Annotated in this window: 70 protein-coding genes, 1 tRNA gene and 2 pseudogenes (2 of these 73 cut by a window edge); 25 read left to right on the plus strand and 48 right to left on the minus strand. The window is 62.0% G+C overall.

Annotation, left to right across the window (positions count from 1 at the left end; translation table 11 throughout):
* The 5 genes from llg_RS16225 to llg_RS16245 form a co-directional block, all read right to left on the minus strand.
* Positions 1-306: the 5' portion of a sigma-70 family RNA polymerase sigma factor gene (locus llg_RS16225; RefSeq protein WP_338285769.1), read on the minus strand. The gene continues 225 nt to the left of window position 1, outside the view; the window shows 306 of its 531 coding nt (coding positions 1-306); its start codon is at positions 304-306; the stop codon falls past the left edge of the window.
* 87 nt (positions 307-393) lie between these two features.
* Positions 394-2,121 (minus strand): hypothetical protein, encoded by a 1,728-nt coding sequence (locus llg_RS16230; protein ID WP_338285771.1) that lies wholly within the window; start codon positions 2,119-2,121, stop codon positions 394-396.
* Between the two features lie 112 nt (positions 2,122-2,233).
* Entirely contained in the window at positions 2,234-2,920 is a 687-nt protein-coding gene (locus llg_RS16235) for a hypothetical protein (protein ID WP_338285772.1), read from the minus strand.
* A 79-nt stretch (positions 2,921-2,999) separates the two neighbouring features.
* Positions 3,000-3,707: a hypothetical protein gene (locus tag llg_RS16240; RefSeq protein WP_338285773.1), complete on the minus strand. Its 708-nt coding sequence runs from the start codon at positions 3,705-3,707 to the stop codon at positions 3,000-3,002.
* A gap of 19 nt (positions 3,708-3,726) precedes the next feature.
* Positions 3,727-7,146, minus strand: coding sequence for a hypothetical protein (locus tag llg_RS16245; RefSeq protein ID WP_338285774.1), 3,420 nt, complete (start codon positions 7,144-7,146; stop codon positions 3,727-3,729).
* 257 nt (positions 7,147-7,403) lie between these two features.
* Between llg_RS16245 and llg_RS16250 the strand changes: the two genes are divergently transcribed.
* Complete coding sequence (locus tag llg_RS16250; protein WP_338285775.1) at positions 7,404-13,475, plus strand: PA14 domain-containing protein; 6,072 nt, start codon at positions 7,404-7,406, stop codon at positions 13,473-13,475.
* Between the two features lie 85 nt (positions 13,476-13,560).
* Here the strand turns inward: llg_RS16250 and llg_RS16255 are convergent, their stop codons facing one another.
* Complete coding sequence (locus llg_RS16255; RefSeq protein WP_338285777.1) at positions 13,561-14,937, minus strand: hypothetical protein; 1,377 nt, start codon at positions 14,935-14,937, stop codon at positions 13,561-13,563.
* 205 nt (positions 14,938-15,142) lie between these two features.
* On the opposite strand from llg_RS16255, the gene llg_RS16260 reads away from it, so the two are divergent.
* A complete protein-coding gene (locus tag llg_RS16260) occupies positions 15,143-17,809 on the plus strand; it encodes a glycoside hydrolase family 2 TIM barrel-domain containing protein (RefSeq protein WP_338285778.1) in 2,667 nt (888 codons plus the stop codon).
* 291 nt (positions 17,810-18,100) lie between these two features.
* Here the strand turns inward: llg_RS16260 and llg_RS16265 are convergent, their stop codons facing one another.
* Positions 18,101-19,576, minus strand: coding sequence for an arylsulfatase (locus tag llg_RS16265; RefSeq protein ID WP_338285780.1), 1,476 nt, complete (start codon positions 19,574-19,576; stop codon positions 18,101-18,103).
* 176 nt (positions 19,577-19,752) lie between these two features.
* Here llg_RS16265 and llg_RS16270 point away from each other — a divergent pair, with 176 nt between their 5' ends.
* On the plus strand, positions 19,753-22,266 hold the full coding sequence (locus tag llg_RS16270) for a LamG domain-containing protein (RefSeq protein ID WP_338285782.1): 2,514 nt from the start codon (positions 19,753-19,755) through the stop codon (positions 22,264-22,266).
* Between the two features lie 7 nt (positions 22,267-22,273).
* Here the strand turns inward: llg_RS16270 and llg_RS16275 are convergent, their stop codons facing one another.
* Both llg_RS16275 and llg_RS16280 read right to left on the minus strand, forming a co-directional pair.
* A complete protein-coding gene (locus llg_RS16275; RefSeq protein WP_338285783.1) occupies positions 22,274-23,551 on the minus strand; it encodes a HupE/UreJ family protein in 1,278 nt (425 codons plus the stop codon).
* A gap of 5 nt (positions 23,552-23,556) precedes the next feature.
* Positions 23,557-25,608 carry a DUF3500 domain-containing protein gene (locus tag llg_RS16280; protein WP_338285785.1) on the minus strand — a complete coding sequence of 684 codons (2,052 nt, stop codon included), beginning with the start codon at positions 25,606-25,608 and terminating at the stop codon, positions 23,557-23,559.
* 120 nt (positions 25,609-25,728) lie between these two features.
* On the opposite strand from llg_RS16280, the gene llg_RS16285 reads away from it, so the two are divergent.
* Both llg_RS16285 and llg_RS16290 read left to right on the plus strand, forming a co-directional pair.
* A complete protein-coding gene (locus llg_RS16285; RefSeq protein WP_338285786.1) occupies positions 25,729-27,411 on the plus strand; it encodes a HAMP domain-containing sensor histidine kinase in 1,683 nt (560 codons plus the stop codon).
* Positions 27,408-28,091: a response regulator transcription factor gene (locus llg_RS16290; protein ID WP_338285787.1), complete on the plus strand. Its 684-nt coding sequence runs from the start codon at positions 27,408-27,410 to the stop codon at positions 28,089-28,091. Before llg_RS16285 ends, llg_RS16290 begins: the two co-directional genes overlap by 4 nt.
* Before the next feature lies 1 nt (position 28,092).
* Here llg_RS16290 and llg_RS16295 read toward each other — a convergent pair whose 3' ends face one another.
* Positions 28,093-29,364 carry a LamG domain-containing protein gene (locus llg_RS16295; RefSeq protein ID WP_338285788.1) on the minus strand — a complete coding sequence of 424 codons (1,272 nt, stop codon included), beginning with the start codon at positions 29,362-29,364 and terminating at the stop codon, positions 28,093-28,095.
* A 128-nt stretch (positions 29,365-29,492) separates the two neighbouring features.
* Entirely contained in the window at positions 29,493-30,284 is a 792-nt protein-coding gene (locus llg_RS16300; RefSeq protein ID WP_338285790.1) for an NIPSNAP family protein, read from the minus strand.
* Between the two features lie 102 nt (positions 30,285-30,386).
* Here llg_RS16300 and llg_RS16305 point away from each other — a divergent pair, with 102 nt between their 5' ends.
* Entirely contained in the window at positions 30,387-30,689 is a 303-nt protein-coding gene (locus tag llg_RS16305) for a hypothetical protein (RefSeq protein ID WP_338285791.1), read from the plus strand.
* Here llg_RS16305 and llg_RS16310 read toward each other — a convergent pair whose 3' ends face one another.
* Positions 30,690-31,550: an arylamine N-acetyltransferase gene (locus llg_RS16310; protein WP_338285792.1), complete on the minus strand. Its 861-nt coding sequence runs from the start codon at positions 31,548-31,550 to the stop codon at positions 30,690-30,692. It lies immediately after the preceding gene.
* A 178-nt stretch (positions 31,551-31,728) separates the two neighbouring features.
* Here llg_RS16310 and llg_RS16315 point away from each other — a divergent pair, with 178 nt between their 5' ends.
* Positions 31,729-32,787 (plus strand): thiamine pyrophosphate-dependent dehydrogenase E1 component subunit alpha, encoded by a 1,059-nt coding sequence (locus llg_RS16315; protein WP_338285793.1) that lies wholly within the window; start codon positions 31,729-31,731, stop codon positions 32,785-32,787.
* Positions 32,788-32,794: 7 nt separating this feature from the next.
* Here llg_RS16315 and llg_RS16320 read toward each other — a convergent pair whose 3' ends face one another.
* Positions 32,795-34,069, minus strand: coding sequence for a putative sensor domain DACNV-containing protein (locus llg_RS16320; RefSeq protein WP_338285794.1), 1,275 nt, complete (start codon positions 34,067-34,069; stop codon positions 32,795-32,797).
* A 100-nt stretch (positions 34,070-34,169) separates the two neighbouring features.
* On the opposite strand from llg_RS16320, the gene llg_RS16325 reads away from it, so the two are divergent.
* A complete protein-coding gene (locus llg_RS16325; protein WP_338285795.1) occupies positions 34,170-35,627 on the plus strand; it encodes a neutral/alkaline non-lysosomal ceramidase N-terminal domain-containing protein in 1,458 nt (485 codons plus the stop codon).
* Positions 35,628-36,037: 410 nt separating this feature from the next.
* Here llg_RS16325 and llg_RS16330 read toward each other — a convergent pair whose 3' ends face one another.
* From llg_RS16330 to llg_RS16365, 8 genes are all read right to left on the minus strand, one after another.
* Positions 36,038-36,391 (minus strand): hypothetical protein, encoded by a 354-nt coding sequence (locus tag llg_RS16330; RefSeq protein WP_338285797.1) that lies wholly within the window; start codon positions 36,389-36,391, stop codon positions 36,038-36,040.
* A gap of 244 nt (positions 36,392-36,635) precedes the next feature.
* Complete coding sequence (locus llg_RS16335) at positions 36,636-36,932, minus strand: hypothetical protein (protein WP_338285798.1); 297 nt, start codon at positions 36,930-36,932, stop codon at positions 36,636-36,638.
* Positions 36,933-37,861: 929 nt separating this feature from the next.
* Positions 37,862-39,463, minus strand: a complete 1,602-nt coding sequence (locus tag llg_RS16340; protein WP_338285274.1) for an IS66 family transposase — start codon at positions 39,461-39,463, stop codon at positions 37,862-37,864.
* Between the two features lie 51 nt (positions 39,464-39,514).
* Positions 39,515-39,868, minus strand: coding sequence for an IS66 family insertion sequence element accessory protein TnpB (gene tnpB, locus llg_RS16345; protein WP_338285275.1), 354 nt, complete (start codon positions 39,866-39,868; stop codon positions 39,515-39,517).
* Positions 39,862-40,263 carry a hypothetical protein gene (locus llg_RS16350; RefSeq protein WP_338285276.1) on the minus strand — a complete coding sequence of 134 codons (402 nt, stop codon included), beginning with the start codon at positions 40,261-40,263 and terminating at the stop codon, positions 39,862-39,864. Before llg_RS16350 ends, tnpB (llg_RS16345) begins: the two co-directional genes overlap by 7 nt.
* Before the next feature lie 168 nt (positions 40,264-40,431).
* Positions 40,432-42,033, minus strand: a complete 1,602-nt coding sequence (locus llg_RS16355; protein ID WP_338285799.1) for an IS66 family transposase — start codon at positions 42,031-42,033, stop codon at positions 40,432-40,434.
* 51 nt (positions 42,034-42,084) lie between these two features.
* Positions 42,085-42,438, minus strand: a complete 354-nt coding sequence (tnpB, locus tag llg_RS16360) for an IS66 family insertion sequence element accessory protein TnpB (RefSeq protein ID WP_338285275.1) — start codon at positions 42,436-42,438, stop codon at positions 42,085-42,087.
* Positions 42,432-42,833, minus strand: a complete 402-nt coding sequence (locus llg_RS16365) for a hypothetical protein (RefSeq protein ID WP_338285800.1) — start codon at positions 42,831-42,833, stop codon at positions 42,432-42,434. Before llg_RS16365 ends, tnpB (llg_RS16360) begins: the two co-directional genes overlap by 7 nt.
* Positions 42,834-42,894: 61 nt before the next feature.
* Between llg_RS16365 and llg_RS16370 the strand changes: the two are divergent.
* Positions 42,895-43,029: pseudogene (locus llg_RS16370) on the plus strand (transposase); the annotation flags it as partial.
* Positions 43,030-43,467: 438 nt separating this feature from the next.
* On the opposite strand, the gene llg_RS16375 reads toward llg_RS16370, so the two are convergent.
* From llg_RS16375 to llg_RS16420, 10 genes are all read right to left on the minus strand, one after another.
* Entirely contained in the window at positions 43,468-43,905 is a 438-nt protein-coding gene (locus tag llg_RS16375; protein WP_338285801.1) for a hypothetical protein, read from the minus strand.
* On the minus strand, positions 43,902-52,013 hold the full coding sequence (locus llg_RS16380) for an RHS repeat-associated core domain-containing protein (RefSeq protein WP_338285802.1): 8,112 nt from the start codon (positions 52,011-52,013) through the stop codon (positions 43,902-43,904). Before llg_RS16380 ends, llg_RS16375 begins: the two co-directional genes overlap by 4 nt.
* Before the next feature lie 11 nt (positions 52,014-52,024).
* Complete coding sequence (locus llg_RS16385; protein WP_338285803.1) at positions 52,025-53,686, minus strand: LamG-like jellyroll fold domain-containing protein; 1,662 nt, start codon at positions 53,684-53,686, stop codon at positions 52,025-52,027.
* Positions 53,683-54,579: a hypothetical protein gene (locus llg_RS16390; protein ID WP_338285804.1), complete on the minus strand. Its 897-nt coding sequence runs from the start codon at positions 54,577-54,579 to the stop codon at positions 53,683-53,685. Before llg_RS16390 ends, llg_RS16385 begins: the two co-directional genes overlap by 4 nt.
* A 345-nt stretch (positions 54,580-54,924) precedes the next feature.
* Positions 54,925-55,170 (minus strand): hypothetical protein, encoded by a 246-nt coding sequence (locus tag llg_RS16395; protein ID WP_338285805.1) that lies wholly within the window; start codon positions 55,168-55,170, stop codon positions 54,925-54,927.
* A gap of 31 nt (positions 55,171-55,201) precedes the next feature.
* The gene (gene gluQRS, locus llg_RS16400) at positions 55,202-56,035 is read right to left on the minus strand and encodes a tRNA glutamyl-Q(34) synthetase GluQRS (protein ID WP_338285806.1); all 834 of its coding nucleotides are present in this window, start codon (positions 56,033-56,035) and stop codon (positions 55,202-55,204) included.
* Positions 56,032-57,270 carry a pitrilysin family protein gene (locus llg_RS16405; protein ID WP_338285807.1) on the minus strand — a complete coding sequence of 413 codons (1,239 nt, stop codon included), beginning with the start codon at positions 57,268-57,270 and terminating at the stop codon, positions 56,032-56,034. The genes gluQRS and llg_RS16405 overlap by 4 nt, the downstream gene beginning before the upstream one ends.
* Entirely contained in the window at positions 57,267-57,929 is a 663-nt protein-coding gene (ispD, locus tag llg_RS16410) for a 2-C-methyl-D-erythritol 4-phosphate cytidylyltransferase (RefSeq protein ID WP_338285809.1), read from the minus strand. Before ispD ends, llg_RS16405 begins: the two co-directional genes overlap by 4 nt.
* Positions 57,930-57,932: 3 nt before the next feature.
* Positions 57,933-58,388 carry a GatB/YqeY domain-containing protein gene (locus llg_RS16415; RefSeq protein WP_338285810.1) on the minus strand — a complete coding sequence of 152 codons (456 nt, stop codon included), beginning with the start codon at positions 58,386-58,388 and terminating at the stop codon, positions 57,933-57,935.
* Between the two features lie 65 nt (positions 58,389-58,453).
* Complete coding sequence (locus tag llg_RS16420) at positions 58,454-58,969, minus strand: hypothetical protein (RefSeq protein ID WP_338285811.1); 516 nt, start codon at positions 58,967-58,969, stop codon at positions 58,454-58,456.
* 93 nt (positions 58,970-59,062) lie between these two features.
* On the opposite strand from llg_RS16420, the gene llg_RS16425 reads away from it, so the two are divergent.
* The gene (locus llg_RS16425; protein ID WP_338285812.1) at positions 59,063-59,560 is read left to right on the plus strand and encodes a DUF3592 domain-containing protein; all 498 of its coding nucleotides are present in this window, start codon (positions 59,063-59,065) and stop codon (positions 59,558-59,560) included.
* A gap of 63 nt (positions 59,561-59,623) precedes the next feature.
* Here the strand turns inward: llg_RS16425 and llg_RS16430 are convergent, their stop codons facing one another.
* Complete coding sequence (locus llg_RS16430; RefSeq protein WP_338285813.1) at positions 59,624-62,497, minus strand: insulinase family protein; 2,874 nt, start codon at positions 62,495-62,497, stop codon at positions 59,624-59,626.
* 303 nt (positions 62,498-62,800) lie between these two features.
* On the opposite strand from llg_RS16430, the gene llg_RS16435 reads away from it, so the two are divergent.
* From llg_RS16435 to llg_RS16450, 4 genes are read left to right on the plus strand one after another with little or no spacing between them, the layout of a single operon-like run.
* Positions 62,801-63,334: a sigma-70 family RNA polymerase sigma factor gene (locus llg_RS16435; RefSeq protein WP_338285814.1), complete on the plus strand. Its 534-nt coding sequence runs from the start codon at positions 62,801-62,803 to the stop codon at positions 63,332-63,334.
* On the plus strand, positions 63,331-64,950 hold the full coding sequence (locus tag llg_RS16440) for a LamG-like jellyroll fold domain-containing protein (protein ID WP_338285815.1): 1,620 nt from the start codon (positions 63,331-63,333) through the stop codon (positions 64,948-64,950). The genes llg_RS16435 and llg_RS16440 overlap by 4 nt, the downstream gene beginning before the upstream one ends.
* Positions 64,951-64,962: 12 nt before the next feature.
* Positions 64,963-65,649, plus strand: coding sequence for a hypothetical protein (locus tag llg_RS16445; RefSeq protein ID WP_338285816.1), 687 nt, complete (start codon positions 64,963-64,965; stop codon positions 65,647-65,649).
* A gap of 14 nt (positions 65,650-65,663) precedes the next feature.
* On the plus strand, positions 65,664-72,002 hold the full coding sequence (locus llg_RS16450) for an autotransporter-associated beta strand repeat-containing protein (protein ID WP_338285817.1): 6,339 nt from the start codon (positions 65,664-65,666) through the stop codon (positions 72,000-72,002).
* Between the two features lie 157 nt (positions 72,003-72,159).
* Here llg_RS16450 and llg_RS16455 read toward each other — a convergent pair whose 3' ends face one another.
* From llg_RS16455 to llg_RS16475, 5 genes are all read right to left on the minus strand, one after another.
* The gene (locus llg_RS16455; protein ID WP_338285818.1) at positions 72,160-73,479 is read right to left on the minus strand and encodes a glycoside hydrolase family 71/99-like protein; all 1,320 of its coding nucleotides are present in this window, start codon (positions 73,477-73,479) and stop codon (positions 72,160-72,162) included.
* 205 nt (positions 73,480-73,684) lie between these two features.
* Positions 73,685-77,476: an autotransporter-associated beta strand repeat-containing protein gene (locus llg_RS16460; RefSeq protein WP_338285819.1), complete on the minus strand. Its 3,792-nt coding sequence runs from the start codon at positions 77,474-77,476 to the stop codon at positions 73,685-73,687.
* A gap of 507 nt (positions 77,477-77,983) precedes the next feature.
* Positions 77,984-79,636 (minus strand): sialate O-acetylesterase, encoded by a 1,653-nt coding sequence (locus llg_RS16465; RefSeq protein ID WP_338285820.1) that lies wholly within the window; start codon positions 79,634-79,636, stop codon positions 77,984-77,986.
* 44 nt (positions 79,637-79,680) lie between these two features.
* A complete protein-coding gene (locus llg_RS16470; protein WP_338285822.1) occupies positions 79,681-80,544 on the minus strand; it encodes a dienelactone hydrolase family protein in 864 nt (287 codons plus the stop codon).
* 266 nt (positions 80,545-80,810) lie between these two features.
* Positions 80,811-81,275, minus strand: coding sequence for an AraC family transcriptional regulator (locus llg_RS16475; protein WP_338285823.1), 465 nt, complete (start codon positions 81,273-81,275; stop codon positions 80,811-80,813).
* 505 nt (positions 81,276-81,780) lie between these two features.
* Here llg_RS16475 and llg_RS16480 point away from each other — a divergent pair.
* The 10 genes from llg_RS16480 (at position 81,781) to llg_RS16525 (ending at position 98,236) form a co-directional block, all read left to right on the plus strand.
* Positions 81,781-82,749: a DUF6807 family protein gene (locus llg_RS16480; RefSeq protein WP_338285824.1), complete on the plus strand. Its 969-nt coding sequence runs from the start codon at positions 81,781-81,783 to the stop codon at positions 82,747-82,749.
* Between the two features lie 293 nt (positions 82,750-83,042).
* Positions 83,043-85,151, plus strand: coding sequence for a PA14 domain-containing protein (locus llg_RS16485; protein ID WP_338285825.1), 2,109 nt, complete (start codon positions 83,043-83,045; stop codon positions 85,149-85,151).
* 142 nt (positions 85,152-85,293) lie between these two features.
* Positions 85,294-87,858: a discoidin domain-containing protein gene (locus tag llg_RS16490; protein WP_338285826.1), complete on the plus strand. Its 2,565-nt coding sequence runs from the start codon at positions 85,294-85,296 to the stop codon at positions 87,856-87,858.
* Between the two features lie 29 nt (positions 87,859-87,887).
* Complete coding sequence (locus llg_RS16495) at positions 87,888-88,808, plus strand: ThuA domain-containing protein (protein ID WP_338285828.1); 921 nt, start codon at positions 87,888-87,890, stop codon at positions 88,806-88,808.
* A gap of 138 nt (positions 88,809-88,946) precedes the next feature.
* On the plus strand, positions 88,947-90,419 hold the full coding sequence (locus llg_RS16500) for a PA14 domain-containing protein (protein WP_338285829.1): 1,473 nt from the start codon (positions 88,947-88,949) through the stop codon (positions 90,417-90,419).
* A 23-nt stretch (positions 90,420-90,442) separates the two neighbouring features.
* On the plus strand, positions 90,443-91,891 hold the full coding sequence (locus tag llg_RS16505) for a hypothetical protein (protein ID WP_338285830.1): 1,449 nt from the start codon (positions 90,443-90,445) through the stop codon (positions 91,889-91,891).
* 120 nt (positions 91,892-92,011) lie between these two features.
* Positions 92,012-93,694, plus strand: coding sequence for a sialate O-acetylesterase (locus tag llg_RS16510; protein ID WP_338285832.1), 1,683 nt, complete (start codon positions 92,012-92,014; stop codon positions 93,692-93,694).
* Between the two features lie 16 nt (positions 93,695-93,710).
* A complete protein-coding gene (locus tag llg_RS16515; RefSeq protein ID WP_338285833.1) occupies positions 93,711-95,030 on the plus strand; it encodes a hypothetical protein in 1,320 nt (439 codons plus the stop codon).
* A gap of 305 nt (positions 95,031-95,335) precedes the next feature.
* Positions 95,336-97,588: a GH92 family glycosyl hydrolase gene (locus tag llg_RS16520; protein WP_338285835.1), complete on the plus strand. Its 2,253-nt coding sequence runs from the start codon at positions 95,336-95,338 to the stop codon at positions 97,586-97,588.
* Between the two features lie 135 nt (positions 97,589-97,723).
* Entirely contained in the window at positions 97,724-98,236 is a 513-nt protein-coding gene (locus llg_RS16525; RefSeq protein WP_338285836.1) for a response regulator transcription factor, read from the plus strand.
* Positions 98,237-98,378: 142 nt separating this feature from the next.
* Here llg_RS16525 and llg_RS16530 read toward each other — a convergent pair whose 3' ends face one another.
* The 11 genes and pseudogenes from llg_RS16530 to llg_RS16580 form a co-directional block, all read right to left on the minus strand.
* Positions 98,379-99,308: a DUF1080 domain-containing protein gene (locus llg_RS16530; RefSeq protein ID WP_338285837.1), complete on the minus strand. Its 930-nt coding sequence runs from the start codon at positions 99,306-99,308 to the stop codon at positions 98,379-98,381.
* A 44-nt stretch (positions 99,309-99,352) separates the two neighbouring features.
* Positions 99,353-100,360, minus strand: coding sequence for an SGNH/GDSL hydrolase family protein (locus llg_RS16535; RefSeq protein WP_338285838.1), 1,008 nt, complete (start codon positions 100,358-100,360; stop codon positions 99,353-99,355).
* A 307-nt stretch (positions 100,361-100,667) separates the two neighbouring features.
* Positions 100,668-101,426, minus strand: a complete 759-nt coding sequence (locus llg_RS16540; protein ID WP_338285839.1) for a hypothetical protein — start codon at positions 101,424-101,426, stop codon at positions 100,668-100,670.
* Positions 101,427-101,459: 33 nt separating this feature from the next.
* Entirely contained in the window at positions 101,460-104,978 is a 3,519-nt protein-coding gene (locus llg_RS16545; RefSeq protein WP_338285840.1) for a hypothetical protein, read from the minus strand.
* A gap of 194 nt (positions 104,979-105,172) precedes the next feature.
* The gene (locus llg_RS16550; protein ID WP_338285842.1) at positions 105,173-105,805 is read right to left on the minus strand and encodes a response regulator transcription factor; all 633 of its coding nucleotides are present in this window, start codon (positions 105,803-105,805) and stop codon (positions 105,173-105,175) included.
* 363 nt (positions 105,806-106,168) lie between these two features.
* Complete coding sequence (locus llg_RS16555; protein ID WP_338285843.1) at positions 106,169-107,770, minus strand: histidine kinase; 1,602 nt, start codon at positions 107,768-107,770, stop codon at positions 106,169-106,171.
* Positions 107,771-107,982: 212 nt separating this feature from the next.
* On the minus strand, positions 107,983-108,921 hold the full coding sequence (locus llg_RS16560) for a type I phosphomannose isomerase catalytic subunit (RefSeq protein WP_338285844.1): 939 nt from the start codon (positions 108,919-108,921) through the stop codon (positions 107,983-107,985).
* Positions 108,922-109,018: 97 nt separating this feature from the next.
* On the minus strand, positions 109,019-110,125 hold the full coding sequence (locus llg_RS16565) for an ROK family protein (protein WP_338285845.1): 1,107 nt from the start codon (positions 110,123-110,125) through the stop codon (positions 109,019-109,021).
* 20 nt (positions 110,126-110,145) lie between these two features.
* Positions 110,146-111,588, minus strand: a complete 1,443-nt coding sequence (locus llg_RS16570; protein ID WP_338285846.1) for a sugar MFS transporter — start codon at positions 111,586-111,588, stop codon at positions 110,146-110,148.
* 630 nt (positions 111,589-112,218) lie between these two features.
* A pseudogene (locus llg_RS16575) lies at positions 112,219-112,342 on the minus strand (IS5/IS1182 family transposase); the annotation flags it as partial.
* Between the two features lie 118 nt (positions 112,343-112,460).
* Positions 112,461-112,547: transfer RNA gene (locus tag llg_RS16580), tRNA-Leu, on the minus strand.
* A gap of 159 nt (positions 112,548-112,706) precedes the next feature.
* On the opposite strand from llg_RS16580, the gene llg_RS16585 reads away from it, so the two are divergent.
* Positions 112,707-115,343: the 5' portion of an insulinase family protein gene (locus tag llg_RS16585; RefSeq protein ID WP_338285848.1), read on the plus strand. The gene runs 315 nt beyond the window's last position; the window shows 2,637 of its 2,952 coding nt (coding positions 1-2,637); its start codon is at positions 112,707-112,709; its stop codon lies beyond the right edge, outside the window.

Here is a 115,343-nt window from a genome sequence, read left to right on the forward strand (position 1 = left end):
CGATTCGGGCTGGGACGGCTCGGACTGGTTCTCCAGCAGAATGGCGGTGATGTTCTCATCGAGGATCCGCTGGCGGCGGCTCGATTTCGAGATCTCGTTCATCACCACGTTGCGGGCGATCACGCGCAGCCACGCGCCCACGTTCGCGGTGTGGTCGAGGTCCTCCCATTTCCGGTAGGCGATCACGAAGGCGTCTTGGGCCACGTCATCGACCCACGCTTGTTGCACGCCCAGGGACCGGATGAAATACCGGAGGCTGGCGTGGTGCTCTCGAACCACATCGGCGAATTCGTTGATCTCGGGCATGGGGGCGGCGGTTGGGGAGTCCCCGGCGTCCATCAATCACAGCATGGATCGCGTGGGACGCCAAGGACGGAGAACACACATTCATGATCAACGCCCCGAAACCTGGCCCGGAAGCACGAGGATCGGCTGGGCGTTCACCTTCGGTCCCGGGGAATCGATGGTGTTGCCGATTTGCTGAACGTCCGTGCTGTCCTTGACCCAGATCACCCGGTCGCGGGGGATCTGGTAGCTTGCCCCGGTGTCGTTGGCGTTTTCCTGCAGCGGGCGGACGAAGCGGTTGTTGCGGATGGTCAGGCCCTTGGTGGAGGTCGCCACGAGGTTGGTCACCGGGCAATCCTCGATGACATTGTCCTCGATCACGACGTCTCGGAAAACACCCGCCGGTTGGAAGCCCGGCGGCTTGATGCCGGAGACGATCGAGATGGCCCCAGCGGCCGCCGACCAGGGAGCGTAGCAGAACCAGCCCGCGGAGCGGATCCTGTTCTTGCGGATCACCAGGTTGTCGATGCCGGCCGCGGCGTTGTCCGGGACCTCGGGGCAGACGCTCAGGGCGTGGGGGGTATCGAGGATGTTTTCCTCGATCCGGCCACCGGCCTTGATCAGCACCCGGCCGGAGCTGTGGATGCGGTTGCGGGTGAACGAGAAGCCATTGCCCATGCGGTCCGGCGAATAGACCGAGGTGCCGGTGTCGAACGGGCAATCGCGGTCAAGCGTGAGCACGAGGCACCACGGCGCGACTTGCCACAGTGACCAGTTCTGCGCCTTGCCGAGCTTCTCCGTGACTTCCGGGGAAAGTCCGGCGTCCTTACGGTCCACCCGGCGGCGGGCGGTGACGACCACTTCGGAGCCTTCGAGGTTCGCCCGCAGCCTGTCTCCGACGAAGACGCCATCCATGAAGGCATCGCGGCTGGCGATCACGATCTCGCGGCCCTCACGCTTCAGCACCATGTAGTCGGAGGACTGCACGCTCCAGGAGTCATCCCCGGCGTGGCTGACCTCACAGCGGTCGACCTCCGGACCACGCTTGATCGTCTTGCTCTGCATCGCATCCCAGGAGCTGGACAGCAGGCGTTCTTCCGTCGCGCCCGCGGGCTTCGGGCCGGGAACCACCCGGCAGCCGAGGAACTTCGATCCGCCTTCGCCATCGCACTCGAGGATGCCCATGCCGGGCGCACTGAGGACGGAGACGTTCTTCAACGTGATCTGGTCACCGTGGCCGATGCTCAGCGCGTGGGGAATGCCGTCGGAGGCTTGCCCGGTATTCAGGCTGACGAGGTCTCCCGGCTGGGCGGCCTTCGCGATTTTCGAGAGGGTGACACGCACCGTGTGTTCATCCACCACCTCGGCCTTGGTGCCCCAGAGGAAGGGCATGCCTTTCTTGCGGAAGCGGGTGGCCGGGTCGACGACGTCGATGCGGGAGAATGGTTTCACCGCATAGCCATCGTGGATGCGCACATCGATGGAGTTGCCATCGTCCGCGGCCTTCACCACCACGCCCTGCGTGAAAGGCAGGGGATCGTAATCGATGGAGAGGCCCTGAAGCGTGACGCGGGTGCAGTTGTCGATGTTCACCGCGCGCGTGAGCTTGGTGGAGACGAGTGTCACGCCATCGGCGATGATGTCGACCTCCTTCAAGCCATTGAGGCCCCACACCACCTTGCCGTTGTTCTCGGGTGCGAGCACGTAACGGCCGGGAGGAATGACGATCCGCTTCTCGCCGCGGGCGAGGGCTTCCCGGACCTGGGGTCGGAAATCGTTGTCTGCAATCGCGAGGCCGGGAGCCAGCGCAAGGAGTGTGAGGAGGATACAATGCATGCGTGGAAGGATACGATGGATGGCGGCGAAAGCTTGCCCCCAAAAGCCAAGAAACGTCCGGAAACACGAGGGCTTCCGGACGTAAGGGATGACGGCAGTTGTCAGAAATGTTTCATGCGGATCTCCTCGTCCGCCGCACGACGAGGAAGGGTATCGTGGCAGCCAATGCAGCGAAGGCCGCGGGCTCGGGAACGGAAGTCACGGACAGAACGACGTTGTCTACCCGCGCGAATTCATTGGTGATGATGCCGCTGCCGGGGGTGAAGGAAAGGAACAGCGTCTTGCCGGCGGCGGACGGATCCACCGCTCCGGTGGTGAGTGTACCGCTCGCATTGTAGGGGCTGGTGTTAGCGTCTCCGGTGGCTCCGGTCAGCGTCTGGGAGCCGGAGTACAAGGTGGTGCGGGTGCCGGACAAGGTGTTGTCGCTGGTGTAGAACAGCGTCCAGGTGACCTGGTCGGTGTTGTCCGCGTTGAAGGCACCGCGTGAATCGAACGACAGGGCGAAGGTGTCGCCGGACACGAGTTGATAGCCGGTGTTGAGCGCCGCATCCACGGACTTGTTGCTCGCATCCACGGCCACCAGCAGGGACCAGCCACCGTTCGAGGCGTAGTTGTTCTGGCGCTGCATCGACCCACCGGTGGTCGAGGCCGCCCAACTGGTGATGGTGTTGTTGCCGGAGCCGTTTTCAAAACTTCCATTCAACGTGGAGGCATTGACCAAGGTGGTGGCACCATCCGCCTGGTAGGCGAGGGCGATGCCGAAGCCGATGAAGGGAAGGAGGCGATTCAGGGGAAACATGCGAATGGGGCTTCTTGGGGGATGGGGAGTCCCCCAATGATTTCGCGGCGGTGCCGGGTGTTCCTGCAGACTCTGGAAATCAATTGCTGGCCGAGGAGGCGTCGGCGGAAGCCATCACCTGTTGCACCCGGTCGGGAATACTGCGCAGGTTCATCCGGCCGGAATCCTCGTCACGATAGATGCACAGCAGCCAGCGGCGGTCCTTGCGAATGGCGCAGCGGGTTTCGGTCAGGAGGTTCCAGCGGTTGCAATCGAAGAATTCAAATCGGGAAGGCACGACGGCCCCCGGCTCACCCTCCAGCTTCAAGTCGCCCGTGGTCGCCGACTTCAAGTCGATGAGCGATCTCCCGATCGCTCCGCGCACGGCGAAGGGGGACAGATTCACGATCCGGTAGGTGCCGAAGGGGAAGGAAGCTTCGGCATGGTCCATGAGCGTGCAGCGGTAGGGCTCCGGGCTGCCTGAGGACCCTGGAAGCAACAGTAGCAGCGCGCGGGACATCGGGGCGGTGACCTTGGCGGAGCCGATGACCGGCCAGGTGACCTTGCCATCCGGAGCCGTGAGTTGGCGATGAAGCGTGATGCGTCCGTCCGTCACCAACGCCTGGACCGGTCCGGTGATGTTCGCGGTGGAGAGCTCCACGTCCTGGTAGGTGGTTTCCCCGGTGCGGATGGCGAGTTGTTTGGTGTCCGGGGCGAACTGGAAGCAATACAGCGAGACATCGACATGCGGCGGAGTGTCCGCATGCGCGAGCAGGGTGGTGGCGAGGAGAGCGAAGAGGAATTTCATGAAGGATGGGTGGTGGAAGTTAGACATCCGAAGGGCGGAGCCAGCGGAACGAAACGATTTCGAAGCGGCGGCCGAAGGCCACGTTCACCGCATTCATGGGAGTGGCAGTGGGGGCTTCCTCGGGATTGACGTAGGCGGGCACGCGCTGGACCACCGTCTCGCACCAGGCCTTCCGAAGATGGCCCTCGTCGTCCGAGGCTTCTCCATACGCGCGGATGCAGAACGTGTCGCCACGCGTCGTGAGGATTGGGCCGAGCGGTGTGAGAATGTCCGCCTGGTTGATTACGCCGGGAGCTCCATCGGCGGTGTTGGCATTGGCCGCGGCGGGGTTGGTCACTCCCGGGAGGCTCAAGTTGTGCGAGGGATCGAGCACCCCGCCGTTCACGCCGGATCGGCTGATCGCCGCATCCACCGCGCCCTTCGCCGCGAGTTCGTCGGAGCCGGGTCGGCGGTTGACAAACTCCGCGAGGGATTGGAACGGGCCGCGTTTGCGGATCTCGGCCACGATCTCCTTCGCGAGGACCTTGATCTGATCGCGGTTCAGGCGGCGGTAGCCGTTCCATTTCGCGAGGTCCGCCTCTGTTGGCGCGGTGGTGTCCTCGTATGCGTCGCCGGTGGGCGCCGAGTGGCGGAGCACGGGGACCCCGTTATTTTGGACTTCGGCGAGCTGACCGCTTTTGAGGGATGGCGAGGCCTCGCCGAAATTGCTGGCGAGCAGCGCTTCCCAGGCGGCGATGCTGGTGGAGTTGACATTGAAGGGGCCATCAACCCGGAGGTAGGCCGCGATCTGCTTGTAGGCCTCGCTGGAGGATGAAAGAGTCTGCGTCAGTGTGGCCGGATTTTCGCCGCCGGGGTTCGGCAGGAAGCGTGGGTTCGGGAGTGGCGTGTTGCTCGTGAAGAACTCGCCCAGCATCTGGCGGGCGCTCCTTGGATTCGAGAAACGCGGGAGCGTGCGGTCCGCGGCGGAGGAGAGAAAGTAGGAGTCGAAGAGCGCGTTGTTCGCCAGGTAGCAATGGTCGAGGTAGGTGCGTGATCCCGCGGTGCTGGTGACCGCGGATGTGTCCATCAGCGGACTGGGATGGGAACCGCCGATGATCTGGCTGGTGAGGGGGAGCTGGCCACCTTGGTTCAGAGGCGCGTTCCGGAGCTGGAAGAGCGAACCTGCCGGCGCCATCGGCAGTGAGTTGAAAGTGGCGAGGGACGTGCCGCTCTGGGCGTAAATACCAGGTCCACCGTAGCCGCGGTTGCGGGTGTTGCTGATCTCGACAGTGGGGCTGCTCATCCAGTCCGTCATGGGCTCCCACTGGAATTCATACTGTTGGTGGTTCCAGCTTTCGGTTTGGTCGAGCCCCTCGGACGCATAGAGGTTCACCGGGCTGTTGGTCAGCCACGAGCGGGTGGGAAAGCGGGAGTTCCGCTCGGTCTTCTGCTGGAAGGTCGTGACGAGGAAGGGCTCCTTGAAGCAGATCGCGACGGGTGGATTTCCGTTCGGTTGGCGATCATCGGCCTTGAAGCTGCGAGGGATGGCTGGATCGACGATGAAGGTCGGGAGTTGTTGCTTGGAATAGCTGGCCAGGATGCTGCTTTCCTGGCTGCCGTAATCCAATTCGATCCCGCCCACCAACACCGGATTGGTGACCCCCGGGGCGGCGGAGTTCACGTAGTATTTGAGGAAGCCCGTGATTTCCTTGCCGCCTGTCTCGGCAAAGCTGTCGACGTTCGCGTGCATGGGGGCGACTTCGACTTGGATCTTGTCATTGGCATTTGCCGTGACCGTGTAGGCACCTGCCGGGCCGGTGCCTGCGCCAGCCGAGTTGACACACAGGTTGAGCGTGGTGACGCCGCCGGCTTCCCTGTTGCTGGCCATCCCCGCGGGAGGAAAGAAACCAGGTCTCACATCCATGCCGGTGTTGGAATAGGCTTGGTTGAAATGTTTTGAGTCCGTGTGGGCGGTCATGACGACGTGTTCGCCCGGAGCCATGATCAATTCGCTTTTGCCGGCTTCAGGCAGCAGGTTCAGTAGGTAGCGCTTGTTTGCCCGACCGCCAAAATCGACGTTCAAAAAGGTATTGGCCAGCGAGGTGTATTGGGAATTTTGCAGGACACCATTTTTGTAGAGGCGGAATCCGAGCGGGACCCGGTATAGTTCGATCCTTCCACCAGTGAAGCGCAGGGGGACGTTGTAGGGGTTCCACAACGTGATCACCGGATCGATGACCAGCCATGTCGTGTAGGCGCTGGCCCCGGCGGTCTGTGCTCCGAAGCTGAGGCTGAAAACGAACTGTGCTTTGCTGATGACCGGGCAGATTTGCTGGCCGTTGAATGCGTTGGGATTCGTGCGCGGCAGAGCCGTGATGTCCAATGGCGTCGTGCCACCAGTGCCCAGGGTGTAGGAGCGGTAGTGTGCCTGGAGTAGGCTCCAGGAAGGATCCGGGCTGGGGAAGGAGGAAGGCAGGGTCGTGTTATTGAAGAGGCGGGTCGGCGGAGGAACGAGCGGACGGGTGAGATTCCCGGGATCCGCGGCATTTCCATAGAGATAACGGGAAGAGTAATCGGAAGGCAGTGTGGCGGTGTCGAAGAGGCGGGAAAGATCCTTCGAAAATCCGCCATTCGCGACGTCAACCACCAAGCCTTCGGTGTGGGAGGCGAGGTCGTGGAACGAGCGGTCTTGGGCGCTCAGGCCGGTGAGCGCACCCTGATCGAGTGACATTAGTTTTTGGCGCTCGGATTCGTGGTTGGCGAGGGAGGTCCAGTCCAGCGAGGAGACTGCTTGATAGCCCGGCTTCGGAGCGGAGGCCATCCGGTCGAGACGGGTATCGATCCCGCTGCCACGGCTAGCAGGCAGGGTCATCGAGATTTTTTCGGACTGGTCGAATACTCCCCAGGCGAGCCCGCCGGTCAGATCTTTGCCGCGGTCCGGGAGGGCGACGATGTTGGCCTGGACCGGAATAGTCTCGTTGCCGACAGGGCTCACCAGTTTCGCCAGGTTTCCAGAGGCCGCGCTGGCGGCGAAATCACTCTGGAGGAGCTGTTGCGGCGTGGGGCCGGAGATCAACCAGCCCTTGAAGTCATCCTTTTTCTGCTGGGTCCAGTTCGGAATCGTGTTCCCCCCGTTCCACTTGTTGCCTTTCCAAACACCGGTGAGGTGGGGGCGGTTCCCCGCTGGGTCCACCAGAGCGGAGGTCCCGGAAACCCGTTGGTCGGGACCCATCGTGCGCTGGAGTTCACCGAGGGCGAGGAGCATGCCGAGGCGGGCGTTCTGCCGGGCCTGTTGCTCAAGTTCGCTGGAGCGGCTGGTCCGCAGGGTGACGGAGGCGAGTGACAACATCCCGAGGGCGACGATCGAAATGAGGATCATCAGGCACAGGACGACGATCAGGGCGAAGCCCCGCTCGGGTTTCTTGGCTGGGCGCGGGGAGTGGTTCGGGTTTTCGGTCATGCGGGGTGGAAATCGCGGTGTGACTACATGGTGATTTCACCAAGGCCCCGAAGTGTTCCTTCCCATCCCGTGCGAGCGGCTCATCCAAAAATTCCGTTCATGGAGAAGTAACACGAAGTTCAGTTGTCACATTTCTCAAGGTATTCCCGCTATGTTCATTCGTGGCAGTGGCCTGGGATGATCATGGAGGGGGTTCACGGCTTGTTCCCTTTCGGGGGAAATAGGCCGTTTTGACTGCTAACCCTTACCCACAACCCATGAAAAAACCGACTTCCCGTTTCCGGGAAATCTCGTGCCTTGCCGCCGTTTGCTTCCCGCTTGCGTCCTTCGGACAGACCAATGGGAATTTCACGACGGAACGTTGGAAAAACCTGCCCGAGGACGCTTCCGTGCTGACCTTGCAGCGCAAGGCGATCGCCGACAGGCCCGCGGATCAGAAAAGTCTCCAGGCGGGATCCGCCTTCACGGTCAGCCCGGAAGGTCATCAAGGTGCCCGCATGCGAGCCGTGGTGATCCCGAAAGTCACCGGCACCTACTCGTTTTATCTAACAGGAGGCGCGAACGCGGAGATCCGTGTGTCTGCGGATGTCTCGCGTTTTCGGAAGAAACTGGTGGCGAGCCACCGGGCCGACCGCGAGGAGGCCGCGCTGGTCAAGCTGGTGGCCGGGAAGCGCTATTTCATGGAGGTGCTGCTCGTGGAGCGCGGCACGCCGGGATCTCCGTTGACGCTGGAATGGTCGTGCACGGCGAATGGCCAGACCACCCGCGAGCGTATCCCGGGTGCGGTCTTCGCCTCGCTGGTGGGCGATCCGCTCGACAAGGATGACGACAATCTGCCGGACGTCTGGGAGAAGGTCCACGGACTGGATGCCACCAACGCCCTGGGGGCAAAGGGCGAATACGGTGATCCGGATGGGGACGGCATGCTCAACGGCGAGGAGTTCCGCCTGGGGACGAATCCCCAGGAGCAGGAGGAGCTGGCCGATGGGGTGACACGCGAGCGCTGGGAAGGAGTGGCGGGGGGCAGCCTTGCGGACTTCACCGGCAGCCAGCGTTCCCACATCCTGCCGGACGAGCGTTGCCACATTCCGAACATCGATGAAGTCCGCAAGGGTGGTCAAGTGGCCACCCGATACCGCGGCACCATCACGCCGGAAGCGAGCGGGCCCTACACCTTCTGGATCGATGGAGGGGGCGAGGCGGAGTTGTGGCTCGCCGATGGCAGCGTGCGGATGCCGGTCAATGGCAAGCTCACGGCGCTGACGATCCGCTATGGCAAGCAGCGCATCGCGAAGGTCGCGGCGGATGCCAATGTGGCTCCGGATTTCGATCGCCAGACCGCCCAGCGCAGCCGGGTGGTCCAGCTTGAAGCGGGCCGGTCTTACTACCTTGAGGTCCTGCACAAGACCGGGGACAGCAACGACCGGGTGTCCGTGGCGTGGCAGCCGCCGGGGAAACAACGCGAGATCCTGCCTGCGAAGGTGCTCACCGGCGATGTGCCGGAGGCCGATGACCCGGACGATGACGGCCTGCCGTCCGCCTGGGAGATCGCGAATGGACTCGATCCGCACGACAATGGCTCGGTCAATCCAAAGGATGGCCAGTATGGCGATTTCGATGGCGATGGTCTGACAAACTTCGAGGAGTTCCAACTTGGGACGAATCCGCTGCAGAAGGACGCGCTCCAGGAAAACGATGCAATCGCTTCCGGCGATGTGTCCGGTGATGGGGAAACCGGCGAGGGTGCGGAAGCTCCGGCCCCGGCGATCACCACCACGGAGATGGCGGATGCTCCCGCGCTCGTCACCGGTGTCGCGAGCGCGAAGGCGGCCGTCGCGGCATACGTGCCCGTGGATTACTCAGGCCAGTATTCCTACATCCTCGGCCCGGTGTCCCGGGTCTATGAGCCGGTCGGTTCCAGCTACAACCTCAAAAACAACTGGTTCCCGGACGCGCACTTCTCCCTCATTTCCGGCGGCGTTTCCGAACCCACCAAGACGCTCAGCTGGTGGATGGACCGGAAGGAAAGTGCTTCTACTCCGAGATTGGATCTGGCGAAGGACACGCCGGGCGCGCAGTGGCCCGCCAAGGGCCCGAAATACAGCGGCGACTCCCGCGGCAACTGGCTCATCACCATCTACCGCCCGGTCGACTACGACGCGTCGCTCAATGGCACCACCGTCTCGCTCACGATTTTCACCGATGACAATTCCAGCTCGTCGGTCCAGACCCACACCATCGACGAGGACTACCTCGTCGGCTACGACCACATCGAGGACTACGATCCGGTGACCGGCAAGGTGGTGAACGGTGCCCGCATCGTCTACTCCTACGACAACGGCATGACCTGGCTGCACGGCCCGTCGGCGCAGGGCTTCGCCAATGTCATCGACAACCGCACCGATCCCGCGCATCCGCGGGCGATCAGCCTGGGCAAGGACCGGCTCGCTTCGACCGCGGACATCGCGACCGGTGCGACGTGGGATCCGGCGCAGACCATCAACTTCCACCCGGGCGGCGACTACGCCTACGTGCAGTCGATGTTCTACAACCGCTACTTCGGCCGGTGGATGTCCTGGAACATGTGGTGGGGGCAGACCGATTTCACCATGGTGCAGCTCTCCGACAACTTCACCGACTGGGACTCAGGCGGACGGCTGAACTACAGCACCGGTGCCCCCGCGAACATCCTGAATGGCAAGGGCAACTACCCGACCATGATGGGCTCGCTGAACGCCACCTCGAACTACGATGCCGAGTGCGGCCAGATGGCGTGGCTCTACAACAACCACGGCGGACTTTCCGGCCAGGCGATCCACTTCATCAACAAGGCCCCCCAGGACATCACCTGGACACCCGCGGGCGGCAGCACTGCCTTGGGCACCACCGGCAACTGGGCGCCGACGAGCACTGGAACCTTCACCAGCTTCACCGATGAGAAGCAGAGCCTCACCTTCGCCAGCTCCTCCGGTGGCGCGCTGAGCAACACCGTCCCGACCACGAACCGGCTGCGTGGCATCACCTTCGCCAGCGGGGCCGGCAGTTACGTCATCAACGGCAACACGCTCCAGATGGAAGCCACCCGTTTCAGCGACAGCGGTGGCTGGATGCTCGGCATCACCAATCGGTCGCCGAACCTCCAGACCATCGGTGCGGACATCGACGTGCGCACCGCCGCCCTGTTCGTGAACGCTTACGCCGGGGACGTCTCTCTGGCCGGTGTGGACATGCGCGGCAGCGGCGGCATTGTGGCCTACGGCGACCATGACACGACGATCAACGGCGTGATCAGCGACACCGGCTACAAGGACTTCACCACGGGCACGGCAGAGACCCTCCCCTCCTCCAATCCCGGCCGCCTGGTCAAACAGGACAACGGCATGCTGGTGCTGGGCGGGGCGAACACCTTCCCGGGCCGCACCGATGTGAACGGTGGTCTGATCCGGCTCGACCACGCGCTGGCGCTGCAAAACAGCATCGTCAGCGTTAACGTCAGCGGCGGCCTCGCGCTCACCACCGATTCGACCGTGGGCGGCCTCAATGGCAGCGGCGGCTTTTCGCTGGGATCGCACAACCTGACGCTGGGCAACTGCAAGCCGGTGGACTGCTACTCGACGGTCCACACCGGCGTCATCAGCGGCAGCGGCGGCCTCGTGAAAACCGGCACCAATGTCCAGCGGCTGGGTGGATCGAACACCTACAGCGGCGGCACGACCCTCAATAACGGGGTGCTGGAAATCGCGGGCGGTGCCAGTGCCATGGGCACGGGAGCCATCACCTTCGGTGGCGGCACGCTCCGTGCCACCGGCGCGGTCAGCCTTTCCAATGCGATCAATACCGGCAGCGGTGGCGTGATCGATACGAACGGCAACAGCGTCGCGCTCAATGGCACCATCACCGGCAGCGGCTCGCTGCGGACGCAAGGGACCGGCTCGCTCGCGCTGTCCGGAACGAACTCGTTCAGCGGCGGCACCGAGATCAACAACGTGGTGAAGATCTCCAGCAGCGGCGCGCTCGGCACCGGTGGCTTCACCTTGAAGGGCGGCACCTTGCAGCTCGGCGCGGACGTGGATCTGGGCTCGCAACCCATCATCGTTTCCGCGGCGAACAGCGCGATCGACACCGGCACCTACACGCTGGCCTCCAGCGGCGCGGTGACCGTGCCCTCGTCTTACAGCCTCACGAAGCGCGGCACGGGTCTCTTCACCTGGAGTGGCGATGGTTCCGCGCTGGACGGCGACCTGGTCATCGAGGCCGGCAAGGTGGAATACACCCGTTCCGGCACGCCCCTGACCTTCACCGATGGCAACGTGGTGCTCAAGGGCTCCATGCTGTCCCTCAAGCCCCCCGGCAGCGGCGGCTACACGGTCGTGAACCTCGCCCAGACCACCGGCAAGAGCGTCCAGGTCCAAGGTGCGGGCAACCTCGCGCTCAACCGGGGATCGAACAACCTGCTGACCGTGAACATCGGCAGCGCGACGAACACGAACGCGCTGGTTCGCGGGACCAACACCACGTTCATCATGACTCCGGCGGGCTCGACGTCGAATCTCGGCGCGAACCCTGGTGTCCAGGTGATCGTTCCCGGCACCACGGCCACCGCTTCCGGCTCGATCTTCTCGCCGAGCGTGCTGGTGACGGCCGGAGACACCGGCCAGGGCGACTTCGTGAAATACGGTGCCACCGGCTTCGCCGCATTCACCGGTTACACGGCCACCTCCGGCAGTTTCGTGGACGCCACCACCGGCTCCGCGGCGGTGATGAACTTCACCGCGGCCACCACCTTGACCGGAAACAGTTGGTCGCAGGGCATCCGCCTGGCGGGCACCACCGGATTGAATCTGGGAACCTATACCTACACGATGAATGGCACGGGTGGTGAAGCCGGGGTGATCCTCAACGGCGGCACCATCAGCAGCGGCACGCTCGCCTTCGGCAGCACCCGCGCGTTTGTCCAGACCGGCAGCACCACGGGCTCCATCACGTCGAAGCTCACCGGCACTGGCGGCGTGACGTTCTTCGGCACCCCGGGAACCCAGGTGACTCTGAACAACAGCAACAATACCTTCAGCGGAAATATTTCCGTGAACGGCACGGTGTTGGTGGCGGGCACCCAGGCAAGCCTCGGCGACGCGTCCAATACCATCACCCTCGATGGCCAGGGCACCCTGCGAGTCAACCCGGCTGGCACCTACGCCCGCTCCATCACCGTCGGCTCCGGCGGTGGCGGCGTGGACGTGGCCAGCGGTTCCATCGCGAACATCAACAACGCGGTGAGCGGTCCGGGCACCTTCACGAAGACCGGTGCCGGTTCGATCCAGTTGAACGGTGCCAACACCACCAGCGGCCGCATCCAGGTGAAGCAAGGCACGCTGATCTTCAACGGCACCGGCACGCTCAACAGCTCGTCGTCCTCGATCCAGGTCGATCCGGGAGCCACCGTGCTCTTGTACACCTGGGCTTGGGGCCCGACGTCCTCGATCCCGAGCAACTTCATCATCAGCGGCACCGGCGTTTCCAACGCTGGCGCGCTGGCGATCCAGGGCGGGAACAGCGCAAACGGCATGATCACGCTGGCGGGTAACTCGTCGATCAAGGTCTCGGCCTCGAATGGAGGCAAGATCGGCGGCGTGATCGCCGGACCCAGCTATGACCTGACGCTGGATTCCTCGGTCGGCTGGCTCCAGGTGAACGGTCAGCTCGCGCTCGGTGGGGGCAACCTCACGGTGTCCGGCAGCGCGGGAACCACGTTCAACGACGTCGCGGCCTTCACCGGAACCACGACGATCACCAGCGGCACCCGGGTTACGATGAACAGCCAGTTCCAAGGCACCTCCGCGGTGACGGTGAATGGCACCCTCAACGGCAAGGGCGGCGTCATCACGCCCGGCACCGTGACGGTGGCCAGCACCGGCACCCTGCAACCGGGTGTCACGGGCACGCCGAACATGTTCACCGTGAACGGCGACTTCGCGCTGAACAGCGGCGGCAAGGTCCAATCGCAGGTGCTAAACGCCGGTGCCACCACCGCCACCAGCACGATCACCGGCTACGGCCAACTGGTGGTGCTGGGCAGCGGCACGCTGGCCGGCTCCCTGCAATTGGATGTCGACGCGGGTTACACCCCGGCCACGGAAGATGAACTGTACATCGTGCTGCGGAATGGCGGCAGCGGCCAGTTCAGCAGCGTGGTCGTGAACGGCACCACCTACAGTGGCGCGCCCGGCACCCTGATCTCGGTGAATGGCGTGGTGGGCACCCTGCAATACAACGCCAGCTCGTCCCAGGCGCTGACCAACGGCGGCTATGACGTGGTGATCCGGTTCTAACCGGCCTTCCTGGGTACGATAGCGAGGCGCGGTCGCGGGGTGATCCCGTGGCCGCGCCTTCATGTTGGAGCGGAGCTTTCAGCGACTATCCCTCCTTCACGATCACGCGGATGTCATCGGTGGACAGGCCGGCGTTGAAGAGGATGTGCACCGTCCGGCTGTCTTCGGACAGACGCACGCGGTCCGGCTGGGTCCAGGGTTGGTCGAGATCGATGCCGCGGAACCTGCTGCTGGCCTTTTCGCTATCCGCCCACTCCGGTTCGGCGAAGGTCGCGTCCGTGTCATCGAGGAAGCTCTTCTGGGCGCAAATCGCGAGCACCGGCCGGTCGAAGGTGACGGAGCCTTGGAACATGCCGTTGAAGACCCCCGGTGCTCCCACCGGATTGAAGCGGATGAGGTAGCTGCGGAGTCTCGCACCGGGAATTGGCTGGAGGGTGTAGCCGGCATCCGGGTCGTCGTCCGGGAAAGTCCCCGGTGCGATCATCTCGGCGCGGAAGGGCTTGTCGAAGGGCACATAGCGTTTCTCGGGGATCACCATCACGGCTTCGTTGCTCTCCAGCACCGCCAATTGCGCGGAGGTCGAGGGTGGGGCGGGCAGCACCTTCCCCTCGGTGGCGAGAATCCCGTAGGAAAGCGGCCAGGTGCGGGTGAAGATGGCGGGGTTGAATTCGGTTTCGCTGAGACCCGCCTTGCCGCTGGAGGTGAGCGCGCCGCCTTCCGGCAGACGTCTCACGTCCTTTCCGGCGCTCACCTCGACGAGGCCGTCCATCACCATGTAATCCGCGCTGCCGTCCGGGCGGGCGGAAACCCCGAAAGCCGTGCCCAGATCGGTGACCTTGCCGCTGGCGGTCACCACTTCGAACCCGTGGGCGGGTTCCGGGCACCAGGCATTCAACTGGCCACCGTTCAAGCGCATGGCAGTGGGGGAGAGCACTTCGAAGTTCGCGGGGCCTTCGATCGCGACAATCGCACCGTTCTTGAAATCGAGCCGGTAAAGTCCCGCGCCGAGCGTGCCTTTGAATCCCTGCCCGACCTCGCTGGTGGTCACGATGTGCCCCCCGGCATCCAGCTCCATGAATTCCGCCACCATCGGTTGTTCACGGAGCCCGGCCATCCGCAGGGCGAAAATCCCCGCGGCGAAGAAGGTCACGGCGGCGGCGGCAGTGAGCAGCCGTTTCCGAAAGGAGACCCGCTGGATCACCTGGGACACGAAGAGTTGGTCGCTGCCACCGGCCACATGGATCACGTGCTCGGTGATGGCCCGGACGATCGCCTCCGGATCGCGGCCGGGCGCGAGCCCGGAAAGCGCCTCGGAGAGGGCGAGGTGGTCGAGAGCCGCTCTGCGTAAATTCGAGTTTGCCTGCAATAATTCTGAAAGCGAAACAAGCTCTTTGGGGCTGAGGCTGCCATCGATCAATCCTTCCAAGAGTGCTTGGAAGTCCGGGGCGGGGGCGGGTTTCATGACGACTGGGAGGAAGGGTGATCCGGTGGTCCGGTGGGTGGGGGGAATCCAAGTGGATTCATCAGGGTGATTTCGCGAATGGAGTTTGGTGTTACAAATGTTCCCTCCGAAAACACTTTTAGTGGGTGCTATGCTCCCGGTTTCGGCGGCAAAATCGTCCGATTTTCGGGAACACCCGTCCTGATCACGAAATTACCCCACTCACATGATCCGCCATTTCATCGCCTTATTGGGCTCCCTCGCCGTCCTGCATGCCGGGCCGGAACGGGAGCCGGACTTTTCCAGAGCCGGGTTCTACACCGTTCCGGACAGCGGTCGGTCCGCCGCTGACTTCAATGTCGGCTGGCGTTTCCATCGGGGAAACGTGGAGGAGGCTGAAGCCCGGGATTTCAATGACCGCGCGTGGCAGCAGGTGTGCACGCCGCACGGCGTGGACGGTGCCCTGCCGGAGGAAACCAGTGGCAGCTCGAATTACCAGGGCCCGGCGTGGTATCGGAAAACCTTCACGCCCCCGACCGATCTGACGGGCAAGCGGGTGTCGCTGCATTTCGAGGGCATCCTCGGGAAATCGAAAATCTGGGTGAACGGCAAGCTGATGCGCGAGCACTTCTCCGGCTTCCTGCCCGCCATCGTGGACATCACGGAGGTAGCCGAGCTGGGCAAGCCGAACGTCGTGGCCGTGCTGGCCGACAACAGCGACGATCCCAGCTATCCGCCGGGCAAGCCGCAGAAGCAGCTCGATTACAGCTATCTGGGCGGCATCTACCGCGACGTCTGGCTGGTTTCCACCAACCCGGTGCACATCACCGACCCGAACGCGGTCGACGTGGTGGCGGGGGGCGGGGTGTTTTTCCACACCGACGAGCTCGATGCGGCGCACGCCAAGTCCGGCGTGCAGGTGCACGTGGTGAATGAATCCGACCGCGAGGGCGCCTACACCGTGGAATGCGATCTGACGGATGCCACTGGCAAGGCGGTGGCCAGCGCGAAAGCTCCGCTGAAGCTGGCTGCCAAGGCTAGCGGCACCACCAGCTTCACGCTCGGGGTGAAGAATCCCGCCATGTGGACGCCGGATTCCCCGGTGCTCCACAACCTGGTCGTCCGTGTGAAGGATCGCGAAGGCAAGGTCATCGATGCCCGCCGCAACCGTGTGGGCCTGCGCACGATCGCGTTCACCCACGAGAAGGGCTTTATCCTGAACGGCCAGCCGTTTCCGGAAAAGCTCATCGGCGGCAACCGCCATCAGGATCATGCCGTGATCGGCTTCGCCCTGAGCAACAACCTCCACTGGCGGGACGCGCTGAAGCTCCGCGAGGCGGGATTCCGCGTGGTCCGCAACGCGCACTACCCGCAGGACCCGGCCTTCATGGATGCCTGCGATGAGCTCGGCCTCTTCGTCATCGTCAACACGCCCGGCTGGCAGTTCTGGAACAAGGATCCGATCTTCGGCGAGCGTGTGTATTCCGACATCCGCAACATGGTGCGCCGCGACCGCAACCACGCCTCGGTGCTGCTGTGGGAGCCGATCCTCAACGAGACCAGCTATCCGGCGGAGTTCGCGAAGAACGCCCACGACATCAACCACGCCGAGTATCCCTGGCCCGGTTGCTACACCGCCGCGGATTCCGAGGCGCTCGGCCACGAGCACTTCGAGGTGCTCTATGCCCATCCCAGGTCCGGCGACGGTCTCGACATCGCGACGAACTACGACAAGAGCAAGGTTTACTTCACCCGCGAGTGGGGCGACAACGTGGACGACTGGGGCGCGCAGAACTCTCCGAGCCGGGTTTCCCTCGGCTGGGGCGAGGTGCCGCAATTGGTGCAGGCCAAGCATTACGCGAAGCCCTCGTATCCCTACAGCTGCCTCGATTCGCTGTTCCGCGCCGGTCCGGAGCATTTCGGCGGCACGATGTGGCACAGCTTCGACCACCAGCGTGGCTATCACCTCGATCCCTTCCTCGGCGGCATCATGGATGCCTTCCGTCGTCCGAAGTTCTCCTACGAGCTGTTCAAGGCGCAGCGTCCAGTGAAGCCGACGGTGCCGGGCATCGAGAGCGGCCCGACTGTGTTCGTTGCGAACGCGATGACGCCATTCTCCCAGGAGGATGTGACCGTTTACTCGAATTGCGACTCCGTCCGCCTGAGCGTGAACGGCAAGGTCTTCGGTGAGAAGAAGGTGCCGTTCGCCGAGGGCACCAAGTCGCACATCCCAATGGTCACCTTCGAGAACGCCTTCCACTTCATGGAGGCGAAGAAGCTGAGCCGCGCCTTCAAGCCGAACGACGTCCAGCTCGTCGCCGAGGGGATCGTGGACGGCAAGGTCGTCTGCACCCACGTTTCACGTCCCGCGCAGGTGGCGGTGCGGATCGATCTCTCCATCGACAACGCGGGCCAGAAGATCCTGGCGGACGGTTCGACGGTAGTGCCGGTGATGGCCACGTTGGTGGACAAGAATGGCACGCCGAAGCGCCTGAACAACGGTTCGGTGGCCTTCGAAGTCACGGGCGCGGGTGAACTGATCGGGGATGTCTCGGTGGGCGCGAATCCGCGGGCGCTGAAGTGGGGCGATGCTCCGGCGCTGGTGCGCGTGGGCGCGAAGCCCGGCAAGGTCCGGATCGTGGCGCGGTTCGTGCCGGCGGGAGCCCAGATGCCACAGACCGGCGTGCTGGAATTTGAAACCGCCCCGGCACCGGGAGCTTTCGTGCAGGACGAAATCCCCGAGCCCGGCCACGGCGTGGCGGTGGTGGCCCAAGGGGGGGAAGACACCGTGGATTCGCTCCGTTTGAAACTGGAGACCTCCGAGAAGGAGCTCAACCGCCTGCGCAACCGTGAGGTGGAGCGCCAGCAGACGGAGTTTGAGAACACCAAGTAAGCTTAGGTGGTAAAAGGATAAGGCCGGGGAAGGTGGACGCGGCGTCCGCTTTTCCCGGCCTTTTTTAGGCCTTATGCAGGACCTCTGAGAACTTCTCTATCACCGGCGGGCACGCGGCCGGGGGTGGACACATTCGCGTGAACACACCGGATACATGCAATGAACGGGACGGCCGCGCGCCGCCGGAGAGGAGTCGAGCCCGGGGTTGGCGCCGGGCTGCTGGAAAGGGATCTAGCATCATCGATACCAGATCGGGACCGATGATGCATTTTCGCGATTTGCAACGGAGGCTTACTCTTCCGAGACCGGTTGGGCGGGCTTCGGCTTGCCAGCGATCTTTTCCAGACGCTCGGCCATTTCCTTCAGCTTGGCCGGTTCGGATTGGGCCAGGTTGCTTTTTTCCTGGAGGTCCTTGGAGAGGTCGAAGAGCGCGCCGGGCTTCTTGTCGCTGGCGGGAGAGATGTATTTCCAATCGCCCACCCGCAGCGTGATGCGGTCGCCGAGCCCGACGATGTGGTCGCGGCCGGTCTTCGATTCGCCGAGCAGGGCGGGCACGACATCCTGGCTGTCCTGGAAGGCGTCGTCGGCCACCGGCTTGCCCGCGAGGTGGGCGAGGCTGCGCGGCAGGTCGACCTGGCTCACCATCGCCTCGGTGGTGCCGCCGGGTTTCACCTTGGCGGGCCAGCGGACGATGAAGGGCATGCGGATGCCTCCCTCGCTGCACGAATACTTGCCGCCGCTGAAGGGACCGGCGGGCTTGTGGCTGCCGAGCTTCATGGCGGACATATCCTTGTAGCCGTCGTTCACCACCGGGCCGTTGTCGCTGGAGAGGATGACCAGCGTGTTGTCGGCGAGCTTGAGCTCATCGAGCGTGCGGAGAATTTCGCCGACCTGCCAGTCTGCCTCCACGATCGAGTCGCCGCGGGGCCCCATCGGGGTCTTGCCTGCGAACTTCGGGTTCGGCAGGCGCGGCACGTGGATGTTGTGCATCGCGTAGTAGAGGAAGAATGGCTTGCCGCCGGAAGAGCGGATGAACTGGGTGGCTTGGTGGCAGAAGGTGGAGGACATTTCCTGGTCGTTCCACAGCGCCTTGGCACCGCCGGTCATGTGGCCGATGCGGCCCACTCCGTTGAGGAAGCCCATGCTGTGCTGCGGATTAGATTCCATCGCCTGCTTTTCCTTCGGCAGCGGCGGGGCCTCGCCCTCCAGTCGGTGGACGTAGGAGACCTTGATGGGGTCCTTCGGATCGAGGTTCACCACCTTGCCGTTTTCCATGTAAACGCACGGCATCCGGTCGGCGGTGGCGGGCATGATGAAGGTGTAGTCGAAGCCGACCTGGTTCGGTCCGGGGGTGACGGTCTGGTTCCAATCGATGCCGCCCCTGCCGCCGAGGCCGAGGTGCCATTTCCCGATCGCCGCGGTGCGGTAGCCGGCCGCCTTCATGACCGAGGGCAGAGTGGGGGCGTCGGTGGGAATGATCATCGCCGCGTCGCCGGGGAGAATGCCGGTGCCTTCCTGGCGGAACGGATACTTCCCGGTCATCAGCGAATAGCGGGACGGGGTGCAGGTGGAGGCGGTGCTGTAGGCGGAGTGGAAATTGAGGCCCTCCTTCGCCAGCCGGTCGATGTTCGGGGTCTGCACCGCGGTGGCGCCATTGCAGGAAATGTCGCCGTAGCCGAGGTCATCGGCGTAGAGGATCACGACGTTCGGCTGGGCGGCGGAAAGGAGGGGAGCCGCCAGGAGCGGGAGGAGGACTTGGAGTTTCATTCGAAAGACGTACAAGTGGAAGTTTCGCGACCGCTTCCGGTGTGACCTTTGCATTTTGCGATTTTTTCCGGAACACCCTCCGGGGCCATCAAATCTTATAGCACACAGACGGTGCCGCCGCGGGTGATTCAGACATGATGAAGTGCATTTTTGATTCCGGTCTTTGTTCCCGCGTCGTGTCCGTCCTGTTCCTCGCGGCCGGCTCGCCGGTCCTCGCGGAGGACGCCATGACATTTTCAGGTTCCGACCTCGCGATCGCGGGTCGACCTTACGTTTTGGCCGTTCCTTCCGGCGGTTGTTTGGTGAATTGGGGGGATCTAATCACTGAGACCGTCACGGAAGGAACGGCCATCCATGTTTACAAGCAGAGCGAGCCGGTCTCGATCACGGTGACCAAGGATGGCAAGCCGGTGCCGCGGGATGCCACCGCGCTGTTCCGCGAGGCCAAGCCCGCGTGGGCGCGGAAGGCTCCGCTGGCGGAGGATGTGGACAACGTTTCCCGCCCGCTCGGCGCGTTGCTGAGGGCTCCGGCGGATTCGTTCTCGGTGGAGTTCCGCGTGAAATCCGAGGCGGTCTCCGGAAACCGGACGTTCTTTTCCTCGGGTGGGCCGGGGAGCGCCCAGGTGGGGCTGAAGGACGGCGCGCTGGTGTTCCAATTGAACGGCCGGCAGGTGATGTCCGGGGTGCTGGGGGATCGCTGGACGGACGGGGCGTGGCACCATGTCGCGGTCACCTACGACCGCGTGCCGTTGTTCCCGCACGGGAACCAGGTGCGGTTCTATCTCGACGGGCTGCCCGCGGGCGTGGCCGCGTTCGATGCACTGGATTCGGGGGCGGTGACCGGCACCGCGGCGACGCTGGGGGGCTCGGGATTCAAGGGGAACATGGAATGGCTGGCGGTCTACGACTCGCTGCTGTTTCCGCTGGCGATCTCCGATCATGCGGCCGTTCTGGCGGGAGACGCCCAGCTTCCGGTGACGGTGGCGAATGAAACGGTGAAGGCTTTCCAAGTGGACGAGCCGAAGATTTCCAAGGTCGTCAAACTCGCGCTGGACTCCAATCCGTCCGCGGACAACGGGCCCGCGCTCCGCAAGGCCTTGGTGGCCTTGGAAAACGGCAGCCGTCTCCAACTGACGGACGCGAACGGCCGCGGTGGCGTGAAGTTCTACATCCGGTCGTTGCAAGGCGCTCCGGCGTGGGCGGGTATGGTCATCCACGACAAGACCGATGTGGAGGTCGATGGCAACGGCTGCACGCTGGTGTTCTCCGACAACATGGCCCGCTACGTCTGGATGAAGGGCTGCACCCGCACGGCGATGCGGAACCTGGCTTTCGACATCGATCCGCTCTACGCGCGGGTCGGGATGTGGGCGAAGCTCCTCAAGGTCGATCCCGCCACCGGCGAGATGATGGCCCAGGTGATCAATCCCCGCGATGGCAAGCCGGTGAAGGACCTGCCGAAGCGTGCGAGCTATTGGCGCTGGCGTCCGCACGATCCGGTGACCCTGCGCCAGACCGCGGACAACCAGTTTAAGTCCGACCTCTACGCGGTGAAACCCTATGCCGATCCCTCGGCGGGTCCGGGCGTGATCCGTTACAAGCTGAAGGTGCCGCCCACCGACAAGCTGTGGAAGGTGATCACCGCCTACCAGAAGGGCGCGAACTTCTACATGATCAACAACGCGGACTTCTCCTCGAACGCGGTGAGTCTCGACGACAGCAGCCACATCACCTTCGAGCGGGTGGACTACCACGCGGTGCTGGGCATGGTGTTTCTCTCCTCCGGCATCGATCACGTCCGCGTGGTGCGTTGCAAGATCGGCCTGCCCGAGGGCCTGACCGCCGCGGACCGTCCCCTGACCGCCGGGGCCGATGGCTACCATTTCCACCTGACCCGTGGATCGATCCTGTTCGAGGAAAACGAGATCGCCTTGACCGACGACGATCCGATCAGCCTGAAGGACGACTTGTGGACCGACGTGAAGACGGCGGGTCCGCGCAAGGTCAATCTCGGTGGCAAGGGGCCGCGCGCGGGCAGCCCGATCGAAATTCTCGGCCCGGATTATGTCACCACCGGGTTCACCGCGAAGGTGGTGGCCTCCGAGGAAGGCGTGCTGACGCTGGACCGGGACCTGCCCGCGAATTTTCCTGCGAAAGCGGTGCTGGTGAACCGCAGCCACCACACCCGCGACTGGGTGATCCGGAACAACTACTTCCATGACTACTATGGCCGCGTGATGATCTATACCGGTCACGGTCTGGTCACCGGCAACCGGGTTCACGACAGCCTGTATCACCTTGGCATCAGCGATGCCTACTACGAGCGCGCCGGGATCGCGTCCGACATCATCACCCACCGCAACCTGTTCGAGGGCACGGTGGCCGACACCGCCAAGTGGGGCGGCGACCAGAGCCTTGCCGGCTTCCACGGCATCACCTACTCGGCGAACAGCTTCCTCGATGGCAAGCTGAACATCAACTGTGCCGCGGACGCCCTGCTGACCCGGAACTGGTTCTGGCGGAAGAGCGGGGAGAGCGCATACCCGGTGGAAGTGAAGAACAGCAAGGGTACGAAGCTGTTCGGAAACTTCGACGCCGTATCACCCGCGACCGGCTTCCGCGCGAAGCAGGAGAAGTGCACCGGCACCCAGGAGAAGGACAACCTCCCGGCGGTTTTGACGGGAGGTTGAGGACGGGTCAGCCGGGTTTCCCTGCGGAGGGGAGGCCCCGCCGTTGCCAGATGGTGGCGGCAAAGGAGGCGACACCGAGGGCGGCGAGCCACCATCCGGCGTGGGCCACGAAGCCCTCGATAACCCCATTCAGCGGATTCGGCCACGAGAGCGCGCGTTCTCCCATCCAGGCGAGCGCGGCGAGTCCGGCGAAGACGGAACCGACCAAGCGGAAGGGCGTGTATACGCGGGTGCGGCTGAGCAGGATCAACCACGGGACGACCATCAACACCACGGCGAGCTGCATCAATTCGATACCGATGTTGAAGCCCAGCACGCTCAGGGCGAGATGCCATGGCGAGAAGCCGTATTCCGCGATCGTGCCCGCGAAGGCGAGCCCGTGGATCAGTCCGAAGCCGGATGCAATCCAGGTTTCCCGCCCCGGAAACCAGGGCCGGATCGCATGGATGGCGGAGACGAGTATGGAGAAGGCGATGAGGACCTCGACAGGCTGCGAGGGCAACCTCAACCAGCCGATCGCGCCCGCGAGCAAGGTCAGGGAATGGCCGATGGTGAAGGCGGTCACGATTTTGAGCAACTTGGTGGCACCGCGTTTCAAGCCGCCGAATCCGCCCCAGCGTTTTCCCGCGGGAATCAGCGGGGCTGGCAGCAACAACACCAGCAGGAACAGCAGGTGGTCCGTGCCCTCCGCGATGTGATGGATGCCGAGCATCAGCACGGAGTGGAAGCCCTGCCACCAACTGCCACGTGTGCGATCGACCTGCACCGAGGTGATGGTGAACTGGATCGTGCCGATCATCTCGGGGCTGCTGGAGAACACCGCGCTGTTCCAGTCATTGCGGACCGAAACCACCGTCGAGTGGTTCATGACCTCGTGGTGGATCACGGAGAAATCGAAGGTGAACTCGCGCAGGGGAGCGCCTTCGGGTGGAGTCATCCAAAGATGCACGACGAGATCGGGTTGGACCTGACCCATGACGACGGCTTGATCCCTGAACTCGATCTTCCATTCCCGGCCATCCGGAGCCTTTGGATGGGTGTGTTCGAGCACGTAGGTCTGCAAGGCGGCACCGTGGCGGGCGAGCACCTGATCCGGCTCCGCCATCAGCGGTTGCTTGAATGCCAGCTCCAGCTCGTTGAGGGGGAGCACCAGTTCGGTGAGCACCCCGTCGCGATGGAAATCCAGGAACACCGCGCTGTTCGGCATGTTGTGGGCCGGGGCGGGTTGCAGCGACAGCGCCACGAACAGGGAGATCGCGCGCAGGAGAAGGCGGAGCCGGTTCATGGGGATCAGGGATTGTAGGTGGCCTTCAACCGCGCGAACCGTTTTGAAGGCGTGGCCGGGAGGACCGCTTTCACGTGGTTCACGGTGCTGGTCGTGGCGGTGGTGGTGATCGTCACGCCGTCGGTACCGGACACCGCCGTGGTCCAGGTGGTGAGATCGGCGGAGTATTGGACGTAGCAGTTGACCGACCCGAGCGGGTTGACGGTGTTGAAATCGAGCACCATCGATTTGACGCCGCTGACCGTGGCATAGCTCACCACTGGCAGGATGGAGGTGTTGTAGGTGGTGGGGACTCCACCCAGGACGAACTCCAGCAGTGTGGGCGCGCCGTCCTGGTCGGCATCGAGGTTGGCGCTGGCCGAGGTGAGGCTGTAGGTGGCGAGGAAGGTATTGAACGGTTCGACGATGGTGACCGAGATGCTCTTGGTGGCGGCGCCGCTCGCGGCGTCCGTGACCTTGGCGGTGAACGTGAAGGTGCCCGCGGCGGTGGGGGTGCCGCTGAGTGTTCCGGCCGAACTTAGTGTAGTGCCGGTGGGGACGCTTCCCGAGGCGAGGCTCCAGGTGTAGGGGCTGGTGCCGCTGCTGGCCGCCAGAGTCTGGGAATAGGCCGCGCCCACCGTGCCATCGGCCAGCGGGGAGGTGGTGGTGATGGTCGGATTCGAGACGATGGTCACCACGGCCGCGGCACTGGTGACGAGGCCGCCGGTGCTGATCACCTGCACGGTGTAGGAACCGGCATTCGCCGCGGCGGCGGAGGTGATGGCGAAGGAGGACGCGGTGGCCCCGGAGATGGCGGTGCCGTCCTTGAACCATTGATAGGTCAGGGTGGAGGTTCCCGTGCCAGCGGAAGCGGCGACCACGCTGAGGGTGGTCGAGCCACCGGTGGCGATCGATTGGCTGGTGGGCTGGGTGGTGATCGTGGGTGGGCGGACCGTGGTGCCGATGGTGGTCGATCCGTAGGCCGCACCATAGTCGGCCAGTTTGTCCCGCACCACTCCGTGGTCGTGGTAGCCGCTGGAATCGTAGACACCGCCTTGCACGCTGAACTCGATCCATAGGCGCGGGCCGTCCACGCGGAAATAGTTCGAGCTGGCCCGCATCAGCGTGTTGCTCCCCGCGTAGCCGACATAGGTCTCCGCGAGGGCGGCATCGCTTTCATAGACCGGCAGGAGTTCGGCGGCGATCGATGGGGCCATGAAATTGACCCACGATTCGATGTAGCTTTTCACCAGGGCCTGCTGGCTGCTGGTGAGCGACGAGTAAAGCTGGCCGCGGCCGGTGGTGGGATAGGCCTTCGGTTGGACGGTGTCGTGGTTGCTGGTAGTGCTGGGGCCGGAGCCGTTCGGGCCGAAGACCACGTCGCTGTATGTGCCGGAAAGAAGGGCGGAGGTGGTGAGGGTGGGGCGGAGGCTTTCCAGGATGGTGCGCTGGCTGCCGAGCGGGGCGTAGCTGCCGGTGGAGTCCGTCCACGAGTTCGGCTCGGTGCCCACGAACAGCGGGGTGCAACTGGTGTAGGTGCCGTTGTAGGTGAGATTGTAGGCCAGATGGTGGCCGCCGAACTGGAAGGTCCACGGCGAGGAGGTGGAAGGCGTGCCGACGAAGGCGATGAAGTACTTGTTGTAGCCCCACATGCTGCTGGTGGTGCCCTTCGCGTTGGTGACCTCGCCGCTGATGTAGCGGTCCCCGGCGCGGACATCGTCGATCAACTTCCGGCCGCTGGTGCTCAGGGCGGCGGTCGCCACGGCGAGCGCGTTGGTCTTGTTGGTGTCCGAGAGCGACGAGAAAATCAGGCCGTTGCGGGTCGCGCCGCTCAACGTGGTGGAGATGGGAACGTTCGACCAGACCTCGACGTTGGTGAGGGAGGCGTTGTAGATCGCCGAGGTATTGAGGGCGGACGATGAGCTGGAATCGATCGCGGTCTTTTGGGCGGTGGTCAGCGGGGCGAGGAAGGTGTTGGCGGCGGTGACCACCGCCTGGGTGTTCGCGGTGTCGGCCGCGGCGATGCCGGTGGCAGCGGCGGCGAGGAGGGTGAATCGGAGAGGGTGGATGGGGTTCATGGCAACGAGCTTTTCTCTGTTGCTATGAAGCATCCGGGGCGGCCCAATGTCGTGTTAAGGAGTGTTAAGAACAGGGGCTTCCGTTTGCATTGTGTGATGCAATTCGGCTACGCTCCGTGCATGACCAGCCCCCTGCGACCCTCGACCCGCGAATGGGGATTCGTGGTCGTGATGGTGGTGGTCTGCTCGGTGCTGGCGGTGTTGCAATTCCGCTGGACCGGTGAAATCGCGGCGGCGGAGCGTGCCAGGTTGGGGGCCGGACTCGAGGAGCAGGCGACGCGGTTGAGCCAGGCGTTCGACGCGGAGCTGGCGACCGGGTGCGCGCGGCTGCTGCCCAAGGGAGCCGAGATTTCGAATGGCCGGCTGGAAGAGGCCTTCATCCGCCATCTCAAGGCCTGGAAGTCATCCGGCGCGGCTCCGATCTTCAGTCGGATCGCGGTGGCGGTGCCGGGGACGAAAGAGGTCGCGCTGTCCGAGCTCAACCAGCAACCTGAGGCGCTCGTGCCGATGGCCTGGCCCGCGGCATGGGAGGGCTTGCGGGGCAATCTCGCGAGGAAGTCGGCGGGCGGATCTCCTCCCTATCAGGATAGCACCGGACTGATCATCGAGTTTCCGATCCGTGGTGCGGGGATCGGTCCGGGTCCGCGGGGAGGGCCGCCGCCCGACGATGATTTCGGCATCGGGCTGGACCCGGAGCCGGGACCGCCGGTGGAGCTCGCGTGGATGATCTTCGAGATCGACCAGGACTACTTGAAGAACACCTGGCTGCCAGAGCTGGTCCGGACCTACCTGAATCCCGGGGAACAAGTCCTTCGGAACGCGAGGGTGGAGAATGGCGACCTCACGCTTTTCAGCAATGGTGGATCTTCCGGGAAAACGCATGGCGAGATCAGGGTGCCCATGAATCTCCAAGGGCGTGCCGCCGGGGTGCGGGCGGATCATCCGGTGAGCGGGGCTTGGTCGCTGGTGGTGGCCGAGCGCCCAGGCGAACTGGACCGGGTGGTGAGCGCCTCGCGGGCGCGGAATCTCGCGCTCGCCGTGGTGCTGAACCTCCTGATCCTGGTGGCGGGTGGATTGTTGGTCAGACAGACCCAGCGCTCGAGGCTGTTGGCGGAGGAACGGATGCGGTTCGTCGCGACGGTGTCCCACGAACTGCGCACGCCGCTGACGGTGATCCGCGGTGCCGCCCACAACTTGAAACGGGGCGTGGTGACGGAGCCGGAGAAGGTGAAGCAGTACTCCACGCTGATCGCGAAGCATGCCGATGACCTAGGCGAGATGATCGGGCAGGTGCTGGATTTCTCGTCCGCGGGCAAGGCGGGTTCGATTTCACGGAAGCCGGTGAGCATGGCCGAAGTGCTGCGCGACGCGCGCCTAGCCACCGAGGCAGATACCCGCGATTGTGTCGTGGAAGTGGATGGCCTCGAAACGCTGCCTCCGGTGAGCGGTGATCCGTCCGCGCTGCGGCGGGTGTTCCAGAACCTCCTCTCCAATGCGGCGAAGCATGGGGGTAGCGGAGGATGGATCGGTGTTTCGGCACGGGAGGTTGTTGGAAAAAGGGAGATCGAGGTGCGGGTCGCGGATCGCGGACCGGGCATTCATCCATCCGAATTGGCCGGGCTCTTCACGCCCTTTTTCCGCGGCGAGCGGGCACGTGCCACCCAGACGCGCGGCAGCGGTCTCGGGCTGAGCCTCGCGAAGGAAATCGTGGAAGCGCATGGCGGCCGGGTGGCCGCGGAGGCTTCGCCCGGGGGCGGGGCTTGTTTCATCGTGTGGCTTCCCGTCGACACCCGCTCCTCATGAACGCGCGCATCCTGCTGGTGGAGGACGAGCCCGGCATCGCCGAGGTGGTCTCGGATCTGTTGCAATCGGAGGGCCATGCCGTCGAGGTCGCGGCGGATGGCCGCGAGGGCCTGCGGATGGCGGGAGAGCGGGCGTATGATCTCCTGCTGTTGGACGTGATGTTGCCGGGGATCTCTGGATTCGAACTCTGTGATGCGGTGCGGGACCGGGGATTCGGTGGCGGCATCCTGATGCTCACCGCGCGCGGCGAGGTAGCGGATCGGGTGCAGGGCTTGAAGACCGGGGCGGATGACTACCTGGTGAAGCCGTTTGATCCCGATGAGCTGCTCGCGCGCATCGAGGCCCTGATGCGCCGTGTCGCGAAACCCGCCGCTGCCGGACCGGTAATGCGGTTTGGCTCTGTCACCGCGGACTTCGTCACCGGTGCGCTGTCGAAGAACGGCACGGTGGTCAATCTGGCGGCGAAGGAGCTGGAGCTGCTGCGCGTCCTCGCGAGCCACCCCGGGCGGGTGTTCTCGCGGGACGAGATCCTGCAGCGCGTTTGGCCGGAGCAGCCCTTCATCACCTCACGGACGGTGGATGTTCACATCGTGTGGCTGAGGCAGAAGATCGAGGAGGTTCCCCAGATGCCCCGCCACATCGTGACGGTGCGGGGCACGGGATACCGGTTCGACGGATAGATCAGGGCAACTGCCTCACCCGGTAGAATGCCTTGGGGTTCGATGCCGCGGAGGCTGTGGCATCGGTTACCGTGCGGGTGGTGGACAGCGGCCCGGTGAAGGTGGCTCCGAGAGACGTCCAAGTGCTTTCCAGCGAGGTGTTCTGGTACTCGGCCTGGTAGGTCTTGCCGGGCACCAGGTTGATCGCGGTGAAGCTGAAACCGGTTCCGGAGAGTTTCGGTGCGGTGGCTTGCAGCGCGCCGAGGGTGGTGACGGGCAGCGAGGCGGTCTCCGTGGCGGTGGGAGTGGTCACCGTTAAAGTGTAGGTGGTGGTGCCAGGGTCGACCGGCGTGGTGGTCACGCTGGTTTGACCGGTGACGATTCCGATCCCGTGGTCGATGGACAGTTCCGTGGCCCCGATCGTTTGCCAGCTCAGGGAGGAGGTCATGCCCGGTCCGATGATCTCGGGATCGGCATCGAAGGCGGCGATGGCCGAGGCGTTGGTGACGCCGCTGTTGTAAAGGTCGAGGGTTTCCTGGGCGGTGAGGCCGATGTCGTAGATCCGCAGGTCATCGAGGTAGCCGGTGAAATTCCGGGTGGCGTCCCAGTAGCTGTCTCCGATGCGTAGGTTGCTCGTGGCGGTGTTGATGGCGGCGTCGGAGCCCTGGTTGGAATGCGGCACGGGCACGCCGTCGATGTAGAAGACCGTGTTGCGGACAGTGGTGGCGAGGTTCGGCACCACCACGGCGACATGGTGCCACTTGTCGTCCCGCAGGGTGGTGAAGGACAATCCGGCGGTGGTGAAATCCGCGGCCGTGGTGGCGACGTAGCCGCCTTGGATCTCCAGGCGCAGGTTGCCATCGGCACCAGTTCCCAGGTCCAGGCGAATATCGAATCGCGCACCGGTTCCGGTTCCCGAGCCCATGCTGATCATGGTGGGAAAGGCGTGGGACTGGACCGGTTTCGCGCGCATCCAGAAGGCCACCGTGCGGATGTCGCTGGAGGTCCAGTTGTAGGTGTTGGAGGTCAGCGCGGAGTCATTGGTGCCCGCGGTGGTCCCGGCCTTGTCGGCGCGCAGTCTGAGGGAGGCGGAACCGAGTCGGCGGCTGTTGGAGGCGATCGATCCGCCGGAGCCGAGGGTGGCGAAGTTCGTGCCGTCACTCACGCTTTCCGGCGTGGTGGTGGAGCCAAGGGCCGACTCGAATCCGTAAAGCGTGGTCGGATCGAGCGCGGAGGCGGAGGAACAACAGAGGGCCAGGGCAGCAAGGCCGCCTGACAGGATGCGGGTTTTCATGGGTCGTTGGGTATTTTTGCAAGCGACGACCGGTGAGGCGCGACGGAACTGCCGCGCCGGGTCGCCGATATACCCATGACCGGGGAGGCGGACGTATTACGGAACGTTCGCCGTTTTTCCCAGGAGCCTTACTTGACCGGGGAATAATCGGTCGGGATCAACAGCACCGACTTCACACCATCCGGCACCACGGTGAGTGATCCTCCACCGGCCTTCTCCGATTCCGCCTTCACTTGCACCCACTCCGGATCGGCGCGGAAGGCGGTGAAGGATTTCTCCTGCGCCTCGGCGGATGCGTGCTGGAGGAGATAGACGAGGGTGTTGTCCGCGCCGGGTTCACCAGCCGCCGGGGTGGTGTAGAGGAAATTCGTCATGCCATGGCGCACGAAGAGATCCCGGGTATGGTCACGAAAGCGCTTCAGGAGCAGCGGCAGGTTGCCCGGGGTGGCGGTGTAGGTGCGGAGTTCGAAGACATGCGGTGTGCCCTTGGTCGTGCCCTTCGGCTCCGGCGAGAAATCGGTGGGCGTGAGGAAGCGGCTCTCGATCTTGCCCACCAGCTTGCCATTCACCTCGGAGGCTTCCTGGGCTGCCTTCCACTCCGGATCGGCCCCGAATTCCTTCCACGCCTTGTCGCGGGCGGTACGGTCGGGGAAGGAGAGGAGGTAGATGAGCAGGTTGTCCGGATTGTCCTTCGGCACCCAGTAGCCGACGTTGGTCATGCCGTGCTTGGTGAAAAGGGCCACGGTGTGCTCGCGGAAACGGGCGTTGAGGGCGTCGAGCTTGCCGGGTTCCGCGTGGTAGGTGCGGAGCTCGTAGAGGGGCGGGGCGGTCTTGGCGGGTTCCTCGGCGGAAGCGAGGCTGTTGGTGAGGACTCCGATCGCGAGGGCGGCCATGGATTTGAGGAGCGAAGGGCGGGGCATGGTGAGGGTTTACGGGCGTAAATGGGATCATCTCGCATGCCATGGTGACGAGCTTGTTCGCCCGGCCACCTTGACTTTCCCGACACCCGCCCCGACGGTGCCATGATGAAGCGATTCGTGGTCATGCTCGTGCCCCTGCTCCTGCTGGCGTCCTGCCAGCGCGAGTCGACGAAGGGGACGCCGGAGCCCGCTCCATCCTCGAAGCCCCTTCCGGACATCGGGGTGCCTGCGACCCTGATCGGCCTGACGCTCAAAGAAGCCGAAGAGCTGGCGGACAAGGCCAAGGTGCCCCACCGGGTGGTCTCGATCGACGGCCAGTCGCGGCCGGTGACGATGGATTACCGGCAGGACCGGCTGAACTTCACGGTGGTGAAGGGCATCGTGACCGGGGTGAAGAAGGGATGATCAGGCCTGCCCTTGTGCCATCGCCGTGCGGGATCCCGGCGGCGGGGGCGTGGGTTCATCGTCCGGGAGCAGGGAAACGATCTCCTCGCTCAGGCCGATGGTCTCCAACAGCAGGGAGCGGCGGCTTTCCGGCGTGGTCGGGACACGGGTGACCGAGCCATCCGCGTGGAGGGTGATGAGTTGACCGAAGGCGATGCCCACCACTTCGTCTCCGATGTTGAGACGCAGGGTGAGCTCGTGGTTGAAGGGGCTCCACGGACGGGTGCGCTCGTGGAGTTCTTGAAAATCGGCGTCGGTGGCGTCGAAGCGTTCGAGCCGGCATTCGAAGCCGTCCGTCTTGTGAAGGGGACGCCAGGCGATGTGATAGCGTCCGTCCCTCATGGCCACCTTGAGTCCCCAGGCGGGATGGACCACGGCGGTTTCCCGGTCCGGGACCAGCAGCAGGGGCTCGCCATACAGCATCGCGGAATCCACCAGATAGCGGTCGTTTCCGAAGACCACGGTCACGGTGCCATGGTTCGGCGGGATGTCCGGCGCGGCCATCATCGTGCCGATGCCGCGGACGGCGTCGAAGCCCAGGGCGGCGAGAAAGGTCTGGAGCGGTCCCGCACCCGCCCAGCAGGTGCCGCCGGTGCCGTGGGCCAGCCAGGCCAGGAAGTAGTCGACCGGATCACTGCCGGGAAGCGGCGCGGGATTGGCGGCCCGCATGTGGATCATTTTCCGCACGTTGTCGAAAGGCACGTGGCGGCCCCAAGCATCGTAGAGAGCGGTCAATCCGGCAAGGGTTAGGTCCGGCCGGGTTGTGAAGCCGAGTTGCTCCAACACGCGCTCGACGAGGGATTCGGGAAGGGGACCGGACATGGTGGCATTCCCGGAGATTCCGCCGGATCGTGCAATCTTGATTTTTTGGGAAACTGGTTTGTTAGGGGCTGAAAACGGCTTCGATCCTCCTCTGGGCGTTAAGTCTTTCCCGGATGTGTCATCCCAGCCTGTTGATTCTTCCTTGTTGGGGATAGTGTGATTCTGAAATGTTCGGAGGGTGAACTCTCCTTTCGCGGATTCAGCGGTCAATCTCGCGCTGACCCGTGAGGAGAAGGTCGATATCTACCGGTTGATGGTGCGGACCCGTCGGCTCGAACAAGCCGCGATCCTGGAATACTCCGCCGGCCAGATGGGCGGGTGGCTCAGTGTGCAGATCGGCCAGGAATCGATCGCAGCGGGCGTGCGCTCGCTGTTGGGGCCGGGGGATCATGTGATTGCCGGATATCGCGCCATCGGGCATGCGGTGGCGTCCGGGATGAGTATGGAGGCCTGTCTGGCGGAGCTTTTTGGAAAAGCCAGCGGTTGCGCGAAAGGAAAAGGGGGAATGATGGGCATGTTCCATCCGGCCGGACGATTCTGGGGCGGATATAGCGTGGCGGCGGCCCAGACCCCCTTGGCCGCCGGGCTGGCGTTCGCCCTGAAACTCCGGGACGAGAAAGGAGCCGTTTGTTGCTTCCTTGGAGATGGCGCGGTCAACCAAGGCTGTTTTCATGAAGCCTTGAACCTCGCCGGTCTTTTCGACCTGCCAGTGATCTACATCATCGAGAACAACGGGTTTGGCATGTGGACTTCGGTGAAACGGGCCTCCGCCTACCGCGATTGCCTGGCCAAGCGGGCGGAGGGTTATGCCATCGATTGGGATCTCATTCATGGCGACGATCTATATGAGATCCGCGCGAAGACCCATGTCGCGTTGCAGAGGGTCTATCGGGACGGGCGTCCGACCGTTCTGGAAATCGCCACCTACCGGTTCTATGGGCAATCGATTGCCGATGCGAACCAGCGGCTTTACCGCACTGTGGAGGAGATTGAGGAGAGGAAACTCCATCATGACCCCGTGGTGATCTGGCGCGACCAGTTGATCTCAGAAGGCGTTTTGGACGAAGAGTTGGCTCAGCGGATTTCAGACGAGGCCAAGGCTGAGTCGGTCGCCGCGCGAGCGTTTGCAAGGGAGGCGGACGCACCGCGGCTGGAGGACATCACCCGGGACGTCTACTGGGAGTCCGACCACGATACTCCCGCCAGCCGCGTGGGCTGGCATTTCTTCGACGCCTGACTGGAAGTCACACCACCGTGTGGGCCCAGAAGGTGACCGCTTCGCCCACGCTGGCGATCATGCGGACGTGGCTGTCCTGGGAAATGACGAATCCGATCACGGAAGGTTCCACCGAACACAGGCGGTAGACCGCGCGGTGGCGGGTGCCGTCGTTCTGGACGTTCCAGTTGCTGACATGGGTGCCATCGAGGTCGTGGGCCTGGCCGACCTGGAAGACGTTCCGGTCGACGCGGATTTCGCCGCCGAATCCGATCACGCACAGGCGCTGGTCGAGCACGAGAGCGCCATCCACCTGCATCATGTCCGAGAAGAAACGGGCCAGTTCGAAGAAGGCCTCCTCCAGCCGGTCGAGCTCCGGATCGCGGCTGTTCCGGAAGACCTGCCAGGCGTCCTCCACGGAGGCGTTTTCGGGGCAGAGCTGGCCCACGCGGCGGATGATCGCCTGGAGCAGCCGCCGGAAGCGCATGCCCGCCACATCCGGGGTGGCGGAGTATTTGCAATCGATCCAGCGGGTGGAGGCTTCGAGCCCCTCCTCGCCTGCGGGCAGGAACACCAAACTGCCACCGTGACCGCTGGTGCGGACGAGGTTGATGATCCGCTTCACGAACTGGAGCGAGATCAGGTGGGCGAGCTCGGCGTAGGATTCGCTGTCCAGCGTGGGGACCAGGCAGCCGGGATCGAACTCGGAGACGAGGCCGCGCCGCAGGTGGGCGAAGCGGTCGCTGAGCAGTCGGGACTGGAACACGTCCATCCGCGGGCCGTGGAACTCCCGGCCACGCCACTCGGCCAGCAGGTTGTAGCCCTCATAAAAAAGCAGCCAGCCGGGATCGCGGACGTGGATCACGGGGTAGGGGACGTCATTTCCCATGGGCTTCCGCCCGCCCGCGACGAGGTTCATCCAGCGCGGTCCGGTATTGAGGATGCCCCAGATTCTCAATCCCTTGTCGCGATCCGGCCACACCGCGACCACCGAGTGGAAGAAGCTGGCGGCGGGGCTCAGGCGTTTCACCTCGTTGGCGGTGAGCTTCGCGGGAACGGTGAAGCGGACGGCGTGGATGCCATCCGGGGGGCCATCGGCATCGGCGAAGGCATCGGGCGGGGCCAGCATCACCCGCGCGCGGACGGATCTGCCCTCCTCTTTCAGCAGGCTGGCGGCGTAGAGGGTGTCGCAGATGTCGTGGATTTCCCGCTCGGTGGGGCATTCCGGGTGGCTTTCCAACAGGCCGTGGAGCTGGAGAATCAAGCCCTGGAGGGTTGGTTCGGGAAGCGGCGCGGCGGGCATGGGACCACGCTGCTGCGTCCCGGCCGGAAATCAAGGCGGCTTCACGGGAGTTGGCGAATTGGATTGGACACCGGCGGGCGGGTGATGAGGATGATGGCCCGTGAAGCACCCCTCGGACGAGACCTTGGACAGCACTGAAGAACAGAAGGGGAAACCGCGCCGCGGTTGCCTGGCCCGGCTGGGTCGTGTGGCGCTGTATGGAATCGGCCTGCTGGCCCTCATCGTGGCGGTGAGCGTGAAGCCCGTGGACCGCGAACCCTATTTCACGACCGGCTATTACAATGGCACGAAGAAGGGCTTCGATGACACGTCGAAAGCCTATCAGCCGGTCTCCGGCGCGCTGAAGGCGGGCTTTGGGAAGGCCAAGCTCTCGCCGGAGCTGGGAGCGGCCCAGGACGATCCGGTGCATGGCAAGTTCAAGTGGCTGCCGATGGCGGGCTACAACCCGCGCGGCGGGAAACCGGCGGAAGGCGTGCACGACGACCTGTGGGCAAAGGCCATCGCCTTCGAGGTGAACGGGCACAGGCTAGTCATGCTGCGCCTGGATGCCCTGATCATCCCGCGGGAAGTGTCCGAGGAGGTGGTGAAGGCGCTGGGGGAGAAGCACGGGCTGAAGCGCGAGGAGATCTATTTTTCCGCCACCCACACCCACAGCGGCATCGGCGGCTGGGGCCCGGATCCGATTTCGAAAGCCTTCGGCGGCGGCTTCAACGCGGGCATTCCCAAGTGGTTCGCCACCCAACTGGTGGCCGCGGCCGGGGATGCGCTGGGCAACCTGCAACCGGCGTCGCTGGGAAGCGGCCGCTTCCACGAGCCGGACTACGTCCGCAACCGCTTGGCGAAGGATCGCGGCCGCATCGATGACGAGTTCAGCTACCTGATGGTGAAGCAACAGGGTGGCACCACCGGCGTGATCGGGGTCTACAACGCCCATGCCACCTGCCTGCCGGGGGAAAACATGCAGCTCAGCGCGGATTATCCCGGCTACTGGGAGCGCCGTATCGAGGAAAAGACCGGCGGTTTCGCGATGTATCTGGCGGGTGCCGTGGGCAGCCACGGTCCCGAATACGGGTTCCGCGGCTTCGAGGGCGCGCAGAAGATGGGCGAGGCCCTGGCGGAGGATGTCTTGAAGCGATTGCCAGAGACGAAGCTTTCGCCGGAAACGACGCTGGGCACCTTCGGCCTCGACCTGGAACTCCCGGAATCCCAGGTCCGCGTGACCGATACCTGGCGGCTGCGGCCGATGGTCACCCGCAGGCTCATCCCGGTGGAGCAGAAGACCTACCTGCAGGTGGCGCGCCTCGGCGATGGCCTGTGGTTCTCCACGCCCTGCGATTTCAGCGGCGAACTCGCGCTCGACCTGAAGGCCCCGCTGGAACTGCGCGGCTATCATGCCACGGTGACCAGCTTCAACGGCGACTACATCGGCTACGTGGTGCCGCAGCACTACTTCGACTACACGAAGTACGAGTCCCGTGCGATGTCCTTCTACGGCCCCTATGTCTCGCCCCACTTCATGGACTGGATGCGCCGGATGTCCGACGTGGTGGCGAAGTAAAGGAGTTGAGCCTTCAGGCGAGGAGGGTCTTTAGAGGGAGGCGGAGGCTCTGGAGTTCCCGTGGCCGCCGGCAACGGCCCTCACCCGATCGGCGACAGCCCATGGAGTGGGTGGACCTTGGGTTGGAGCGTTCGGCATGGTAAGACCGCAAGCCGTCACAAGCCGCTGCGTAAGTCTTTTCAATGGGCCCGCCGGACATGGCGGTCAAAGTTGTCGGTGCTCACGGGCTGTTTGCAGAGGGGACAGAGGACTTGCTTCCCGAGCCTGCCGTCAGCGCGCCAGAGGCGGAATTGTGCGAGCAGCCGCTCCTTTTTCATCACGACCGACGGTCCCGGACCGCCGCCATCGGCCATTCTTGCACTGCCTGCGCTGATATCCCTGTGATCCATTGGTTGGCGCGTGGGTTCATTTTAAGTTGTATGTTCGAAGGAAATATTTGCCACCATTTTGTCGCATTCTTCCGGTTCCTCCCCCTGATCACCCCAGTTCGAGAGGTATGTAATCAGATAAATGCTTGATCCATTGCTGTAATACCAAATTCTGATGTAGTCGCTGCCGACGTGATAGCTTTTTTCTGATATCATTATTTTTCCGATTTGTGAAAAATTATTAAATCCTTCAACGGAAAATTTTTGGCAAGCGAATGATTCTCTCATTTCTATCAGGTCGACTAAAGTGATTTCTGGTTTTTTGCCGGATTTGTAATCTGCTCCGGAGAACTGAAACGCTCCCATGCCTGATTCTTTTGCTAAGGTGAAAGGCATTTGTGTGTTGGAGTAATCGGTAATGTCTGACCATCCGTTCGATGCTGCTACGCGCAGATTGCCAATTTAGTGTATATTGTTCATTTCAATTTTCCGGTTCGCGGATCATACGGCAGCATTTGAGTCGGCTCTTCCCACTTTCTTGCCTGATCGCTCTTGAATGTCTTTCGCCCTCCGGCCGTATCGGGTTTGAAATCGCCATGGTTGGCTTCCGGACTCCAGTTGGAACCCGTAAATCGTTTTTTCAATGCGTCCGCCGGACATGGCGGTCGAAGTTGTCGGTGCTCACGGGGTGTTTGCAGATGGGACAGCGAACTTGCTTGCCGAGCTTGCCGTCAGCACGCCAGAGGCGGAATTGTGCGAGCGGCCGCTCCTTTTTCATCACGACCGACGGTCCCGGGCCGCCGCCATCGGCCATCCTTGCACTGCCCGCGCTGACATCGCTGCGATTCGGTTTCGAGGTGGAACCTTTCCGCGCGCTACCGCCCGGGCGACAGGTCCAGCCGCTGGATTGCTCGAAGCGATTGGCTTTTTTTGACATGGGGTGAATGGCGTGCTGGAAATTCGGCGACATCGTTCGAGCGGGCGCATCCATACCGGATTCTTTACTTCAAATGGGTTTTACAGGGACAAGCGCCGTGAGGCGGGCAAGGCGTTTGGGTATTGCGTCAGAGTAGGTGGGTTGATCCGGTCCATGAAGACCGGGTGGCACGTTCACTGCGGTTGGTTGCCACTATTTTCAAGCCACGCGCGTGCCTCCTTCCGAATTAGACCACTGCTTAATGCTCCTTCTCTATATTTTTGGCGAAAGCATTCCACAGAATCGGACAAATTTACAAGCGCAGGGATACATTCCTTTTCGATGATGGCACCCAACAGCCTTGCAGGGGTCGGTTGTTCGGGTAGCGACAACGTGCCGCCATCAATTACTACCTCTCGCCACTGAGGGAATAATCTCTCCAGCCTGTAATACATATGGGTTCTCTCCACTCTCTGAGGCGCATCGCCAGCAATCTCTTTTAGCCAAAATCCGACATTTATGAAATATTGATCACTGTGTTCCAGTTTCTGAGTCTCGACTAAAATGATGGCTGCGCATCCATCGAATCGCAGCTTCTTGGTCGCTTTCTTGAAGCCGTTCGAAACAAATGCGTTTTCAACAATGGATTTGAATTCATGATTGTTCAGCTTTTCTTTGACTGGTAGTTATCTACCTTGCTAGAGGTGGTTTCAAAAGTCTGAATCGGGGCTTGTACGGCCCGGCCTTGTGTCTATGAACAGAGAGCGTGCTCTACGAGTTCATGATCGATGGGGTGTGGGGACGCGTCTCTCCGCTTCTGCCAGACACCAACTCTTTCGGCCGCCCACGTTGCGCCGACCGCGATGTTCTCGAAGGAATCCTCTGGGTGCTCAAAACAGGGTAAGCGCTCCATGCGGCCTCTCTTGACCGAGGATGCATGAAGCCGCTTTTCAGGACGCAGCTTGGATCGGCACGAGCACCTCGTTCGTAGGCTGCCAGTTCTTCGGGAGCAAGGCGTCGATTTCCGAGGCCTTCATCCCGGGCAGGCGTTCGAGAACGTCCCGCAGGTAGGCATACGGTTCGTGGCCGTGTCGCTTCGCGCTCTCGATGAGCGTGTAGAGGATGGCGCTGCGGTCCCCGGTGTCCTCGCCTCCGACGAACATCCAGTTCTTCTTGCCCACCGCCGTCGGACGGATCGCGTTCTCGGTGAGGTTGGTGTCGATTTCCGCTTTTCCGTGGCGGACGAAGGTTTCGAGCTTCTGCCACAGCGCGAGGGTGTAATCGATGGCTCGTCCCAGCGGACTCTTCGGCAACACGGACACGTTGGCACGCAGCCGCTGCAGGTCGAGGCGGAAGCCTTCGAGGATCGGGATGCTTTGCTCCCGACGTATGGCAGCCCGTTCCTCTGGCCCTGCCCGGGTTTGGCGTAGTTCCTTTTCGATGGCGTAGAGGCCGCCGATGGCTTTGAGCGGTCCGGCCGCGAGGGTCTGCCCGCTTTGATACGCTTCGTGGAACTTGCGCCGGGCGTGGGCCCAACAGGCGGCCTGCGTGATCTCCGGATGCCGGGCGGCGTAGGTGTCGTAGGCGCGATACCCGTCGCTCTGGAGGATGCCGCTGAACCCGACGAGCAGATCATTCAGGCAAGCGCTGCCGCGGCTGGTGCGCCACTGGTAGAGGACATCGCCGCCAGGGCGGTGCAGGGTCCAAAGATAGCCGAGACCGGTTTTGCCGGTGCCGGGGGCGAGGTATTTGACCGGTGTCTCGTCGGCCTGGAGGTAATCGCCCGCGAGCAGGTCTTCATGGATGTGCCGGTAGAGCGGCTTGAGCCAGAAGGCGGCGAGTTCCGCCCAGCGACACAGCGTGTTGCGCCCGATGGCGACGCCATGTCGACGGGCGAGGATCTGTTCCTGACGGTAGAACGGCAAGTGGTCGCAGTATTTCGAGACGAGGGCGTGGGCGATGAGCGCCGGCGTGGCCGTGAGGCCGTCCTGAAGCCGCGGCGGGAGTTTGGCGGTGACGGGGGCCGCATCGCGGTCGGCGACACGGACGTAGGTGGGCCGGATCAGGCGGCGGATGAAGATCCGGCCGGGCTGGTAGTCGAGTTGGTCGCTGCGTTCCTCTCCAATCCTGCGCCAAGCTTCCGGGCAGGCTTTGACCGGCTCGGGCAGCAGCACTTCCTCGACAACGGGCAGATGGTCGGGGATGCGCTCGCGGCGCGGCTTGCGATCAGGACGGGCGACGCTTGCTGCGCTGGCCTCCACCACCGGTGCGTCGCCGAAGGTCGGGGAGGCCGGGGCTTTTCCCGGCGGTTCACCCAGCAGGAGTTCGAGCTGGGCCGGGTCGAGCGCCTCGCTGCTCTTGCCGAAGAGTTTGCGCAACACCAGGTCAAGCTTCTGGCGCAAAAGGCCGATGAGTTCCTCCTGGTTGCGGAGCTGCTCGCGCTGGCTGTCGATCAGCTCGGCCTGGAGCTGATTCTGCTCGCGCAACAGCCCGAGGGTCTCCCGCAGGGAGGAGTTTTCCTCAAGTGGCTGTTGTTCGCGCTCGGGTGTCATCGGACGCGCACATGCTACGATGGATGGAGTAGTCCCCGGCAAGCCGGATGTTCACTCCCGCTCATACCACGGACGCATCCGCGCTCCCTTCAGGTCGATACCGTCGGTGAGCATGGCAAGGGCCTCCGGGGCGAGCTTGAGCTTGCCTCCGCGGCCATCCGACGGCTTCGGCCACGAGAAGGTACCCTTTTCAAGCCGTTTGGCGTGAACCCACAGGCCGGTGCCATCCCAATGGAGGAGCTTGATGCGATTGCGCGAGCGGTTCGAGAAGACGAAGACCGCTCCGCTGCGCGGGTCCTCGCCGAGCTGGCCTGTGACCAGCGCGTGGAGGCTGTCGAAGGACTTCCTCATGTCGCACGGCTCCAGCGCCAGGAAGACGCGCAGGCTGCCGGAGAGAGTCAGCACGGGCGGGTGGAGGTAAGATGGCGGAGCAGCTCCGCCACCCAGGCGAGGTGCTTGCGGTTGGCCACCTCGATGCGGGTGCCGTCGGCAAGCGTGACGCGCAGGGGCTCGGCGACGGCTGCCTGGACCGAAGGCTCCATGGGCGCGTCCACCACAACTTCGGCAAAGGAGTGTTGAACGGGTTCCGGTTCCTGCTGATCCCGGCGACGCTTCTGCACCCAGGTGGCGAAGGTCGGATACTTCAAGCCGTGTTGGCGGCAGAAGGCCATCGCCGACTGTCCGCCGCGCTCGAAGGCATCGAGCAGGGCCTCGCGTTGGGAGGGCTCGATCAGCACGCGGCCGCGGGAATCCGATCGGATCAAACCCGGCCCGCCACCGGGATCTACGATAGAGGTCATTCATGCCTATGTATCACCTCTATCGTAGGTCCGGGAACGGGGGGCGTGTGGAGCGCTTACAAAACAGGTGCCCGTTGGCGAGATCTTCCCAAGCACCTGCCCAGTGCCTCCACCTGCTGTAAGCGCTCCATGCGGCCTCTCTTGACCGAGGATGCATGAAGCCGCTTTTCAGGACGCAGGTTGGATCGGCACGAGCACCTCGTTCGTAGGCTGCCAGTTCTTCGGGAGCAAGGCGTCGATTTCCGAGGCCTTCATCCCGGGCAGGCGTTCGAGAACGTCCCGCAGGTAGGCATACGGTTCGTGGCCGTGTCGCTTCGCGCTCTCGATGAGCGTGTAGAGGATGGCGCTGCGGTCCCCGGTGTCCTCGCCTCCGACGAACATCCAGTTCTTCTTGCCCACCGCCGTCGGACGGATCGCGTTCTCGGTGAGGTTGGTGTCGATTTCCGCTTTTCCGTGGCGGACGAAGGTTTCGAGCTTCTGCCACAGCGCGAGGGTGTAATCGATGGCTCGTCCCAGCGGACTCTTCGGCAACACGGACACGTTGGCACGCAGCCGCTGCAGGTCGAGGCGGAAGCCTTCGAGGATCGGGATGCTTTGCTCCCGACGTATGGCAGCCCGTTCCTCTGGCCCTGCCCGGGTTTGGCGTAGTTCCTTTTCGATGGCGTAGAGGCCGCCGATGGCTTTGAGCGGTCCGGCCGCGAGGGTCTGCCCGCTTTGATACGCTTCGTGGAACTTGCGCCGGGCGTGGGCCCAACAGGCGGCCTGCGTGATCTCCGGATGCCGGGCGGCGTAGGTGTCGTAGGCGCGATACCCGTCGCTCTGGAGGATGCCGCTGAACCCGACGAGCAGATCATTCAGGCAAGCGCTGCCGCGGCTGGTGCGCCACTGGTAGAGGACATCGCCGCCAGGGCGGTGCAGGGTCCAAAGATAGCCGAGACCGGTTTTGCCGGTGCCGGGGGCGAGGTATTTGACCGGTGTCTCGTCGGCCTGGAGGTAATCGCCCGCGAGCAGGTCTTCATGGATGTGCCGGTAGAGCGGCTTGAGCCAGAAGGCGGCGAGTTCCGCCCAGCGACACAGCGTGTTGCGCCCGATGGCGACGCCATGTCGACGGGCGAGGATCTGTTCCTGACGGTAGAACGGCAAGTGGTCGCAGTATTTCGAGACGAGGGCGTGGGCGATGAGCGCCGGCGTGGCCGTGAGGCCGTCCTGAAGCCGCGGCGGGAGTTTGGCGGTGACGGGGGCCGCATCGCGGTCGGCGACACGGACGTAGGTGGGCCGGATCAGGCGGCGGATGAAGATCCGGCCGGGCTGGTAGTCGAGTTGGTCGCTGCGTTCCTCTCCAATCCTGCGCCAAGCTTCCGGGCAGGCTTTGACCGGCTCGGGCAGCAGCACTTCCTCGACAACGGGCAGATGGTCGGGGATGCGCTCGCGGCGCGGCTTGCGATCAGGACGGGCGACGCTTGCTGCGCTGGCCTCCACCACCGGTGCGTCGCCGAAGGTCGGGGAGGCCGGGGCTTTTCCCGGCGGTTCACCCAGCAGGAGTTCGAGCTGGGCCGGGTCGAGCGCCTCGCTGCTCTTGCCGAAGAGTTTGCGCAACACCAGGTCAAGCTTCTGGCGCAAAAGGCCGATGAGTTCCTCCTGGTTGCGGAGCTGCTCGCGCTGGCTGTCGATCAGCTCGGCCTGGAGCTGATTCTGCTCGCGCAACAGCCCGAGGGTCTCCCGCAGGGAGGAGTTTTCCTCAAGTGGCTGTTGTTCGCGCTCGGGTGTCATCGGACGCGCACATGCTACGATGGATGGAGTAGTCCCCGGCAAGCCGGATGTTCACTCCCGCTCATACCACGGACGCATCCGCGCTCCCTTCAGGTCGATACCGTCGGTGAGCATGGCAAGGGCCTCCGGGGCGAGCTTGAGCTTGCCTCCGCGGCCATCCGACGGCTTCGGCCACGAGAAGGTACCCTTTTCAAGCCGTTTGGCGTGAACCCACAGGCCGGTGCCATCCCAATGGAGGAGCTTGATGCGATTGCGCGAGCGGTTCGAGAAGACGAAGACCGCTCCGCTGCGCGGGTCCTCGCCGAGCTGGCCTGTGACCAGCGCGTGGAGGCTGTCGAAGGACTTCCTCATGTCGCACGGCTCCAGCGCCAGGAAGACGCGCAGGCTGCCGGAGAGAGTCAGCACGGGCGGGTGGAGGTAAGATGGCGGAGCAGCTCCGCCACCCAGGCGAGGTGCTTGCGGTTGGCCACCTCGATGCGGGTGCCGTCGGCAAGCGTGACGCGCAGGGGCTCGGCGACGGCTGCCTGGACCGAAGGCTCCATGGGCGCGTCCACCACAACTTCGGCAAAGGAGTGTTGAACGGGTTCCGGTTCCTGCTGATCCCGGCGACGCTTCTGCACCCAGGTGGCGAAGGTCGAATACTTCAAGCCGTGTTGGCGGCAGAAGGCCATCGCCGACTGTCCGCCGCGCTCGAAGGCATCGAGCAGGGCCTCGCGTTGGGAGGGCTCGATCAGCACGCGGCCGCGGGAATCCGATCGGATCAAACCCGGCCCGCCACCGGGATCTACGATAGAGGTCATTCATGCCTATGTATCACCTATATCGTAGGTCCGGGAACGGGGGGCGTGTGGAGCGCTTACCCGCAACCGCATCGAACGCTTTTTCAACAAGCTCAAGCAGTTCAGGCGCATTGCCACACGCTACGACAAGCTTCACTCGACCTTCTGCGCGGCGGTGATGCTGGTTGCCGCCTATCTCATCGCCAAGAATTCGTAGACACTACCTAGTCCATTTCTGTTGGGTCATGTTTCCGCGCGCCACCGCCCGGGCGACAGTTCCAGCCGCTGGATTGCTCGAAGCGATTTGCTTTCTTCGACATGGGGCGGATGGCGTGCTGGAAATTCAGCGACATCGTTCGAGCGGTCGCATCGATACCGGATTCTTTACTTCAAATGGGTTCCACAGGGACAAGCGCCACGAGGCGGGCAAGGCGTTTGGGTGTTGCGTCAGAGTAGGTGGGGTTGATCCGGTCCAACGGCGAAATCAGAAAGCGGGAGACGGGGGCCGGAACGGCGAAATCGGAAGTAGCCGGGCCACCAGAACTTGACAGAAGAGATTTGCCGAAATTCCCGGGGGTGCGACACCGAGAAGCCGCTTGAATTTCATTTTCCGAAATGGGTTGGCATGGCCAATGCCATTGGTTGGCGCGTGGGGTCATTTTCCATAGTCGAAAGAGACTCCTAGCACCATTCGATTGCATTCATCTGGCTCGTCGCCCTGAGCCCCCCAGTCCGAAAGGTAAGTGATCAAAAAGACGCTAAGGCCATCACTGCAATACCAAATTCTTACGTAGTCATTTCCGTGATGATAACTTTTTGCGAATATTATTATATTTTCTTCTAATGAAAATTCATCAAATCCGTCATCGAAGGATCTCTTGGATGCAAATGATTCATGCATCTCAATTAGATCGAACAATGTGATATTTGGGTTGTTTCCTGATTTATAATTAGCTCCAGAAAACTGAAAAGCTCCCGTGCCGGATTTTTTTGCCAAAGTAAATGGCATTTCGTTGTTGGAGTAATCCGTGATGTCCATCCATTCATCTAATGCCGATACGTGTAAATTTCCAAATTTATATATTTTATTCATTTTAATTGTCCTGTTTTTGGGTCGTAAGGTAGCATGTGGGTGGGATCCTCCCACTTTTTAGCTTGATCGCTCTTAAATGTTTTTCGACCTCCGGGTGTATCGGGTTTAAAGTCGCCATACTTTACCTTTGGGCTCCATTGGGAACCGTCATATTCAGAAGGATGGACCCCACCTTTAACCTCTACATCTTGCCCTGCCTGTCCAGGTTTTTTGAAATCAAATTCAGTGTCAGGATATTTGTCTCGAAGCTGGTCTGGGAGATTGCCAGGCTTGTCCGAATGCAAGGACGATCCCCTTGTAGCGGCTTCTCGCGTGTTCTCGTTCTGAGATCCTTTCGCGGCCTTGCCCGATTCCTCTGTGGTGGTCTTAGCTGAAGTTCCTTCCGGATTTCCCGAGGAACTCGAACCAGTAGGCGGAGGCGACGGATCTCCAGTCTCAAAACCTAATTTAATAAAATTCGATATGGACCATGTACCATGAGCAGCTTCAAGCACTCCGACTACGGCCACTGGGATAGCAACAGGACTGGCCACCCCAACCGTATAAACCTCTCCAGCGCCAGCCCCCAATACCATGCCTCCTCCTTGAATTACTTCGTAAGCTCCAAGAGCAGCACCGGCCAAACGTCCCGTATTTCTTCCGAGAGTCCCGGCATCCGTGTGGGTAGAACCACGCATTTCCTTGCCGGTTAGAGTGACTTCTCCCAGTCCGATCAAACCTTCGAGGCCGAAATTACCAGCAGGAGCCAACACATGATTCCAAACGCCATCGACAACCGGGCCATTGCTTTCACCTCGCCCCCACAGCCCCTCCGGATCAAACTTCGTCCACGGATTCTGCCTGACGTAGGTGTAGACATTCGGACCGTCCACGAACCCTGCCGGGTCCCGCGTCAGGAAGATTCCGAACTCCAGGTCGCGGTAGCGGAAGCCTTCGTTCAGGAGGCCGGTCGGGTCTTCGTCCTTGGTGTTGGTTTTCTGGCGGTCTTGCGTCGTGCCTTGTTCCTGGGTGCGGGTGCCGAAGGCTTCGTAGCTGGATTGCCAAGTGATGGTGCCCGAGGTGTCCGTCTGGCTGACGACGTCGCCGCGCGAGTTGTAGGCGTTGTAGCTGCGCACGCCGCCATCGCGGATGGTGTAGAGCACGCCGCCGATGCCGCCGCCCCAGTCGCTGCCGCGGATGAGTTCCACCACCGGCGTGCCGGTGCCGCTGGTGTATTCCTGCACCGACAGGCCGCCGGAGAAGGAGAGCTCGGTGCTGGCTCCGCCGGCCGAGCTTTCATCGCGGCCGACGCGGCGGCTACGGTGGTCGTAGGCATAGGCGAATCCGCCCTTGGCGCTGTCCGTCAGTGAAACGAGGCGGTTGTCGTAATCGTAACCGTAGCTCTGGACGGTGGAGGTCCCGACCTTTTTCTCCGAGCGGTTGCCGTTGGCGTCGTAGAGGAAGGTGGTGACCGCCGAGCCCTTGGTGACGCTCTTGAGCTGGTTGCTGTTGTAGCCGTCCGACGTGGTGCCGTAGACGGAGGTCCAGGTGCCGGGATCGGTGCCACCGGTGACGACCTTTTGCGTGCGGTTGTTCGCGGCATCGTAGGCGTAACCGGTGGTGACGGTGCCACCGCCGGTGGTGGCCGCGACCTCGCTGGTGAGGCGGTAGGCGCGGTCGTAGCTGTTGGTGACGGTGCGACCGCTGATCGAGCCGTAGAACTCGACGATCTTGAGCACGTTGCCGACCCCGTCATGGCTGGTCGTCCAACCGCCCGCGGGCTGCGAGTAATCGAAGCGTGAGACCAACCCACCGGCGGCGGTGCGGGTGTCCTCGCCAAGCTTGCGGTTGAGCGCGTCGTAGGTGGACCGGTTCTCGGTGCCGTTGGGCAGGACCTTGCGGGTGACGTTCCCGGCGAGGTCGTAGAAATAGCCGGTGACGCTGCCGGAGGTGGCGGCGGCGTTCGCCTTCTCGGTGCAGGTCAGCAGGCGGTTGAGCTTGTCATAGGTGCTGGCGAGGAAGCGTCCGCTGGAGGCGTAGGTGGTGGTGCGGCGGTTGCCGGACTTGTCGTAGGTGTGGACGTGGGTCGCACCGGCGGAGGTTTCCTCGGTCAGGCGGTTGAGCTTGTCGAACTCCTGCGAAACGCCCCGCAGGGCCTTGCGGGCGGTGGTCTCATTCGGATAGGACACCTCCAAGAGATTCCCCGCCAGGTCATAGCCGAGGTGGCGGTTGTCCGTGGAGGCCCCGCTGTAGAGCACGTTCTCCAGGCGGTGGAGCGCGTCGTATTGGAAGGTGACGGTCTGATTCTTCGGATCGGTGCGGGTGAGCTGCACCAAGCCATCGAAGGTGGCCTGCTCGATCTTCTGCACGCCGGTGCCCTCGTCCCACAGGGTGCGGGTCTTCCGGCCCAGGCCATCGAAGCGGAAGCCGGTGGAATGGCCCACACCGTCCGTGACCTTCACCAGATGGCCGGCGTCGTCATAGGCATTGCGGATGGTGATGTCGCCGGTGGCGGGGTTCGCGGGATCGGCGGAAGGAGCGCCGGTGTCCGGATTGGTGGCGGTGGTGGCGAGACGGTTGAGCGTGTCGTAGGTGTTCCGCGTGTGGTTGCCATTGCCATCGGTCACGTCCAGCGCGTTGCCCGCGGCATCATAGGTGGTGCGGGTGGCGATGTCGTTCGTACCGGGGCTGGCGGGATTGGTGGAGGGATTGCCGCTGACCGGATTGACGAGCACGGTGGTGACGCGGTTCGCGCGGTCACGGAAAGTGCGGGTGACGTGGCTCCGCGCATCCGTGGAGGCGGTGACATTGCCGACGCCGTCGTAGGCCGTCTTGATCTCGGGCGTCTGGAACGGAGTGGCGACCGGTTGTCCGCCGACAATCTCGGTGGCGGTGACGGAGGGCAGGCGCTCCAGCGTCTTGCGGTTGCGGGCGTCGTACTCGAACTCGTGGCGATAGCCGAGCGGATCGAGCGACACCGTCACGTTGCCGCTCTTGTCATATGCGGTCTGACTTCGCGGCGAGCCCACGAGCGGATCGGTGGGGTTCGAGCGGTTCACCACCCCGGTGACGGGATCCGGCTGCCAGGCGGCGACAGCGCGACCGGCTCCATCGTAATCGGTTTCCGATTCCCGGTTCAGCGGATCGATGGTCTTCCACGTCAGGCCGGTGCTGGAATAGACCGTTTGTTTGGTCGTGGCGAGAGCGGTGCCATAGGCATCCGTGACACTGGTGACGCGTTGGAGCCCGTCCTTCACGGTGAGGGTCACCTTGCCACGGTCATCGGTGGTGGTAGAATTGAGCGCTTCCTTGCCTCCGCTGAGCGCCCCATAGGCGGTGACGCCGACGGCCACCGAGCCCGTTTCATAGACGGTTTCCGTGCGCAGCGGGCGGTAGAGGGCGTCGTAGCTGGCGTAGGTCCACAGGTCCACGGTGCCTGCCGCGGTGAGTACCGCGCCGTGCTGGATGGCCACGGTGGGCTTGAAGCCGGAGGAATTGAAGGCGCTGCCGCCGGGGTTTCCCTTCACGGTGCCGCCTTCCGGCATTGCGAGGCCGGTGTCCGTGTAGCGGAATTCGGTGTGGGTCTTGCTGGTCGAGGCGGCGGCCTGCGAGGTGTAGGTGGCCAGTGGATTGCCGGCTGAGTCCGCCGCATCGGCCTCCGCGGTGGTGAAACCGGCGAAGACATGCACCGGCCGCTGGATGGCATCGTAGAACGTGCGGGTCACGATCCCGCGCGGATCGGTCTTCCGGATGGGATTGCCCACGGCATCGTAGGCGACCCGCGAGACAAGATCGCTGCCGGTGGCGCTGCCCTTCGTTTCCTCAGTGACCAGACCCCGGTAATCCAAAGTGGGCAGGCCCGCGCCATCCATGTCCCGGATGGTGGTGATGCGGCGGTTGAGCGCATCGTAGTGGTGGATGAGATGGCGTCCCTCCTCGTCGATCTCCGCGGCCTTGCTGCCGTTTTCGTTGTACCAGATTCGCTTGATCGCGGCGGCCGTGCCGGTGCTGGTGCCCGCCTCCGGATAGGTGACGTCGGTGAGGCGGTTGAGCTTGTCGTAGGTGAAGCGGGTGCGCTTGCCGCGGGGGTCGAGCGACCAGGTCTTGTTGTTGTTGAAATCGTAGCCGTTTTCCGTGACGAGGGAGAGTCCGCGCGGATCGGTGATTTCCTTCCAGATGCGGCCGTTCGCATCCGGGAGCGTGGCGGTTTCCAAGGCCGTCTCCCAGGCCTGTCCGGTCACATTGGAAAATGCCAACCGCGACGAACCGGTCTGGAATCCCTGGAAGCGCGCGTTGCCGTAGTCGTAACGCTCCTGCTGGAGCAACTGGCTGCCGTTCTGCTGGACCGCCTTCGTGCGCCTGCGGCCGAGACCGTCCACGGTGAACGCGCTCGTCGTGTGATACGGATCATCGGTGCCGTCCATGATCCGGTGGGAATTGCTATACGTGTAGGTCTCGCGGCGGCCGAGGGCATCGACCTTCGCGGTCGGATCGGCCCATTTCGTCATCGTGGCCGAGGTAGCGGCGAGACCCACGGGCATTCCGCCGTAGCCGTTGTCGAACTCCCAGGTGGTGACATTGCCGGAGAAGTCCGTTGCCTTCTTCAGGGCTAGGCCCGCGGCGGGTTCGTATTCATAGGTCTCCGTGCCGAGGAAACCGCTGGAACCCGGCGCGCCGCCGTGGTGGATCTTCGAGGTGAGGTAGTAGATCATCCACTGGGCGCTCACGGATTTCTCCGAGGCATCCACGTTCACCACCTCCGCGAGCAGGTTGGTGAATTCGTAAACGGTCTTGTTGCCGAGAGCATCGGTCACAGTGGTGACCGGAAGCTGCGGGAAGGTCACCGTGGAGCCGAAACGGGTCTGCCCTTGTGACGCGAAGGTCGTGGTGCCTGCACCTCCCGGCCGCACCACGGAGGTGATGCGGCGTGGCTGGCCGTACATGGTTTTCCACTCCCCAAGGTCCGGGTCGTTCCCCTTGCCAAGCTCCCCGAGCACGTAATTTTTGACATTGGTCGGCAGACGGTCCAGATCGACCGCCGCACGGGTGCCGTTCAGGCTGGAATCCCAGTATTGCTTCGATTGATCGACGGCGTAGTTGAAGGTGTGGGTGTTGCTCCGCTTGTCGGTGACCGACTTGAGATTGGTGTGGAAGTGCCGGGTCAACCGCGGATTCGCGGGGTCGCTGTTGTCCTCCTCCAGTTCGTAGACTGTGTCGTAGGTGTAGTGGACGTCCGTCCCGTCCGCGTACCACACGCTCGTCAGTTTCGAGGCGGGGGCGATGCTGCTTCCGCTCAAGACATACTCGCTGATGTTGGTCGTGTAGCCGAATTCGGTTTTGTTGCCGCGGCTGTCGGTGATCGAGGTGACGCGACGGGAGTCGGAACTGCGGCCGATGACCAGGAATTGTCCCTCGCGGTCCGGCGAACTGATCTGGCGCGGGATGAGCGCAACTTCATTCGGCACGCCGGGCCCGTTGTCGTAATCGTAGCGGAGGCGCACACCGAAGCGGTCCCGCGCTTCGGAAAGCCGCCAGTAGGTGTGGCGGCGAATCGTGGTCGATCCGTCCCGGCGATCGGAGGAATACATGAACCACGCCTTGCTCGGCGTGAACGTCAGGGTGCTGCCGAACTTTTTCTGAAGCGTGAAGTTGTTCCCGGCCCGGGTCAGGGTGTTCAGATAGGTCTTCTTGTCCACGCGGGCGGAGGGCCACGGGAAGAAGCTGCCGAAATCGATGGTCCCGAAGCGCTGGGAGCGGCCCGATTCATCCACCACGTTCACGGTGACCGGTTCATGTGAATCCTCACCGATGGTCTCCACCACCTCGACGTAGGAGCAGAGGTTTGAAGACCAACCAACCCCAAACGGCAGATCAAGGCGCTCGTGTGGCCTCAGGCCGGAACGGCTGGAAAAGCCGGTCTCTTCCGTGCTGGCCGTGACCTGGAGGGCCAGATCTGAAGCCCCGAGGGGCGTGTAGTGGTAGCTGGTGTCGTGATGCAGCCCGAGGTTGAACGCATCCACGTAGGTTTCCTCCTCGGGCTGGTCGCTCTCCTCCTCCTGTTGGGGTTTTTCGTCAGGAATCGGGCGGCCGTTCAAGGCCACCTTGCGATACTTCGGTCCAACCGCGTCTCCGCCGCCGTAGCTGGTGGCATAGGAATAGCTTTCAATGGGGACCAACCAGGCCGAATTGGAGGCGAGCTCGTCGGGGTCCACGTCGTTCACGAAATTCCCCACCGGATTGTCCCCGCTTTGGAGGATGTGCTCGAGATCGCACAGCAGGAAGGAGGAGTTCTTTTCAGGAATGACAGACGCCCAGTAGTCGTAGTCGGGGGCTTCGCCCGCTCCCGTCCACGCGGGATCGGTCCCGAGATGTTGGACTTTGATTTCGTAGAGCTTGCCAGGATTGAGCGTCAGTTGTTCACGGTTCGACACCGTCCCGAACGATGGGGCCACCACGCCCTTATCCCCGATCTTGAGCTTCCATCGCTCGGAATGGCTGTCGGAAGGATCGCCCACCCGCGCCGAGACCGTGGAAGAGTTGGTGCTCGTTGCCTTCACCGTCACTCCGAGATCCCCGATGGGACCATAGAAGCCCAGCGTGGAATCCCCATAAAAGTCGGCTGGATTCAAGGGGCGGTCAGAGGCATCGCCCGGGTCCGATCCGTGGGAAACCTCCGCGTTGTCGTTGATTCCATCCCCGTCCGTGTCCGAGCTGTTCGGATTGGTGCCATGGAGCATTTCCTGGTAGTTGGAAAGCCCGTCGCCGTCCGGATCCGCACTTTGCGCGCCCGGCTTGGAGGCGTTGTTGGGATCGGTGAACGGGAAATATTTAGCCTCCCACCAGTCGTCGTAGATGTCGCCGTCGGAATCGAAGTTGTAGCGGTTCGTCGCACCGAAGGTCTTCGTGACGCCGTTGATTACGGCCTGGCCTGCCACCTCCTCGGCATCAGTCAACCCGTCGTTGTCTTGGTCGACATCGTAGTGGAGGGGATTGGAGCCGGCCGCCACTTCGTAACGGTCCGGGATTCCGTCGCCGTCGGTGTCGCGGTTGGTCACGGCGATAAAATCTGCTGCGGTGAACGCCACTCCGTTGGCGATAAAAAATCGGTCGACCGAGAAGTTATGGGTCGACGGGGTGATCGTTCCGCCGGTGCGGACAGCACCGATCCGTCCGCCAAAGGCCGTCATGGAGCCGCTAGCTGGATTCGGAAGAGCTGTGTAAGGGCCACTGGAGAGCGTCAGCGCCAGACCATTGACGTAGCAGGTGCGAATGCCCGATGAAGGGGAAGTGTCCGTGACCCGCACGGCAAATTCATTCCAGGACTGAAGGTTGACGGTGGATGGAATCGGCCAAACGGCGCACACGTGGTCAGCACTATCCCGGATCCGAAGCTGATTTTGGGTTTGCGCGGGGCTGCCAACGGAAACGGCCAGTAACTCGATCCGGAATTGGTCGGAGGGCTGGGCTGCTGTATTCGCATAGCCACTGAATACAGGTAAAGCCGATTCGCTCGTCGTCAGAGGACTATCGAGCTTGAGTGTGAACCCTACGATCCAGGTGGAGTTGAAGATGGAAAGAAAGGACTGTGTGCCGGGGTATTGCAGTTCGACCTGCTTGTGCGGCCCGAGATCGATAGCCTTGTTCAAACAGCCTCCCGAAGCTTTCCAGATGCCGGTAGAAGAATCCGACCATGCGCCCGTGGTGGGATTTTGAACCTGCGGCATCAGTTTCCAATTCCACAGACGACAGGGAAATCCCGCGCTGTAGTTCTCAAAATCCCAATAGCCGCCATAACGGCCAGGCGTTATGGCTGTTGTATAGATCTTCGCCCGCAACGCGGAATTCAATCCCACCAAGTCAGGGTCAGCCTTGAGCTGGTTGACGAGTGGATTCGTTCCGGCCGCGATCTCAACGCTATCGGGGATACCATCGCCGTCCGAATCCGCCTTGTGGGGATTGGTGCCGTAGATGGCCTCGTCCGCGTCGGACAAGCCGTCGCGATCCGAATCGATGACGACCGTCACGGTGCTGCTGGCCGCGGCCGTGCCCGCGTGCCCTTGGATGGTGGCGGTTTCCGCGAACAGCGGTTGGACGAGGGCGAGGAGGAGAAGGAAATGATGTTTCGACATCGGGGGAGAAATCAGTCGGCTTTGAAATGGACGGAGACCTTGCCTTGGGCATCGGTCTTGAGCGTGAGCGAGGTGGCGGAGACGTTCCCATCGGGAGACTCAATCCCGCCGATCAATTCGAGATGGCTGAGATTGACCGGCGCGTTCGCCAGCGGGGTGCCGCCACGGGTGATGACGAAGACGAGCGGATTGCGCGTCCTTTCCCCGTTGTAGATGGTCTGGCCGCCACCGGACACGAGGGTAATGACCGGAGGCTGGCCGTTGTACCAATCGTTCGGATTGGTGGCATTTTCGAACTCCTGGCGATTGCTAAGCCCGTCGCCGTCGAGGTCGTCGGCTCCGCCCGCCAGCGTGGTGAGATTGCCGAACAGGGCCTGCTCGTAGCTGTCGGGCAGGCCGTCGCGATCGAGATCGCCGGGGCCGAAAAGCTCCGTGAGGGATGGAGAGGGGAGAACCACCGAATACACCCGCACCTCGTCGAGTGAACCGCTGAAAGCCTGGGTCGCATCGTAGGTCGAGATCGACTGGTGGCGCTGGCCGAGAACCAGGGACTCGACTGTGAGGGTCCCCAAAGACGCCGTCTTTGGCGAACCCAAAGGCGCTCCATCGAGGAGCAACCCCACCTGCCCGGCCGCCACGTTCCGGGTGAGCACCAGATGGTGCCACAAGCCGTTGGCCAGATTGCGGCCGACCGGCCAGTTCACGGAACTTCCTCCTCCGGAATAAAAGCGGATGGTCGAACCGTTCTCAAGGGTGGCAGCCAGCTCCGAAGCCTGTGAGGTCCGGGCGGCGCTCAACAATGCCTGGCTGGCAGGAGCTGCACTTGTTTTGAACCAGAGACTGATGGTTAGGTCGCCCGTCCCATTCAAAACGGACGACGGCAGCACCACGGCATCGCTTCCGCCGTGCAGTTGGACCGCTCCGCTCGCTATTCCTCCGGCCGCCTGCCATGCGGCTGAGGCGGCAAGGGTGGCGTGCTTGTTCTCGCCGCTGCTGTCCTTCGCCTGTGTTCCAGAGGTCTCGTCGAATTTCAACCACACCTTCTGATCCAGCGACAACCGGTCGCCGTAACCGTCGCCATCGGTATCCGTCTGCCAGCCGTTCAAACCGTGCTGGTATTCCACGAGATTGGACACCCCGTCTCCATCGTAATCATCGCCGGGAAGGATAGCCTCCAAGGTGAGGGCACCGGAGTCGGAGCTTTGCTCGATGAGCATTCGCTCCCACTGGTCGGAGATTCCATCACCGTCGGTATCCTCGTAGCCATCCGGATGACCGCCACCCGAGGAGCTGAATTTGAGCGGGTCGGTTCCATACAAGGTGAGCTCGTCCCAGTTGCTGATGCCATCGTTGTCGAAATCGGCATTCCGCGGGTCGATGGTCGGATGCTCCCGGATCTTGAGCCTCACGAAGTATTTCGACAGTGGCAGGTTACTGCCATCCAGCGGAGTCATGTCCAGTGGATCGTGGATCATTCCCTGATCCACTTCGGGGAAGTAAAACCAATCGATGAGGTTGGTGGAATACTGGGCAAAATAGGTTTTGCCTTCCTCTCCCTCCCAATCGAAACGGTAGCTGCTCTGGCCGAGTGGAGTGAAGGTTGTCTTTGGGGGCTCCGCCCCATGCAACGGGGTGAACGGTAGCACCGCGAAGATCATCCAGCGGGACTTCATTGCTCACCTCCCTCGACGGAATGGGTGTCCGGGCGCTGGCCGCGCCAGTAGTGAATCATCACGTCCTTTGGTTTAGGTGGATGTGCCCGCAGATAGGCCTCCCTGTCCTTGTTCGCCTGTTCTCGAGCGACATAGGCTTCTTCCATGCGGGGGCCTTCTGTCGCCGCGAGAGAGTGGAGGTCACGGAGCAACTGCATTTTTTGCACATCACTGGCATTGCCCTTGGTGACGATGAAATCCTCGCCTTCGGGGATCGCAGGCAGGTCGGGAGGTACGAACGCCCGTCCTTTCGACTGGGCAAGTTGCGCCAGCCTGTTGGTATCTTCCGATCCCAGCCCCATCACTAGGGCATACCGGCGTTCGCCGACCTTGAACTCTCCGAATCCTCCAAAATGCAGCATGTTGAGACGGCTCATGCAGGACATCTGCTCCCCATCCACCCACCAGCTGATTCGGCTGACTTTCTCCCTCACATACCAGGTTGCCGAGATCAGCGCGATCACGGGCTTTTCCTGTCCTTGGAACCGCTCACGAAGTTCGGCCATCCGTGCCTGCACGGCAGGATCATTCACATCAACCGGCGGTAAAGGCGGCGGCAAGTCCGGCAGCCGGGGATTCTCGACCTTCCGGGTGGTGACCGAAATCCTCCCCTCCACCGGTGGCAAGCCTGGCATGGGTGGAGCTTCCACCACATCAACCTGGCGGCTGACCGTGCTCTTCACCACGAAGTCCAGTGTTTCGGGCGGTGGAGCGGGTGGCGGCGGAGTTCCGTCCGCAATCGGCGTGATGATCTCCGCGGGTTGCTCCGCCGGGGCGGCGGTCTCTTCGGCGAACAGGAATTGAGCGGAGGAGATCAGAGCCGCTGCGGGGAGGATGAGATGTCTTGCGGACATGGGAGGAGAAAAACTGGCGACTAGCAATCCGTTTGGATTGGGCGGCACAAGTCGAATCCCATGATTCACAAGAAATTCACCGACTAGTTACAAATTCATCACCGTTGGTTAGATTGGGGAATACGGATCGATCTCAATGGGGGACGACGGGTTGTGATATAATCCACCGGGCAGATGAAGGCTTGGAGCGTGGGCCGCAAGACTTCCCGGAGCGGTATGGCAACAAGGTATTGGGGGCCGGGAAAGGCCGGCTCAGGGCGAACGCGGGGAAGCTTGTGAAGGTCGAAATCAATCCGTGAACCTATGTTTCTCCGGGCCGCTGTCCTTGGCCGTGGACAATCGGATTCATTCGTCGTGGTGGAACCACAGCAGGGTGCAGAGGCCGATGCCGATGGCCCAGACGGCGTAGACGTTGTAAACGAAATAGGGGTAACCCATCAGCAGCAGGCCGATGATCTTGGGTTTCCACAGTTCCAGCTTCTTGCCGTAACCGAAGGCGCCGAGGCCGATCATGCTGAAAACGACGCCTCCCAGAATCACCCAGAACCAGCGGTGGGCATCTCCGGAATCAAATGCGAGGATGGGTGACACGACGGCACGATGGGGAGGTCCCCCTTTATAATCAATCCGCGAGTCGCAGCATGACGCCTTCAGCGGAAATCCCGTCTCCCCGCAGCGAGCGGATCGACAACGAATCGTGGCGCTTGGCGAGGCGCTTGCCGTGTTCGTCCACCAGCACGCGGTGGTGGAGATAGACGGGTTCGGGGAAACCGAGCAGCGTTTGCAGCAGGCGGTGGACATGGGTGGAGGCCAGCAGGTCCTCGCCGCGGGTCACGTGGGTGATGGACTGGAAGGCGTCGTCCACGGTAACGGCGAGGTGGTAGCTGGTGCCGATGTCCTTGCGGGCCAGGATGACATCACCGAGCAAATCCGGATCGACCGTGAGGGTGCCGTGGCGGAGATCGGTGAAGGTGAGGGGGCCGGTGGTGGTTGCTGCCGCCGTGGCGTCGAGCCGCCAACTGAACGGCAGGCCGCCCGCGAGCTTCGCCGTACGTTCCGCCGCCGGGAGTCGCTTGCAGGTGCCGGGATAGAGCGGGCCTTCCGGGCCGTGCGGCGCGCCGGCCATGCGGGCGATTTCGCCCTCGATCTCCTTGCGGGTGCAGAAGCAGGGGTAGATCACACCTTGGACTTCGAGGGCACGGAGCGTGCCTTCATAGGCAACCAGCCGCTGGGTCTGGCGCAGCGGGACGCCGTCCCAATCGAGTCCGAGCCAGCGCAGGTCTTCCTCGATACCCTGATAGAATTCCTCGCGGACGCGGGTGGTGTCGATGTCCTCGAACCGCAGCAAAAATTCGCCGCCCTCCGCTTTGGCGACATCGCGGGCGACTTTCGCCGCGTAGGCGTGGCCGAGATGGAGCCGCCCGGTCGGGCTGGGGGCGAAGCGGGTGCGGATCATTCCTCCGGCCGGATCTCCGCGATGCAGGGTTCGACTCCCTCGAAGAGCGCTTTCGCCGCCGCGTGGATGTCTTGTTCGGTGACTGCGGAAACGTCGGCCCGCCAATCGGCTGGGGTGGGGATGCGGTTGAAATCGAGCAGGCATTCACCGGCCCAGGATGCCTGCGCGCCGGTACTTTCGAACGCCATCTTGCTCTGGCCGATGGCGAGGCGCTTGGCGCGATCGAGTTCGCCCGCGCGCGGACCACGTGCGACAAGGTCGGCGATTTCGGCTCGGATGCAATCGAGGGCCTCGTCCTTCGATTCCGGATCGAGCCCGGCCACGATCTCGAAGGCTCCGGTGTCATCGAACAGGGTGACGTCCGAGCCGATCTGATAGCACAGGCCTCGCTCCTCGCGCAGCCCAAGGAACAGCCGCGAACTGGCGGTTTCGCCGAGCATCAGGCTGAGTAGGCGCATCGCGTGGCGCGAGGCATCGTGGCGGCCCGCCGAGTGCCAGGCCAGCGCGAGCTGGAGTTGCTCGGTGTCGCGGGTCTCGACGAGCTGCCGTGGCTGCGCCAACGCGCGATCGAATTTCAAGGCGGGCATTGGCGCGCCGAACGCCGTCGGTAAATGCGGAACAATGGCGTCGAGTGCCTCTTGGCTGGAAAACGGTCCCGCCACCGAGATGACGATGTCGTTCCGGAAATAGTGGCGGTCACGGAATTTCGCCAGCGTCTTGCGGTCGATCCCGGCGATGGATTCCAGGCTGCCGGAAATCGGATGGCCCAGCGGATGCGGCGACCACAGTGCCTGCGAGAGCAGGTCGCCGATGTGGTCGGACGGGCTCTCGCGGTACATCGTGATTTCCTCACCGATCACGTCCCGCTCCAGATCGATCTCGCCCGCGGGAAAGGTCGGGTGCCAGACCATGTCGGCCAACACGTCGGCGAGCACCGGCAGCAGCGAGGCCTCGCCGCGGCCTTCGTAAACCGTGTTGTCCTCGCTGGTGCAGGCGTTGATTTGTCCGCCCGCGCTTTCGATCTCCAGGCTCAGCTCGCGTGCGGTCCGGCGGTGGGTGCCCTTGAACACCATGTGCTCCACGAAGTGGGCCAGACCGGCGGGCAGGTCGCTTTCATCGCGGCTGCCTGCGGGCACGTAGATGGAAACGGCGGCGCATTCGGATTGGGGTAGCGTGGCCACCGCCAGGCGCGGGCCGCCGGGAAGCGTTTGCCAAGAGTAACGGGCGTCGGTCATGCGTTGAGGAGGGCCGCCGCGAGGGCGAGGTCGGAGGGGTGGGTGATCTTCAGGTTCGGAGCCCTGGCGTCGACCAGCAGGGTGGGGATGCCGATGGCTTCCATGGCGGAAACCTCATCGGTCACCGTGAGTTGGCACAGGTTCACCTCGGCGTAGGCGCGCTGGATCAGCGGTAGTTGGAAGCACTGTGGTGTTTCCATGAACCACAGCAGCTCGCGGTCCACGGACTCGCGGGCGAGCCCGTCTGCATCGGCGCGCTTGAGCGTTTCGGTCACCGGGCGGGCGAGCGCGGCGGCCCCGTGCTCAGCGGCGGCGGCCAGACAGCGGTCGATCGCCTCCGGTGTGACCAGCGGGCGGGCTCCATCGTGGATGGCCACCAGGGTGGTGCCCTCGGGCACGGCGGCGAGGCCGTTCTGGACCGAGTCCTGACGGTTCGCGCCGCCATCGACCCGGGTCACCGGCTTGGAGAAATCCCCGCCCAGCAGTTCATCGAAACGATCCTGAGGGGCCACCACCACCACCGAGGAAACGGAGGAGGCGGCGATGAACTTTTCGACGCTGCGGCGTAGCACCGGCACCCCCGCCAGCGGAGCGGCCAGTTTGTCGAATCCCATCCGCCGGCTGGAACCGGCGGCGACCACGATCGCGCAACTGGACATGGCTCAGGAGAGGCGTTTCATCACGGCACCGGACAGGACCTTGCCGTCGGCGCGGCCATCGGCCAGTTCCTGGGCCCGTTTCATCACCTTGCCCATGTCGGCCTTGCCGGTGGCACCGGTATGGGCCACCGCCTGCTCGACGATTTCGAGGATCTGCTCCTCGGTCAGGGCGGCGGGAAGATACTTGGAAAGCACGGCGATCTCGGCCTTTTCGATCTCGGCCAACTCCGGGCGACCGTGCTGTTCGAACTGGGCGATCGAGTCCTGGCGCTGCTTGAGCTGCTTGCGGATCACGGCCAGCACTTCCGGTTCGTCGAGCTGGGTGCCGAGGCCGCCCTTTTCGATCGCGGCATTGGTCAGAGCGGTTTTGAGGGCACGCAGGGCGTTGAGGGCCACGGTGTCCTTGGCCTTCATGGCGGTTTTCAGGTCTTCAGGGATGCGTGCGGCGGTGTCGCTCATGGCTCCTTGGTATCAGGGCGAGCCCGGCGGCCAAGCAAAACCCCGGGGAGGAACAGGGATAACCGTCAACTTCCACACAGCATCAGTTCCGGGTATCGCTTGGATTTTTGCTCCAAACTCATGCCGGTAGCCCTTCCGTCCTTCAGGGTGATCCGGGCCCTCCACAGGTAACCATCCGGTCCCACGGTATCCATCTCCACTCGATCCCGGCCCAGACGGAAACGGTTTCCATCCGGACAGGCGTTGTTGATGCCTCCGAAGGCGAGATCCATCACCGCCCGCGTCATGGCCTCGGTGGGCCGATAGTTGCTGTCCGCCAATAGACGGGACATCATCGGGTTTTCCGCGGGAAACGGACCGATCTGGAGAGGCGCGTCGTCCCTGCGATAGGTGAGATAACGTTCGCGGTTCGGGAACGGCGCCTTCGTCAAGCGTTGCTCCACCTTGCCGTGGTAGCGGAAAGGAACGGGGGCCGATTCTGAAACTGGTGGGGCGGAAGATGTGCAACTGACGAGGATGGCCGCGCAGGCCGCACGGAGCGTCCGGAAGGAGATTGAGAGAATGAACGGATGGCGTTTCATCGGGGTGCCGGGACCGAGGGTGGCACCTCATTTGAACGCTGGCCATCGGTAACTCGGGTTGCAGCCGTGGCGCGACCGGTCTATGCACCCGGCATGGCAAGCGGTTCTGTGGCCGGTCGGCTCTACCTCGCGATGATCGGCATGGCGCTCGCGCTCGCGGGCTCGTTCTTCTGTTGGTTGATGTGGCGGTCCTACGACCGGGCGCACCACATGCGGGCGTGGCCGGAGGTGCCGTGCACGATCCTTTCCTCGGGCATTGAGGAGCGCCGGATCGATCCCAACTCCGCGCCCGAGTTCCGGTTCGCGGTGCTCTATGGCTACGAGTGGCAGGGGACGCGTTACACTTCGACGCACTGGACCTGGCGGGAAAGCCCGTGGTCCTCGCGCCGGGGGGCAGCCGAGGAGGATGTGAAGGCCTATCCGGTGGAAGGGCAGTTCGTCTGCCGGGTCAATCCGGACGAGCCGGGGTTCGCGATCCTGAAGACCGATTCACAGGCCCCCTTGTATTCGATCTGGTTCCCGGCCCTGTTCGTGGTGGGCGGCCTCGGCATCGCGGCGAGCGCGCTGTTCCGGAAACGGCGGCCCGCATGATATGAAAAACGCCGCGATCCATGGGGACCGCGGCGTTTTGCAAGAATGGCCGGAAGCGGTGAACTATTCCGCCGGCTTGATGCCGACGCTCAACGCCTTGTCCGCGCCGAGGTATTTCTTCGCCAGAGCGTTGACCTCCTCGAGCGTGATCGAGCGGTAGTCGTTGTCGCGCTCGCGGGCGGCTTCGAGTTTCGCCGGGTCCTCCTGGGCCTGGGACAGCACGGTGCCGAGCCAGTAGCCGTTGGTGCGGTTGGTCTTGTCCAGCGAGGCCAGCACCGGCTTTTTGGCGCGATCCAGCTCATCGGCGGTAGCGCCTTCCTTGGCCAGTTTGTCGGCCAGATCGCGCATGACGCCGTTGAGGCGATCCACGTCCTCGGGCTTGGCGGTGGCGTTTCCGGAGAGGAAGCCGAAGCCGATCAGGGCATCGGAACCATCGACCTTGCCACGCGGGCTGTAGGACGCGCCGAGCTTCTCGCGGATCTCCTCACGGAGGCGGTCGCCGTAGATGTCGGCCAGGATATTGAGACGGCGCATCTCCTTGGTGTTTCCGCGCGCGCCATCGGTCGGCCACAGCGAGATCGAGATCGCGGTTGGAATCTTGCTGTCGAAGGTGAAGGTCTTGGTGATCGGGGCGTCCGGCACGTCCACCTTGCGGAGGTCGTCGAGCGGGGCCTTGGTGGCGGCATGTTCCGGCAGCGCGCCGAAGGTCTTCAGCAGCAACGGCACGATGGTGGCCTCGTCGAAGTCACCCACCACGCTGAGTTCCAGATAGCCCTTCGCGAGGTCCGGGGTGATCCACGCTTTCACGTCGTCGATCGAGTAACCCGCGAGCTTGTCGATGGAGGGCATGGTGAAGCGGGAGTCGCCACCGTGCAGCCACGACTGCATCTCGGTCTGCGGACCCGCGGTGGAGTGCTTGAGCTGCTGGTCGATGGTCGGCAGCGCCTTGCGGAACTGCCACAGGGCTTCCTCGCGATAACCTGGATCGGTGAGCGTGGCGCAGGCGAGCTGGAGCTCCAGCTCCAGGTCCTCCGGGGTGGCTCCGCCGGAGAGGATGAAGGCGTCTTCGCCGACCCCGATGGTCGCGCCCACGTTCTTTCCGGCGAGGATCTGCTCGAGGTCATCCGCCGAGTGCTTGCCGAGGCCGCCGCCGCCGAGCAGGGCCTTGGCCAGCATGCCGAGGCCGGGTTTGTCCTTCGGCTGGGTGAGCTGGCCGGACCCGATGCGGGCGACGAGCTGGATCTGGTCCTTGTCGAAGGCGGTCTTCTTCAGGTTTACCCGCACATTGTTGGAAAGCACGAGCTGGGTGATGCCGAGGTCCTCGACCTTTTTCTCGGTCACGACCTTTCCGGCCGGACCGAAATCAGTGTAGCCGAAGGGCACGGCCTTGGTCGCCTCCGAGGCGGTCACCGGTTTGGCGTGGGATTCCTTGTAAATCGCGGCGAGGTCGTCCTTCGCGCTCTCCGGAGCTTCCTTGGCGGTGAGGATGAGGTGCAGACCGGCATCCTTCCAGTAGTCCTTCAAGGCCGCGTGGCAGGCGGTGATGTTCAGGGCATCGAGCCCCTTCTGCGCGATCGCAAGGTCGGTCTCCGGATCGGAGAACACGCCTTCCTCCGGAATGGAGCGCGCGATGGCGGAGGCCAGCGTGTCGGACTTGCGGGTGGCCTTGGTCTTCACCGCCTGCTGGTAGGCGTTGAGGAGGTTGGCCTTCGCTTCGGCCAGTTCGGATTCGTTGAACCCGAATTCCATCGCGCGGCGGAATTCCTGCTCCAGCACCGGCAGGGCTTCCTTCCAGCGGGTATCGGTCACGGTGACTTCCACGCTGCCGAGTTCGGCGTGGTTGAAGAGATCGTCCTTGTCCGCACCACCGCCGAGGATCGGGGAGTTTTCCTTTTTCGCGAGGCGGTCGAAGCGGCGGCCGATCATCGCGTGGGCCATCGCCAGCGGCATGTCCTGGATGCGGTTCGCGGTGGTGTCCGGCTTCTTCTCAAACGGGCGCACCGAGACCAGCGAGAGCTCGGTGGAGGCGACTTCCTTGTCGGTGAACACCGCGGCCACCAGGCCCTCCGGCGATTTCACCGGACCGAGGTCCGGATTCTTGCCGGGGTTCTCCGGGTTCTTCATCGAGCCGAACGACTGCACGATGCGCTCCTTCATCACCGCCGGGTCCACGTCACCCACCACGACGAAGGTCATGCGGGAGGGGGTGTAGTAGCGGTTGTAGTAATCGGTGAAGCGCTCGCGGGGGGCTTTCGAAATCACGTCCTCCTTCCCGATCGGGAAGCGGTTGGCGATCAGCGAGCCGGGCAGCAGTTCCGCGAATTGTTTCTCCTGCAGGCGCATCCGCACGCTGTCACGGCTGACCTTTTCGGAAAGGATCACGCCGCGCTCGTTGTCGATCTCTTTGTCGAGAAGCAGGGCACCATCGCCGAAGTCCCGCATCACGTTGAAGCCGAGATCAAGCACGCCTTCGGAAAGCTCCGGCAGGTCGAGCATGTAGACAGTCTGGTCGAAGGAGGTGAAGGCATTGACATGCGCGCCAAAGCCGACGCCCAGGCGCTGCATCACCGGCACCAGTTCGTCCGGCTTGTAGTGCTTCGAGCCGTTGAAGACCATGTGCTCCAGGAAATGGGCGACGCCTTGCTGGTCATCCGCCTCCATCAGCGAACCGGTGGCGATGTGCATGCGCAGCGACACCCGTTTCGGCGGCTCGCTGTTCGGGTAGATCAGGTAGCGGAAGCCGTTCGGCAGGGTGCCGAAGACCGCCTTGGAATCGGCCGGGATGTCCGATCCATCCTGCGGCCACGGCCGCGGCTTCACCGCCGGGGCGGCTTCCGGCTTGGCGGGCGTTTGGGTGTCGGCGTGGACGTTCGGGACGAAATAGGCGGCGGAAGCGCCGAGGATCGCGGCCATGGCGATCGGGTGGATGCGTTGCATGTCTAGGTCTTTTGGGATCGGAGGATTACAGCCCCCTCAGCGAAGCTGTGCAGAGCTTCTGTCTAACGTCCGCAATTCCTTGAAGTCCATGCCTTAATCAAGGCGAAGGCGGCCATTTGAACCCGTAGTGAACAAGGCGGGATGGTCATCAAAACGACACCCCGGTTGGCAGGAAATCAGAAGGCCAACCACCTCGGCAATAATCCAAACGGGTTAATTCACAAAAACGCTCTAAAAACAACAAAATGCCACATATTGCCTGCTAACCATTGAAGCGGTTCCGGACTTTATCCCGTAAACCCAATGTCCGACGCCGACGAACAACGCAAAGCGCTCGTCCAGCAGCACTTCGTGAAGCACATCGTGCCTTTGCGCGGGTATCTGCTTGGGCTGACGGCGGACTTCCACCGCGTCGATGACCTGGTGCAGGAAACGTTCCTGGCGGTGGTGGAAAAGGCGAATGGGTTCCAGGAGGGAACGAACTTCCGCGCCTGGGTGTTCGCGATCGCGCGCTTCAAGCTGCTGTCGTCGATCCGGGATGCGGGCCGGGAGCCGCTGACGTTCCAGTCGGACGTGGTCGAGCTGCTGGCGGAGGAGGCTCCCGATTTCATGGCAAACGAACCGCGGGCGCGGTTCATCCAGCCGTGCATGAAGAAGCTCGGGCCGCAGGCCCGGCGGTGCCTGGAGCTGTTTTATCAACACGGGCATCCGCCGCGTGAGATCGCCCCGCTGATGGGATGGTCGGTCAATGCGGTGAAGGTCGCGCTTTCCCGTGCCCGCGCCGCGGTGCGCGAGTGCATCGAGCGGAATCTCGCCCGGGAGGAGGTGGCACCATGAGCGAGCCCCGTTTGAGCACCTTGGTGCAACGCTACCTGGCGGGTGAAGGATCGCCTGAGGAAATCGCGGAGCTGGAAGGATGGCTGCGTGTCGATGCCGAGGCACGGAAAGCGTTTTGGCAAGAGGTGGAGTGGCACTCGCTGTTCCGCCAATGGGGCGAGGAAGAGTGGGGGAAGGAAGCGGCCAGGGCCCATGCCCGCGTGACTCCCATCGCGATGCCGCAGCCGCGTCGTCCCGTCGCGCGCCGGGTTTATCAGATTCCGCGGAAGACGAAATCCGCGTGCGCCCCCCTCGTTCAAGCGGCGGCGGTGCTGGCGATCATGGCGACGCTCGCGTTCGGGTATTGGAAGACTCGCCCGAGAGTGGCCATCGCGGTGGCAGACGTGGAGGAAATCGCGACCCTTGAGCTGGCCGTCGACGTGGCCTGGCAGTCGCCGGGGTTTACGCCCGGCACGCGCCTGAAACCCGGACGTCTTCAGATCGAGCGAGGGGCGATCGTGGTGGCGCTGGACCGCGGGGCCCGCGTGGTGGTGGAAGGGCCCGCGGATTTTGAAGTGACGGGTGACAATGCCGGGGTGCTGCGTCTCGGTCGCGCCCGTGCCCATGTCCCTGAACCGGCCCATGGCTTCAAGCTGGAGACGCCGCAGTTTTCCGCCGTGGACGTTGGCACCGAGTTTGGCTGCGAGGTGGCGGGCAACGGCACCGGCGAGCTGCATGTGATCGAAGGCCGGGTGGAATTGGAAGCTGCCGCGCATCGTGGAGAAATCGAATCCCTCGTGCAGAACCAGGCGCGGAGGATCGAGCGGGGTGTGGCGACCGCGGTCCCGGCGCAGCCGCTCGCGTTTCTCAGCGAGGATGAACTGGCGTGCCGCGAACTGCGCGCGAAGGGGGACTTGCTCGGCGCGTGGCGGAGGCAGGCGAAGTGGATCGATCAACATCCGGCCACCGTGTTGCATTTGGATTTCGAAGGGGCGACGGGCTCGGTGATGCCGAACCGCGCGCGTCCGGCGCTGGAAGGATCGGATGTCCGGATGTTCGGCGGCCAGGCGGCCACGGGGCGTTGGCCGGGGAAGGGCGCGCTCGGGTTTCCGAACGACGAGGCGCGGTTGGAGTTCGGGCTGCCCGGGCAGTTCGAGTCGATGACCTTCTTTGCCTGGGTGAAGGTGGAGAAGATCCACGAGGGCATCAACCCGCTGGTCATCGGTCGCAGCCGCCGTGCCGGAGAGGTGCATTGGTACCTTTATGGAAACGGCGCGCTCGGGTTCTGCGTGCAATCCACGGACAACCCGGAGGGGGATTGGGCCATCTCCCGGTCCGAGCGGGTGGTGCGGCGCGAGAACCTCGGCAAGTGGATGTTCGTGGCGACCGTGTTCGATGGCGTGAGCGGCACCGTGATGCATTACGTGAACGGCGAACCGGTGGCCACCAGCGCGCGAACGTCTCGGGTTCCGCTCCAACTTGGCGTGGCTGACATCGGTGGCCGCTATGCGAAGAACGCGGAAGTTCCCCCGCCGGGGCTCGATGGTTGTCTTGATGAACTCGCGATCCTCTCGACCGCGCTCGGGGCCGACGACATCGCGCGTCTTTACGAGCAGGGAAAACCCGAAGCCCGCTGATCCTTTCCGACGATGCCTGCCACGATCTCCATCCCGAAACGATTCCACGGTATCCTTGCCACCTTCATGATGGCGGGAATCGCGCAGGCGCACCAGCCGTATGAAAGCAGCGCCCACGCCCGGTTCGATGGCGAAACGTTGGAGCTGACGGTTGTAGCGTCGCTGGAGATCGCCGGGCGGATGGTCGGGGATCCATCGGGCAGCATCGCCGCACTGGAAGAGCTCCGTCCGCAACTGGTGACGGAGGGAGCTGGCCTTTACGAAGTGACGGCCGATGGCAAGCGGCTGGAAGCGGAGCGGGTCTTCTTTTCCATCCGGGAAGGGGAGGCGGTATTCTCGATGATCTTCCCGGTGGGGAACGCCGCGAAGCTGGGCTTCCGCGCGGCCTATCTGGACAAGCTGCCGATCGGCTACGGTGGCTCGATCGAGGTGATCGATGAATCGGGCAAAGTCCTCGGTTTGAACCCGCTTCTGAAGAAGGGCGCGGACAAGGACACCTTCGGTCTGCCTTTGACGGCTCTCATCTCCACGTCTGTTCCATCCGCGACCCCGGTCACTCCCGCCTCTCCGTCCGCGGTGGTTCTCCCGGTCGCCGTTGAACCGCAGGTCGATGTGCGCTGGTCGCTGCTGGTCGCCATTCTCGCTGTCTATTTCCTCGCCGTGTGGATCGCGCGGCGGGTCCAAAAATCCCGAAACTGAAAAACCCAACTCTCATGTTTCACCGACGTTCCCTTGCATGCCTCCTATGTAGTTTTCTCCTCTCCCTGATTCCCGCCCACGGCCAGCGCCAGATGGAGCGGCTGGGCCGCGGCGTGGTGGCCATCCGCACCAGCAGCACGCAGGTATACGTGGGCTGGCGGTTGCTGGGAAATGACCCCGAGGACATCTCCTTCAACCTCTACCGCTCTGCCAACGGCGCGACCGCGGTGAAGGTGAATGCCTCGCCGATCACCACCACCACGAACTACGTCGACACTCCCGGCAGCCTCAGCACCACCGCCTACACCTATTCGGTGAAAACCGTGCTCAATGGCGTGGAGGTGGCGGATGCCTGGGCAAACCTCGCCAGCGGTCCCTACACCCTGGCATTGAACGCGCCCACCCGGCAATATCTCTCGGTGCCGATGCAGCCGACGCCGGATGACGCGGCGGCCGGGGTTTCCTTCGACGTGAAGTTCTGCTGGGTCGGCGATGTCGATGGCGATGGTGAATACGATTTCGTGGTCGATCGCAGCAATCCCAGCGTCGAGGCCCGCCAGTGGCTCCAGGCCTACAAGCGCGATGGCACGCTGCTGTGGCAGATGAACATGGGGCCGAACAGCGTGGACCATTACAACATCACGCCGGGTTCGTCCTCGATCGGCATCGGCCACGGCGACAACGTGACAGTCTACGACCTCGATGGCGACGGCAAGGCGGAGGTGATCGTGCGCACCGCTAATGGCGTTGTGTTTCCGAATGGCACCACGCTCACCGCGCCGGATGACGAGGTGCAGTATATCTCGATCCTCGATGGCCAGACCGGCGCGGAAAAGGCGCGCGCGGTAGTCCCGGTACCGTCCACCTGGGTCGCGAAAACCCACATGAACGGCCACATGGGCATCGTCTATGCAGACGGGATGCGCCCATCGCTGTTCTTCCACACCTCGAACCGCAACCCGGACCAAAGCTTCAACAATGTCGCCACCACGTGGGACTATCGCAACGGCGTGCTTTCGCAGCGCTGGACCTGGCCCTTCAGCGGCCATTATGCCACCGCCCACCAGATCCGCCTCGCGGACGTGGACAACGACGGCAAGGACGAATATTGCGACATCGGCCACGTGCTGAAGTCCGATGGCTCCGGCCAGATGAACGGCAGCGTCCTCAACGAGGTGGTGCACGGCGACCGTTTCCACGTCACCGACATCGACCCGGATCGCCCGGGACTGGAAACCTTCCTGATCCAGCAGAACAACGGCACCGGACTGGCGACCGTGTATCAGGCGGCGGACAAGAGCGCGGTCCTCAAGAAGTGGTATGCGAGCGGCGTGGTCGACGTCGGCCGCGGGACGGTGGGCGATTTCATCCCGACCACCAAGGGCTGCGAGTTCTTCTCCACCCAGACGGGGATGTTCGATAGCAAGGGGAACATGCTGGTCAACCGGCAGCCGTTCCCTCCGGAAACCATCTGGTGGGGAGTGGACGCGAATACCGTCAACACCGCCATTCCCGGGTTGAACAAGCCCTACCTGTGCCGACAGTTTGTCGCCACGGTGGGTAGCGGTGCCACGGCTCCGGCGGTTTCCTGGTATGATCCGAGGTACCCGGACACCCAGTACCGCACCTACACGATCTACAACGAAACCTCGCCAGGGGTGTATCAGGCCGATGGCGGCCGACCGGCGTTCTGGGGAGACATCCTCGGCGATTGGCGCGAGGAGATGGTGCTGGTGGCGAACGACAACTCCGAGCTGCGCATCTACACGACCAAGATTCCGGACGTCGTGAAAACCAGCAACGGACAGCCGTTCCGCATCTACACCCTGATGCAGAACCCGCAATATCGCATTCAGGCGACCACCAAAGGCTACGTGCAGTCGAGCTACGTGGACTATTATCTCGGCACCGACATGACCCCGCCTCCGCCACCACCGATGGTGGACGCGAAGCTGGTGTGGAACGGCGGCACCGGCGCGATGACGTGGGATGCCGGCACGACCCAAGCGTGGCTGAACAACGGCACGGCTGGTAATTTCGCGAATGGCGATACCGTGCGCTTCGATATCGCCGGATCGAATACCACCGCCGTCATGCTTAATGGCACCCTGCAACCCGGTGCTCTGACCGTTTACAGCCCGAAGGATTACACCTTCAGCGGCTCTGGTGTCCTCGGTGGCTCGATGACCTTGATGAAGGCGGGGAAGGGCGCGCTCACCCTGTCCGGTACCCATTCCTTCACCGGCAAGACCACCGTCTGGGACGGCGCGCTGGTGGTGAATGGTGGCCTCCAGGGCAGCCCGGTCACCGTGTGGGGCGGCACGTGGGGCGGGGCCGGAGCCGCGGGCAATACCGGTGGACGACTTGCGGGCACCGGCCAGTTCGGCCAGGCGGTCACGGTGAAATACCGCGGCGCAGTCACGCCGGGCGCGGGGATGGGAAGCGCGGGCGCGCTGGCGTTTGCCAATGGCCTCTCCGCCGAGGATGGCGCGACCTTTGCCCTCGATCTCTCCGATGATCCAACCGGCACCGCCAAGGCCAACGACCGCATCGCCGTCACCGGAAACCTTTCGCTCGCGGGCACCGTTTCGCTCGTGATCAATCCGCTGAACACCGCGCTTGCGCCGGGCTCTTACACGCTCGCCACCTACACCGGCACGCTCACCGGTGGAACACCCAACCTCTCCGTGATCGTGCCCGCGGGAACGCCCTACACGCTGGCGGCGGACAGCGGTTCGATCCGTCTCACCGTGCCAACCACCCGAGCCGCGGCCTCGGTCACGTGGCGTGGCACCGGCGGCAATTGGGATCTCGCGGCCAGCCAGAACTGGCTCCGCGCGGGATCGCCGGATGTCTTCGTTTCGGGAGACACCGTGACCTTCGATGCCACCGGCGCTGCCAGCCCCACCGTCACGCTCACCACCGCATTGCCAGTTGGCGGCGTGACCGTGAACTCGGCCACCAGTTACACCTTCAGCGGTGCGGGCGGCCTCACCGGCAGCGGCGGCCTGACGAAGTCCGGCACCGGCACGCTCACGCTCACCACGGACAATACCTACACCGGTCCCACCGTGATCAATGGCGGGGTGCTCGCCGTGGCGGAACTCGGCGACGCGGGCGGGCCGAGCGCCATCGGAGCCTCCAGCTCCGCCGCGAGCAATCTGGTCATCAACGGCGGCACGCTCCAGCTCATCGACTCGCAGACCAATACCAACCGCAACATTACGCTCGGCGCGTCCGGCGGCACCATCGACATCGTGCTGGCCAACAGCTCGATCCAGGTGAGCGGTGCACTCAGCGGCAGCGGCGGCTTGGTGAAGAGCGGCCCCGGCACGCTCTTGCTCGCCAGCGCGAACACCTACACCGGCGGCACCGTCATCACCGGCGGCAAGATCTACCTTGCCGGATCGACCCCGAACTCCAGCGGCCTCGGCACCGGCACCGTGACCATCAACAACGGCACGCTCGCGATGGCGGACGTGCAGGCCAGCGAGACCGCCGCTTGGAACGTGGTGGTGCCCGCGGGCGGTGTGGCCCGCCTTGATGCGGACGGACGTTGCAGCCTCACCGGCAGCCTGACCGGTGGTGGCGATTTCACGATCTACTCGCCCTATGTCCGGACCGATCTGAAGGGCAACTGGTCCGCCTTCACCGGCAACATCAACGTGCTCGGGGATTTCCGCATCACGAACTCGAACGGCTACGCCAATGCCGCGATGAACTTCGGCGATGGAGCGTATGCCTACTACAACCTCACGATGAGCGGCACGGTCACGCTGGGCGTCGGCGAACTGTCCGGCACTGCCACCTCGAACCTCCGCGGCGGCCCGACCTCCGGGCGCACCCTCGTCTGGCAGGCGGGCAGCAGGAACACCGACTCCACCTTCGCGGGAGTGATCGGAAACGGCACCGGTCCCACCGCTCTGACGAAGGTCGGCACCGGCGCGCTGACTCTCACCGGTGCGAACACCTACACCGGCGCGACCACCGTCCAAGGCGGCGCGCTGGTGGTGAATGGATCGCTCACCGGCAGCGCCGTGACCGTGCAGAGCAGCGCGACGCTGGGCGGCAGCGGCTCGATCACCGGAGACGTGACCATCCAGAGCGGCGGCAAGCTCGCCTTCACCGTCGCCAATGGCGTGGTCAATGGGCTCAATATCACCGGCAACCTCACGCTCAACGGCTCCATCGTCATCACTCCGGTGCCGGGCGCGGGAGTCTTCCCCCAGGGCACCTACACCATCGCCACCTACTCCGGCACGCTTGGAGGCACGCCCACGCTGGTGTGGAATCCCGCGCCGGGTTCGAACCAGACGGCCACCTTCGACACCAGCACCGCGGGGGTCATCAAGATCACCGTGAAGCGCGGTGCGGCCACGCTCAGCTGGACCGGGGCTGCGAGCGGTACCTGGGATTCCGTTTCTGGCAACTGGTTGCTCAATGGTGGCACGGAGGTGTTCAGCGCGCCCGACAGCGTGGTGTTCGATGATTCCTCCGCGGTGAACACGGTCTCCATTTCCGGCCCGCTCAGCCCGGGCGCGGTCAGCGTCGCGAACAGCACGAAGAACTACACCCTCACCGCGACCAACGGCGGCATCGATGGCGCTGCCGTTCTCACCAAGAGCGGCACCGGCACGCTCACCCTCACTGCGGCCAATGTCTTCACCGGTGGTTCGGTGATCACCGCGGGTTCGATCGTCCTCAGCGATGCGGCGACCAATTCGGGTGGCCTAGGCACCGGACTGGTGAAGCTGAACGGCGGCACCTTGAAGCTCTTCAGCCTCGGCTCCAGCAGCACCAGCGCGGGCACCATTCCCAATGCCATCCAGGTGGATGCGGGCAATGCCGGCACGTTGATCGGGTTCGGGCGTGGCGTCATCTCCGGTCCGGTCACCGGCAGCGGCACGCTCAATTTCCAGACCGACTACGTCCGCTGCGACATCATCGGAAACTGGAGCGCCTTCAACGGTCTGGTCAACGTGACCAAGGGGCCGAACGGTGGCGACTTCCGCATCAACAACACCAACGGCTTCGGCACCGCGCGGATCAATCTGGGCACCGGGACGTATATGTACATGCAGGTGAACTTCGGGCCGAGCGGCCTGACCAACACCATCGGCGAGGTCACCGGCACCGGCGAATTGAAGGGCGGTCCCACGGCGGGGCGCACCATGACCTGGAACGTCGGCGGCGCGAACACCGATGCCACCTTCGATGGTCCCATCAAGAACGCCACCGGCATCACTGCGATCACCAAGAGCGGCACCGGCGCATGGACACTCACCGGGGCCAGCACCTACACCGGCGCGACCAGTGTTTCCGCGGGCTCGCTGCTGGTCACCGGCTCGCTCGGCACCACGGCGGTGTCCGTGGCTTCCGGTGCGACCGTCGGCGGCTCTGGCACCCTCGGGGGCAATCTCACGCTCGCCTCGGGATCTCGGTTGGCTCTCGGCGTCGGCGCTTCCGCGACGAAAGGGCTCACCGTTGCCGGCACCTCCACGCTCACCGGAGCCATCACCGTGGTGCCCGCCATGCTCGGCGGCACGCTCGCCTCCGGCACCTACACGTTGCTGACCTACACCGGCACGCTCGCAGGTTCACCGACCTTCACGTGGAACGACACCACCGGCTCCGGCTATTCCGCCGTCTTCGATACCTCCACCTCCGGTGTGGTGAAGGTCACGCTCGCCGCGCCCTCGTTCATTCCCGCGCCGTCCGGTCTCACGGCCACCTCTGGCAATGGTGAGGTGGCGCTGGCCTGGACTCCCGTCAGCGGTGCCACGAGCTACAAGGTGATGCGTTCCACCAGCAGCGGCATTGGCTACTCGGAGACCGCCACCGGCTTGACCTCGACCTCGTTCACCGATCCCGGCCTGTCCAATGGCATGGACTACTACTACGTCGTGACGGCGGTGAAACCCGACGCAACCAGTGCGAATTCGAACGAGGCCAGCGCGCGCCCGGTGCAGAGTTTCAGCCAGTGGACGGCCTCCGTCTTCCCGGGGCAAACTGACTCCCTCGTCACCGGCCCGAACGCGGATCCGGACAAGGACGGCTGCCAGAACCTGTTGGAGTATTTCTTCGGCCAGGCTCCTGGCACCGCCAACCCGAGCAACCCGATGGCCTGCAAGCCCGATGGCCAGGGTAACATCGAGCTGACCTTCCCGATGTCGAAGAACCTTTCCAACGTCAGCTACGTAGTGAGGCAATCGGCTGACATGAAGACGTGGACCTCCACCAATGTCACGCCCGTGGTCGTCAGCGACAACGGCACCATCCGCCAGATGAAAGCGGTCGTCCCGCGCAACGGCAAGGCGGTCCTGTTCCTCCAGATCTCGGTGACCGGAAACTGAACGGAAGGGAAGAGGGGCTGCCCCCAAACGAAAGACGGAGCCCATCGGGCTCCGTTTGGACCGCTTCGAAGTAGGAGGGGACATCGGCGCTGTGGACAGCCGGGCGGGTCCTCTTCCCAACACCGGAGAATGTCTGTTTTTCGGCCCCCGGGAATTGCTACTTTGTCCGTTCGACTGGGCCCACGGCGACCTCCTTGACGCGGGCGGGAATCTTCTTGGTGAAGGGAATTTCCTTGCGGAGCATTTTCCCGCCTTGGCCGGTCAGCCAAAGATAGTGGTCGGAGGCCATGCCTTCGTAGTCGGTCAGGGCGGCACCCACCGGAGGATGGCTGGTGCATTTGAAAATGGCGGTGGCCTCGTCCATTTCGTCGAACATCGCCACGTAGAGCATCTTCGCCTGCGAGTCGATCGCGGTGCTGATGAGATCCCAATAGAATTTGCCTTTCTGACGGGGAATCTGATTGAGCGGATGGGCTCCGCCGAATTCAAGCTTGCTCAGGTTATACCAACTGAAACCTGGATAGATGCAGGGAACGTAGTCCACCTTCCGCTCGGCGCACCAAGCGACATCTCCTTTCACCAGGGTTCCGAAACGCTCCATTTCATTGTGGAGGAGCGGGCTGAAACGCTGGGGAGTCCAAGGCAGGACGATGTCCGCCTTGGCGATGATCTCGTGAAGGTATGGGTCCGGCAGGCAATCAATGTTCAATTCGCGGAAATAGGTTGGAACACCCAGCATCACCGAGCAGCCGCCGTATTCGGGGTCGTTCTTGAGGAAGTCGATCAGACGTTCAATGCCGATGGTGCGGATGTTATAGGGCCGGTCGGGAAATCCGAGGCCCCAGATCGCGACGAGTGGTTTTCCCCGATGATACAGATAGGTCTGATCATTGCCGAGGGAGGTGATCTTCATTTGATCGACGAGTTCCTTCCAGTCCTCGATCACCGAGGAGCAGTCATCCCCTGTGGCACCGAGACCGGAAAGATCGTACATCACAGCGATCGCGCGTTCCTTCCTTCGGGACGCGTTCAGCGCGTGGTTCAGTATCACCCGGGATTCCGTCCTTTGCTCCGGACTGCGGGTGGCACCGATGAAACGCTGCATGAAGGCACCGTCGATGCCGTAGTCCCTCATCCACTTGAAGTGAAGATCCACCGTGCTTTCATCCCACGAGCTGAAGACCCGCGCGGGGGAACCATCGGTGTTCTTGAAGGCGGTTTCGTAGGTTTTCCCGTATTCCGAAACATCCGGCCAAAGATCGACGTGGAGATGGTTGATGTCGAATTTCCCTCGGACCCCATAATGTCCCCAGCCGCTGCCTGAACCATCCTCGGGAGCGCGGAACCATCCTTGATATCCGGCCATCACCCGTCCTTCGTATGAGGGAAACTTGCTGGTGGCGCTGTGTTTGGAACCGGCATGGGCGGTGGACAGGACAGAGGCGGCAGCAATCAGGAATTGGATCAATTTTTTCATGGCGGTTTGAGAGGGCGCTCCGACCTTTGAGATACACGGCGGCAATTCGATGGCCGGTGTAAGCTAAGAAATGAATCCGGTGCCGACGGTTTCACCGCGGCACCGGATTCCTCAGTCTCAAGAAGCGGCTGTTCCCAGGCGCACAGGATCGTTGTAAGGGGATGTTTTTACAGGCCGCTCGAAGGCGGCCTGTAAAGATCGCGGATCAGGGCACCACTTGAGTGACCTTGAGGCGGACGAACACCTTGGGCAGGCCGGTGGGCAGCACGTAGGAGATCGTCGGGGTGTCGTCGGCCGTGCCTTCGGTCACCACGGTGGTCCAGGGATCGGACATTCCGAGGTCCGTCGACTTCTCAATTTCGAAGATCACGTCGTTGTTCGCAATGGCGTCGCTGCCCTTGGTGAACGTGACCACACCGGAGGCGAAAGTGCCGGCTGGCTGGGTGGATACGGTCGGGTTTGTGCCCAAGGCGTATTCGACGAGATTGGAGATTCCGTCGTGGTCGAAGTCGCCGGAAGCAGGCTGGCCGGGAATGCCATTGGCGGTAGCCCATGAGGCGTAATTGCCGCTCGTCTGAGTCAGCGTTGCCTGGGTGGCGGAGTAAGTCACGCTGTAGCCGGCGGGAACGCTGGCGAAGGTGCCGGTGAGGCTGCTGCCTTCGGCGATGACATAGGAGGGTTGGGTGAAGCCTCCGGCCAGCAGCGACACGGTGAGCTGCGCGCCGCTGATGTTCAACGCTCCGTTGGAATGGAGTTTGTCGCCGGTCGCGCCGTCGATTTCCACGGCGAGAGTGCCGGTGAGAGTGGCGGCTCCGGTGGTGAGGGTGCCGGCGCTGTTGCCGGGAGCGATCGTGCCCGAGGCATTGACCGTGCCATTCACGGTGCCGCTGCCGCCGAGAGAGCCGGAGGCACCCACCGTCACGGCACTGCCGGCGGCGAGGCTGCCGTTCACGGCCAGTGTGCCACCGTTGATGTTGGTTGCGCCGGTGTAGGTGTTCGCGCCGGTGAGTGTCTGCGTGCCGGTGCCGGTCTTCGTGAGACCGCCGGTGCCGGAGAGAATGCCGGAATAGCTCGTGGACGTATTGCCGCTGCCGGTATTCAGGGTGGCGGCGCCAAGGGTGACATTGCCGCCCGAAGCTCCGCCGCCGGACAGGGAGGCGATGGCGACGGGAGTGGAACCGCTGAGGTTCAGGATCGCTCCTGCCGTGTTGGCCAGCACCACAGCGCCGCCGCCCAGGCCTTGGGTCGCGGCGAAAGTGCCGGTGCCTGTTCCCGCGCCCAGTGCCGTGGTGGCGTTGGCGCTGATGGTGAACTGGGTGCCATTGACGTTGATGGCGGTGATATAGGTGTTCGCGGGAATCCCCGGTCCGGAAACCGCCTGTCCGATCGCCAGCCCCGCGGTCGTGGCGGTGGTGACGGCGGAACTGTTGTTCGCCGTGGTGATGGTCGCGGATGAAGAGGCGGCGCTGCCGGCGGTGAGGGTGCCGGCATTGACCGTGGTGGTGCCGGTGTAGGTGGAAACCCCGCCGAGAACCAGGGTGCCGGCACCGTTCTTGGTCACACCGCCATCGGCCGTCGCACCCAGGGCCGCGTCATGGGTCAAGGGAAGCGCCGGTGTCACGGTGGTGGTGAAACCATTGGTGTTGAAGATGGCGCCACCGGTCTTGACCACCACGCTGCCGATGGAGGTGCCGCTCGCCGCAAACAGTGAACCATTGCCGGTGGCCCGTGAGGTGCCGCCATTGAGATTCAAGACTCCGCCGGCCCCGAGTTGGACCCCGGTCGACGTGTTGAGGGTGCCGCCATTCAGATTGTAGATATTGCTCGTGCCGGTTTTTACATCGGAGTTCAGAGCCAGAATGCCGGTGGTCAGGGTGGAGTTGCCCGACTGGTTGCCGATTGCGACGATGTAGTCCGCCTTGCCTATGAACAGCCGGCTGCCCACGGTCATCTGGGCGTTGTCCTTAAGATTCAGGGTGATGGCCGTGGGCGTTCCCGCGACGCCATTGGTGTTCCCGAAATTCCAGTCGCCGGTTCCTCCGCCGACGGCGGTATTGCTCATCACACCGGAGCCGCTGACGGTGAAGGTGATGCCGGCGGTGGACGAGGCGTTGCCCAGATTGCCCTGGGTGTTGTAGGAGCCGGTGATCTCGATTTCACCGCCGGTGAGCGACAGCGCGACCGGAGAGGTGAAGGTGCTGTTGCCGCTCAGGGTTAGCTTGCCCAGACCGGTTTTGGTGAAGTTGGAGGTGCCGGTGGTGGCGACGTTGTTGGAAATCGATCCCGAGAGGGTGACGTCGTTGCCGTTGGTGGCGATGGTGGCGGTCTGGCCGGTGTAAACCACGATGTTGCGGGCAATGCTGATGCCGCTGGTGTTGGCCTGAAGCGTGGTGCCGCCGACAAAATTGATCGCCGCGGTGCCCGCGCCCAAGGCGGAGGTGGAGTTCATGCCGAGGAAGCCGCCGCTGAGCCAGATCTGCCCGGCAAAGGTGTTGGCTCCGGACAGATTCACCGTGTTGGTGCCGTACTTTTCGAAACCGGAAGTTCCGTTGTCGGCAATGATGGAGGAAATATTCAGGTTGTTGCCGGTGTTCCCGTAGATCCAGAGATTCTTGCCGCTGGCGGCTTGGATCGAGCCGCCGGTGATGACAGACGTGCCGGAGACGGCCTGGAGAATGCCGCCGGACTCGATCGTGCTGAGGCCGCTCAAGGTGAGGGTCTGGCCGCCGGTGGTCCCGAAGCGGAGGCTCTGGGTGTCCCCGGACAGGGTGGAGCTGGTGGTGATGTTGGTGTTCACCCCGGTGCCCATTGTATTCGCGGTGTAGGCGGTGGTCGCCGCGATGGTTCCTGCGGCGGCGCTGACGAAATCCGTGGTTCCGAAGGAGGCTCCGATCAGGATGTCATTGGTCGGCGTGCCGCTGTTGGTGACGCTGCTGCCGCCTGCCGCGGTGGGTGCATTGGTGAAATTCGCGGTAGCGGCGGTAAAGCTGAAGAAGCCGCCGGCATTGCGGACATAAGCACCGCCCGTGGCTCCGGTGAAACTCAGGGCCGCCGCGCCGTTGGTGTTGTTGATGGTGCTGACTCCGGGACTGAGCGTCAGAGAGGAAAAGGTCTGGGTGGACACCCCGGTCGTTGGCTTGGTCAGGGTGAATGTGCCGCCCAGGTTCAACACCGCAGCCGGATTGATTTTGTTCGTCGTGGCGACGGTGTCTCCGACCACCAGCGTTGCACCGCTGACGGTCACTCCCGAAGTACCGTCCAAGGTGCCCGCGCCCGTCAGATTGAGTGTTCCCTGGTTGACGGTGGTTGCGCCGGTGTGGCTGTTCGCGCCGGTCAGAGACCAAACGCCCGCGCCGGTTTTGATGAGGGCCAGATTGGTTGCGGTGCCATTGGAGATGGCACCGCTGACGGTGTTGAGATTGGTATTGCTGCCGGACAGCGTCAGCGTGGTGGTGCCAGCCACCGCACCGGAAATGGCACCGCCGAGGTTAAGCGTGCCCGCACCGGAACCGGTGCCGTTGTTGCTGTTGTTGGAAACGGTGTAGCTGCCTCCCGCGGCTTGAATGGAAAGCGGTGCGTTGATCGTGCCGATGACGTTCGTCCCCGAAAGCCCGGTCATGGAAATCGTCCCGCCGTTGGTCAGATTCAGGGCGTTGCCAGCAGTCGTGCCGATGAAGTAGTTGCCCGACGCTCCGGAGAACGTGATGCCGCCGAGGTTCTGGGTCGCCGAATTGATGATGATCGGATTGCCGGTGGTGCCGAACGTGCCCACCGCGGAACTGAAGGTGGCCACGTCCGCTGACGTGGTGAGGGAGGTCGATCCCGGCACGACCGATCCCACCCAGTTGGAGGCGGTGCTCCAGTTCCCATCGGTGGCACCGGTGTTGAGCCAGGTGGAATTGGCGGCCTGCGCCGACCGGCTGGCGAACAGCGCATAGATGGCCAGGGTAAGGACGGAATGGAGGCGGAGTGAGTGGAGGAAGGAAGGGGGGCTCATGGATTTCAGCGTGGTGGGTTTGACGGATGGGCTCGGACGAACGCAGGAACGGAGTGTTCCACGACCCAAGCCAGTCTAGGGCATACGCCATTCACCAAATACCGAGTAGTCCCCAAAGCGGGGACAGGTCCGCTCCATGGCTTCACCAGACGATCATCAAGAGTGAGGATTTCGCTGGCCCAAACCGTGAGTCCATAGGTGATGCAGCCTCATGGTTCACTCATCTCGAACCAATGAATAAGGATGGCGAAACTTTGTTCAGGTCTGACGGTTTGTAACCTAACAGACCGTCCGGCTGTTCCTCGCGTCGTGTCTGACAACCATCCTTCGACACCGCTCGCGGAAGTCTTCCAGCGACGCGATTCACTCTGGCAGCCCGATGGCGAAGCGGCTCCTCGGTTCAATCAAGGTGCTTGCGACAGCTCGTGATCCATCGCATCAGGCGGGACATTGACCCCGGCCCTTGCCGGAGATCTTTAGAGGAACCATCAGGTCATTCTTGGTGAATCACCAGTCGTCCGTCCGGAACGGCGAGGCGGGCAGACCTTCCGGGTTGTAGAGGTTGCCCGATGGATTTGTCGCCCAGTTGTAGCGGACGGCCACCGGAAGTTTCACCTCCGGCGACGACAAGATGATCGAGTCGCCCTGGATCCTGGCATCGGCGGCAACAAACTTCCGGTCCTCACCCGCGATGGCAAATCCCATCAACGAGGTCGTTGGAAGCGGCTTGCTTCCCCCGGCGATCCAGGGAGGGACCCCGATCGTGGGCTGGTTGCCAGGCTGTTTTTTGAAGGAAATCCGAATCTGGTCCCCCGTCCGTTCCATAGCCTCGTACATCGGCCCGGCAGCGACGGTTTGCTCGCCATAGGCGATTTGTCGGGCGGCCATCGCCAACCTCTCACCGACGCTGCGCTTGTGCACTGGATGGATGTCGTTGGCGTCGCCGACATCGACGGCGGAGGCCATTCCGGTTTTCGGCAGTCTCAGTGTTTTCAGTTGGGCTTCACGCAGGACCGGCCACGGAGCCTCCTCCACCGCTGTAGGAGGATGCGGTTTGAAACTGGCAAGCTGGACATAGAGGAAAGGAAAATCGCCCTGCGCCCAGTGCTCCCGCCAGTCCGTGATCAGGCGCGGAAACAACCTCACGTATTCTTTCGCCTCTTCCATGTTGTCCGCGTTGGATTCTCCCTGATACCAGATCACTCCCTTGATGGCATACGGGATCAGCGGAGAAATCATCGCGTTGAAATTGTTTCCTGGTCCGCTGAATCCTCCGTTCGGTTCCGGGGGATTGGGAATCTGGGGTCGCTTGGGCTCTGGCATTCCACCAGCCTTGGCTTGTTCCACCGCTTGTTTCCATTCTGACTCCGCAGCCTTTCGTTGCCGGTCGGCTTCCGCCTTCAGGGCGGGAAAAGCGGCGTTCTTCGCGGGATACTCGGCCACCAGTTTCTCGTGCTCCTCCACGTGGTGGGCGAGAGTAGGATCCTGCTTCAATCCCCCGACACTGGTCCAGGCTTCGGCAGGCGTGCCTCCCTTGTAGCTAGCGATCATTCCCACGGGAAGTCCCGTTGCTTTGCGGAGGTCGCGTGCGAAATAATAGCCCACGGCCGAAAAGCCGTTCCACGCCCACTGCGCACTCATCACTTGCGGGCTGCAAATCTGCCACTTGCCATTCAACGAGTCAGGTGGTGTTGCTGCCAGGTTGGACTGCGGTTCCAGTGCCGTGGCCCACGGGACGAAGAACATCCGGATCTGCGGATCGGTCGCAGAGCGGATGTTTTCAGGCCCGTCCGCATCCTTTTGGATTCCGAACTCCATGTTGGATTGGCCGGATGCGAGCCATACTTCGCCGATCAGAACATCGGTGAATTCGACTGTGTTGTCACCCTTCACGGTGAGTGTCACCGGCTCCCGCGTGATCTTCATCGGTGAAAACCGGACCTGCCAATTGCCTGCGGTGTCGGCGGTCGCGGCCTTCTGGTTCCCGGCTAGCGAAACCCAAACCTTCTCACCGGGAGCTGCCCAACCCCACACCGGTATGTCGGCACCCTGCTGCAAGACCATGTGGTCTCCGAAAATGGCCGGGAGTTTTACGGATCCCAACGCCGAAGGTAGAGGGAGCAACAGCAGCGCTGTGCACAGGCGGTGGATAGGGGACATGATTCGACAATAGGGTGATGAGGTGAAAGGGGGCAAACGTCCTGCTATTTCGAGACCGACGCTGGTGGTTGCACTTGGGAAAAGAGCCAATCCCAGAGCTCGGGGTTGGAATAGGCCGGGTCCCATGCGCCATGTCCGACGCCCGGGTATTCGGTATATTTCGGGGTGCCTCCCGCCGCCTTGATTGCAGCGACCATGTCGCGGGAACGTTGTGGGAGGACCGTGGTGTCGTCACTCCCGTGGAATACCCACAGTGGCAGATGGGCGAGCTTACCGGCAAGCGCCACGTCGCCTCCGCCACAGACCGGAATCGCGGCGGCGAATTTCTGGCAATCCCGCTGGAGAATGTCCCACGTGGCGAATCCACCCATGGACAGGCCGGTGACATAGATGCGGCTGCGGTCGACAGGATGGCCCTCGATGGTCTTCTCCAGCAACTCCATCGCCATCCTCATCTGCCAGGTGGGGTCACTGTCCATGGTGTGGGACGGTGACCCGAACCCGGTGTTCACCCACTTCTGATCACCTTCCTGGTTTCCAGGGGGGCATTGGGGGGCGATGACGAAACAAGGATACTTTTCCCAAAAGCGGACGCCGCGCAACCGCTGGAACTGTCCCCGGTTGTCAGAACCTCTCTCGCCGGCGCCATGGAAGAACAGGACAAGCGGATAGGTGGCGCCCGGCTTCAGATCGGCGGGTTGGTGGAACCGATAGGGCAACACGCGACCGTCCTTCTCGAGAAGCTCGAATTGGAAATCAGCGAAGGGCTTCTCCCAGTCCCTGAGCGGGTTCGAGACGTAGTCCGGCACCAGTGGATTCACAGCCGCCGGCGGGGTCTGTGCGACGAGGACTTCGGTTCCGATCCATAAAACGGATGCCGCCAGCGTGAGGAGCTTCAGGGACTTCATTGGTTTTCTCGTGGATGATTGGGATCAACGCTGCCGGCTTTCCATCGGTGGATTCCGGGTAACGGTTTGGAAAGGATCGGCACGACGAACCTCATGCAGATCATGGCATGGTCGAGTCGGCCGAGGTTCCGCCCGTCAGCGACAATTGAATAGTCCTTAAAGCGGGGACAGCATTTGGCCCCCGATCTTGAAGGCGACACTGGAGACGGATCGGGAGCGTAAGCTGAAAGCCACCCGCGGAGTGGATGTCGAGTAGCACATTCTGCTTAACGCACTTTCGAGATGGTTTCCAGTGTCCGGTAAAAGGTTCGCGCACGGTGTTTGTCCCGATAAGTGGAAGGGGACAAGCCCACGGCCTTGGTAAATTGGTGGGTGAGGTTGCTATGGTCGTAAAACCCGACGGTCTCGGCGATCGTCTTGATCGGGGTGTCCGTTTCGGCAAGCATCCGCATCGCGTGGTGAACCCGGATGCGGATGAGGCATTCGTTCGGCGTGACGCCGAGGATTCGCTTGAACGAGCTCCGGAGCGATTTTTCGGTCATCCCACAGCGGGCGGCCAGCGCCGGTAGTTCCAATGATTCCGTATAGTTCTCGTTCAAGTGATCGAACGCGATCTTCAGCGCGGGGCTTTTTCCCGGGACGGGAACCTCATCGGGATCATAAAATTCCAATGGGCCTTTCAGCCTGTATCTTCCCGCAATAGGAAGATCTGTCGAGAATGGTTCCAACACGGTGAGGCCGGGGTTGGAGATTTCAACGGGTGCCGCGGGGAGTGAACAAGATCCCGAGGGTGGCCAGTGGAGCAACCGTGGCAGCCGTAAGGTTGAAGAAGGTGCTGCCGTGGCAGGAAACCAGACGGGCGTGGAAGTTCATGGATTGAAATAAAACGGGGGGAATCTTGTTGAATCGGTGCATGGCCGCAAAATGGATCGGACACTTCACCGAGGTTCCCTGACGTGGAGAGAAGATTCATGAGGATGCTCGAAATCGCCTAGTCCCCAAATCGGTGACGCTTCGCCCGTGATGTTGCGCTCCTGCCAAGTGTTTTGTCCCCGCTTTGGGGACTGGTTCGTTGTTCCGATGAATCATAGTAACCTGATTTAGAGGAACAACGAGCCGGAGCAGATCAAACCTGACTTCTTTTCCGGGGTGCGAAAAGGCACCGCCGCTCATGCCGGGAAACTTGACACGGCGATCGAACTGCAACGTGCCCGCCAGTCCATTCCATCCGAATCCATGCGCATTTCTTACAAAACCTCCGCGTTCACGTTGCTGACATCGTTCGCTTTCCTGGCCGCCACCTTTGCCGAACCGGGCTACGACATCCGGGATGACAAGAAGCTGAAGCAGCTCGATGTCATGAAAGGGGGCAAGCTCGTGGGCCGCTATTTCTACGACTACGACAACTCCAGCGGGCAGCGCCGCGACGACACCTTCAAGACCTTCCTCCAACTCTACAATCCGGCGGGCGATCTTGCGATCTCGAAGGCGTTGGGTGGCGAATTCAGCCACCACCGTGGGATCTTCATCGGCTGGAACAAGGTCACGATCGACGGCGAGAGCTTCGACTGCTGGCATGGTCACGGCGGCGCGCAAGTCCACCAGGAGTTTTCCAAGGTCCGCGCTGACAAGGGGGCGACCAGCTTCACCTCCAGGTTGCTGTGGGAAAAGGGCAAGAACGGTCCCCCGGCAATCGAGGAGACGCGTACGATGACTTTCGTTCCCGCTCCATCACCGGCGTATGTGATGTTGGACTTCACCAGCACCCTGAAGACGCTCAATGGCAAGACGGTGATATTGGACGGAGATCCGGAACATGCGGGCATCCAGTTCCGAGCGGCCAAAGAGCTGGATCGCACCAAGACGCGCTACCTATACCCGCGGAAGAATGCCGACGCCCACCGGGACCAAGACTATCCGTGGGTCGCGTGTTCCTACGTGCTGGGGGAGAAGACCTACAGCGTCGTCTATCTGAATCATCCTGAAAACCCGAAGGACACAAAGTACTCGGCCTACCGCGACTACGCGCGGTTTGGTGCCTTTTTCAAGGCCACGCTGGAGAAGGATCAGGAACGCACGCTGAAGGTCCGGTTCATTGTCATGGAGTCCGCCCTGCCACCGGCCGAGTGGATTCAGAAGCAGTACAACGCTTATACCGGCAAGAAGGACGCGGCTCCGGAGACGACGGAGAAGGGGCCTAGCTGAGGCTTTGTCCTGACATGGGAGACCGCGGTTCGGGAACTCGTGCGGAGTTGTTGCGTTGCTTTGGGATTTGCCCGCCCCAGGCTCGCGCCACTCGATGAGAGCTGGGCCGCAGGGCTCCCGTTCCCCGGAGGCATCGCCGCGTTGTGCCTACGCTGCTTCCCCGATCCCGTCCCCTCTTTGGGGACTATTCTTTTGCCCGAGTTGGCCTGAGTCTCGATGTGATGAATTTGGTGCAGAGCAACAGCGTTCTCTCAAATGATTTGAAGCCCGACCTCAGTCACTGAAAAGCGACCATGAACCGAAACCTGCACATTCTAAGTAAAATATTCCTGTCCATGCTGGTCGGCAATTCACTGGCTGCTGCTGCCCCGGTCGTTCTCCAGGCAAAGTCGGGTAGTGGTCAAGTGCTGGAGCAAGTGCCGGTTCAGGTGAATGGCCGGGAGACCAGGGTATGGAGCTGTGAGGAGAAGTCCGGAGCCGTGAGCTTCAGGTCAGCCAATGAGATCGCAATTCCAGCCAGCGGCGTTCTTTACCTGAAGGTTGCGTATCTGGATGAAGGCTATGGCAAATTGAACGTGCAACTCATTCCGGATGGCGGCAAGGCGATCAAGCCGGACCGGCTTCTAGGCTGTCAGCGGACGAACTCCGGCAAGGTCGTTTCCGCCATGATGCGGATGAGCGGGATACCGGTTTCAGGAAAGGGCGGGATCTCGGTCAGGGTCGGGATCGAACGATCGGCCGGGGTGAAGCTCGCCATCGGGAGTGTCAGCCTGCAGGAGGGTCCGTTTGAAGAGGCGGCCTTCAAATACGTCATTTCCGATCCGTGGAATGGTCCATACCGGGGACCGCGGGTGAAGCCGGCGGACAACAGCACGCTGAAAGGGAAGGTGATGGCGGGCTATCAAGGATGGTTCCGCACGCCGAACGATCCGGAGGGCAGGGGATGGGTGCATTGGGGGAATATCCAGGATGGCTTGTTCACCACCGACATGTGGCCTGACACCTCGCAGTATCCGCCTTCGGCGCTTGAGAAGGCGGCCGACGTGAAGTTGAAGAGCGGCAAGCAGGCGTATTTGTTTTCCTCGGCCTGGCCCGGAGTGGTGGACACGCATTTCCGTTGGATGCGGGAGCACGACATTGATGGCGCCTTCCTGCAGCGATTTGTATCGGATGATTTCAATTCGATCAAAGGCGGTCCCGAGTGGGTGCTTGCGAACGTTCGCGCCGCGGCCAACCGCGAGGGGCGCATCTGGGCGGTGGAATACGACGTGAGCGGCTATCCCGACGCCAAGCTTCTGGAGACACTCAAGACCGACTGGAAGTGGTTCGTGGATCGATTCCATGTCCTCGACGATCCCAGCTATGCCCGTGAAGGCGGCAAGCCGGTGGTCTTCATCTGGGGGATGCCATTTACCAACAGGAATATCTCGCCGGAAACCGCCAATGCCGTGGCTGACTTCTTCAAGAACGATCCGAAGTACGGTGGGAACCACCTCATCGGAGGGATTCCGGGAAATTGGCGGAAAATGGACGCGCCGTGGCAGGAGCATTTCAAGAAGTATGACAGCGTTCTCTCATGGATGTCGCAGTCTTATGCCGAGGACGTGGCGGATTTCGGGAAACTGGGTCTTTCCTATCATGCGCATGTGAAGCCCGGGTTCTCCTGGGCCAATCTCAAGCATTTGCCGTCCGGTGATATGACCACGCAGTATACGCCGCGCGATGGTGGCCGATTTTACTGGAACCAGATTTCCAAAGCGGCCAAGGCCGGATCGGACCGGATGTTTGTCGGGATGTTCGACGAGTATGACGAAGCCACGGCCATCATGCCGATGAGTGACGATTCCCCGCCAACGCCAACGCGACCCGGGGTCGGCGCGACTTTTTATGACGGGCTCAACGCGCAGGAGCACGGTGAATTCGTCCGGCTGCCGCAGGTGGAAGTTGAACTGGGAGCGTCGAGGCCCACCAAGGGTGTTGCCGTGGACAATTTCTTTGTCCGCATGGGTGGCCGGATCGCTTTCCCCGTCACGGGTGAATACACGTTCTCGATCGAAGGGGTTCCAGGAGATGACGTGGAGTTGTTTTCCAATGGATCGAAAATCCTAGCGGCAAAAAATCTGAATGACGTGGCGACGACCTCGAAGCCTCTGACGTTCACTGCCGGATCGACCATGGATTACCGTTTGGACTACCGCCATCGAACGGGTAGGGGAACCCTCCGTCTGCTGTGGGAGTGTCAAGGCGTGCCGCGGCAGCCCGTGCCACCGAATGCCCTGCAGGACGCCTGGGGGCGCTTCATCACCAACGAAGGCAAGCCTCCCAAGCATTGGCTGAATCTGACCAAAATGGGCAAGGAAATGATCATCGGAAAGCGCCCGTGGGATTCTCCAATGCCATGAACCGAGTCCGGTCCGTAGCCCGGAAGGATTTCCAGCTTATCGCGGCGACTGCGTTGGCGCCGTGTCCAACCCATCGGAATCAAGCCCATCAGAAGGATGCCGTCCGCTCGTTGCCGGGGGCGATTGTTCAATCATTGATATTATGAAATACCATATCCTGTTTTCGTGCATCGCCACGATTGCTGTCTGTCAGGGGCAATCCGCGGAATTTCCCAAAATGCCACCCGTTCAGGCGAGGACTCCGGAGGAGGCGGCCAAGAGCTTCCTGTTGCCGGAAGGCTACCGTCTGCAACTCGTCCTGAGTGAACCCGAGATCACGGATCCGGTCGTGACCGTTTTCGACGGGGACGGACGGATGTTCGTCGCGGAAATGCGGACCTACATGAATGACATCGACGGAAACGACCAACGGAAGGCGACGAGCCGCATTTCGATGCACACTGACACGGACGGAGATGGCACTTATGACAAGCATTCCGTCTTCGTGGACAATCTGGTTTTGCCTCGCATGATCCTGCCACTGGGCAAGGGGCAGATCGTGGTCAATGAGACCGACTCGCTGGATCTCTACCTCTACACCGATACAAACGGCGACGGTGTGGCGGACAAGAAGGAGCTTTGGTGGCAAGGCGGGCCGCGCGGCGGCAATTTGGAACACCAGCCCAGCGGTTTGATCTGGGCGATCGATAACGCCATCTACACGACCTACAACAACTTCCGCCTGCGTTGGACGCCCACGGGTGTCAAAAAAGAGGCAACGGCTCCAAATGAAGGGCAATGGGGCCTCGGTCAGGATAATCACGGCAGCCTCTATTACGTGAACGCCGGTGGCGAAAAGGGGCCCATCAGTTTCCAGGCTCCCGTGGTTTACGGCATGTTCAATCCGCCGGACCAATTCGCAAATGGCTTCAAGGAGCTCTTCCCGGCGGCCGGGGTGCGGGATTTCCAGGGTGGATTGAGCCGGGTGCGCGAGCCGGAAGGCACGCTCAAGGGATTCACCTCGGGAGCCGGCATCGAGGTGTTCCGAGGCGACCAGCTTCCCAGTGAACTGCTGGGGGACGTGTTCTTCGGCGAACCGGTGGGACGCATGGTCCGCCGTTCGAAAGTCACGCTGGACGGCGGACTGAAGGTGCTGAGCAACCCCTATCAGGATCAGAAATCCGAGTTCCTCCGGTCCACGGATCTTTGCTTTCGGCCGGTCAACATGACGACCTCCCCGGATGGCACGATGTGCATCACCGATATGTATCGCGGTATCATCCAGGAATCCGCCTGGGTCAATCCAGGGAGCTATCTGCGGAAGGTCGTCGAACAATACAGCTTCGACAAAGTCACCGGTCGGGGGCGCATCTGGCGTCTCGTCCATACCTCGACAAAGCCCGTGAAACAGCCGCGGATGTATGAGGAAACGACCGCCCAATTGGTGGAACACTTGGCCCACCCCAACGGCTGGTGGCGTGATACGGCGCAACGCCTGATCGTTCTGAGGCAGGACATGTCGGTGGTTCCCGCGCTTGAAAAGATGGCTCGCAGCCATCCGCAGTATCTGGCGCGCCTCCACGCGCTCTGGACCTTGCAGGGTCTCGATGCCGCAACGCCCGCGCTCGTGCGCGAGAAAATGGCGGACTCCGATCCACATGTCCGCGCCGGGGCCATCCGCGTGAGCGAAACGTTGTTCCGGCAGGGTGATGCGTCGTTCCAGTCCGACATCGAGAAACTCGCACAGGACTCCGATCCGAACGTGGTGCTTCAGGCGTGCATGACCGCCAAGTATCTGGCCTGGCCCAACCACATGAAACTCGTGTCCGGCACGGTGCTGAAATCGACAGCCAAGGGTATCAAGGAGATCGGGGCCTATCTCACGCTGCCCCCAGGCCAAAAGCTGACCGAATATTCGGAAAAGGAGCGCGCGGTGATGAAGCGAGGCGAGGAAATCTATTCGACCATCTGTGCCAGTTGCCACGGTCAGAACGGTCTCGGGATCGAGGTTGCTGGCTCGAAGGGGGCCATGCTGGCTCCGCCTTTTGCAGGTTCCAAGACCATCACCAACAATCCGAAAGGGGGGGTCTACGTGCTCCTGAAGGGACTTGAAGGCGAGATCGCGGGCAAGAAGTACGAGGGCCTCATGATACCGATGGCCAGCAACGATGACGAATGGATCGCCGCGGTTGTCAGCTATGTCCGCAACAGCTTTGGGAATCGGGGTTCCTTCGTGACGCCGTCCGATGTGGCCCAGGCGCGCAAAGATACATCCAATCGCAGTGGGCCGTGGACCTATCAGGAACTTCAAGACAGTCTTCCCCAGATCGTCCCGTTGCAACGAATGAAGCTCAGTGCGAGCGTCAATGGTGCTGATGCGAGGAAGGCGGCTGATGGCAGCCCGGATACCCGTTACTCCACAGGCAAGGGCATGGAGCCTGGCATGTGGTTCCAGATCGAACTGGACAAGGAAACGCCCGTCCTTGGGGTCACCCTTGATTTCCGAAACTCGCCCAACGACTATCCACGCGGCTATGAAGTCGCCGTTTCAAAAGACGGCAAGCAGTGGGATCCGCCCATCGTCAGGGGTGACGGGAAGAAGGGGCCGATCATTGAAATCCCATTGAACTCGACGCCCGCGAAATTCATCAGGATCACCCAGTTGGGATCCGCCGGCAACCATTGGTCGATCCATGAGTTGCAGGTGATGGAAGATTCGAAAAAATAAGAATCCGAAAATTACCACCATCCATCCGCATGATTTCGTTCAGATCCTTCATCACGACCTCCATCGCCTCACTTCTCTGGTGTGGCACGGTTTTCTCCGCGCCTGCGGAGAAGGTCCGGGTCCTGCTCATCACCGGCCAGAACAACCACGACTGGATTCACAGCACGCCGGTGATCGAGGGGCTTCTGGAAGAAACCGGCCGCTTCGACGTCACCGTCAGCACCACCCCGTCCAAGGAAGCCCCGGAAGACGCGTGGAATGACTGGAATCCCAAGTTCAAGAACTACGACGTCGTGCTCAGCGACTACAACGGCAAGATGTGGCCGGAAACGGTGAAGGCCAATTTTGTCAGCTATGTGAACGACGGCGGTCGCGTGACCCTCGTCCACGCCGCAAACAACGCTTTCACCGGATGGACGGAATTCGAAACCATGGCCGGTCTGCTCTGGCGCAATGCCAGTTATGGAGACCGCCTCTATCTGGATGAGAACCTGAAGCTCGTTCGCCAGACTAAAGGCGAGGGCGTGAGCGGCGGTCATGGAGCGGGCCACGCTTATCAGATCACCACCCGCGACGATCAGAACCCGATCTTCAAGGGCTTGCCGAAGGTGTGGATGCATGTGAGCGACGAACTCTATCACGGTCAACGTGGCCCAGCGGAGAATGTCCACATCCTTGCGACGGCGTTTTCATCGACGGAAAGCAAGGGCACGGGTGTCCACGAGCCGATGGTTTGGTGGATTCCTTACGGCAAGGGCAAGGTGATCACATTGGTTCCCGGTCATCTCGGCGAGAACAGCAAGTATCCCACCACCTACGATTGCGTTGGCCTCCGAACCGTCCTGCAGCGGTCCGTTGAATGGGTCGCGACGGACAAGGTGACGATCCCGGTGCCGGAGAACTTTCCAACCGCCGACACGATCGGAGTGGTCGCCCAACCAGTACACTAAGCGGGCAACTACCTATCCCACATTCATCCGATGATTCTTCGTACTCCAGTCATTTTGTTAGCAACGGCCTCCTTGTCGTGGGGAGACGGGCCTGCCGATTTCACTACCTATTGTTCAGCCTGTCACGGTGCCGACGGAATGGGGGCGTCCAATGGAACATTCCCTCCGCTGGCAGGAAGCCCGTGGGTCGCGGGGGATCCGGATCGCGCGATCAAGGTGGTGTTGAACGGTCTGGAAGGTCCGGTGACGGTGGGAGAAAAGACCTACAATCTCGAAATGCCTCCACACGGTGGGATGCTCAAGGACGACCAGATCGCCGGTATTCTCACCTACGTCCGGTCGAGCTGGGGTAACAAGCATCAGCCCGTCACTGCGGCGCAGGTTTCCGCCATCCGCTCGGCGACCGCCAAACGCTCCGGTCACTGGACCTCTGACGAATTGGCAAAGCTGCATCCGTTGGAGGCGACCAAGCCGCCCATCAAGAATCTCATTTCCAAGGTCTATCACGGCGATTGGACGAAACTCCCTGACTATTCCACGCTCGAGGCAAAGTCCGTCGAGGAGGAACGCGAGGGGGTGATCAGCGTCTATCAATCCGACAGGAAGAACCACTATGGCATCGTCTGGGACGGTGAGATCGAGATTGCCGAGGAAGGCCGCTACACGGTGCAATTGAGTGTGGACGATGCCGCCGCTGTTTCCATCGATGGCAACCAATTGCTGAAAATAGACGGCACTGGACCGATGGGCCCGGGGCGAACCAGGGAAGCCGTCGTAGCCCTGACAAAGGGCGACCACAAGATCCACATCGATTATCTGGAGGTCACGGGAGGCAAAGGCATTTTCCTGGGTTTGAAAAGAGAAGGGGACAAAAGCTGGAAGGTGCTTTCAGCCAAGGTGGGCACTTCGGATGGCAAGCAGATTCCACCGATCCCAGTGGCTCCAGGAGCTGGGGAAGCGGTGATGTATCGCAATTTCATCGAGGATGTTTCTCCCCGCGCCATCGGTGTGGGTTACGACGGCGGGGTGAATCTGGCATTCAGCGCGGACAACCTTGCCGTTTCCCTTCTCTGGACCGGTGCATTCATCGATGCTGGTCGCCACTGGACCGACCGCGGCCAGGGCAACCAGCAGCCGTCCGGTGAAAACGTCATCCACCTCGGCAATCTCCCGGGCTTCGCTCAACTCGCGTCCCCAGATGCCCCATGGCCGAAGCTACCGGAGGATTCGCTGCCGTTCCGATTCAGGGGATACAAGCTGAACGCGGCCCAGCAACCCACTTTCATCTACGATCTGGGAGATGTGCGGGTGACCGATTCGCCGATGCCGGAGTTCAGCGCCGACGGCAGGAAACTTTCACTCCATCGCGTGTTGGGATTCAACAATCGGAGTTCCTCACCCTTGAAGGTATCCATGCTGCTGGCGCAGAACGAGGAGCTGGCAGAGCGATCGGACCGCGCCTTCGTTCTCGAAGGGAGTTCCGTCCTGCTTCTCGGCGAGGGGGTTAAATCCCGGCCGTCGATCCGCGGTAACGGGAAATCCAAACAACTCATCCTGCCGCTGGAGATCCCGCAGGGCGAGAGCCAGGTCTCGCTGAAATACCAATGGTGAATCTCACATCGTCTTCTGTCTTCATGAAATCCATTCTTGCCGTTCTTGCGGGCATTCCGGCGGCCATCGCCCAACCTGTTCAGTCCGATTACTATCTTCGTGAGGAAATCCCTCTTCCCAAGGATGAGGTGATGGAAGTCAGCTCCATCGCGCTGATGCCTGGCCGGAAGGTCGCCGTCGCCACGCGTCGCGGAGACGTCTGGATCTGCGAGGGGGCCTACGAAGCGGATCTTTCGAAAGTGAAATGGTCGCGTTTTGCCCGCAACCTGCACGAGCCGCTCGGCATGTTTTACAAGGACGGCTCCCTCACTCTGACACAGCGCCCCGAGGTAACCCGCCTGCGTGATACGAATAACGACGGCAGAGCGGATGCTTTTGAAACGCTCGGCTCCGGTTGGGGAATCAGCGGCGATTACCACGAATACGCCTTCGGCTCCGAGCCGGACAAGAACGGCGACATCTGGGTCGCCCTGTGTCTCACCGGATCCATGGGTGCGAAATCGCAGTGGCGAGGCTGGGCAATGCGCGTCACCGCCAAGGGGGAGGTGATCCCTGCCGTATCCGGTCTCCGCTCGCCGGGCGGAATCGGAAGCAACGCGGAGGGTGACCTGTTTTTCACGGACAACCAGGGACCTTGGAACGGGTCTTCCTCTCTCAAATGGCTCAAGCCCGGTTCGTTCCAGGGCAATCCCAGCGGCAATATCTACTATACCCAGACCGACGAGATCGGTCCGCGCCCGCCGGATCCGACGAACGAGAGCCGCATCGTCAGCGAGCGGCGGAGAATTCCGGCATTCGTCCCGCCGGCGGTGGTCTTCCCGCATGCCAAGGTTGGCAACTCGCCAACGGGCATCGCGGTTGATCTATCGAAAGGGAAATTCGGTCCGTGGGAAAAACAACTCTACGTGGGCGAGCAGACCCAATCGCAGGTGCAGCGCGTTTGTCTGGAAAAAGTCAACGGGCTCTACCAAGGCGCGGTGTTTCATTTTCTTGAGGGATTCGAAGCCGGGATCATTCCGGTGCGTTTCGATCCGCAGGACGGCACGATATTCGTGGGTGGCAGCAACCGGGGATGGGGCAGCCGCGGCAGCAAGCCGTTCACCTTTGAGCGTGTTCGCTGGAATGGAAAAGTTCCCTTTGAAATCAAGGAGATGAAAGCCAGACCCGACGGGTTCGAGTTGACGTTTACCGAGCCGATCGACCCGAAAACCGGATCAGACATCGCGAGCTATCCCATGAAGTCGTGGACCTACATTTATCAAGCCGCCTACGGAAGTCCCGAAGTCGATTTGAGCGAACCAAAGGTGGTGGAGGCCAAGGTCTCTGGTGACGGGCTGTCTGTCAGGTTGAAAGTGAAGGGCCTGGTGCAAGGCAATGTCCACTACCTCGATGGAAAGGCGCTGCGTTCGGCCAAGAATGGAGCCCTGCTCCATCCCGAAGCCTGGTATACGCTGAACGAGATCCCGAAGTAACAGGGGAGTCGGTCATCCTCCTGTTGGTTGCAGAGGCCGTCCGTGACCCGGGAGCACGTTTGCCCGGGTGTCCCCGCTTTGGGGACTATCTATATTCCGTCATCTGGCGGAATACTCGGTATGAAAGAAGGAATACGCGTCCATGGCGAAGTAGTCCCTGCAATCCCTGAAATTTCGTGCGCGAAACAGACCCTGCGCAATGGGTCATCATCGCCTGCTGCTGTCGCAAATCTCACCATGAATTATCCCCGTTCCATCACTCGTGTGTTCCTCGTCACCGCCGTCGGCATGCTCGCGGCCTCGGCGGATGTCGTGCTCAATCCGATATTCGGAGATCATATGGTCCTGCAACGGGAAAAGCCGCTTCCGGTGTGGGGCACCGCATCCCCGAACGAAAGGATCACGGTGACTTTCAACGGTTTTGTCGAGCGGGCTACCGCGGATGCTGCTGGCAAGTGGATGGTCAGGCTGCCCGCCCAAAAACTTTCGAAGGTGCCTGCGGTCCTTTCCGTGAAGGGCAACAACGAGATCACCCTTTCGGATATCCTCGTGGGGGATGTCTGGCTGGGCACCGGCCAGTCGAACATGGACTGGGTCGTCAGCGGGACGGACGGAAAAGAGGCTGTCCAGAAATCCATGCCGGGCCAATATGACGGTATCCGTCTTTTCAAAGTGGGTGAGGCCGTGGCGGACGAGCCGCTTCGCGAGGTCAAGGGCGCTTGGACCGAAGCGCGAAAGGAAACGGTCATGGGTTTCAGCGCGACATTGTTTTTCTTCGGCGAGTCCCTGAAGCTGCGCCAGCCGGATGTCCCGCTCGGCCTGATCCGCTCCTCCCTCGGAGCCACCAACGCCTTTTCCTGGATCCCCAATGAGGTGCGGGATACGGATGGTTCGACCGCTTATTTGCGGGAGTGGTGGGGAAACGCCACCAAGGGCTGGACACCTGAAAAGCAGGAGGAGCGCGACAAACAGAGCGCTGCCTACGAGGAACAGGTAGCGGCCTACCGCGCCCGGAAGGAGAGCACGGATTCCTTGAAGAAGCCCGGCGAGTTGATGGGCCCGAGATATTCGCGCCGTCCGTCCGGCCTCTACAATGGCATGATCGCCCCCCTCCATCCCGTCGCACTGCGAGGAGTGATTTGGTATCAGGGCGAGTGGGACTCCAAGAAGGACTGGGTCAAGGTCTACCGCGGCACCCTCGCGGCTCTCGCGAAAAGCTGGCGCAGCAACTGGGCGAAGGCTGCTGGCGACCCGGCCCTCGGCGATTTCCCATTTTATCTGGTCCAGCTTCCTTCCCGCATCTCCGGCGATGGTGACTACTGGCCCTTCATGCGTGAAATCCAGCAACAGCTTGCCACCGACATTCCGAACAGCGGTTTTGTCACCACCTTCGACCTCAATGATGGCAAGGAATTACATCCCGTGGAGAAGGTCCAGATCGGCAAGCGTCTCGCGAACCTCGCTCTGGCGAGGGAGTATGGGCAAAAGGTTGCCTATCACGGACCGCTCTATCGGGAACTCAGAGTCGTCGGCGACCACCTCGTTCTTCGGTTTGACATCGGCGCGGACACTCTCAAAAGCACCGATGGTGAACCCTTGAGGAACTTCGAGATTGCGGGTGCGGACGGCGTTTATCACCCCGCAACTGTGAAGCTCAATGGCGACTTGGTTGAGGTCTCATCGGCAGCCGTGCCGAAGCCTGCCACCGTCAGATACGGGTGGATGCCGACCCCGGAGAGGCCGAACTTCGTCAATTCCGCCGACCTGCCAGCCAGCCCTTTCCGTACTGACCCGGTTCCCTAAACCCACGACTTTTCCGATGTCCGACGAATTCATTCGAGACCACGCTTCGCGAAAGCCCCACCCGTTGTCCTTCTGGCGGAAGCTCGGCGGTGGTTCCCTTTCCGTTTCCATCATTGTCCATGCCATCCTGCTGTCCTTGGGCGTGGTATGGGTGTTCCAGGTTATCCCCGCCAAGAAGGCGGAGGTCGATTTCATGCCGAAGGGCGGGGGCGGCGGTTCGCCTGGCGTGAACGAGGTGAGTCAGAAGAAGAAGCGGGCCACCATGAACACGGCGAACGCGCCGCGCATGTCCGCGAAGGGGGCGACGTCGTCGTTCACGTTGCCGGAGGTCGATCCCGCGGCGTCGATGTCGTCGTTGGGCTCGCTCGGTTCGGGTGCGCTGTCCGGTGGTCTCGGAGGCAGTGGCACGGGAGGGGGTCGTGGCAATGGCACCGGCCCGGGGTTCGGCGCCGGGACTGGTCCGGGCCTCGGGGGAAATGCCAGCGGCGCCAACCTCTTCGGTCTCATCGATCCGAACGCGGGCGCGATGATCGGCACCTTCTATGACATGAAGCAGACGGACAAGCGCGAGTCGACGGACGTCACACCGGGCGACATGCCGAAGATCGTGCGTGAGTTCGTGAACGACGGCTGGCACGACAGCAAGCTGAAGAAATACTATCAGGCTCCGCAGAAGCTTTACCAGACCCGCGTTTTCATCCCGAGGATATCCGCCGATGCCGCGCCCGCCGCCTTCAAGTGCGAGAAGGAGGTGCAGCCGAGCCGCTGGGTGGTGGTCTATCGCGGCAGCGTGATCCCGCCCAAGACCGCGCGCTACCGCTTCGTCGGCGCGGCGGATGACATCCTGGTGGTCCGCTTCAACCGCAAGGAGGTGTTCGATCATGGCTATGCGTCCGGAACCGCGCCAATATCACCGGCCAGCAAGGAAACCCGCGCCGTTTTGCGTGGCGAGGTGCAGAACCGGGAACTCGAAAAGACGATCCGTCACGACTATCCGATGAAGATCCCGGTGACCTACTATCAGTATGACGCTCTCGGTGGCTGGAATAACTCGATCGGCGGCTTGGCCGTCGGAGCCGAGTTCGAGGCGAATGCCGGAACGGAATACGAAATGGAGATCCTCATCAGCGAGGTGCCGGGCGGCTCGTTCGGGGCGCTGCTTTACATCGAGGAAATTGGAGCGACCTATCAGAAGACCTCGACGGGCGCCCCGATCTTGCCTCTGTTCCGCTTGGATTCCTCGTTGCCGGCGGTGAAGCCGAGCGATCAGGCGGCACCCTTCGATCCCGGTGGTCCGGTGTGGAAGCTGGGCCGCAAGACCGCCAAGGGGATTTGAAGAGTATCTAGCCGGAAGCCCTGCTTTCAGGAGGTAGGGAAACGCCCCTGCTAGCGATGGTGCTCGCCAAGGAAGAGGGCCTGGGCAGGACATTTCCTGCCCAGGCCTTGTGCATTTCAAGGACTCGTCACGGCATGACGTCACGGTGGCGAAGGTGCTCCCTAAAACTTGTCCCCGTTTTGGTGACTATCCGCGGTTTCCACTGACTGCGAATCTGGTGTCCGGCGGTGAACCTTGCGTCGCGGTCCGATTCGAAAATCCCATTCACCTTCCCGGCGCCCGGGAAGGTCCGAAATTCCATCTACATGAAAAAAGTCCTCTCGGCCGCTGTGCTTTGCGGCTTCTCCGTCACAAGCCATTTGTCCGCTCAGCTCGAATATGTCGATCCCACCATCGGAGGTGTCGGTATCCTGCTGGAACCGACCAAACCCACGGTGCATCTTCCCAATAGCATGGTGCGGGTCTATCCGGTGCGAAAGGATGTCCTCGACGACCGCATCCAGTCCTTTCCGCTCACCATCATCTCGCACCGGTTGGGTGAATTGTTCTCCATCATGCCGCATGCCGGCGCTCCGACGGATGCATCGTGGAAGCAAGCGGCCGCCAACGATCTGGAGCAGACCACGCCCTACTACTATTCCACCCGGCTGGATGATTCGCTCATCGGCATCGAGTTCACTCCCACCGAGCGCTGCGGCCATTTCCGCTTCAGGTTTCCCGAAGGGAAGCCGGTGGTGCTGCTGGCCAACCGCAAGGAAGGGGATCTTGAGATGGGCGGGAACAACTCCATCTCGGGGGTGGAGAAGTTCAATGGTATGCAGGCCTTCGTTTACGGCGAGTTCAGCGCACCGGTGACCGGCGTCCGCAGCGGGGAGGGCAAGCTGGCTCGTCTCGCCGTTACCGCGGGGGACGGCGAACAGGTGCTGGAATTCCGCTACGGCATCTCCTTCATCAGTGTCGAGCAGGCGAAGAGAAACCTCGCCAAGGAAATCGGTGGTTCGGATTTCGAGAAGAACAAGACCCGCGCCCATGACGTTTGGCTCAAGACGCTGGGGCAGATCAAGGTGGAGGGCGGGACGCCGGATCAGAAGCGCGTTTTCTACACCAGCCTCTACCGCTGCTATGAACGGATGATCAACATCACCGAGGACGGGCAATATTACAGCGGCTACGATCACAAGGTCCATCAGGACGAGCGCCCGTTCTATGTGGACAACTGGCTTTGGGATACCTACCGGGCCCTGGAGCCGCTTCAAACCCTGCTCAATCCCGAACAGCAAGCGGACAAGATCCATTCCTACGTGCGCATGTATGAGCAAAGCGGGGTGATGCCGTCGTTTGCCGTTCTCTGGGGCGACTACGCCTGCATGACGGGAAATCACGCGGCACCCTGGATCGCCGATTCCTGGTTCAAAGGCATCCGTGGTTTCGACCTCGCAACCGCCTACGAGGGCCTGCGCAAGAACTCGTTGGAATCCACCATCCTGCCGTGGCGCAACGGAGCGAAAAGCTCGCTCGACGACTTTTATAACGAAAACGGCTACCTGCCGGCACTGCGTCCAGGCGAGAAGGAAACCGTGCCCGAGGTGCACCCGTTCGAACGCCGTCAGAGTGTCTCGGTCACGCTGGAGCAAAGCTACGACGACTGGTGCATTGCTCAACTGGCGAAGACCCTGGGCAAGAAAGACGATGCCGGGCTTTTTCTGAAACGCTCGGGCAATTACAAGAACCTCTATCGCGCCGACAAGGGCTTCATGTGGCCCAAGGACGACAAGGGGGAGTGGATCGAGCCATTCGATCCGAAGTTCTCCGGCGGAATGGGCGGGCGTGATTACACCACGGAAAACAACACTTATACCTATAACTGGGACGTTCAGCACGACATCAAGGGGCTCGCCGAACTGATGGGCGGCAGGAAGGCCGCCGAAGCCAAGCTCGACGAGTTGTTCCGCGAGGATCTCGGCAAATCGAGCGTCGCGGATCGCGAGCGTTCCAAATATGAATTGTTCGCGACCTTCCCGGACTCCACGTCGATGGTCGGGCAGTTCTCGATGGGCAATGAACCGAGCCTGGCCATTCCCTACATTTACAATCATCTCGGAGCTCCGTGGAAAACCCAGAAACGGGTGAGGCAATTGTTGGATTTCGCCTTCACGGACACCGTTCACGGCATCCCGGGAGACGAGGACGGTGGCGGCATGACGGCGTTTGTCGTGCTGTCCATGATGGGCTTTTATCCGGAGGTGCCTGGCGTCCCCGTTTATGAAATGGGCAGTCCGGTCTTTGAAAAGGTCACCATCGACCTGCACAACGGCAAGCGGCTCGAGATCAACGCCAAGGGCAGTTCGCGCGATCGCAAGTATATCAAGGGAATCCAATTCAACGGAAAGCCGAGCAATGCGCTTTGGTTCACCCACGACGCCGTGCTGGCCGGACTGAAGATCGATGTCGAGATGTCGGACACCCCGAACAAGCAGCTCGGCACCTCCGAAGCCGACCTGCCGCCTTCCAGCGAGGCCGTTGATCCAGGTTCCTTTGAATCCGGGAAATCCCGTTAACACGGCTTCCTGCTCACCGATTCGTCACCGTCATTCTCCCGTCACGCTTCGCTGCGGTGACAGCAATCGTGCGCCGGCCTTGTCGACGGGGGCGGAGGGCCGGCGCACGAGCGTTCACCAACCCCTTCTCCTGTCATGTATTCGGAAATCCTGGAACTTGCCCAAGGCGCGGAGCCGCAGGCCATCGTGATGGCCGTGAGCCTTCCCGCGACGGACGGGACGGCTGGGCAGCAGCCCGCTCGCCTCGTCATGCTTCCCATCCCCCTCGACCTTGATGCCCTCACCAGGGCGCTCGCGACGGAAGGAAAGGGCCGTGTGCTTCGCGCTTGTGCGGCCGAGGCGCTGGCTTCCGCCGTGCAGGAGGCCTGGGAAGGTGCCATTCCCATCGGGCCTCTTCCTGTCTCCCGCACGATCGACACCCCTAAACCCAAGGTCTGTCCCTCTCCAGCACTGGATACTCTGAGTCAGCGCCAGCTCGAGGTCTTGGAGCTCCTCGCCAAAGGCCTTACTTATAAGGAGGTGGCCCAGGTTCTTTTCCTCAGCGTCTCTACCGTCCACCGCCACGTGGAATGCCTCTACACGAAACTCGGCGTCCACAGCCGCACCCAGGCCGTTATCAAGTTCATGGAAGCGAGGAGCTCGTCTTGATCGACGACCACCTTGGCTCACCATGAACCTTCCGCCTGACTCCTGGCTCTGGAGGACGGCACAGCGCACAAGATCTGCGCGAAGCGCGCCAAAAGAGGTCTGGCAGAAGGGAGCTGGGGATGCCGAACGATTCCGGAGAATCTTATGGAGCTACGCCCAACTCCTTCGGAAACTGAGTGATCGCCTGAATTCGGATTCGGCGATATTCCACTTCAGCTCCCTCCGACTGAAGTTGAATCTGCCCCGAAACGAGCGGGAGGTCTTTGTTGGTTCGGGTGTTTTCGATGACGTTGACCACGTGGCCATTGACGACAAACACCGATTTCCGGCCGAGCGTGTAGACATCGATCAGGTTCCATTCGCCGTTGGCTTTTTCAAAGTTCCCCTGCAAATGGGCCACCTTCTGTTTGGCCGGCAACAGTTCGCCGCTCGGGCTATAAACCCCGACATTATTGACGATGACTTGCCGGACATCGGCCCTTGGTCCAGCCAGAGGAAACAAGTCCCCGATGTCGCCTTCCTGCACCTGGAGTTCGACGCTCTTTTTCCAGTTCTTCCCAAAAGCGCCATGTTCGCCCTGGCAGTGAATAAGCAGGCCGCTGTCCCGTTTTTCGTTTTCCCTGGGCGGCCATTTTTTCGTTCCCCAACGCGTTTCCAATTGCAGGTGATAATTGCCAAATGATTCGAGAGTCGAAATGCCGCCAAATATTTCTCCAGTGATGTGCAGAACCGATTCACCATCGATCCGCATAACGGAAAACACCTGTTTGAGATCGTTATTCAGTCCCAACGGAATGTCTTTTCGGTCATCGGGACCGGGCGGCAAACCAGCAACGCTTTGATGGGGGACGCCCATCCAGGTTTCCCAACCGCCCAGCGTTTCGCCCAGCAATGAACGCCAGTGGGATTGCAACGCCGTGACGGGTTGCTCCTCCGATTGGGGCGGCGGCTGATTGGGTGCCTGCGCCAAACTGGAACCCAGGGTAAGCGAGAGGCAGGTGAGTGTAACGAGGCTTCGACGCAAGGTCCGCACCTCGTGGATCGAAGATTTGAGAAAAGGTGGGATTCTCATTTGTGGGGAAAGGCGCTGATGAGGCAACTGGAAGATTGGGCGTCTCACTCTTTCAACAAAACCATGACGTCAATCTGGAACTTCGCGACGGCCTCTTTCTTCACCTGGTCGGCATTGAGTACCTTTTCCCGCTGATGAAGTCCAACCGTATCCGTCAGGGCGCGGAGCCACAGCGAACGGACCAGTGTCCCCAAATCCGTGCCCTGCTTTCCCGCCACCATGCTCATTCCCCGGTATTGGCGGAGGGAGATATTGAAGTCCGGACGCGGATCGAACGGTTGGACGCTGAGAGCCGCGGTGTTCGGTTGATCGATCCATTGGTTCTCGATGCTTTTGATCTTTTCAACGGAAACTCCAACTGCGTGGAGGCATTCCTTGGCCATGGTGACATTGCCCTCCGGATTCATGTGCACGCCATCGACGGTCAGAATCCGCGAAGAATTATTCGGAGCCAGCGGCTTGAGGATTCCCTGAAAGATCGCGTTGAGGTCGGCAAGGGGCAGCTTGCGTTGGCTCGCAAGTTCGCGGAGAAAATCGTTGTAAGCCGCCAGCTTGCGGTTGTTGTCATTGTCATCCTCACCGATCGGAGTGGCGGTTAGAATGATGACGTTCACCGACTGCGCCTTGGCGCGGTCGACGATGCTTGTGATGTTGGCTTTATAGGCATCGAGAAGCACGCCGTTGGCTCCATGCCAGACATCGTTGACGCCGCAACTGAGAAACAGCCAGTCCGGTTGTTTGGAGAGGACGTCCTTGTCCAGCCGGGCCAGCATGTCGTTTGACTTGTTTCCACTCACGCCGGCGGGGATGGGCGTGGCGGCGATGCCTTCCTTGGCAAGGCCGTCGATCACCAACCGGACGTAGCCACCGGGAGAACTCCAGCCGCCGGCGGTGATGGAGTCGCCGAGAAACGCGACTTTCTGGCCGCTTTGAATGAGGATCCGGCTGTCATCTGCCCGCGCGGTGTCGGCATGGGCAAGGAAGGCAAGGGAAAGCACAAAGGCCCAGGTGCGGGCGATGGGGCGGACGGCAGACAGGTTGGTCGGGATCATGTTGCGGGATGAGTTCTGCGAGTTCGGATTTTTTCAGATTAAGATGATCGTTTCAGTGCCGGGCCTGCGGTTCATGCGGAATTGATCCGGCTACGGCCATGCGTGCAGATAAATTCCCGGGCTTGTCCTCGCAACGGGAGAGGAGGCGTTTTTCGCGGTCGCGACAGTGCTCAGGGAGCCGAGCCGCCCGGCTTGCGGCGATTCGGCGAGCATCTGGAAAGGGATGCTTTCGTCGGGGGGGCTTCCCATCGTGGGGAGTGCCATCACAAGCACGCCAAGCGAGTGGCGGGAATTATTTGCGAGGGGATCATGGTGCCGGGTGGGATTGAATCCTGGACGTATCCAATCCCGCGGTCGCTCCCGAAAACGTCTCGCTGAATGTTTGGTAGCCGAATCGACCGGTGTTTTTGATCTGATAGATAAAGACGTAGTTTCGGCCGTCGTTGCGATGCAGCCATCGCGAACTGGCGAACAGCTTGAATTTCTCGTTATCCCGGTGGTAGAGCTCGGTCTGGTAGTATGGGACGTCGTCTTTCACCGGCGGCGCGGAAACGATCTCCACGCGACGGGGACGGATCAGGGTCTTCTGGGTTCCGAGAACCGCCCCGATTTCGGAGCTGCACGCATTGAAGAACAGCGTGGAGTCGGCGCCGAACCCCTGCAAACTGTCGGGGATCACGTGGGGGATGAACGATTTGTCTTCCTGCGGTTCGAGAAGAAGGAGGAAATTGGATCCCGTCTCGGGCAGAACCACCAAGGCAACTTTCTTGAAGCCGGATTCCGCGGAGGGCACCTTGATGGCCAGGTTGAATGTGCGGGTTCCCGGAAAGATGTTTCCGCTTAGGCCCGATGTCCCGATCGAAAACGGAGGGGAAACCTTTTCCCCTGCGATGGTGACCAGTTCGATATTCGGACTTCCGGGGACGAGGAGCAGCGCCCTCACCGTCGGGCCCCGCTCCTTGGCGGGCATTTCGGGGGAATCCGTCGATTGAGCATCTGCGCCCGCGCCGATGCCGATGAACAGCAGCCCTAGGACGACATTGATGATTGTTCGATGAAGTGACATGATGGGTATGGTGGAATCCCTCGGCGGAAGGGGCTAGATCTCTCCCTGGTTCAGGTAGCGGAAGGAGATGATCTGGAATTTCCGGCCAAAGGTCTTATTGATGAGGGAAACCGGGCTAACGATCTGGGGGCCGTTGGCGGGATCGACGTAGTCGGGGAACCGCTGCACCACGGCTTCGCAGTAGGCTTTCGCGACGATTTCGTTGTTTTTGTCGCGGGCCTCGCCATAGGTCCGGATGGTAAAGGTGTCGCTGCGGACCGTGATGAGCGGAGCGAGGGGCGTCAGCAGGTCACCCTGTTTGACATAGCCGGGCGCTCCGGCCGACTTCGCTCCGGCTTCCGCCTCGGGGAATTCGAACCCTTGGGCACGGGCCTCGGAAACGTCGAGGGTGCGACTGCCGCTGCGATAGGGTGCGTTGATGCTGACGTCATTGTCGTCCAGCGCGCTTTGAAGTGCGCCCGAGAGTGCCAGTTCCTTGTTGCTGCCGGGACGCCGGTTGATGAAGTCGGCGAGCGAGGTGAAAGGGCCCCGGAGTCTCACTTGCTTGACGATGGCTTTGGCAAGCTCGTCGATTTGTGTGTCCGTCACTGTTCGGAATCCGAGCCATTGCTGTGGATCAGAGCAGCTGATGATATCGGAATCACCAATCGCACCTCCACCGGCGATGAGTGCTCCTGTGACCGGCGTTCCGGGGGCTGCTGTAAGGGTCGGATTGCTCGATGAGGCGGTGGGTTCCGATACGGGCACCATGGAACCTTTGAGCGCGGTGAGCATGGACTTCCACGCATTCACCGAGGTCGAGTTCACATTGAATGCTCCGTCCACCACGAGATGCGCGGCAGTTCGTTCGGCTGCCTCCGGCTTGGGGGTGGCACCTTGGAAAATCTCGTCCAAGGTGCTCTGCGGATCGGACGACCATGGCTTGAAACGTGGGTTGGGGAGTGGAACGGATGTCGTGCTGCCTAGACCCAAGAATTGCGATAGGCGGCTTTTTTGCTCTCCATATGCTGTCGTCGGATTCTTATGCGCCGTAGAGGATTTGGGTGAGATCGAGGAAAAGAAGTAATCGTCCCATAATGCCCGGTTTGCCAAGAATGAGTGGTCCGCGAGGTCACGCGTGTATTTTCCGCTGCCTTTGGTCACGGCCGTGCTGCCTGGGGCCATCACGGATGGTGCGAACGAATTTGCGATCGCGTGGGAGATCGATGGACGGAGATACCAGACCCGGGACAGGTTGGAGTCGTTGGCGGCGATCGTGGCATTGTCAGGCAGGCCGTCCGCCAAGGAGTTCTGGAGGGTTCCGAGGGAGAAGATCGGAGCCTTGGGCACGGACTGGGTGATCACGTAGGAGCTGCCCGTGCCTGCCGTGTAAGATGCGCCGAAATAGCCGAGGCCTGCCCCCGCGGTGTCGATCACATTGTTCAGGCTGGTGAGCTTGCGAAGTCCGACCTGGATGGCTGTCTCGCGGGTCCATTCGGGTGATAGATCACCCAGATCGTAGGTAAACGATTTGGGATTCACATGCAGAATCGACTTGCCGGAATATCGTGGCGGCGCTTGGGACGGCTGGAGACTGGCGATATCGGGATAGTAGCTGTCCTCTTCCGTTCGAAAGCCCATGGTGAAAACGAAGAGCGGCCATTTTTTCGTGGTTCCATCCGTTCCGGCGGCTACCGCCATTTCCGCCACCCCCTTCGAATAGCTCGGATCCCGCGGGATCTGCCGGAAGACATGGGGGAATCCATCGGCGGGCAGCTCTCCATTCCGTGTGCCGGTCTCGACTGTCGTCCAATCGATCGAGAAGTTACCGGCGGCGTATGGGCCCTCATCACCGATATACTGGCGGGCATGGGTGATTCCCAGACCATGGCTTTGTCCCTTTGGTGCAGGAGTCAGCGAGAATGTAAGCCGGTCGTCGCCCTTGATGACGGGGAGCATGAGGGAATTGGGATCCGTCACCACGCCCGAGCTGTCCTTTTTCGGGACCGTTAGGCTGAATTCGAAGCCCGAACCGAAGTTCCAACCGAGTTTCGCTTCAATGGAGCCACCGGGTATCAGCTTGTTTTGGTAGGACTGGGAGAGCACCTGCACTTCGCCCGGGCGAAGCACGAGATTTTGCGCTTGCCCGACCCTTGCCTTGTTGAAGCTTGTGCCCGAGATCTGGGGGACTGTGGCCGACCAAGTGGTGCTGGCTCCGGTGGATTTTTGAATCTGCAGGGTCAGGCGATAGGGAACCGCCCAGGTCTGGAACGAGGAGTAGGCGCTGGCTGGAAGATAGACGGGGACATTGAAGGGATTCCAGATCGTGAAGATCGGGTCCACCACGAGCAGGAGATCATACTCATTGGTGGTGCTGCCGGGTTTAGGACGGCTGATCAATGAATAGACGATGGTGTGTTGGATCCGGGTAAGTTGATGATACTTGCGGAATGGATCGTTGAAAGCAGCGGCGAGGGTCCCGGGGCCACTTAAGTAGGATGTATTGGCCGCCAGATTGCTGCCGTCCGCATGGGCTGGCAGACCCGCGGTCTTGAGTTCTCCCCAGATGTTGTGATCCGCCCACAACTCCCCGAAGTGCATGCCATTCGTGGAGCCGGCTTTGTAGAGCGGATCCTTGATTGCTTCTGAGTAAGGCTTCTCCAGCAGGAAGCTGAGATCCTTGCGGAACCCTCCCGCACGGACATTGGTCACGAGTCCATTCGCGATGGTCGTGGCGTCGTGGAAAATGGACTCAGGTGGTTTGGCCAGAATGTCCACGGTGCTCAGGGAAATCAGGCGGTTGAGGCTCGGGTCTGTGATCGGAATGGATGTCCCGAGCAAAAACTCATGGGCCGCCCGTGGTGCCGCCTGCAGCCGCGCGACCGCTTCGGTGGCGTTGGTTGGCGGTACCACGGTGTTTCCGAGCTTCGCCTTCATGTTGTTGTCCGAAACCCACCAGCTATAGCCACCATCCGGCACCTTGAGCACTCCGGCTTCGACCGGACCGCTGGAGGACGTGGCTTTCGCCAGTGATACCGTGGAGGACGCGAGCGCGGCCCCCGTCTTGGGAGCATCCACGGTGGAGGTCACTCCAGCTTCGCCCGAAATCAGCCATTTCCGGAAGGTCGGGGTGGGTCGCTGGTCGGCCGTGGCCGGCCACGAATCGTAAACCCCCACCCAATTGTTTCGGCCGGAACTATTGGATGCCTCGAGTTGCTGGCCGCCCCCCGCACTGATCCGCTGGTCGGGACCAAGCTCCTTCTGTAGCTCGCCGATGGCAATGAGAAGGGCCATCCGGGCATTTGCCTTGGCCTGCAACATCGGCATCTGGCGGGTGGTGGTTCGGAGCGAGATCGCAGAAACTTGGAGAAGACCCATCACAAGGATCGTGAGCAGGATCATGAACGAAAGCGTCACCACGAGCGTGAATCCACGCTTCTTCCGGTGACCGGCAGGGATTCCCGCGCTGGACTGGGGACGAAGTCGAAGTGGATTAAGGCGAGTGGGCATATCGACAGGATGGTTGATGGCAAGTGGAGCGTCCGCCGGGTTATCGTCGCGGTCTGCTGGCACGGGGAGCGGTTCGCGCGTCAAAACCGGCGATCCTTTCACCCCTTGGGTAGAACTTACAATCACCCAATGCCGGGAGAAGAACCAGTCCCCAAAGCGGGGACAGGGGGGCGCGTCAAAGTCGGGCTCGCGCATTCAACTGGAATGCATGTGGAAATCCATCCGGCACGGTGCCGCCCACATGCTGCGAGGCCCGTTCAGGCCCGGTATTTGATGATGGCCTCGACTTTACTGCGTACGTGCAGTTTGAGGCAGATCCGCTTTACGTAGGTCCGGACCGTTTCCAACGAGATCTCCAGTTGATCAGCCACCTCCTTGTAGATGTAACCGGAAGCCAGGAGCCTGAGGACCTCCTTCTCGCGAGCAGTTAGCTTTTCATTCTCGTCCTCGATGGTCCTTTCCACCCGGAAGTACTGCGCCACCTTCCTTGCGATGTGGCTGGAAAAAGGAGCGCCTCCTGAGTAGACGTCACGGATCGCGTTGTAAATGTCCTCCGGCGTGCTCGACTTGAGAAGGTACCCGCTGGCGCCTTCTTTCAGCGCCCGGAAGATATTGTCCTCCTCTTCGTAGGCGGTGAGCATGACGACCTCCAGGCGGGGCATCTTTTTTTTCAGTTCACGGATGCAATCAATTCCGGAGATTCCCGGCAAATTGATGTCCATCAGGACGACGTCCGGCCGGTAAGCCGGGATCTTTTCCAATGCCTCTTCGGCCGAGGAAACCGCGCACAGGCAGGTGATGTCCTCCGGACCGTCAAGGAGCTTGATCAAATGGTGTCGCAGACGGATGTCATCCTCCACCACCACCACGTTTTTTTTGGAGGGAATCATAGGGTGAATCTAGAGGTTTCCAGGGCGATTTACAGGCCCTATTTTGTTGTTGCTCGATGATGGCTGCCCGGGGGCATCGCTCCGTTCGGGACATTGCGAGGTCTTCCGGCAATCAGGGACGGCGCTCCGGTCGTTGTTCGATGGGCTCGTGCCTGTTTTTTTGAGAAGTATTGGGGAAAACTGCGAAAATGAGTAGTCCCCAAACCGGGGACGGCGGCGCATTTCGACCCGTGGGGAAGGTCTCCGTGTTGCACCCTCTGGTGGTCATTCGGGATATTCCCCAACCGCGGAGGATGCCGCGCGTAAATGCAGGGGCGGTGCTCCGGTCATCGAGGATCCTGATTCAATGCCCTGTGGTCGATTTCAGGAAATGGGCGCTTCCAGAGTGATTTCCAGCCCCTCTTGCTCATGCTGGTTAATGACGCATTTTCCCCGGATGGAAGCCATTCGCTGGGTGAGGTTTTCCAGCCCTAGACTGGCTTTGTTCGGCTCCCGGGTGATGCCGACACCGTTGTCGGTGACGGTGATTTTCAAATGCTTGTTCTCAAACTGGATCGACATCTTGATCTCAGTGGCAAACGAGTGCTTCAGCGCATTGTTAACGATCTCCTTCACCGCCAGGCTGACATTGTGGCGGAACTCATGGCTGATCGTGACGTTTTCCGTCACCGACATGGCGTCGATCCGGCAGCGGATGGCAGAAAGCCGGCATAGCTCGCTGACCAACCGGCAGAGGAAATCCACGAGGGCTTCGAGCTGATTGTTTTTCGGATTGAGCATCCACACCGTTTCGGAAAGCGCACTGATGAGCTCGCGGGACATGGCGGTGATCTGGCCGAAAGCGACCCGTGCCTCCCCGTCGGCGATGTTGCTTTCCGCGTATGCGCCCAGGAGGGAGATGTGGGAGAGCCGGGTGCCGAGATCGTCGTGAAGGTCCCGGGCGATCCGGAGCCGTTCGTCAGCGATCAATTGGGAGTGTCGCAGATGGCGGTTGATTCGTCTTCTGATCAGGCGCCGCCCGTATAGCGCCGAGAGGATGGCGAGGACGACCGCCGAGGCTGCCCAGAACCAGAAGTTTTTCCAGAAGGGGAGGGGGACCACCACGGTCATCATCGCGCCGGAATTCAACGGCGCTCCCGCGATCGACAGGTCTTCGGCGACGAAGCGGTAGGATCCCGGGGGGAGGCGATCATAGGTCGCGGAAAAGGGACCGCCTACCCCCGTGCAATAGACTTCGTTCCATCGCAGTTCCAAGGAGTCCCCCGGTACGATCTTGGGCGGGTTGGGGAGAGTGGTGACCCAGTCGGCGTGAGCCTTGATATCGTCGTCCACGATGACCAGTGCGGCCGATCCGGTGCCGCGATTTTCCATCGCAAGGGTGGAAGCCATCGAAGGATGGGTCCCGGATTTACTCCAAATGAAGGAATCCGAATCGGGGATGCGGCTGTCCCTCAGATACGTGACGGGCATTTCAGCGCCCATGGGGATCGACGAAATCGTGATTCCCGAAATCGCGAAGATCCCCACCGTGGTCGCAGGGCCGGCAGACGACATCACCACGGACATGGACTCCGCGCCTTCGGGGACCTTGACGATTTCCCGTCTCAGGGTGAATTCGGATCGCTCGACGGTGCCTTTCCAGCCACGGCTCGTGCCCTTTGCCAAAAATGCCTCCTGGGAGATCGGGTCGCCTTCCTTGGTGAGGAAACGAACGATGAAGAACATTTCGTCGGATCCTTGCCGCCAGTCCGCATCCAACCCCTCCAGTTTGTATCGGACGCAAAGCGATTGCGGCTTCACGAAAAACCGGAGGGTCGCGGTATCATGAGGTACCGTGACATGAGATCCCTGACGCGCCGTCGCCGAGTGATCGGCGAACAACTCGATGGAAGTCGATTTCTCAACCCCATGAGCCAGAGGCAAGCCTCCCATGAAACACGCGAAGGTGGGTGGCAATAGTTTCACGGAATTGGAAGGAAGGTGGGATCGGACTCGGGTTTGATGGAATTGTGTGCCAATATCGCTATCTTGGGATTTGCCCTCAAGCGCCAACTGTCGTTTGCCGTTGGATTTCAATGGGCCGTTTCCAGCAAGTGGACGGATGAAGTTGGTCGCCGATGGGAGGTCTGTCGGACCTCGCCTCCCGGGTGTTCTTTCTCGACTTAAGCTTCATTCTTTCAACCCGGCATCTCCACCTGGAGGGCGACCGTTTCACACTCCGCCACGAGGGGACTCGCCCCCTTGGGTTGGAGAAGGTAATCGCCCTTCACGAAACGGCGGTTGTCGGTGCTGACGAGCGCGCCTTCCACCACGCCGACGATGGTGAAGCGGCCGGGGTCCGGATTGGCCAGCAGCGCGCCATCGGCCAGCTCGTGGCGGGAGGTGCGGAAATACGGACACTCGGCCAGCACGTCGCCATTCGGCACGTCCATGCCAGGCTCGAAGTCCTCGAAGTCGATGCTCGCCAGCGATTGCTCCACGTGCAGGGCACGCGGTTTGCCATCGAGACCCATGCGGTTCCAATCGAACACGCGGTAGGTGGTGTCGGAGTTCTGTTGGATCTCGTGGATCAGCAGGCCCGCGCCGATGGCGTGGAGGCGTCCGGAGGGGATGAAGATCGATTCGCCGGGCTGAGGGGCGATGGCATGGACGGCTTTCTCGACGGTGCCATCGGCGATGGCGGCTTCGAAATCGGAGCGGGCGACGCCGTTTTTCAGGCCGACGTAGAGTCTCGCGCCGGGATCGGCGGCGGCGATCACCCACATCTCGGTCTTCGGCTCGCCGCCGAGTTCGTCCGCCTTGTCGACCGGCGGATGAACCTGGATCGAGAGATCGTCGCGGGAATCCAGGATCTTGATCAGGATCGGAAAGCGCTCGGAGTCCGGCAGGCCTTCGCCGAAAATCTCCCCGCGGTGGTGGCTCCAGAGCTCGTGCAGTGATTTGCCGGCGAAGGGACCGGAGTTCACCACGGATTGTTCCGGATCGCGGTCGACGATTTCCCATGCTTCCCCGATGGGCGTGGTGGCGTCCGGCAGGGTGCGGCCGTAGACGCGTTCCAGTTCACGACCGCCCCAGACGCGATCCATGTAAAGAGGGGTGAAAGTGATCGGTGCCACGGGAATCGGGGTGTTACGGGGGTGGAATTGAAAAGAGGTAGTCTTCGACGGATGGATGAGAGCGGTCTTTCTATCTCAGCCTGCCGCGTGCACGGGATCAACTCAGTTGCGACAGCGCATAAGCATACGCCCCAATCGCCACCGCCTCGCTGGTGCCGAGGCGCGACATGCCGACCCCCACCCGCGGCATCGAATCGTATGCCAGCTTGCGGGGGCTGCCGGGAACGGTGATTTCCCGCTTGTTGCCCTGCAGGAACGTTTCGAGCTGCGCCGGGTCTTCGAGATTGAAGGCGGATTGAGCGAGCCGGCGGAATTTCTCGCCAGTGGGACTGGTGTAGCTGCCGTTCAATTCATCGACGATCGCTGGAAGGAATAACGGCCAAGCTCCGGAAACGCCGCCGCCCACCACGGCCAATCCATCCAGCAGGGTCAGTGCGATGGCCATCGAATCTCCCACGGACTCGCCCAAGAGGCGGAATGCTTCAACCGCCGCGGTTTGGTTTCCATCCACCTTGCCGTTTCCGATGTCGAAGATGGTTTTCGGGTCAGGGGTTAGATCGAAGGGAATTCCCGCGATTTCGCCGTAGGCCCGGCGCACTGCACGGATGCAGGCCCCTTCTTCCGCATTGGTTTTCGGATGCAGTTTGCTGCGCATCAGCCAGACTTCGCCCGCACAGATGTTGTCGCCGCGGAAGAGCTCTCCGTCGCGCACGATCCCTCCGCCGAATCCGGTGCCGAGTGTGACGCCGAAGAGATTCTTGTAGCGTTTCGGGCTACCGGCCTTTTCGAGCAGGGAATTGACCTGTGGCAGGAATCCGGCGATGGCTTCACCGTAAACGAAGAGATCCCCGTCGTTGTTGATGAAGGTGGGGATGCCGAACTTGGCCTCCAGCATCGGCCCGAGCGCAATGCCTCCACGGAAGCACGGGAGGTTCCCCAGATTCCCGATGATTCCGCGGGGGTAGTCCGCCGGACCGGGAAATGCGAAACTGATGGCGACGGGGGCTTCCGGTATCGATTCGCGGACGCGTTCGAATCCACCCACCAGGGTCGCGAGGCAGGCATCGAGGCGGTCGCCGTTTGATGGGACGGCAAACGGTTGGGTGATCGCCTTGTTTCCACGGATCGCGGAAAATTTGAAGCTCGTGCCGCCCGCATCGAGCGTCATCACGATGCGTGAATCGTCCTCGGGATTCGTGGTCATGGTGATGGTCTTGGGAACGGTCAATGGCCGCCGCTGACCTGGGCTTCGGCGACGGGAGCCTGCTCGTCCGCGCGAGCGCCGAAGAATCCGAAGTACGCGAGATAGAGATAGCCGATAAGCACGACGCCCAGCGAGGTTCGGACACCGAAGTTATCCATCAACGCGCCCTGGATCAGCGGCATGATGGCTCCGCCGACAATCATCATGACGAGCAGCGAGCTGCCTTGGCTGGTGTCCTTGCCCAGGCCGCGGATCGAAAGGCTGAAGATGTTGGACCACATGATCGAGTTGAAGAGGCCGATGCCGATGATGGACCACAGGGCGAGTTCACCCTTGGTGCTCATCGAGAAGCAGGTTAGCCCCACCGCCACGAGCGCGAAAAGCCCCACCATTTTCCCGGGATTGGAACGGCCCAGCACGAAGAACAGGAAGCTCATCACCACCACGCCGATGTACGGCAGGATCGTCTTCGGATCGATGTAATGCCCGTGGGTGAGGTTTTCCTTGAAGGTGGCATTCGCGAAAATCACGGCCGTCGCGCCGATCGCTGCCAACGCCATGAAGGGGTATTTGCGGGACTGCTGGATGTTGCTGAGGGAGATCGCGCCCATCAGGCGGCCGATCATGGTGCCGCCCCAGTAGAAGGAGAGGAACTTCGCGGAGGTGTCCTCGGACATGCCCATCACACCAGGGTCCTTGAGATAATTGATCAGGATGCTGCCGACGGTGACTTCGCTGCCGACATAGAAGAAAATCGCAAGGCAGCCCCATACGAAATGCTTGTGGCGGAAGACTTTCACACCGGTCTCGACTTTGCCTTCCTGTTTGAAGACCGGCAGCGAGATGACTTTGAAAATACCGGCGAGCAGCAGGAATGCTCCGCCCAGGCCTACGTAAGGAACCTTCACCGCGTCCACACCGCCGCTGCTGGTATAAATTTCCTTGGAGCCGAATAGCAGGATACCGCCGATCAGCGGTGTGATCACGTAGCCGAGGGAGTTGAGGCCCTGGGAGAGATTCAGGCGCGACGGGCCGGTTTCCTCGGGGCCAAGGATGGTCACGTAGGGATTCGCGGCGATTTGAATGAGCGTGATGCCCGAGCCGAGGACGATCAACGCGCCGAGGAACAGCGGATACAATTTGGTTTCCGCGGCAGGGTAGAACAACAAGCAGCCGATGCCTGAGATCACCAAGCCGAGGACCAAGCCGTTTTTGTAGCCAATTTTGTTGATCGGGTCGCCTTTCGACGCGGAGATCAGAAAGTAGGCGAGCGAAACCAGGAAGTAGGCTCCGAAGAACGCGAATTGAACGAGGTTCGCTTGGAACTGGGTGAGATTGAAGTCCGCCTTGAACTTGGGAATCAGCAGGTCGTTCATGCAGGAAATGAAGCCCCACATGAAGAACAGGGCGGAGACGGCCATGAAGGCGAAGTGATTGTTGGATCGGGCGGGAGCAGGGGTCATGGCTTGCCGGGGTGCGACTCGAGGAAACGAGTGTCGTGAGGAAGGCGTGATTGAAGGATGCGAATCCTATTTCCGTAGTGGCGAAAGCATAGTCCCCAAAGGGGGGACAGCCCGGCGTCGGGAAATCGGCGTGGAGGGGGATGAGATCTGCGGAGGCCCGGACCCAAAAGACGGGTGGTCGCCAAAGCCGTGCAGGTCATCGGGTGAATGGCTCCCCCTGTATCCGCCACGCTGTCCCCCCTTTGGGGACTATTTATTTGCCCAGGTTGGACTGAATCTCGTCGGGATGACTTTGGTGCAGAGCAACAGCCTTCTCCACTCCTACGTCCCTGAGTCGGACCGAGGTGCGGTGATGTTTCTCGGATACCACGTTGATCGCTTACGAAAATGCCATCCTACACACAGCATCCCCCGGGATCAAATGCCCGGATTTTCAGCAGGATGTTAGGAGGAACCGACGAATTTCCTGGGTAATGCAATAGACAATTGTGGTCGGGAACAGACGTTCCCGGCCACATTTGCAAAGATCGAACTTAGAAGCGGTCTGAAAATCACTCACGCGGAGCTTCTCGTGAGCATGCGTCTTGCCATCGAGAGGTGGATGCGCGTCTTGGAGTGGTCCATCCGCACTTCATGATCCCTGATCAAACGCCTGGATTGGATGAGCCCAATGAACGCGCGCTCCACGATCCAGCGCTTCGGCAGAATTTCGAAGCCTTTGGGTTTGGGTATCACTGCGGTTGATCATCTCCAAACGAATCTGCCGGTGGCGGGGCTGCCTGGTGACATCGCCTTCCATGGCTTCGGAGTAGAGTGATGCCCATAACGAAAAACGGAGCCCTTTGGGCTCCGTAATTCATTGACTAACAAGATGGTGCGCGCGAGAGGACTCGAACCTCCACAGGGTTGCCCCTACTAGAACCTGAATCTAGCGCGTCTACCAATTCCGCCACGCGCGCATCTTGTTGTTGTGACCGGCGAACCGGCGGGCGAAAAGCACCATGTCGGCGGAGAATTTGCAACATCGATTTGCAAGAATTTCGTCACAAAGACAGAAGTGGCTGATTCAGGCGCTTTCCGCGTTGCAATCCACGCCTTCGGGCCACCACGCTTCCAACATGCAAAGTATCACGCCGATCGCCATGGTCGCGGTCCTCGGAGCCTCGGCCGTCTATTTCCAGGCCAGCTCGAAAAACGCCCCGCCGCCTGCTCCGGCACCGGCCAAGGAGGCCGCGCCCGCCGCTCCGGCGGACAAGATTCCGGCCGCCCCGGTGAAGCCCGAGGCGGCTCCCGAGGCCCCGAAAGCGGAAACCTCCAAGGCCAAACCGTGGCCGCAGGAGGGCTCCGATATCGCGGCCGATCCCAAGGCGGTTTTCGGCTCCCTGCCGAACGGCTTCCGCTACCTGATCTATCCGAATGCCGAGCCGCCGGGCCGCGTCTCGCTGCGCCTGCACATCGCCACCGGCTCGCTGATGGAGGCGGATGACCAGCAGGGGCTCGCCCATTTCCTGGAGCACATGGTCTTCAACGGCTCGACGCACTACAAGCCGGACGAACTGGTGCCGGTGATGCAGCGCCTCGGCATCGGCTTCGGCGCGCATGTCAACGCCTACACGTCGTTCGACCAGACCGTCTACATGCTGGACCTCCCGGAGTTGTCCAAGGACGTGCTGGACCTTGGTTTCAACGTGCTCCGTGACTTCAGCGATGGCGCGTTGCTGTCCACCGAGGAGATCGACAAGGAGCGCGGCGTGATCCTCTCCGAGAAGGTCAGCCGGGATTCGGTGGAAACCCGCCTCCAGGAGAAACAGTTCGCGGAACTGCTGCCCGGTTCGCTGATCGCCAACCGTTTCCCGATCGGCAAGGAGGACGTCATCTCGAAAGCCCCGCGCGAGCGCTTCACCGATTACTACAGCCGCTACTACGTCCCGTCCCGGATGACGTTCATCGTGGTGGGGGATGTCGATCCGGCCGCGATGAAGCAGCGCATCGAGGAGTCGTTCGGCTCGATGAAGGACCCGGAGAAGCCGGGCAAGGACCCCGACCTCGGTCCGGTGAAGTCGCCGGAGGGTCTGGAAACCGCGGTGTTCACGGACAAGGAGGTGGCCTCCACCGAGGTCTCGATCCTGTCGGTGCGCCCCTTCGCCGAGGAGAAGGACACCGTGGCCAACCGCCTCAAGCACCTGCCGCTCGACGTCGCCCATTCAATGATCGCCCGTCGTTTCGAGCGACTCGCGAAGAAGGAGAACTCTCCGATCGTGGATGGCTCCGCGTCCCGGGAAGAGGTCTTCAACCACGTTGAACTCGGCAGCGTCGGGGTTACCGTCGCGGATTCCCGGTGGGAAGAAGCGGTGCCGGTGTTGGAGCAGGAGTTCCGCCGCGCGATGGAGCACGGGTTCACCGAGGCGGAACTTGCCGAAGCCAAGGCCAACCTCCTCAATGCCTACCAGCAGGCGGTGAAGAGCAAGGTCTCCCGCAAGTCCGAGGACATCGCCAGTGAGATCGCGAAGGTGATGCCGGAGGACGAGATTTTCACCACGCCGGAAACGGATCTGGAGATCGCGAAGAAGGGTCTTGATGCCCTGAGCCTGGAAGCCTGCCACAAGGCGCTGAAGGCATTCTGGGGAGACGCGGGCCTGCATCTGACGCTGACCACCAAGGAGGCTCCGGAGGGCGCGAAGACCGACCTCGCCGCGGCCTACGAGGAATCCCGTGGCAAGCCGGTGGCGCCGCCTGTCGGCTCGAAGGTCGCCGCCTTCGGCTACACCAGCTTCGGCCCGGCTGGAAAGGTCGTGACCACCAAGCAGGTGGCCGATCTCGGCATCACCCAGCTGGTGTTGTCGAACAACATCCGGGTGAATCTCAAGAAGACCGATTTCGAGAAAAACAGCATCCGCATGCTCGCCCGCATCGGCTCCGGCCAGCTCAGCCAGCCGGTGGACAAGCCGGGGCTCGGTCTGCTCGCCAGCGCGCTTTTCGGCGGCGGCGGTCTCGGAAAACATTCGGTGGATGACCTCGAACAGATTCTCGCGGGCCGCAATGTCGGGGCCGCGATCTCGATGGGCGAGGACGCGTTCCAGCTCTCCGGCCGCACCACGCCGGAAGACCTCGCCCTCCAGCTCCAGCTCGCCTGTGCCACGCTGACCGATCCGGGGTTCCGTCCGGAGGCTCTGCGCCAGTTCCAGAAGATGTTGCCGATGGTCGAGCAGCAGCTCGCCCACACCTCGGCCGGCCCGCAGACCCAGCTCGAAGCGTGGCTCCACGGTGGCGACCAGCGGTTCGTGATGCCGCCGGTGGCGAAGCTGGGCAGCTACACGATCGATGACGTGAAGAAGTGGGTCACCCCCGATCTGGAGAAGGGCTATCTCGAATTGAGCATCGTCGGCGATTTCGACGAGGACGCCATCGTGCCCGCCGTGCTGAACACCTTCGGCGCGCTGCCGAAGCGTGCCGCGGCCAAGCCCGCGATCGACAACCTGCGCAAGGTGAAGTTCCCGAATGCCCCGGCGGCCAAGAACTTCACCTTCAACAGCAAGATCCCGAGCGCGGTCGCCCAGGCCATCTGGCGCACCGATGGCATGCGCGGGAACATTCCGGAGGTCCGCCGCCTGAACATCCTGGCGGACATCTACGGCGACCGCCTCCGCCAGGAGATCCGTGAGAAACTCGGGGCGTCCTATAGCCCGGAAGCGGGTGCCGGTGGTTCCGATGCTCTCGACAAATACGGTTACATCATTGGCGAAGCCACCGCGAAG

Origin of the sequence: Luteolibacter sp. LG18 (assembly GCF_036322585.1) — a bacterium.
In the GTDB taxonomy this organism is placed as follows: domain Bacteria; phylum Verrucomicrobiota; class Verrucomicrobiia; order Verrucomicrobiales; family Akkermansiaceae; genus Luteolibacter.

Excerpts from the sequence above, each read along its gene's own strand:
- llg_RS16230 (WP_338285771.1), bottom strand. The coding sequence starts at position 2,121 with ATGCATTGTATCCTCCTCACACTCCTTGCGCTGGCTCCCGGCCTCGCG.
- llg_RS16235 (WP_338285772.1), bottom strand. The coding sequence starts at position 2,920 with ATGTTTCCCCTGAATCGCCTCCTTCCCTTCATCGGCTTCGGCATCGCC.
- llg_RS16240 (WP_338285773.1), bottom strand. The coding sequence starts at position 3,707 with ATGAAATTCCTCTTCGCTCTCCTCGCCACCACCCTGCTCGCGCATGCG.
- llg_RS16245 (WP_338285774.1), bottom strand. The coding sequence starts at position 7,146 with ATGACCGAAAACCCGAACCACTCCCCGCGCCCAGCCAAGAAACCCGAG.
- llg_RS16250 (WP_338285775.1), top strand. The coding sequence starts at position 7,404 with ATGAAAAAACCGACTTCCCGTTTCCGGGAAATCTCGTGCCTTGCCGCC.
- llg_RS16255 (WP_338285777.1), bottom strand. The coding sequence starts at position 14,937 with ATGAAACCCGCCCCCGCCCCGGACTTCCAAGCACTCTTGGAAGGATTG.
- llg_RS16260 (WP_338285778.1), top strand. The coding sequence starts at position 15,143 with ATGATCCGCCATTTCATCGCCTTATTGGGCTCCCTCGCCGTCCTGCAT.
- llg_RS16265 (WP_338285780.1), bottom strand. The coding sequence starts at position 19,576 with ATGAAACTCCAAGTCCTCCTCCCGCTCCTGGCGGCTCCCCTCCTTTCC.
- llg_RS16275 (WP_338285783.1), bottom strand. The coding sequence starts at position 23,551 with ATGAACCGGCTCCGCCTTCTCCTGCGCGCGATCTCCCTGTTCGTGGCG.
- llg_RS16280 (WP_338285785.1), bottom strand. The coding sequence starts at position 25,608 with ATGAACCCCATCCACCCTCTCCGATTCACCCTCCTCGCCGCCGCTGCC.
- llg_RS16285 (WP_338285786.1), top strand. The coding sequence starts at position 25,729 with ATGACCAGCCCCCTGCGACCCTCGACCCGCGAATGGGGATTCGTGGTC.
- llg_RS16290 (WP_338285787.1), top strand. The coding sequence starts at position 27,408 with ATGAACGCGCGCATCCTGCTGGTGGAGGACGAGCCCGGCATCGCCGAG.
- llg_RS16295 (WP_338285788.1), bottom strand. The coding sequence starts at position 29,364 with ATGAAAACCCGCATCCTGTCAGGCGGCCTTGCTGCCCTGGCCCTCTGT.
- llg_RS16300 (WP_338285790.1), bottom strand. The coding sequence starts at position 30,284 with ATGCCCCGCCCTTCGCTCCTCAAATCCATGGCCGCCCTCGCGATCGGA.
- llg_RS16305 (WP_338285791.1), top strand. The coding sequence starts at position 30,387 with ATGATGAAGCGATTCGTGGTCATGCTCGTGCCCCTGCTCCTGCTGGCG.
- llg_RS16310 (WP_338285792.1), bottom strand. The coding sequence starts at position 31,550 with ATGTCCGGTCCCCTTCCCGAATCCCTCGTCGAGCGCGTGTTGGAGCAA.
- llg_RS16320 (WP_338285794.1), bottom strand. The coding sequence starts at position 34,069 with ATGCCCGCCGCGCCGCTTCCCGAACCAACCCTCCAGGGCTTGATTCTC.
- llg_RS16330 (WP_338285797.1), bottom strand. The coding sequence starts at position 36,391 with ATGCCTTTCACCTTAGCAAAAGAATCAGGCATGGGAGCGTTTCAGTTC.
- llg_RS16335 (WP_338285798.1), bottom strand. The coding sequence starts at position 36,932 with ATGTCAAAAAAAGCCAATCGCTTCGAGCAATCCAGCGGCTGGACCTGT.
- llg_RS16340 (WP_338285274.1), bottom strand. The coding sequence starts at position 39,463 with ATGACACCCGAGCGCGAACAACAGCCACTTGAGGAAAACTCCTCCCTG.
- llg_RS16350 (WP_338285276.1), bottom strand. The coding sequence starts at position 40,263 with ATGACCTCTATCGTAGATCCCGGTGGCGGGCCGGGTTTGATCCGATCG.
- llg_RS16355 (WP_338285799.1), bottom strand. The coding sequence starts at position 42,033 with ATGACACCCGAGCGCGAACAACAGCCACTTGAGGAAAACTCCTCCCTG.
- llg_RS16365 (WP_338285800.1), bottom strand. The coding sequence starts at position 42,833 with ATGACCTCTATCGTAGATCCCGGTGGCGGGCCGGGTTTGATCCGATCG.
- llg_RS16375 (WP_338285801.1), bottom strand. The coding sequence starts at position 43,905 with ATGAATAAAATATATAAATTTGGAAATTTACACGTATCGGCATTAGAT.
- llg_RS16380 (WP_338285802.1), bottom strand. The coding sequence starts at position 52,013 with ATGTCGAAACATCATTTCCTTCTCCTCCTCGCCCTCGTCCAACCGCTG.
- llg_RS16385 (WP_338285803.1), bottom strand. The coding sequence starts at position 53,686 with ATGAAGTCCCGCTGGATGATCTTCGCGGTGCTACCGTTCACCCCGTTG.
- llg_RS16390 (WP_338285804.1), bottom strand. The coding sequence starts at position 54,579 with ATGTCCGCAAGACATCTCATCCTCCCCGCAGCGGCTCTGATCTCCTCC.
- gluQRS (WP_338285806.1), bottom strand. The coding sequence starts at position 56,035 with ATGATCCGCACCCGCTTCGCCCCCAGCCCGACCGGGCGGCTCCATCTC.
- llg_RS16405 (WP_338285807.1), bottom strand. The coding sequence starts at position 57,270 with ATGACCGACGCCCGTTACTCTTGGCAAACGCTTCCCGGCGGCCCGCGC.
- ispD (WP_338285809.1), bottom strand. The coding sequence starts at position 57,929 with ATGTCCAGTTGCGCGATCGTGGTCGCCGCCGGTTCCAGCCGGCGGATG.
- llg_RS16415 (WP_338285810.1), bottom strand. The coding sequence starts at position 58,388 with ATGAGCGACACCGCCGCACGCATCCCTGAAGACCTGAAAACCGCCATG.
- llg_RS16420 (WP_338285811.1), bottom strand. The coding sequence starts at position 58,969 with ATGAAACGCCATCCGTTCATTCTCTCAATCTCCTTCCGGACGCTCCGT.
- llg_RS16425 (WP_338285812.1), top strand. The coding sequence starts at position 59,063 with ATGGCAAGCGGTTCTGTGGCCGGTCGGCTCTACCTCGCGATGATCGGC.
- llg_RS16430 (WP_338285813.1), bottom strand. The coding sequence starts at position 62,497 with ATGCAACGCATCCACCCGATCGCCATGGCCGCGATCCTCGGCGCTTCC.
- llg_RS16435 (WP_338285814.1), top strand. The coding sequence starts at position 62,801 with ATGTCCGACGCCGACGAACAACGCAAAGCGCTCGTCCAGCAGCACTTC.
- llg_RS16440 (WP_338285815.1), top strand. The coding sequence starts at position 63,331 with ATGAGCGAGCCCCGTTTGAGCACCTTGGTGCAACGCTACCTGGCGGGT.
- llg_RS16445 (WP_338285816.1), top strand. The coding sequence starts at position 64,963 with ATGCCTGCCACGATCTCCATCCCGAAACGATTCCACGGTATCCTTGCC.
- llg_RS16450 (WP_338285817.1), top strand. The coding sequence starts at position 65,664 with ATGTTTCACCGACGTTCCCTTGCATGCCTCCTATGTAGTTTTCTCCTC.
- llg_RS16455 (WP_338285818.1), bottom strand. The coding sequence starts at position 73,479 with ATGAAAAAATTGATCCAATTCCTGATTGCTGCCGCCTCTGTCCTGTCC.
- llg_RS16460 (WP_338285819.1), bottom strand. The coding sequence starts at position 77,476 with ATGAGCCCCCCTTCCTTCCTCCACTCACTCCGCCTCCATTCCGTCCTT.
- llg_RS16465 (WP_338285820.1), bottom strand. The coding sequence starts at position 79,636 with ATGTCCCCTATCCACCGCCTGTGCACAGCGCTGCTGTTGCTCCCTCTA.
- llg_RS16470 (WP_338285822.1), bottom strand. The coding sequence starts at position 80,544 with ATGAAGTCCCTGAAGCTCCTCACGCTGGCGGCATCCGTTTTATGGATC.
- llg_RS16480 (WP_338285824.1), top strand. The coding sequence starts at position 81,781 with ATGCGCATTTCTTACAAAACCTCCGCGTTCACGTTGCTGACATCGTTC.
- llg_RS16485 (WP_338285825.1), top strand. The coding sequence starts at position 83,043 with ATGAACCGAAACCTGCACATTCTAAGTAAAATATTCCTGTCCATGCTG.
- llg_RS16490 (WP_338285826.1), top strand. The coding sequence starts at position 85,294 with ATGAAATACCATATCCTGTTTTCGTGCATCGCCACGATTGCTGTCTGT.
- llg_RS16495 (WP_338285828.1), top strand. The coding sequence starts at position 87,888 with ATGATTTCGTTCAGATCCTTCATCACGACCTCCATCGCCTCACTTCTC.
- llg_RS16500 (WP_338285829.1), top strand. The coding sequence starts at position 88,947 with ATGGGGGCGTCCAATGGAACATTCCCTCCGCTGGCAGGAAGCCCGTGG.
- llg_RS16505 (WP_338285830.1), top strand. The coding sequence starts at position 90,443 with ATGAAATCCATTCTTGCCGTTCTTGCGGGCATTCCGGCGGCCATCGCC.
- llg_RS16510 (WP_338285832.1), top strand. The coding sequence starts at position 92,012 with ATGAAAGAAGGAATACGCGTCCATGGCGAAGTAGTCCCTGCAATCCCT.
- llg_RS16515 (WP_338285833.1), top strand. The coding sequence starts at position 93,711 with ATGTCCGACGAATTCATTCGAGACCACGCTTCGCGAAAGCCCCACCCG.
- llg_RS16520 (WP_338285835.1), top strand. The coding sequence starts at position 95,336 with ATGAAAAAAGTCCTCTCGGCCGCTGTGCTTTGCGGCTTCTCCGTCACA.
- llg_RS16525 (WP_338285836.1), top strand. The coding sequence starts at position 97,724 with ATGTATTCGGAAATCCTGGAACTTGCCCAAGGCGCGGAGCCGCAGGCC.
- llg_RS16530 (WP_338285837.1), bottom strand. The coding sequence starts at position 99,308 with ATGAGAATCCCACCTTTTCTCAAATCTTCGATCCACGAGGTGCGGACC.
- llg_RS16535 (WP_338285838.1), bottom strand. The coding sequence starts at position 100,360 with ATGATCCCGACCAACCTGTCTGCCGTCCGCCCCATCGCCCGCACCTGG.
- llg_RS16540 (WP_338285839.1), bottom strand. The coding sequence starts at position 101,426 with ATGTCACTTCATCGAACAATCATCAATGTCGTCCTAGGGCTGCTGTTC.
- llg_RS16550 (WP_338285842.1), bottom strand. The coding sequence starts at position 105,805 with ATGATTCCCTCCAAAAAAAACGTGGTGGTGGTGGAGGATGACATCCGT.
- llg_RS16565 (WP_338285845.1), bottom strand. The coding sequence starts at position 110,125 with ATGACCACGAATCCCGAGGACGATTCACGCATCGTGATGACGCTCGAT.
- llg_RS16570 (WP_338285846.1), bottom strand. The coding sequence starts at position 111,588 with ATGACCCCTGCTCCCGCCCGATCCAACAATCACTTCGCCTTCATGGCC.